This is a genomic window from Bradyrhizobium shewense, from assembly GCF_900094605.1.
Taxonomy (GTDB): Bacteria; Pseudomonadota; Alphaproteobacteria; order Rhizobiales; family Xanthobacteraceae; genus Bradyrhizobium; species Bradyrhizobium shewense.
Window position 1 is genome coordinate 109566 of sequence record NZ_FMAI01000007.1, and the last position, 108367, is coordinate 217932.

The following is a 108367-nucleotide window of genomic DNA, read 5'->3' on the forward strand; positions in this document are numbered from 1 at the left end:
TCGGACCACGCCCCGAACACCAGATCGCGCGGCGCGTCGATCACGCGCGACATCACGATCTCACGGTCGAGCGACCATTGCGACAGAGCGGGATTGGCAGAATTCGTCATCACTCAGAACCTTTCCGTTTGGTTGTTCGGGACGGCCGCTTGGCGGCCGCCCGCTCCTTCTCTTTCTTGAGCTTCATCACGTAGGCTTCGAACCGGTCGAGCCGCGCCTCCCAGATTGCGCGCTGCTGCTGGAACCAGTCCTCCGCACCGAGCAGCGCATCCGGGCTAAGGCGGCAGGTGCGCACGCGGCCGGATTTCTCCGACAGCACGAGCCCGCTCGTCTCCAGCACATGAATGTGTTTCATGAAGCTCGGCAGCGCCATGGCGAAGGGATCGGCGAGCTCGCCGACGGAGGCCTCGCCGGCGCACAGCCGCATCACGATCGCCCGTCTGGTGGGATCGGCGAGCGCTGCGAAAACCTGGTCGAGGCAGGGCGATTGGTTAGCCATGAAGCTAACTATACACGGCCAACGGCGGACGTCAACAATTGTTAGCTCACAAGCTAAGTAATTTGATCGCAGGTGGCATGCGGAACCCACAACGCGCAATTGTGAATTGGGCCGCCTGGCGCTTCCCGCTAATGAGACCGGGGGCACCATTGCATCGTTCGTCAGGGCACGTGCCGTCTTTTGTCACATCATCATCGTTCACCCGGCGGGCGCTCGCCCGGGCCGCGCTTGTTCCCCTCGCGATCGCGCTTCGCCCGCGCCGCGCCTCCGCGGATTCCGACATGATCGCGCAGATGCGCGACATCGTCGCGAGCGAGCTGGCGCCGACCGTAACGCCCGACCATGCGGGCGGCCTTGCCGCCGCCCTCTATGCCGGACGCCATGTCGAGTTCTTCAACTACGGTCTTGCCGATGATGCCGCCAAACGGAAGGTGACGCCGGACACGCTGTTCAACCTCGCGTCTGTAAGAAAACCGTTCGAAGCGACGCTGGTCGCTCTCGGTACGCTCCGCGGCGAGCTGCGGCTCGACGACCGCGTCCCTAAATATCTTCCCGAGCTCGACGGCGAATACATCCGCCGCGTCAGCGTCGGCGAGCTCGTCACGCACACCTCGGGGCTGTTGCTGCCGACCGACCATCCGCCGTGGCCGAACGATCAGTTCACGCGCGAGCAGTTCGTCGCGATGCTGAACGCCTTCGCGCCGGCGCCCGGTGTCGCACCCGGCCGGCAGCGCATCTACACCCATGCCGGCTACGTGCTGCTTCAGCTTGTGCTCGAGCGCTGCTACGGCATGCCGATCGGTGCGCTGATCCAGCACCGCATTCTGCGCCCGCTCGCCATGGACGCCAGCTTCATCCCCGAGCGCGGCGCGGACAATCGCGCCGTCATGGACGGGGCCTGGACGCGGCGCGTGGTCCAGGGCTATTCCGACCAGGGCACGGCGATCGGCCCAATCGGCGATCAGCAGAGCTATTTTGACTTTCCCGGCACCGGCCAGATGTTCTCCTCCGCCCGGGATCTTGCCACCTTCGCAGCGGCCTGCGTTGACGGCCGGACGATCGATCCGCATTTGCGCGAAGCGCTGCGGATGACGCAGCGTGAAGTCTTCCGCATCGACGACAAGTTCGGACAGGGCATGGCCTGGGAGAGCGTGCGTCTGCCGGGCGTCACTGTCATCGACAAGCCCGGTGGCCTCAACAATGCGTCCGGCTATATCGGCCTCGTTCCGTCGCGGCGGATCGCCATCGTCCTGCTCGCCAACCGCGGCGAGTACCCGCACGAGATCGCGCGCTACAAGATCCTGCCCGCGCTGGCGCATCTGCTGCCATCGCACGCAGGCTGAGCTTCACAACAGAAAGCCTTTTCACAACAGAAAGCCCCGGCCAGGCCGGGGCTTTCCACGTCAGGATCGGAACGGGATCAGTATCTGGCGACGACCGGTCCGCCGAACTTGTAGTTCACGCCGACGCGCACGATGTTCGACTTGAGATCGACCGAATGGGTGAAGGTCTGGGCCGGCAACGGCACACCGACGTTGAAATTGTTGCTGGTCATGCTGCTGCGGCCAAGATCGACGTAAAGATATTCGGCCTTCAGCGACCAGCCGTTGCCCACGGCGTACTCACCGCCGACGCCTGCTGTCCAGCCGACGCGGGTGTCGCGGATCGCTCCGGACTCGGTCGCGCCAGCAAAGGTGTCGGTGAAGCTGAAGTTGCCCCTCACCTCGGCGATGGCGGCGCCGCCGGTGGCGTAAATCAGCCAGCTCGGCGTCGCGAGGAAGCCGATGCGGCCGCGAATGGTGGCGAGCCAATCGGCCGAGACCGACGAATTGTCGGTGAAGGTGGTCGGCGCGCAGCAGGGATACACGGCCGTGCTGCTCGCGCTGCCCTTGAAGCCGAAATAGTTGATGTCACCCTCGAGGCCGAGCACGGCGTTGTTGACCTGCCAGTTGTAGCCGGCGGTGAAGCCGCCGGTCACGCCGGAGCTGTTGATGTGTTGGGCGCCGACCGTCCCGATGGCGGTCACGCTCGAATCCGCGAAATAGGCTGCCACCGGAAACAGCGTTGTGGTGGCGGGGTTCGCGCTGCCCCACTGCCCGCCGACATTGCCGCCGACGTAGAAGCCGGTCCAGTTATAGACTGGCGCCATCACCGGCGCCTTGGTGTAATGCGCCGCGAGATCGGCCGCCTGAACGGACGCGGTGCCCAGGACAACCGAGGCAGCCGCCAGCAAAAACTTCTTCATTTCAGTCTCCTTGCCCCACGCGATTGACCTCGCGTTTCGAATGCGCGCAGGTAAAAGGCAACCGGCGCAGTTAGGGCATAGGGCGGGTGCCGCTGCTCGTCTTGGGCTGCGGCGCAGTTCGCAAGGACTGTGACGTAGTGTGCGCCTCAGATCGTGCGAACGCATGAAGGGTGTGACCGGGGAGCAACGGCTCATCCATCAATAGCGGCGCGTGACGCATGCCCGTGTCGCATCACGACAAGGCCGCCAGAAGCGCGATTCGAGACTGTGCTTCAGATCGAGCGCGTCAGCCCGCCATCGACGCGGATGTTCTGGCCGGTGATGTAGGCCGCGCCGTCGGAGGCCAGGAACGAGACCGTCGCCGCGATCTCCTCGACCTTGCCGTAGCGCTTCATCGGCACGCTGTCGCGGCGCGCCTCCAGCTGCGGCAGGCTGTCGATCCAGCCCGGCAGGACGTTGTTCATGCGGATGTTGTCGGCCGCATGGGTGTCGGTGAAGATCTTGGTGAAGGCGGCAAGGCCCGCGCGGAACACCGCCGAGGTCGGGAACATCGCGCTGGGCTCGAACGCCCAGGCCGTCGAGATGTTGATGATGGCACCACCCTTTTGGGCCTGCATGATCGGCGTCACCAGCCGGGTCGGACGGATCACGTTGAGCAGATAGGTGTCGAGGCCGGTGTGCCACTGCTCGTCGGTAATCTCCGTGATCGGCGCCCGCGGCCCGTGCCCGGCGCTGTTGACGAGCACGTCGATGCGTCCCCACTTCGCCAGGGCGCCGTCGACGAGGCGCTTCAAATCGTCATTCTCCTTGTTGGAGCCGGTGACGCCGAGCCCGCCGAGCTCGGCCGCCAGCGCCTCGCCCTTGCCGGAGGACGACAGGATCGCGACGCGAAACCCGTCCGCCGCCAGCCGCCGCGCAGCCCCTGCCCCCATGCCGCTGCCGCCGGCGGTAACGAGCGCAACCTTCTCTGCTGCCATGACCGATCATCCCTTCAGTTGAGGCGAGCCGCAGGCTCGGCCTATCATGAGGCCTTCTACAGCCAGACCTGTCGGCAGGTCCATGGTCGAAGGCATCCATCATGAGCAACCCGAGATGAGTGATTTGCTGATCCGCAATCTGCGCCCCGAGGAGATCTCCCTCGCCATCGACTGGGCCGCGGCCGAAGGCTGGAATCCGGGCCACGGCGATGCCGCCTGCTTCGCGGTTCCCGACGCGCAAGGTTTCTTCGTCGGCGAGATCGATGGCGAGCCGGTGGCGACCGTCTCCTGCGTCAATTACGATGATCGCTTCGCCTTCCTCGGCTTCTACATCGTGCGCGATAGTTTTCGCGGCGCGGGCCATGGCCTGCGCATCTGGAACGCGGCGATCGCAGATGCGGGCGCGCGCGTGATCGGGCTCGACGGCGTCGTGGCGCAGCAGGACAATTACAGGAAGTCCGGCTTCCAGCTGGCCTATGCCAACATCCGCTATGGCGGCATCGTCGCAGCGCGCTCGAGGCCGCCCACTGACGTGGTTGCGCTGAACACGATTCCGTTTGCGCTTGTGGAGGCCGACGACGCCGCCGTCTTCCCGGCCCGGCGCAGCGCCTTCCTGCGCGCCTGGATCGATACATCAGGCCATGTCGGCCGCGCCCTCATGCGCGACGGCAAGCTCGCCGCATGGGGCGTGATCCGGCCCTGCCGGACCGGCTGCAAGATCGGCCCGCTCGTCGCCGACGACCGCGCGGCGGCGGAGGCGATCGTGCAGGCTTTGCTTGCGAGCGCCGATGTCGGCGAAATCTTCCTCGACGTCCCCGCCGTCAATCGCGAGGCGATCGCGCTCGCGGAAGCACTTGGTCTCAAGCCGGTGTTCGAGACGGCGCGGATGTACACGGGAGCGATCCCGCCGCTGCGCATCGACCGCGTCTTCGGCGTGACCAGCTTCGAGCTAGGCTAAAACTCAGTAGCAGCGCGTGATGTTGACGGTGTGCTCGCTGCCGCCACGGCCGGGCACCGTCACCTGCTCCGTCGGGCAGCTCGGCACATAGGGCCGGTCGGACGGCACCACGTTCGGCGGGAAGCGATGCGACCAGTCCCAGGGGACATCATAGGTGTAGGTGTAGCGCACGTCGGTAGAGACCGGCTGCCCGGCATCGCCAAAGGGCTGAGTGTAGCCGGCGCCGTCGTAGAAGAACCCGCCGCCGCCCGGCCAGTACACGAAGGGGTTATTCCGCCGGTGGAACCGGGCTCCCGGCCCCATCGGCGCACGCGCCATCGCGCCGGAAGGCGCAGCGGTCACCCCATGCGGCGCGGCGCCGCCGGGTCTGGCAAAACTGTCAGTGGGGCTAAGGAGCAGCGCGGCTGCGCTGAGCGAGGCGAATAGCGCCGCATGGGATCTGGACATCATGATACGCACCAACTCGTTTGGCTTAAGCGATAGCGGCTCCCCGCCGCTACGCTAGGCCGGGCCGTCGCCCACCCGCAAACGTATAATTAATTATTGGTTAAGGCACGGGCTTAACCGGGGAACAGGTGCGGCAAGACGCCCGGAATTCCCGGCTCATTTCAGGCACTTCGTTCCGCGGCCCGCGCTTCATAACCAGTTGATCGGAGTTGATTGCTCCCGCCGAGCGCATCCCGGAACGCTCCCGCAGTGCAACCGTTGGCCCCCGACACAAGCAAGGAGCATCTCCAATGCAGAACAAGTCAAAACTCCTGTGCCTGATCACGGCATCACTCGTCGCCGGCACTGCGGCTGCCTCGGCGCAGGGCTATGATTGGAACGGACCGCGCGTGGGGTGGGACCGCACCGCGCCCACCTACGAGCCGGTTCAGCCGCGCGCGTATTATCCCGATGTCGCTGGGCCCTATGGTGCGCTCAACGGCACCAACCATCCGACCCCGAGCTCGACACAGGGCGACGTCGGCCCTGACGGCAACAACAACGGCACGCTGACCGGCGGCTATCGCTGGTAAGGCCCGCTCGCGGCGAGGCCCACCGTCCTTCGCGGACGGTGGGCCTTCGTGCGTCAACGGCCCTGCTGCTTGCGCAGCCAGTCAAGCAAGTCCTGCGCGTTGCCGGTGCCCTGCGTCACGATGGCGGTGTTGCCACCACTGCGCCGATAGACCGTCGTGCGCCCGGGCTCCTTCTCGATTTTGACCTCGGCCTGCGGGGGATCGCCGCTCTGCGTGATCACCGAGGTGCCGTTCTCGTCCTGGACCACCGTGGTGTGACCGTCGGCAGCGCCGGCCGGCGCCGTCGCGACCACACTCATGAGTCCTATTCCGGATGCGAGCCGGAGCAATCTCATGTCACACCTCCATCATCGGCCGAACTGAAAGATCGCCAGCCAGTTAAAACGCCCGAACTGCCTTACGGCTCCTGTATTCATGTCTCCGATCTGGAGCAGGAGCGCGTTGGTGGAATTGCCGATCTGGGTGATCTCGGCGGTGTTGCTCGCACCGGATTGACCGATGATCGCATTGGTGGTGCCGCCCACCTGGATCACATTGGCATAGTTGCGCGTGCCGTTCTGGATGATGGTCGCATCCACCGTCCCGGTGCCGCCGATCTGGATCACCCGCGCGATATTGATGCGGCTGTTCTCTTCGATCGTCACAGGCTGAACATCGTTGCCGAACTGCACGACGGTTTCAATGGTCACATTCCGGTTCGTCACGCTGCGCTGGACGGAGCCGGCGCTCGCCTGCGTCGCCGTGCCGATGGCGGCGAGCATCGCCGCCACGGCCAACACGTGCCTCAAGATCTGTCCGCATCGCATCGCGCTTCCCCGTTCGTTCCTGACACCGGCGCGTTCGCTCGCGTCTTACGGGCCGGTCTGGACGATCGTCGAGGTGTTGATCGCGCCGAATTGCGCCACCGTGCCTGCATTCATCGTGCCGAGCTGCGATATCAGGCTCGTCGCCGACTGGCCGGTCTGACCAACGAACGCGAGATTGTTCGTTCCGGCCTGCCCGATCGATGCGGAATTCGTTCCGCCGAATTGCAGGACGCCCGTGGCATTGTTGGTGCCGTTCTGCGTCACTGTCGCGCTGGTGCTGCCGCCGATCATGAACACGCCCGCCATGTTGAGCTGACTGTTCTGGTTCAGCACCACGGGCGGCCCGCCGACAGAGACAATGGTCTTGATGTCGGCGGTCTGGGCACCGGCTGATCCGGTGCCCGCCGAGCACAGAGCGAGCACGACGGCGCCCGCGCGTCCCAAATGATGTTTCATGACATGCCTCGTCAGTTCGGTCGGCTCACGGAGCCTGCTGGATGATCGTCGAGCCGTTCAGGATTCCGAGCTGACCAACTCCGGCGGCATTGTTCGCACCGATCTGGCCGATCAGGCTCGAATTGAAGCCGCCGACCTGGCCGGCCAGCGCGGTGTTGGACGCCGTCGCGGTCGTGCCGCCCTGCCCGATCACCGAATTGTTGACGGTCAGGAGCGAGCCCGTCTGCAAGGTGGTCGCCGTATTGGTGGCGCCGAACTGCATCGTGGTCGCGTTGTTGCTGGTGCCGCCGCTCTGCGAAATGAACGAAGTGTTGGTCGTTCCGAATTGCAGCACGCTGGCGGTGTTGCCGGCATTTGCATCGGCGGCCGTCAGCGCACCGAGCGCCACGAAAGTTGCAATGAAATAGGTGATCCGCATGTCATTTCCTCCGCGACAATGGGCGGGCCATCGCAATTGATCGGCCGGCCGGATTGCGGTGCATTCGAGAATGGCGCGGACGCAACCGCAACTGGATGCGTCCGGCCAAACGGGGCTGTGTGTCAGTGCGCCGTCTGCGAGACGGTGCTGCCGTTGACGCCGAACACGCTGAGCTGGCCGACGCCGGCGGCGTTGTTCTGCAGCGCGGGGGGCCCGAACGAGTTCTGGGTGATCGCGCTGGTGTTGTTGCCGAACGCCACCTGGCCGGTGGTCGCCGAGTTCTGCACGCCGACCTGGTTCACCGTGCTGCCGTTGTTGAGCGAGGCAGCGCCGGTCCCCTGCATCGTGGACGCAGTGTTCACGATGCCGAGCTGGCTGGTCGACGAGCTGTCGTTGGTGAGGCCGTTCTGCGTGACGGACGAGCCGTTCACGACGCCGACTTGCACCGTGGTCGAGGTGTTGGCGGCCTGCGCCGCGGAGGACAGGGCGAACAATGCAACGGAAGCAAAAAACAATTTACGCATGGAGTATCCCTTTCTGACCAAGTTGTCTGACTGAGTATGGATGCCGTCTTGGAAGAGGCCGACATCGTAGGGATACTGTGAACCGATCGTGGCCTGCGCGACAGACTGCAGTTCATGCTAATCGGTACGGACTAGACGTTGCGCGAGATGTCGGCACATCGAAGCGCAGAAACAGCTGCTATCCCGCGCCCGCGCGAATCGTCTCGGCTTCGCGCCCCATGCTGTCGATCAGCCGCACCACTTCGATCGGCGTACGCAGCTCCAGCTTTCGCATCATCCTGGCGCGATGGACCTTCGCCGTCACTTCGCTCACGCCGAGCCTCGCCGCGATCTGCTTGGCCACCAGCCCTTCGGCCATCAGCAGCATGATCTCGCGCTCTCTCGCCGTCAGCGTCTCGACGCGCTGACGGGCTTCACGCACGATATCCTCGCGTTCCAGCCGCCTGCGGTCGCGCTCGATGCCGTGCCTGATCGCATCGAGAATCTCCTGCTCGCGAAACGGTTTTGGCAGAAACTCGACCGCGCCGCGCTTCATGGCCTCGACCGAGACGCGGACGTCGGAATGGCCGCTGATGAAGACGATCGGAATGGGCACGCCCGTCTCGGCGAGTCGGCGCTGAAGCTCGAGGCCGGTCGGCGACGTGCCGGGAAAGCGGACGTCGAGCACGAGGCACGACGGCCCGGGCGAAATACTCTCCGCGAGGAACTCTTCCGTCGAGGCGAACAACTTCACCTGGTGTCCGGTCTCCTCGCAGAGATTTCCGATCGCAGTTCGAATCTGAATCTCGTCGTCAACGACATAAACTATGGCTTGACCTGAAACCATTGCAACGGACTCCCCGGCTTGGGGCTCGATGAGCAGGCATCGAGCCATCCATTCTTCTTGCAAGCGCAGACAAGGTGCTTGGGTGAATTCGCGGGGTCCGGGCGAAGCGCATCGGTCCACCGGTTCGACGTCTTAGAGCCAACACCCGCTCGTGACGAGTGAAGGCGTTCACATATCGGGCTTCGTGATCGGAGGGAATTGAGCGCGCCTCCGTCCGCATCGCGGCGGAGTGCGATATCGAGAATGCGGCAAGCCGGTGTCGTGGAGTCCAGTAGCGTGGAGTCCGGTCGCGTGATCGCGGTATTGCCAACTGCATCATGGCATCGCCACTCATGTGCCGAGTCGAACGCCGAGCGCCGGCCGCTTTCGGCCGGAGCAGACGGGACGTTTAGTCAGCTAATCGAGTTCGATACCGCGCGCGTCATATCGATACGCTTCGTATGCATCTTCAGCAAATCACGAAAAGTCGCACCCCGCGCCTTTACTACTGGATCATCAGGCGCACCCGACCGTCGCCCCGACGAGAACGACATACTGACAATCGATACTACCTTAGATAATTTACAACCATAGCGAGCTTGCCATTTTTTCCTGCCGCAACGAAGCCATTTCAACCAGGCGGGTTTTGATATGCGATTTGTGCTAATTATTGCCTTGCTTGGAACTGCATGCAGCCTCGCCGCGGTCACCACCGTGGGGCCGGCCGTCATCACCGGCGCGGCCGGGAGGGCTACGGACAAGGCGGCGCACGCCTTGGAATCGACCAGGCGCCTGCTCGTCCCCACCGGACGCGAAGCTCCGACATTCGGATCCGATTCGCCCGTGTTCCGCTACGCCTCGATCCAGCGCGGCAGCATCGAGCAGACCGTCACGGTCACCGGTGCCCTGCAGCCGGTCAAGACAATCGAGGTCGGTTCCCAGCTGTCCGGGCAACTCGCCCGGGTCTATGTCGATTTCAACGACACCGTCAGCAAGGATCAGCCGCTCGCCTTGATCGATCCGCGCAGCTTTGCGGCCAAGGTCGACGAAGCCAGGGCCGCCCTTGCCGTCTCCAATTCGCTCGTCGACATCGCCAGGGCCAAGCTCGATCGCGCCAGGATCGACCTGCAAAACGCCAGAGGCAGCCGCGACGTGCTCGCCGCCAAGCTCGAGAGCGCCCAGGCGGTCAAGACCTCGGCGCAGAAGACCTTGCAACGGAAGCTGGCGCTGCAGTCGCAGAACGTGGTGGCGACGACGACAGTCGACGACGCGCAGACCGAGTTCACCGCACGCCTCGCCCAGGAGCGCGAGGCCGAGATCCTGATGTCCCTCAACTCCTATTCGGTGGAGGGGGCACAGGCCGACGTCCGCCGCATCGAGGCGGAGCTGCAACAGGCACGAATGGCTGTGCCGGAGAAAGCAGCCGTTCTCGCCGCGGCCCAGGCCGATCTCGACCGCACCGTGATCCGCTCGCCGATCAACGGCGTCGTCGTCGGCAGGTTCGTCAACGAGGGCCAGACGCTCGCGGTCGGACTGGAATCGCGCACCACCTTCGTGGTGGCCCACCGCCTGGAGGACATGGAGATTCACGCGCAGGTCGACGAAGCCGATATCGGCCGCATCGCCCCCGGCCAGCGCGCCCATTTCACGGTGGATGCCTACCCCGACCGCCGCTTCGAGGCGGTGGTGCGGCAGGTGCGCAAGGCGCCGCAGACCCAGCAGCACGTCGTCACCTACACCGTGGTCCTGGCGACCTCCAATCTCGACGGCGCGCTGCTCCCGGGAATGACCGCCCTGGTGAAGATCGTGATCGAGCGGCAGGACGATGTTCTGAAGGTGCCGCTCGCCGCACTGCGCTTCCAGCCCTCCGGCACGCGGCAGGATCCTGCCGCACGCAGCGGGGTGTGGGTGCGCACCGCAAGCGGCTCGCTCCAGCGCATCGCGGTGACGGTCGGCGCGGCCGGCACCGAACAAGTCGCCCTCAAGAGCGGAGATCTCGACGAGGGCAGCCAGGTTGCCGTCGGCCAGGCCATCCGTCCCGCGGGCATGGAATTTCTCGGAATCAGGTTCGGATCATGACCGCGTCCCCGCCGCTCATCAGCCTCCAGTCGGTCGGCAGGACCTATCGCACCGACGGAGTCGCGGTCACCGCCGTCCGCAATGTCAGCTTCGACATCGCGCAAGGCGAGATCGTCGCCGTGATGGGTCCGTCCGGCTCCGGCAAGTCGACGCTGATGAACATGATCGGGCTGCTCGACCTGCCGAGCGAGGGCGCGGTCTATCTCGAAGGGGCCGATGTCGCCGATCTCTCGGAAGATCGCCGGTCGTCCTTGCGCGCCCGGAGCATCGGCTTCGTGTTCCAGTCCTACAATCTGCTCGCGCGTCACGATGCGATCGAGAATGTCGCGCTGCCGCTGGTCTATTGCGGCATCGGTCGCCGGGAACGCCTGGCGCGCGCGGAAGCGAGCCTTCAGGCCGTCGGCATGTTGCACCGGGCCCATCATTTTCCGCGGCAGCTCTCCGGCGGCGAGCAGCAGCGCGTCGCGATCGCGCGCGCCCTGATCGCCTCTCCGCTGATCGTGCTCGCGGACGAGCCGACCGGTGCGCTCGACAGCCGTACCGGCGCCGAGATCCTGGCGCTGTTCGCCGCCCTCAACCGGACCGGCCAGACCATCGTGATGATCACGCATGATCCCGGCATCGCGGCGCAGTGCCGCCGCACGATCCACCTGCATGACGGCGAGCTCGTCGCGGACGAGACGCCGGCGCCGGCCCTGCCGAAACGGAGCGCTGCGCCATGACGATGCTCCAGGGATTCCAGATCGCCCTGCACGCCCTCAGGCTCAATCCGCTGCGCAGCTTCCTCACCATGCTCGGCATCGTGATCGGCGTCGCCTCCATCGTCACGGTGTTTGCGATCGGTTCCGGCGCGCAGTTGCGCCTGCAGGAACAGATCCGCTCGATCGGCGCCAACGTGCTGATGATCACCCCCGGCGCGGTCTACCAGGGCGGCGTACGTCTCAAGGACGGCAGCAAGCTGACGATGACGGAGAGTGACGTGCAGGCCATCCTCGAGCAGATTCCGGAAGTTCAGGCCGCCGCCGGCTCGATCGCCGGAACGGCGCAGGTCATCCACGAGGGCAAGAACTGGAATACGACGATCAACGGCACGACGACGGGACATTTCATGGTGCGCGACTGGCAGCTCGCGACCGGTCGCTATTTTTCTGGCACCGAGGAAGCCGGAGCCGGCAAGGTCGTGATCCTCGGCAGCACGGTCGCACGCGAGCTGTTCGCGCCCGGCGACGACCCCATCGGTGCGCAGATCCGGATCATGAAGGTCCCGCTAGAGGTGGTCGGCGTTCTTGATCGCAAGGGACCCGCGCAGGACGACGTCGCCTTCGTGCCGCTCGCCACCGCCAAGCTGCGCTTCCTCGGCAGTGCCAGCAACATCAACCGGGATTCGGTCGCCTACATCATCGCCAAGGTCGCCGGCGACGGACAGATGGCGGGGTCACGATCGGAGATCGAGAACCTGCTGCGGCAACGCCACCGAGTCCCCGCCGGCCAGGAGGACGATTTCAAGGTCCAGGACCCGGCCGCCGCCATGGAAGCGCAGCAGGGAGCGATCCGCACCGTCGCGCTTCTGCTCGTCGCCATCGCCTCGGTTTCGCTGCTCGTCGGCGGCATCAGCATCATGAATGTCATGATCGTGTCGGTCACCGAGCGTACGCGGGAGATCGGCATCCGCCGCGCGCTGGGCGGTCGGATGCGGGACATCCGTCTGCAATTCCTCTGCGAGGCGCTGGTGCTCTGCCTGCTCGGCGGAGCCATCGGCGTCGCCGGCGGCGTCACGCTCTCGATGACGGTGGCCCGTATGGCAGGATGGGTCACCTCGATCGACGGTCAGGCGATCGGCCTTGCCCTCGCCTTCTCGATCGCGACCGGCCTCATCTTCGGTTTTTATCCCGCGCACAAGGCGTCCAAGCTCAGCCCGATCGAGGCGCTCAAGACGGAGTGACAACATGCTGGGAGTGGCCACGTCAACCCGCAGTCCAGGGAGCAGCCAGCCATGAGCCGAGATCCGCAGGACTCGATTACACCGACGCCGCGCGAGCGCGAGCTGATGATGTTGATCGCACGGGGAATGCAGAACAAGAATATCGCCTACGAGCTCAAGATCTCAGAGAATACGGTGCGGGCGCATATCGGCAACATCATGCGCAAATACCGGCTTTCGAACCGAACGCAGATCGCGATCGTGTTTGCCCTGCACGCAGCGCCATCCTCGCTCCGCCGCGATCTTGCCAGGGTCGACCGCCATCCGAGGGCAACAAAGCCCGCGCAAACCCCTGCACCACGGGTGCAGACCGCGACGGATTGAACGTCCCGGCCACAATCCCTTGCGTTGCCCGACGGGCAAAACACCCAAGTAATCGGTCAACGCACCGCGACGAAAATATTCCACTTTACCGAAATTCGGAAATGACATATTTGTCGCGGCAACCAGGCCCAAGGAAGAGGGGCGTATCGCGATCGTCACGAACGCGGGCCGGGCGGCGGTGGACGCAGGTGACATCGGCGCAAAGGATTTCGCAGGGCGGGCAACCGTGAGCGAAACACCTGGCGCACACGACCGGTGTGATCCGCGTACGGCAAAATCGTGTCGTCCTGGCGCCCGGGGTCTGTGCGCCAAGTCTTGCGGTGATGTGGCGGCCCAACCGGGCACGCGCATCAGCCATCCGCAAGGCGACGGGGGCAATAGTGCAACGCTCCCCGGGGAGAGCACGACATAAGCCGTAAGCCCACTGCGCAGGGAAGGCCGGGATGCTCCGGTTGCCCTGTTACCCGCTATGCATGAAGCACACGCAATCTGCTCTGGCATGGCGGTCGATGGGAGCCAACCGGCTCCCGGCCTTCCCTGCGCCCTCTTTCAATTGAGGGTGAGGCGACAAGCAAAGCTCGGGCGAAATGCGCCGCGAGGATGCGAAGGCGTGTCTGCGAAAGCGTAGGATGGGTAGAGCCCTTGCGAAACCCATCATGCATCCGCGTCAACAAAAGCGTGATGGGTTTCGCTTCGCTCTACCCATCCTACGAGTTGGATTCCGGCTCCGCACCGCGTCCGGGACATTGGAGTAGCAAGCCCCCTCCCCCAACCCTCTTGCATCGGCGACGGGCCTTGTAACAAAGCCGTCATGCAGCGAAACTAAACGAAGCTGGGGGGCCGCGGATTGCGGCCATGCCGCCTCACCGCAGGGAGAGATTTGATGCGCCGTTCACTGGTGTTGCTGTCCGCCGGACTGACAGTGCTATCCACCGGATTTGCCTCCGCCCAGAACAACACGCCCCGCAATCTGATCCTGTTCATCCCGGACGGTCTGCGCGCGCTGAAGGTCAACCCCGACACGGCACCTGCCATGGCCGAAATCCGCGACAAGGGCGTCAACTTCAAGAATTCGCACTCGCTCTTCCCGACCTTCACCATGGCCAACGGCTCGGCGATGTCGACCGGTCACTATCTCGGCGACACCGGCGTGTTCTCCAACACGATCTGGACTAACTACACCTCGGTGCCCGCCGGCAACACTGTGGTGCCCTTCATCGAGAACGATGCGGTGCTCGGCGACATCGACGAGCATTTTAGGGGCAACTACCTCAACGAGGACACCATCCTGAAGCTTGCCCGCGACCAGGGGTACAGCACCGCTGCGCTGGGCAAGCACGGTCCGACCTATCAGTTCGATCACACCGACAAGCCCGAAAAAGCCGGCCTGCATTCGATCGTGTTCGACGACGCCACCGGCGGCAAGAACGGCGTGGCGCTGTCGGACGAGGTGAAGGACGCGCTCACCAAGGCCGGCCTGCCCACCACCACGCCGCCGCGCGGCGACAATTCCAAGGCGGGCGATGCCAAGACGCCGGGCACGACCGCCGCCAACGTCGCGCAGCAGGCCTATTTCGCCGACGTCGCCGCCAAGGTGGTGCTGCCGATGTTCAAGGCACGCAACAAGCCGTTCGTGCTGGTGTTCTGGTCGCGCGACCCCGATGGCAGCCAGCACAACACCGGCGACAGCCTCAACCAGATCATGCCCGGCATCAACGGTCCGACCTCGATGGCCGGCATCAAGAACGCCGACACCAACCTCGCCCAGCTTCGCAAGGCGCTGGACGAACTCGGGCTTGCGGCCTCGACCAACATCATCGTCTCGGCCGACCACGGCTTCTCGACCATCTCCAAGGAAAGCAAGACCAGCCCCTCGGCCAAGGTCAGCTATGACGACACGCCGAAGGACTTTCTGCCGATGGGCTTCCTGGCGCTCGACCTCGCCAAGGCGCTCGACCTGCCGCTGTTCGACCCCAACGACAAGAACGCGAAGATCGAGGGCAACAAGCATCCCAAGGCCGGCAACGGCGTGCTCGGCAAGGATCCGGAAAAGCCCGACCTCGTCGTCGCCACCAATGGCGGCTCGGACCTCGTCTATCTCCCGAACAGGGACAAGAAGCTGGCGGCCAAAACCATCAAGGCGCTGCTCGCGCAGGACTATGTCTCCGGCCTGTTCGTCGAGGACTCGCTCGGCCGCTTCCCCGGCACCCTGCCGCTGTCGAGCATCAATCTGCGCGGCAAGGCGGCGACGCCGACGCCGTCGATCGTCGTCAACTTCCGCTCCTATGCCAGCAATTGCGGCGAGGCGCCGACCAATTGCTCGGTACAGGTCGCCGACACTGTGCTGCGCCAGGGCCAGGGCATGCATGGCAGCTTCAGTCGCGGCGACACCATGAACTTCATGGCGGCGATCGGCCCGGACTTCAAAGCCGGCTTCGTCGACGAGCTGCCGGTCAGCAATGCCGACGTCGGCATGACGGCCGCCCGGCTGATGGGCCTAAGCGCGACACAGAAAGGAGACCTGGCCGGCCGCGTGATGTCGGAAGCCATGCCGAACGGCACCGTGCCGAAGGCTTATGCCGGCACAATGAAGTCCAAGCCCGCGGAGGGCGGCCTGACCACCGTGCTGAACTTCCAGCGCGTCGGCAGCCAGCGCTATTTCGACGCCGCCGGCTTCCCGGGCCGCACGCTCGGCCTCGAGCCGGACGGCGGCAAACAAAAAACGGCGGGGAAATAACCCCGCCGCTTTCGCTCGCGCGCCGAACGGGCGCGAAAAGGTCTCGGTTGTTACATGCCCAGATTTTTACATCCCAATGTCGAACACGTTCGGCAATTGGCCCGCCAGGGGCAGCGCGGTGGCGCCAAGGAACGTCGCCACCATCGCCATCAGGCGGCGGTTGTTGTGACGCTTGCCGCGCATCTGGCCGGCGATCCACTCCAGCATCTCGCTGTTGACCTTGGAGGCATAGGACGGGGCCCAGCTCTCGATCTCTGTATCGGCCGACAGCGCGACGCTGCGCGGCGGCACCTTCAGGCCCGAGGCGCTTGCGGCATAGTGGGCAACCGCCTTGGCGAGCAAATCATCGAAGCGGCCGCCATCGGTGCGTTCGGTCGCTGCCTCGTTGATCTCGAACAGGACCTCGGCCTCGGTGCGGCTGACCGGCTGGTCGTTGACGGCGGTGGCGGTGAGGATGCGCGTGCACCAGGCGGTGTCATCGACATCGAGCGAGCGGGAGAAATGGACCCGGCCCTTGGTGGTTGGGCCTTCGCCCGTGATCACGCCGTCGCGCACGATGGAGAGTGCATGGGCCGCGGTATCGCGGCAGGACGGTTCGAGGGACGGCGAGTCAGCAGATTTAGGCGCAGCGGCAGACATAGTTCACTTCCAGATTTCTTCTGATCGGCCAGCATTTTCATGCCGGCGTAAAGGGGTGGTTAACGATTCGATACGGGGATCGCGACTTTTCCAGATGGTTGCCAATTGGTCGCTGTCAGGACCATTTTGGTTCTAGGACGCGCCGGGCGAGCGTGATGGAAGTCATAAAAGGCATTATCGGGGCGAGCGAGACCGTGTGACCCCGTTGGAGCTGTTTCGCCGCAGGTGCGGCCGTAACAATAAGTTGCTAGAAAATCAGCCCTTCAAGGAAGGAATTCACATTTTACTTGAACCGGTTCAGTTGGCGTTCACTTGGCGTTGTAAGACCCCTATAATGAGGGGGACGGCCAGAGACAAATTCTCCAGTATATTCAATTCGATGAGGTAGAACCATGACACTTCCGATCGGCACCACCGCACCCGACTTCGAAGCCGAGACCACCGAAGGGAAGATCAAGTTCCACGACTGGATCGGCAACAGCTGGGCGCTCTTGTTCTCGCACCCCAAGGACTTCACACCGGTTTGCACGACCGAGCTCGGCGCGCTCGCCAAGCTGAAGCCGGAATTCGACAAGCGTGGCGTCAAGCTGATGGGCCTCTCGGTCGATCCCGTCGACCGCCATGCCAAATGGTCGGAAGACATCAAGGAGACGCAAGGCGCGGCCCCGAACTATCCGATGATCGGCGACACCGATTACAACGTCTCGAAGCTCTACGGCATGCTGCCGGCCGCGATCTCGGGCGATCCCCTCACCCGCACCGCCGCCGACAACCAGACCGTCCGCAACGTCTTCATCATCGGACCGGACAAGAAGATCAAGCTGGTGCTGGTCTATCCGATGACGACGGGCCGGAACTTCCAGGAGATCCTGCGCGTGATCGACTCGCTGCAGCTCACCGCCAAGCATCGCGTCGCGACGCCGGCCGACTGGAGCCAGGGCGAGGACGTGATCATCGCAGGCTCAGTCTCCAACGACGAGGCCAAGACGATCTACCCGCAGGGCTGGAAAGAGCCGAAGCCCTACATCCGCATCGTGCCGCAGCCGAAATAACTCACTGTCATTCGGGGGCGGTCCGCAGGACCGAACTATGGTGCGCACTTGCGCACCTGAGAATCTCGAGATCCCGGGTCTGGTCCTTCGGACCATCCCGGGATGACTGCATCGAATTAAGCCGCCCGCACGCGATCCAGAAAACCGTCGACCTCGGCCTTCAGATGCAGGCTCTCGCCGGACAGCGCCTGGGCTGAGGCAAACATCCGGCTCGAGGTCTCGCCGGTCTCGCTGGCGCCCTTGGCGGCGTGGCGGACGTTGACGGCGACATCGGCTGTGCCTGAGACCGCGGCGCGAACGCTGGCCACGATGTTGTGGGTCGCGCTCTTCTGCTGCTCGACCGCAGCCGAGATCGAGCCGGCGATGCCGCTGATGCGCTCGATGGTCTGGCCGATCGCCTTGATGGCGACGACCGATTCCTCGGTCGCAAGCTGCATGCTGGCGATCTGGTTCGAGATCTCGTCGGTTGCCTTGGCGGTCTGGCCGGCCAGCGTCTTGACCTCCTGGGCCACCACCGCGAAGCCGCGACCGGCATCGCCTGCGCGCGCGGCCTCAATGGTGGCATTCAGCGCCAACAGGTTGGTCTGCTCGGCGATCGAGGTGATCAACTTGACGACGTCGCCGATGCGCGCACCCGCCTCGGAGAGCTGCGCGATGCGCTGATCGGTCGCCTCGGCCTGCTGCACCGCCTCGGCGGAAATCTGGTTGGATTCCTGCACGCGCCGCGTGATCTCGGAGATCGATTGGGACAGTTCGTCCGAGGCCGACGCCGCCGAACGCACGTGCTCGGAGGCGTTTTCGGACGCTCCCGCCGACTGAGCCGACAGGTCGGCCGTGGAGCGCGCGACGTCGGTGAGCTGCCGCGCGGCGCGCTCGAACTCGCCTGACGAGGCCAGCACCTTGTCGAGGATGCCGCCGACGCTGCCGCGGAACTCCTCGACGAAGCCGCGCAGGTCGGATTTGCGCTGCTCGGCCGCCGCGGCCGTGGCTGCCGCCTGCTCGCTGCGCATGCGCGCCCGCTCCAGCGAGTTGCTCTTGAACACCGCGACCGTGCGGGCGATCTCGCCGATCTCGTCGGCGCGATCCTCGCATTCGATCGCAACGTCGCTCTGGCCGTTGGCAAGCGCGGTGAGCGAGCGCGTGACCGAGGTGAGCGGCCGGGTGATGCGGCGGACCACCAGCAGGGTCAGGACCAGCACCAGAAGTGCGGCGAGGCCGGCGGCCGCCGCCATGCTCTCGATCGCCTGGGCCAGCATGCTCTCGTACTGGGCCATGGGGATTCCGACATAGAGAATGCCGACGACCTTGCCGGCCCCGTCCACGATCGGGAAATAGGCGGTCATGAACGATTTGCCGAACAGCGTGGCCGGTCCCTTATAGGCCTCGCCACGGCGCAGCGGTGCCTGCCCCGGATGGTCCGCGGCAAGCTGGGTGCCGACGGCGCGATCGCCATTTTCTTTCTTCACATTGGTCGAGCGTCGCACGAACTGCCCGCTCGCATCGTCGAACACGAACAGAGTCGCATTGCCGCCGACATAGGACACCGCGCGATCGACGATGGCGTGATCCCTGAAGTCAGGCATCTTGGGGATCTCGGCGCGCGCGACCGTGCCATCCCTCATCGTGATCTTGGCGGCCGGAACGGTCTCGGTAAAGGCCAGTGCCAGCGTGCGCAGATTGACCTCGATGTCGCGCAATGCGCGGTCATTGAAGGCGGATGTCAGCGACCAATAGCCGACGCCGACCACGAGCGCGGTGTTCATGGCGATCAGCAGCACGGCGCACAGGACCGCCTTGGTGCCGAGCTTGAATTGCGGCAGGCGTTTTGCCGTCGAAAGTTTGGACATGGATGGAACTACCCCCGTAATTCCTGCATATTCGTGCAGCCCGCTTACGGTCCCATTAACGGCGGTTCACACCGCCGCACGCGGCATGCTTTCCAAAGTGTAAACGAGGACGCCCCTGACCACGCCGAGCGCGCCTGTCATCGTCTGGTTTCGCGATGACCTTCGCCTGTCCGACCATCCCGCCCTCCATGCTGCCGTGAAAACCGGCGCGCCAGTGGTCTGCCTCTATGTTCTCGACGAGGCCGCCGGGCGCCCGCCGGGCAGCGCGGCGCGCTGGTGGCTGGCGCAGTCGTTGCGGGCGCTTGGCGCCGAGATTGCCACGTGCGGTGGATCGCTCGTCCTGCGCAGGGGACCGGCGGCCAAGGTCATCTCCGAATTGGCCCGCGAAAGCGGTGCCCGCGCCGTTTACTGGAATGGAATTGCGCAGGCGCCGCATCAGGCGGTTGAGAGGCAGCTCGAAGCCGCACTGGCAAAGCTCGGCATCGACTCGCAAACCTTCCCCGGCGATCTCCTCGTCCCACCCTCGGCCATCCGAAACAAGGAAGGCCGGGGCTTGCGCGTATTCACGCCGTTCTGGCGGCGCGTGCTGTCGCTCGGCGATCCGCCAAAGCCCTTGCCCGCACCGAAGCAGCTGCGCCCTGCGCCGAGGCTTGCGAGCGATGAGCTGGAAAGCTGGCAGCTCGAACCGACCAGGCCGGATTGGGCGGGTGGCCTGCGCGAGACATGGACCCCGGGCGAAGCCTCTGCGCGGGCGCGTCTGCGCGATTTCCTCAAGCACACCGCGCGCCGCTATGTCGGCGAGCGCGACCGGCCGGATCGGGACGGCACCTCAAGCCTGTCACCGCATCTGCGCTTCGGCGAGCTCAGCCCGCGCCAGGTCTGGCACGCGGCGCGCTTTGCCGCAGATGAAGATCCGGCGCTCGGGCCCGGTATCGAAAAGTTCCTGAGCGAGCTCGGCTGGCGCGAATTCTGCCGTCACCTGCTCCACGACCATCCCGACCTCGCCACCGAAAACCTGCAAACGAACTTCGACGGCTTCCCCTGGAAGGGCGACAAGAAAGCGCTTGCGGCCTGGCAGCGCGGGCACACCGGCTTCCCCATCGTCGACGCCGGACTGCGCGAGCTCTGGCACACCGGCGTGATGCACAACCGGGTGCGGATGGTGGTGGCGTCGTTCCTGGTCAAGCACCTCTTGATCGACTGGCGCGAGGGCGAAGCCTGGTTCTGGGACACGCTGGTCGATGCGGATGCCGGCAGCAATCCCGCTAACTGGCAATGGGTCGCCGGCTGCGGCGCCGACGCGGCGCCCTATTTCCGCGTGTTCAACCCGCAGCTCCAGGGCGAGAAGTTCGATCCGGATGGAACCTACGTTCGGCGCTGGGTGTCGGAGTTGAAGGACATGCCAACCAAGCTGATCCACCGGCCCTGGCAGGCCACGCCGATCGAGCTTGCAAGCGCGGGCATCACGCTCGGCAAGACCTATCCGCAGCCGATCGTCGATCATGCCAAAGGGCGCGAGCGTGCGCTCGCCGCCTACGCAAAGATCCGCAGAAGTTGAGCGCTGCTTTGACACAATTTCGAAACCCGCTATCGTCATCGCGCCAATCAAACCGCGGGGGACGACATGGACGACGATAAGCCGATCACCGAACAGGCGATGGAGACGATCACCACAGCCGTGGAAGCGACCAAGGATGCGGCGGTTACCGCCGTCAAAGCCGCCAAGAAGGTCGCGAAAAAAGTAGCGCCGAAGAAGGCTTCCAAGAAGAAGGCCAAGAAGGCCTCGAAGAAGAGTTCGAAGAAGGCTGCAAAGAAGTCGTCGAAAAAAGCGACCAAGAAAGCGACCAAAAAAACTGCAAAGAAGGCCGCGAAGAAGACCGCCAAAGCGGCCAAGAAAGCCACCAAGTCGAAAAAGAAGGCTCGGAAGGCCAAGCGCTGATCGGGGCGCTCGAGCTTGTCTCCGGGTGCGTGCGCGCCCGGAGACAAGCTCCCGGGATACCCTACCCCCGCGGCTTGGATGCGCGCCGGCCCGGGTGATGCTTTCCCTTCGGATCACGGAATTCGCTGCGATGACCGCGGCGGTCCTCGGCCTTGAAGCGCCGCCGCTTTTCCGGTGAGCCGAACTGCTTGATCAGCCGCCTGCCGTTGACCTTCTTGATGACGTAGCCACCCTCGGTCATCGAGAACGGTGCTTTGAGCGATCCCATATGGTCGAATTTGGTGCCGCGGGGATGCTCGAAGGGCTCGAACCAGGACGGATAGACGAAGTTCGACATCGGAAAGCCGTTGACGAGAAAAGAGTCCTCCTCCACGGCGTCGCAGACCTCGTAGGCATATTGGGTGTGGCGGGTCTTGTCGGCCCACAGATTGGCCATGGGGTCCAGCACCATCTCGAACAGCTCATGCGATGCCGCCAGGCTGACGGGATCGTCCTCACCCAGCGCCTTCAGGAATATCTTCGAGATCGGCTGTCCCCGATGCGTCAGCTCGTGCCGTCCGAGGAAGTTCTTGTGGGTGGCGTCGTCGAAATAGACGAGCTGCCAGTCCGTCGGCTTCGGCTTGCGGGTGACGTCGAGATCGACCGGGTAGCCCCAGACGGGGAGGAAATGCTCGTCGTAGCATTTCTGGAGCGCGGCTGTGAGCTTGGCCATCATCCGGTCGCTCATCATCTCCTCCGCGTAGTTGATGCAGGCAATCCGGACCGGCTTCAACGATCTGCCGAGCAGCGCGCGCCTCGCCTTCTTCATGGAAATCACCGTGTGAATGTGAAACTGAAATGCGTTCAGCCTAACACGAACCTGCCGCACACGTCAGGGATGTATCCCGTCGCCCGCTCCTTCCGCCTAGAAGCGCCTGTTGACGACGAACACGGCGGCCGCGCACATCCCCATGCCGGCAATCGCCAGCGCGTCGAGCTTCTCGCCGAACAGCAAATAAGCCATCAGCGCGGTCACGGCGGGCACCAGATAGAACAGGCTCGCGACCGAGGTCGCCGCGGCGTGGCGGATCAGCCAGTACAATAGCCCGATCGATCCGATCGAGAGCGCCACCGCGAGCCAGCCGAGCGCGAGCACGAACTCCCGCGTCCAGTGCACCACGCGGTCTTCGAACAGGAAGGCCCCGATCGCGAAGAAGATGGTGACGGACACATATTGCACGAGATTGCCTGAGCGCCAGTCGATCTGGTTGCAGTAGCGGCGCTGATAGAGCGTGCCGAGGGTGATGCTGATCAGGGAGACAACCGAGGCAAGCCAGCCGAGACCGGCTTCACCGGTCATGGGACGGTTGTGCAGGATCATCACCACGCCGCCGAGGCCGAGCACGAGCCCGGCCCATTGCACCGGCGTCACCTTCTCGCCGAGCCAGCGGTTGGCGATGGTCGAGGTCAGGATCGGCTGCAGGCCCGGGATCAGGGCGGAGAGCCCGGCCGGGATCGAATGCGCGATCGCGATCGCGGTGCCGCCGAGATAGAAGCCGTGGACGAGAATGCCGGCGACCGCGCTGTGCGCGATGCCGGTGCTGTCGGGCCATTTCGGCCGCGCGATCGCCGCGATGATCGCCATCAGGCCGACCACGATCGCCATGCGGATGGCGAGATAGGTCAAGGGATCGGCATTGTTGACGACGTATTTGGTGCCGATGAATCCGGTGCTCCAGAGCAGGACGAACAGGATCGGCGCGGCGCGGGCGGTCAGGGCTTCTTGATTATGGTTCATTGCCGCCCTCATTGCCCCACCGGCAGCTATGCGGCAATGCGAATTTCGTGCGGACGATGCTGCGCTGCGACGGACGATGACGGCTCAGCTCAGCCGCTCACCATTCTTCCGGACAGGGGTCGATGATCTTCCAGAGCTCGACGCCGTTCTTGATCTTTTTCATGTCGGTGGTGAGCCCGCCATTGCGGCGGATCCAGTCCTTCACCTTGTCGGGGTAGTAGGACATCAGGTCGGACGTGCCCTCGGAGCTGGTGACCTTGATGCCGAAGGTGAAGGCCTTGTCGTAATAGGCTTGGTGGAAACCGAGGCTTGCCCGCGGGGTCACGCAGATCTTGTTCATCGGCACCATGCCGAGCACCAGCGTGCAGGCCGAGTTGCAGATGCCGTCGATGATAACGCGCTCGCCCTTCTCGCGGACGCGCTTGTACTTGGTCTTGTATTCCTCGACATAGCCGCCGTGGTCGCGGGTGATATGCAGCTCGGCCCGCGCCGGCGTGGCGGCGGCGAGGCAGAGCAACAGCAGGCTCAGAAGCGTGATGCGCATGGCGGCGTGACGGCGAAAGCCTTCAGGAATGGACCGGCCTCGAAGGACCCGCGAAATGAGCCCCTAGGCCGGCAACAGGATTCTTAACCGAATAGTCTTTGGTCATACTTGTGTGGGGAATTCGTTAAGCATCCCGAAAAGGCCAAAAATGGGCAGCCTTCGACCGCATGTCGGGCAATTCTGTCACACCCACCCGGGAATCTGAGGGATCAGCCCCGATTTCCGGGCGCCGGACGGGTGCCCTGGAGGTGCGAAGTGGCTATAGATGGCTGACCACTTCGCGCGGGTTCCGGAGAATCGAGATGAGCAAGTTGACGCTTGTAGCCGCGGTTGCTGCCCTGTCGGCCGCAATCCTAGCCCCTGGCCTCGCGGAGGCGCGGGGTCATCACCGGCACTACCGCCATTACGCCAATCCGCTGCCCTACCCGATCAGCTATCTGCACAATTACGGCCCCGGCATCACCCCCGGTACCTTCGCCTTTTACGACGGCCCCTCGACCAACCATTGCTACCGGAGCGCGGCCGCCTATGTCGGCCAGGACCGCCGCCGGCACCCCTGCTACTGAGGGGCGCTGGCGCGGCCTCTGCGGACGCCTCTATTTGGCGGCACCCGACAGCAGCAATTGCTTCTCGATCTCGTAGACCGGCAGCTTGACGAGGTCCTTGCCGACCTCGCCCCGCAGCGCCTTGCGCATGACGTCCGAATAATCGGCGCGGATCATTCCGAGCGCGCGCGGTGAGGCCACCATGGTCAGGGCCGTGGTCTCGCCAGAGCTGACGGCCGCATCGAGCCGGCCGGCAAGGCTGCGCAGGAAGGCGCGCTCGGCCTCATCGTGCCAATCGGTCTGCTCGGCCGAGCTGCGCACGCCGCCGGCAGCGGCATGCAGGCGGCCCGGCGCGGCGCTCCCTTGCGCGCTGGTTAGGGGATTGGGCTGCTCGTGCACCTCCCTGGTGTGAAGGTTCGGAAACATCTCGTCGCCGAGGTTTTCCAGAATGAGCGCCTTGCGCCCATCGCACACGACCAGCCAGCCGCCCTTGTCTAATCTCATCTTGTCCATTGCACAGCTCCAAGCAACCTGTGAGCCTGCCCTTCGAATTCGTGGAAGGACTGGCCACGCGACAAGACTACGAACGAAGCCCCGACGGCGAATTGCGCAGGATCAAGAACCGGATCGATGTCCTGCGGGGCCATCGCAGCGCAGGCGCAGCATTGGCCACTCGCGCGAACCTGGATAGTTTGGCGGGGTTGAGGTCAGGCCTGCGGCGGACCGGCTGAAGATTTGTTCATCAGCATTACATTTCGGTTCCGCCACAATTTGATCAGAACAAGTTCGATATCCTGGATCGCGTCAGCGGAGGAAGACATCATGAATCTCAAGATCGGCCTCGTCGCCGCAGCTTTGTTCGGTGCCATGTTCGGCGCTTTGGCGACATCGCCGGCGGCGTCTGCCATGCCCATCGCGCCCGCGCCTGCGACGCCGCAGGCCTCCGGCGTCGAGCAGGTCCGCATGGTCTGCGACGCCTGGGGGCGCTGCGTTTGGCGTCCGAACTACTATGGGTATTACGGGCCCCGGCCGTATTACGGCCCCCGGTATTATGGGCCGCGCTCTTACGGTTACGGTCCACGCTATTATGGCCCACGCTACCGTCGCTGGTAACATCTGAAGGGGCCCTCGGGGCCCCTTCGCTTTTGCGAGATCATTCCTTGCGCAGTCGTCGCCGGCCTGGAGCAATTCCAAAACTGATCCAGATCAAAGATGAATTCGGCCCGCACCGTCATTCTACGGTGATGGCGGAGTTGATCGTTTTTCGATGCCCTCAGACGGGCATGAACGTACAGACGCATCTTGAGAAACAGCTGAGACAGGAGAAACGGAGCTTTGCATCCTTCGCCTGTCCCGCCTGCACGCGGCTGCATTTCATCGACCTAGCCTCCGGCCAGCCGATGAGCCGCGAACGTTGACGGTCGCATTGATCTGACGGACGTCATGGCATGATGTCCGCAATACTACGGCCTGAAATTCGGTTTACTGAAACGCGATGTTTCGCCATTGATGGCGGTGTATCGACGTTTCATTTGATTGTCATATTTCAGCAGCCGGCCAGACCATGTTGTTCGACGCCCTCGCTCCGTCCTCCGCCCTTCAACTGATCGGCTTTGCCGACGTCGATGCGTTTCGGCCGATCGAGACGATGGAGGACGCCAGAAGCATTCCGCTCGACATTCCGAACTTCGCCGCGGCCCGCGCCGTCGTCTCCCTGCCGGCGTGCCGCATCATCATGATGAGATCGTTCGCGCGCATCCTCGACACCGCCTATCGGATGCCGGGCGGAATGGTGATCCTGTCCATGACCGACGACCTCCAGGTCAACTTCAAGGGCCTGGATCTCGACGCGCGCTTCTTCGTGACGCTCCGCGGCAACGATGAATGCCATTTCGTCGAGCCTCAGACCAATCATCATGCAATGATCATCTTCTCCCCCGAGCTGAAAGACCGGGGCTGGTTCGATCGCGCCGACGATTTGCGGGCTCATGTCGCGAGCCGGCCCGCCCTGCTCCACACGCGGCAGCTCCTGCTCGACATCCTGCGAACCGCGTCAATGCAGCCGCTCCTGTTCGAGACCACCGAGGCGGCGGCCCATCTGCAGGAGGGCCTGCTGCTCGCACTCGACGATCTGTTTCGGATCGATTTGATGTCGGATCGGAGCGCCTCGGTCCAGGGCGAGCGTTCGATCAAGCTGGTGCAGCGGATCGACGATTACGTCGCAGCCCATCCGACCGTGCCGATCTATACCGCCGATCTCGCCGGCGAGTTCGGCGTCTCGATCCGGACGCTCGGCGGCGCGGTCAGCAAGGTGCGTGGCATGAGCCTGCACCAGTACATTCGCCTCAAGCGGCTGTGGGCGACCCGCGCCCGCCTGCTCAAGGGCGGCGGCGCCACCGTCGCCACGTGTGCGCGCGCGCAGGGCTTCCATCACATGGGCGAGTTTGCCGCGGCTTACCGCGCGACGTTCCACGAGGCACCCTCGGATACGCTGGCCCGCGGCCGGCACAGCCGTATCCCGTCAGCCTGACCGACGCGGCAAGCCCTTGCGAGCCTGCGCGGCATCAGCGCCGTTCTGGAACATATCTGGAACGCCAAAGGATTGGCGCGCTCGGAAGGATTCGAACCTCCGACCCTCGGAATCGAAATCCGATGTCACACGTTGTAAATACTACATAATTTCCACTCGTATTGCGCCTTTGCTGCGCCTGCTGTAAACTCCGACCTATTCGTTCTCAGGGCACGGGGCGCAGCATGTCGGTTCGAACTCATACGTGGACCACCAAAGCCGGCGAGTCTCGGCAAGCCTACGTGGTCCAATACAGCACGCCCGAACTGGACAGCCGCGGCAAACGCCGCCGGCACCTGAAATTCTTCCAGCGCAAAAAAGACGCGGACGCCTTCCACGCACAGGTGCGAGTCGACGTGGCCAAAGGCGTCCATGTGCCCCACTCGAAAAGTATCACCATCGCCGAGGCCGGACGGGCTTGGCTCGACGCCTGCGGGGATCTGGAACGCACCACCCGCGACAATTACGAACAGCACTTTCGAGATCACATTTGCCCGTATCTCGGCGGCATAAAGCTGTCCGCCCTCACCATCGCGATCGTCCGCGATTGGCAGGACAAGCTCCGCAAAGGCACTCCAGCCCCCGGCCAGGGCGAAGCCGAGCCACGATCAGCCGACATGGTGAAGCGCGTAACTGGCGACTTGGGTGCGCTGCTCGCTGATGCTCAAGAGCGTGGACAAGTCGGCCAAAACGTCGTCCGCAGTCTCCGCGCCGGCCGAAAGCGCGGCAAGCAGCGCCAGGCGGAGCGCCGCGCAAAGGGCAAGCTCAAAGTCGGCGTCGACATTCCGACCCCTGAGGAAATTGATTCGATTCTCAAAGCCGTTGACGGACGTTGGCGCCCTCTAATGCTCGTGGCAATTCGCTGTGGTTTACGCGCGTCCGAATTGCGCGGGCTTCGTTGGGAAGACATTGATTTTAAGAAGGCCAAGCTCCACGTTCGCCAACGTGCCGATGCCTTCAATGAGATCGGTCGACCCAAGTCTGAAGCCGGTGAGCGGACGGTACCGGTTCCGCCGAAAACACTGGCTGTCCTTCGAGAATGGAAATTGGCCTGCCCTCGCCGCAATACTGGCCGGCGCGATGAGCGTGGCGAACCGATTCGGGAATTGCTCTACGTTTTTCCCAACGGCTCGGGCAACATCGAGAACCACTCCAACATCGTCAAACGCGGAGTGATCCCGACCATGCTCGCCGCGGCCGTGGCGGTGCCCGATGTCGATGATCAAGGCGCCCCCAAGCATGACGACGACGGAAAGCCAATCCTTCAGGCGAAATACTCCGGCACACACGCTTTGCGCCACTACTTCGCTAGCTGGTGCATCAATCGGCCGCCGGTCGGCTTGGGATTGAATCTCAAGGAGGTTCAGGACCGGATGGGGCATTCCAGCATCACGATGACGGCCGACCGATATGGCCACCTTTTTCCGCGCGCGGACGACTCCGCTGAGTTGGCCGCCGCGGAGGGTAAGTTCGGCTAGGCTGGGTTTGGTAGGATTTGATTAAGCTTTAGCCAATATTGTTGCGTTTGATCGTACTCTCTACGGGACCAGCAGCGGGATGCTGTAGCGGTCCTTGACGACAGCGAGATGCTGCCGGGAGCAAGAAGCCATCATGGCTCGCTTCCGGCTTTTTTATGCCCTGGCGAGACCATTTGCGGAGTCTCGCCGTGAAATCCGACCCCTCAAAGCTTGCGGCCATGCCCGACGAATTCGTTTGGGGCGCCGCTGATATCGGCAAATACCTTGGTCGCTCCAAAGAGACGACTTGGTACATGCTCGACCAAGGCCGCGTGCCAGGCGCGACAAAGATCGCCGGCCGATGGGGCATGCACGTCCCCACCTTCCTCGCCAGTTTCACTGCAACGCCGGGCGCGAACATCGCGGCCTGACGCAATCAACATTCACCCAAACTGACAACATAGGCACCACCAAAATGAACGAACCTTACTTCAAGCTTCTCAAGGATCAGGCCGCTGGCATCCCCAATGCGACGGTTCGCATCACCTTCGATCGCCTGATCGAACTGCACCGGGAATTGATGGCCACCGCCGCCAAAATCCGTGGTGATAACGATTTGACCGCGCAGGGCAGGATCAACAAGGGCCGCGACGAGGGGAAGAAGATCGCGTGGAAAGTGATCCGCGCCAAAGCGTTCGCGGCTCGGCTCAATGAGCGGATCAACGAGAAGAGCGCCAAGATCGAATTGCCGCCCTTCGACAAAGCGGACGTGGCCGGTGCGCATCTGCGCAGCCAGGTTCGTGAGCGCCTGCCGAAGTCGGCGAAGGAAATCAAGGCGCTGGTTCCGACCATGTCGCTGCTCTACTTGCAGACGCTTCTCGAAGCACCCGAACTCGTCGGCGCAGACCGCGAGACCGCCGAAGCGGCGCGCATCCGGGCAATCGACATTGTCCATCCGGGCAAGCTCGACGAGTTGGAACGCGAGCGCGCCGCCGTGCAGCTCCTGGCCAACGCAACGTCGGCGGCCGCCAACGCGATGCGCGAACTGGCCGAACTGCCGAATGCGCACGCGCTCAACGACTTCCTGAACCAAGCCGTGCCCGATCAGCGGCACATTCAAGCCGACGTCGAGAGGGAAACCAATCTCGCCGCCGCGTAACCGAGGAGTACGACTCGTGACCAAGAAAGACGCCGCGGATTTCCGCATCGTTGAACCGAAAGATCCCCGCCAGGCTCCGCCGGCTCAAAAGCCCATGCCGGCGCCGCTCAAGAAGTCGCTTGGGATCGATCAACCGTGGAGAAAGCCATGAGCTATCAGTATGCCGATTTCCGCGGAAATGTCGTGCCGTTCACCGGCAGCTTTACGCTGACCATCAATGACAATGGCAAGATTTTCCGTTGTGACGACACGAGCAACGTCACCGTGAGCGTCCCCAACGATTTGTACACCGGCTTCAACTGCGGTTTCATCATGTACGGCACCGGCACGGTGACGCTTGCTGCCGCTCCCCACGCGACCAACAAGTCAGGAAAGCCGGCACTGTCCATACAATACCAGTCCGGTGGGCTCATGGTTACTAAGCGAACGGGCGGGCCGGGACTCCTCGGCGATATCGAATTCGTGACGGGCGGCGACTTCGCGTGATCGCCGCCCTCAAACAGATCGTCACTGATTTCGACGTGGCTTTGCTGAGCGGCGTCCGCAGCGGCGCTGACGAAGTCGAACTAGCGAAGATCCGAGACCAGGCATTCGACCGTCTGCGCGCCGTCAAGGAAAGTCCTGCGGCGCCGGCCCTCGAAACGATCTTCGACGTTGCTGGCGAGATTGGTTTGAAATTGGACATGGCGTTGAAGGTGATCAAGGGATGACCGCCAACAATCTGGTCGCATCCAAAAAGCACAGCCGCATCTGGATCGCGACGGATGGCGCGAGCTACGACGATCACGGCGTTGTTGGAGACATCAAATCCAAGATTCGCGCTGTTCCTGAGTGGCCGGCCGTGATCACAGGGCGTGGCAACACGCTCGGCATCGACACGGCGGCAGGCGAGCTAAGGCGCCGTGCTGCAAATTTCGATGATCTGGTCGGCATCGTCTCGCGCGAACTTCCTCAGATCGTCGAGCAGTTCAAGTTAGATCGGCCGTTCGAACTCAACTTGGCGGGCTTTTTCCGCGGTCGACCAATGATCTTTTTTATCCGGACTCCAGGCGGCCACGATAGCAGCGGCTTTGGCCTGCAACCATACCTTTGCCTCCCTGTTGGCTCGACAATGTTTGGTCCTTGGGAGCCGGGTTTCGTCGAGCCCGATCCGGATGACGCTCCCGAGAACATCGCAAGTAGCCTGCGTGATCTGATCAAGTTGCAGCGCCGCGTACTCGTAGATGATGGCTATTCGCGAGTCGGTGGCTTCGCTGAACTGACGACCGTAACGCCTGAAGGCATCGAGCAACACGTCATCCATCGTTGGCCAGAGGATTGCATCGGCGCGCGCATGTCGATCGGGGAGCATTGAACATGGCGCAGATCGGCATCTTTAGAGTGAAGGACGCCACAAAGGCTGCTGGTGACCAACTGCAATCGTGGATCGATCGGGGCCTCCTTGATTCGAAGAACCTCAACGAGTTCACGGCCGCGAGCAACTATGCCGCGAAAGCCATGGAAGACCTGAACGACCAAGCCAAGGTCGCCGGGTCAATGCTGCCGCAATTCCAGCAAGCCTTGAACGACGCCGGCAACGCACGCAAACAACTCGACTCCCTGATGGTCGAGGGAATGAGCGTGAACCGCGGGTTCTTTGTCGAGTTCGGGCAGCAACTCCGAGCCGGCGCGAGCGCTTGGGACGCGTTCAAGTCGGCAGGTTTGAGTGCGCTCGGCAAAATCGCCGACAAGCTCATGCAGATGGCGGCCGACAAGCTGTTCGCTTCGGCGTTCGGCGGTTCGTCGGGCGGGCTCGGGCTTGGTTCACTGTTCGGGGTCGGCGGTGGCGGTGGCGGCTATAGCGCCGCTGTGTCGGCAGGGAGCTACGCGATCCCGAAGGCAGGAATTAATTTTGCGGATGGTGGATACACCGGCCCCGGTGGCAAATATGAGCCGGCCGGCATCGTACACAAGGGCGAATATGTGATGGACGCCGTCACCGTGCGTCGCGTCGGCGTGGCCAATCTGGACAGCCTGCGCGGCTATGCCGACGGCGGCTTGGTCGGACAAATGGGCCGCGCGGCCGCGGAGGCCGGCAACGTCAGCGCTCCCGTTTCAATCAACATCGACGCCCGCGGCGCCGACAAGGACGGGCTCGCACGCGTTGAAGGGCAATTGCGCCAGCTCAAGTCCGAGCTGCCGGGCCGCGTCGTCTCCGCAGTCACCGACGCGAAGAAAAAGCGGATGCTATGACGCCGAGCACGTCATCCGGATGGCGACGGAAGATTGTCATTCCACCCTGGCAACAGCCCAGCGACCCGATCAGCAAACGGATATGGGTTTTTCTTCTCTTGAGCGCCTATCGCTTGGTGCACGTTGAATAGAAACCATCCTCTAAATTTTGGCGAAGCGCTTGAATTCAGGGCTTCGAGAAAGGATTTTTCCGAAGCTACTTCCAAGGTATTTTCGAAATCATCAATAGAGCAGAACAATATCGGCTTGCGATCATCATCGATTATGTCGGGGTCGATTTGATCAGCTATCTTTATCGCCTCTTCAAAGACGCGTTCATGTTGATTTGACATCTGCAACCAAGGATCGAGGGTCAAAAGAACGCCCATCGAGCTCGGAGCCAGATCTTTGATTGTTGGATTCCGGCGGCAATGGGAATGAAATCGCCAAATCTGAACGACACCTTTAATGATTTCCGAAAACGCCGCTGACGCGCTCGTCATCGGATCGTCGGAAAATTTGGCGGCTAAAGACATCTTTTTAGCTTTGCACTCCACTACGACGCATGCCCTGCCAGACTGATCATGGAGAAACAGGTCAGGAGAATCGTACTGTTTGCCAAATTTGTAGTGGAAGCTACCGGTTGGCTTTAGTTCGGGGAGAATGGCAGTCGACAGTTCTAAGCAATAACTTTCAAACCTGGCTCCGATCTCGCGCCAGATGTGGGATCCGCCGCCGACGAGGTCGTAATACAAGCCAGCAGTCAGCCTCTGCAGAATGAGAGACGGCAGGGGCGCCCGGGCAACGTTTGGATGGAAGATTAAGAGAGGAGCTTTCCGGAGCACGCTCGCTTGATAAGCGGTCGATCCATCTGCTTTCCGAATTGTAATGGCTTCTGCTCGAATGACCTCAATTGGAGAGGAGAGCAACTTCAGCGCTCGGTCACACACTTCAGGCGATAGGCCCACTTCGGTCAGATTCACGTTGGTTCTGAAGCCGGGATGAGTCTGGCAAAGCGCGAAAAAGGCGAAACCGCACTCGAAGAACTTTGCAATGGAAATTTGATACGTCGATTCAAAGTAATGCTTGGCCAGATCGCCACCAAACACTGCGAGAGTCCTATAGATTTGAGAATAGCTAAAAAATCCGCGCTGCCACTCGAATTGTCGGTGGCCGATCTTGTGCATGACGCTCAGGACGTTGAATTGGGACAGGACCATCCCATCTTCTGCATCCTCCAGTTCGCGAAGAGTATTAATGCATTGAGCGACCGTCTCGAATTTGCTGCAGTCAAGTCGACGGCCGGGCCGCCCGATCGGTGGTGCGCCTCTCTTTTTGATGCTGAGCAGCTCGTTGACTAACGTTTCTAGTGCCCATTTAAAGACGAAATAGCGCTCTCCGAACTTCGCTTCTCGGACTTCCTTCGGAAACGACAACAATCGACTCGCCGTTTCCGCCCGCCCGGATTGAGCGGCGTCCACGGCCCACACCATGATAACGAAGGACTCGTCATCGGCTAAGCTCAGCATCTCGGAGAGCCGCTTTCTTGCTCGATCGCGTCTCAATCTGCTGTTTGCACGACTATGCATGTGTGTGGGGGGCATTAATTAGCGATGGATCTGCTATGCAGGAAGGCAGGTTCTGTAGCTTGGCACGGCCCGGGACACTTCGGAGGCATGCGGCGCCGGCCTAGAACAAGCGAAATTAAAAAGAATTCAGGCCGACACCTACGATGATAAGGTCCGGAATTTCTTTCTCCGTATCCTTCGCCCAAACGCGAGGGAATTTTGCCGTCGATTCCAAGGCGGCCTTCACTGCGACCGCGCGCGAACTCCATCCGACGACGATGCCGTCGCCAAGTCCTCCACCAGGGCCTAACTGCGCCTCTTCCCAACCTGCCTGTTTGAACGCTTCGAATATGTTCTGTGCTAGTTCTTTGCCGAGTGCATTTTCATACATGACGCTGACGCGACTCTTTTGGATATCCTTTAATCTGGACGTAAGGAAAGATATCTGCGAGCCGCTGAGCGGATCCCATTTGGCTCCAACGGTGACTTTCAGCGTTTGCTCTAGTGCATCAATTTTTGCTTTAGCTTGATCCGGCGATGCGCCGTGCAGTTTTTCTTTGTAGTCAGAAATCTGGCGTTCCAGCAGCTCAATCTGACTTTTCTTGCTTTCAAGGACGCTGCCGTACGACCAGCTGAATATGATCCACAGTGCGGAAACGACCGCTATTAGGATCAAGATGAAAACGACGGGGTTCGCCTTTATCATCGGCCAACCCGAGATCAGGCTTTGCAGCCACTGCGGTATAGACGTCTCCCCCATACTTAGTGCCGATCAGTCCATGTCGACGAAACGCGTCGAGTAAAACTCGATGTTATCCGCAAAATCAAGGTTCCGCTCTTCTTCAAGAGCAGCCGTATTCCAGACCCCTTTTGCAAACGCTGCCGCAAAAAATTCCTGCGGCCGTCCATTGCGCATGACCGTCCAAGCCTTGAGAAGCTCTTGGGCTCTGTCTTGCGGCAGCAAGTCCTCTATTGATTGGAAAAACCAGCTCGGCTTCCAGAGCCGTGCAAACCATCTAAACGCTGTCATGTGAGCCGTAGCAGATCCAAACAGGGTCAGGTAATTTTCGATGACAATACTCAACTGTGCGGCGTTTCCCTCTGCGATGTTATGAACAGGCAACCGCTCCGATCCTTTGTCGGCGTGCTTAAAAAAATTGTACGTCTCGCGGTACAGCTGGAAAAATTCACGCTGATGCTCTTTTTTGATTACATGTTCCCAATCGAACGCGAGACTCACGTTCCTCTTTCTCGCAATATCTAAGATCAGTTTGTCGGCCGACTGAATCAGCAAATGGATCGCAAACGGATCCTCACCGATGGCAAACATCCGGATTGCAGAGTGAATTAGACGTCGAACGGCCTCCGGCTGATCGACGTATCGATCCGGCTCACCACGCTCAGACTGCTCATTCACGAAAACAACTCCTTGGCAATCGCGTCCATCGCCTTAGCGTGATCGTCGCTCGGGAACATATGACCGTACGTGTCCATGGTCATCTGCAACGTGGCATGATCTACGTAGGTTTGCACAGTTTTCGGCTGCAACTTTTGCTCTTTACAGTACGACACTGCAAAGTGGCGGAGCGCATGCAATTGAAACGCTCGACGCCCGGCGGCCACGAGTGTGCGTGCGTATGTTGACAACAAACATCGCATGTTAAAAATCTACAAAAATGAATAAAATCAATATGTTAATTGACGTTCGATGGCAAAAATGGTTCCATGTGCGTGGGAATCAACGGGGGCTGCATCACCATGCTTGATACGATCCGCGCCAACGCTATTGCGCTGCGCACGCTCGCCGATCTTGACGCATACGAAACCGCCGTCGAACGGTTCGCGCGCGGCGGAAGCCGAAGCGAATTGATGACGACGCTTTTCGGGCTCGGCATTCCGGCACCGCAGATCCGCGTCGTCGCGAGCCACCCCGGCCGATGGCTGCCGGCGATCTGCTGCGAGTGAGGTTGCTTGCCGATGGGGCCGCCCCTATGGTCCCATGCATGGGCCAGGCGAACTCGCTGATCAATTGCTACGACTGCGGACACTCTGTCTCGGGGAACGCGACCGCGTGTCCGAGCTGCGGATCAAGACACCCGTTCGGCCCCCCTGTTCTTCATCGCAAGCGGCCACCGATCCATAATGTCGAAGGGCGCAACGATCGGAACATGTTCGTGATTGCCGGTACGCTCGGCGCATTCGGAGCGTTCTACGGCATTGCAACAAGTTCGGGCGCATGGACAGCGACACTGTTCGCGATGGCATACGGCCTGGCTGGCGTGTTGGTTGGCGTGCCTCTCGCCGGCTTCTTAAACATCACCCGACGGCTTTGGCATTAGGGCGTCATTAAGCCGCTAAGGCCCTCCTTAACGCGCCGTTAGTTTACTCGGCGTGCCTTTCGTGTATAATTGCGACATCCACCCGCCTGCGGCTTGATTGCCCGCCGGCGGGATTTTTTGCGTTCACCCCGGAGGCAGCATGTTGACCGTGTCTGAATTCTGCGAGCGCTACCGCATTTGCCGGCGGACGTTCTATCGACTTCTCGCCAACGGCGACGGACCACGCGTGGTGAAGGTCGGCAAACGAAGCACCCGCATCAGCGAGGCCGCTGCCGCCGAGTGGTTGACCGCGCGCGAGTCGACCCCGGCAGCCTGCCTTTAACCAACACAACCGAGGAAATCGAAAATGAAGATTGGACAAGTGAAAAAGTGGAACGCTGACCGTGGCTTCGGCTTCATCGGCACGGATGGTCACGACGTTTTTTGTCACGTCTCGGCGCTACCGCGCGGTGTCGAGGCGCTCGATGTCGGGCAGCACGTCGGGTTCGAGATCGAAATCAGCTCGCGCACCGGAAAGCCACAGGCCGTGAACGTTCGCACCGTCTAAAAGCAAACGCCCCAGCAACGGGCATTGCTGAGGCGTCGAAAGGTAGTCGTAAACCGTCGCAAGTTGACCGCTACCACACTTCGATGTCGGTCGCAATGTAAATGTTGCGTGGGGCTCCAAACTGATGGAGTCCACGATGTTAACGAACTACTTCCCGCACACGGCCGAAATCGATGGGCGATGGCTGATCTTCTACGATCACAGCTTTGCTCTCGCCCGTGTCGAGTTGCACGAGGATCAAGAGCCAGGGCAACAATCGGGCACCGAGAAGGCGATCGAGTTGTACCCCGACGATTGGGAGGGCGGCGACCGCATGTTGGTTCGGCTGAAGCCCGAGACGCTGCGAATTTTCGAACGTGGCGTCATACCTGACACAGGCGATGAACACCTTTGGTTCGACCGCGAGGTCAACCGGCAATTCATCATCGAAGACTTCCCGGCGCTTAAGGTTGAAGCTTACCGGCGAACCCACGTCGATGCGGTGGCAAGATGGGAGAAGGAAGTTGCAAGGATCTCCGCGGCCAATCCCGATGTCACCAACGACGATCTGCCACCGCAACCGGTCTTCGAGCCGGCCCGTGCGGAATGGGAGGCTTGGCAAGCCGTACTAGCCGACAAAGACGCCCTGTATGCGAGACTCGATCGCGAGCTAACCCCAGAAGCTCGCAAACAAGGTCGACCGGCACTGAATTCCGAACAGTGCGCCGCCGTTGACACCATCAGCAAGAAAGTTCAGATCACCGCCGAGGCATATTGGAGCCAAGTTCCCGTGGAAAACAAAGAGCCGAAATCGCAAGACGAAGTGCGCCGCCAGAAGCTTTACGGGCCACCGGCCGGCTCCCTAATCGGACAAACGCCGCTCGCCATTGCCAACCTCGCTGCCCGTCCCATCGACGAGTTCAATGAGGGATGGGCAGGCCATGAGCGCTGGCCGGATGCGCCGCAACTGCCGCCGCAAGTCGAGGCGACCTATCCCGCCATATTCCATCAGCTCAATTCAGCCATTCGCCGTATCGTCACGATGGCTCAGAAGCCGCGGACATTTCGCGCCGATCGCTGCGCCCACATCATCGCCATTGTCGGTGTCGTCCATGAGGAGACGGTGAAAGCCCTCATTGACCTTATCCGCGAGAACAAGTGTGCGCTGCCAGAGGATACGTTGGCCCGGTCCTATAAGAGCTTCGAGGAAAAAGTCGTCTGGGAAGTGCAGGGAAAAAATCGCGGCTCTTACATCACGACCAGTACCGGAAAGCCGGACCCTGCCAGCTTCGATAACGTTCGCATCTTTCTGAATCTGCGTGGGGTCGATCTGCGCTTCGACGAATTCACCAACTCAATCGAGGGGAACCAGGGCCGCTACGATGATTGGCGGCGACTCGATGAAAATCAGCGCAAGGCTCTGTGGCTCGATACACACGCGAGCGCCCACGGTTTCTATTGCTCGTGGGACTTCTTTCGGGCCAGCGTCGAACGCATCGCCCGGGAATACAGCTACGACGCCCTGCGGAACGCTATCGATTCCCTTAAATGGGATGGGGTGCAGCGTCTCGATAACTGGTTGTCGAAGGCCGTCGGCTGTCCAGATGACGCCTACCATCGTGCGGTCGGGGCAAATCTCATCGGCGGCCTGGTCAAGCGAGCGCGGAAGCCGGGAGCGAAGCACGACGAAACCGTGATTTTCATCTCCGAGGAAGGCAAAGCCAAATCAACGATGTGTAAGGCGCTCGCGCTGCGGCCAGAATGGTTCATCGACTCGGTGGAGCTGGGCGGCCGCCCGCAAGATGTCATCCCGCAGCTAAAGGGAAAGCAGATCATCGAGTTGGCTGAATTGGCCGGCATGTCGAAGACCGAGACGACCAAGCTCAAGGCGTTCATGTCGCGCGAGAACGACAATGCCACACTGAAGTGGAAGGAAGAGGCGAGCGATCACCTCCGGCGGCACATCTTCATCGCTACGACCAATGAGGACACGCCCTTGCTGTCGCAGACTGGCAACCGGCGATGGCTGCCCGTCCACATCGCCGACAAGATCGACATTGAATGGGTCCGCGAGAATATCGAACAGCTCTATGCCGAGGCCGCCGAATGGCACGCGACCGGCGAGGACTTTAGGATCCCCGAGGCGCTGTGGGCGGTCGCTGGGAAGCACCAAGACGCCGCGCGCGAACGAACCGGGGCGGAAGACGTCCTGGCCTTCACCTTTGGTAATGCCGATTGCTACGTGACCGCGGCGGACGTTCAAACCTTCGCGTCGGAACGTGGGTTGCCTCTGAGGGACGTCCGCGCGGCGCTCAAGGGGCTCGGGTTCGTGTCCGTCGCGCATCGAGAAGGTGACGACGTCCGCAAGGTGTGGCGGCGCGGCCCGCCTGAGGCAGCGGTTCGCTTCAAGGCGGAGTCGTTCGTGAATCGACCGTGCGAACTGGTCGTCGACAGATTGGCGCAAATGACGAAGGCTGTAACCGATGTGGGAATGGTGGCGGTTACAACAATTCCGCTGTGTCCGGTTGGCCTGCCACCCATACCGCCGCGAGGCTGAGTGTAACCGTTACTGTAACCGCTGGGTCGCTCTGACGGTTACAGAAATTCTACAATGAGTTCAGGCCGATGCTCAGTTGTAACCGTTGTAACTGTAGATTCTTCTAAGAGAGCAGAGAAAATTGAATCCTGTAGCTATATGCTCCCGTAGCCCCCGTGGGAATCTTGCGGTTACAGCGTTACGGCGGTTACAAGCCGGCTTGCGCCAATGGTCAATTGTCGCCGCCGGTCCCTTTGAGGCAGTATGCTACGCAATTTGCTACTTATGGCGGCTTGGACCGCACTCATCGCCATCATTTTTATGAGCTTGTCCCCTATCGGTCTCCGACCAGAGACCGGCCATGCGGGGCCAGAACGGTTTGTCGCCTACGGGGTGTTGAGCACGCTTTTTATGAGCGCTTACCCTCGGCACTTTACCCGCGTCATGATCTTCGTCTTAACGATCGCCGTTTCGCTTGAACTTGCGCAACACCTAACCCCCGATAGGCATGGTCACATTGCCGACGCCTTGGAAAAGTGCGGCGGCGGAGTAGCAGGCTGTAGCCTCACTCGGCTTATTCAGATCCTTCGCCGCTCCTGAAGGGAAATGGTCCGCCATCCCTGGGGGAGTGGACGCTTGCCTGGCTTACCTTCAATCCGCGCCGGCTTTTCGGTATTGCTGCGGTCGTGTCGTCCAGCTTTTGCGCCGATTAACGGATTTTATATCTTTGGGTCACATTCTAAACTACTGAAATAGCGCCTTTTTCTAAAACACGATGCGCCTATGTTGCGCCCTCGGCCGGTGATGCGGGTCGAAGGCGCTTTTCGCGCTGTCTGAAAGCGAACCCATCATGGTCAAGACCGGCCCCGGATCCTGTCAAGTCTGCAACAGTGAGCACCGCCACAGCGTAGACGTCGCACTGGCACATGGACTTGGCCATGATGCGATCGGCAAGCGTTTCAACCTATCGCCACACAGCGTTCAGCGCCACGGCAAGAACCACCTGTCGCCCCAGATGATGGCGGCGGTGCAGCACGCCTTGCACCCAAGCGCCGTTGACCTCGACGCACTCAAGGTGAGCGAGGGTGAGAATCTGCTGCACCACCTCGTCCACCAGCGCGCTCGCCTGGCGAACCACATCGAGTTGGCCGCGGCCGTCGGCGACCCGGGCGCAGCCATCCGCGGCGAAGCGGCGATCACCAACAACCTGCAACTTGTCTCGAAGCTGCTCGGCGTGCTGGTCAATGTCCACGAGACGCGGCACCAGCACATCTTGACGCATCCGGACTACCTGCGCCTGCGCGAGGTCCTGTTGCGCGCCCTGGCGCCCTTCCCTGACGCACGGCTCGCGGTGGGCCGGGCGCTCGCCGGCATCGAGACGCAGGCGGCCGACGACATCACCAAAGCGGCCGGCAAGGCGCCCCTCGTCATCGACGCGAAGCCAGTCGGACCAACGCCCTGCCCCGTGCCGCTCCCGGAGGCACTGCCAGCATGAGCACGATGGCGCGAGACCTGGCCTACGCCTGCGACCCCGTCGCCTTCGCGAATGACTGCGGTGTGCAGCCCGACGCGTGGCAGCAGTCCTTCCTGCGCGAGCCGCCTCGCCGCGGGCTGATCCTGGCGTGCCGACAGGCCGGTAAGACGGAAACGTGCGTGCTGCTGGCCGACCATGTGGCACACACAGAGCCGGGCGAAACCATTGTCGTGATCAGCCCTGCTCAGCGCATCAGTTCGGAGTTCATCCGTCGGGCCAAGAATCGATATCTGCACCTACCCGGCGCCGAACTGGCCAACGACGCCGTGCAACGTATCGAGCTGCCCAACGGTTCGCGCATCATTGGCTTGCCCGGCGAGGCGGACAACGTGCGCGGTATCGCCCGTGTGCGCTTGGTGCTGATCGACGAGGGCGCGCGGGTGTCGGACGAAATCTATGCGGCGGTCCGCCCGATGTTGGCGGTGCATCCCCGCGGCCAACTGATCGGACTGACCACAGGCGCCGCAAAGCGCGGTTGGTTCTACGAGGGATGGACCGATCCCGAGTCCGACTTCGAGAAGATACGTGTCACGCCGGACATGTGCCCGCGGATCACGCCTGAGTTCCTAGCCAGCGAGCGGAAGGCCCTGGGCGAAACAACGTTCCGCACCGAATACGGCCTTGAGTTCTTGGACGATCAGGAAGCCGCCTTTCCGAACGAAATCATCGACGGCATTTTTGACAAGGAGTTGCGTCCACTATGGGTATGATCGCTGTTGGGGATTGGAAATACGTTCCCGCTCGCGCGGTCGACGAGTGGGTGGTGGGGGTCGACCTCGGAAAGTCTGCCGACAACACAGCCATTGGCGTCATCCATCACACAGTTAAGGGCACCGGCGAGGACATCGTTGACAATCGATTGAAGATCAGGCGCGAAAAGACCATCCGGCGCTTTGACCTTCTGCACCTACAACGGTTGCCGCTCGGAATGAACTACGTTGCGCAGGCGCATGCGATCGGCGAGCTGATGCAGCGCGAACCGCTCAAGAGCACCAGGGCCAAGCTGGTCATTGACCAAAGCGGCGTCGGGGCCGGCGTTGTCGACTTAATGGAAGCGAACGGCTTGCGGCCGATCCGACTGCAGATCACCGCCGGCAGCGAGCAAACGCACGAAGGCAACGTCTATCGGGTCGCAAAGACGATCCTGATTTCGAAGCTCGAAGCGGCGATGCACTCGAAAGAGCTTCACGTTGCCGCGGACTTGTCGGAGGCGGAATCCCTGCGGGACGAACTGCGGGACTTCCAGCGGCACGTCACTGCCTCGGGCGCCAACACGTGGTCCGCGCGAACGGGCAAGCACGACGATATCGTGCTGGCCGTCAGTTACGGGATCTGGTGGTCTACGTCGGGGGCGGGACGGTTTTGGCGCGAGGAGCTGCGGGTTTGAGAGAGCCCGATAGTTTCTATCTGAGCGGATCGAATGTAGGCATCACGAGGTGCCTATTGTGAATTGCTGAAGCGACCTCGTTCACGATGGCTTCATAATCGCTCTTTGACTGGATCTGCGCAATTCGAGACTTAATCTCTATCCGCTGCTCTGCTGTAATGTAGGGTGCGATAATTGCTTGCAATTGCTCCAAGTGATTGGCAGCACGGACAACGTACGAAGTGCGAACCGATTGCAGAAATAAGATGCCTGATATTACGAGCAGAAGCGCGATCGCCAAACTTTTCTTCATATTTGGCTTGTGAGGAACCTCAAGATCATTCGCGCGCTTTTTGTCCCGTCGACGTCGCATCGTGACGGCGACAAGAATTATTCCGACGAAAAACCCAAGAAGTAGTTGGAAGACGATCAAACTGACGCGCTCGTAGTTTCCTTTCGCTATCTCCCGATACATCGCGTCGCTGAGAGCGGTCGAGCCTAGATTCGTTAAGAAAGCAAGTTGTTCGCCAAGCCACAGCACCAATGGTTTGAAAGCGAAGTCCCACAGAGCAGAGCCAAGGATGGCCAAGCTAAGACTTCCGACGATCCAAATTGCACTCTTAGTAAAATTAAATGGACGTTCTGGGTTGTCCGAAGTCATAGGTCAGTTCACCGTTTTTTCCGAAAGATGTTTATCGAAAAGCACGAGCCATCGGACGAATCCGGATCCAGCGCTGACCATCTCGATTGCGAGATCCAATGGTGGTTGCGATGGCTCTTCGGTGCCCTGCTCATGGCGATAGTTATGGCAAGCATCAACCCAGTCGGCGAATGAGCTGACCATCTTACTGGCCGCTCGCTGCGCGACCGCATCAGCTGCATAGAGGGATTGGATTGCGCTCCCAAGGTTCTTCGCGGCATCGGCGGATGTAAGCTTGGGGGCCTTCGCGAACATCAGTCTGTACAGACCCTCTGCAGCGCCGAATACGCCGCGAACTGCCTCTTTCCCGTCCGGGATCGCATTCGAAAGAGCCGACATGCCCTTTTCGAATTCAGTGCGCACGTTCGCGTAGCGGGGGGCTTCAATTGCAGTGATGGTAGCATTTCTATTTGCGGCAAATTCCGCGTCGACTACGAAATGCACTCCACCGCGATCATCGATGCGATAAGAGAGTCGTTCTTCGGAAAAAATGCGCCGCGACGTCACAAGAAAATACTCATTCAGGCGCGGATTCCGCATACCGACCGGGCTCTGACGCTTCAGCGTGAAGTGCCGGTAGATCAAAGTAATTGAGTCCAAAAAATCCGCGGTGCTAAATCGACCCAGCGTTGTGCTCCAGTCGACTCCGTAGTTCAAGACGACGTCGATGCCTAGCTCTGCAACTAAAAACGTACCCAAATCTTCGGCATCTTTGGGGATTGCGGCTATCCAAGCTGCGACCCGTCGCCGTGCGCGAGGGCTGTCCTGCAATAGCTCTTCCCTGCGCAAGTAGACGTGCGAGAACCGTTGTCCTGACTGCTCAGTATCCGACATGAAACTGCTCGTAGCGAGTGGCGCGAATCAACGGCCGATAGTGGCACGCGCGCTCCGCACGCAGCGCGGTCCCGAGAAGCTGTCCGACCTATTCACAGGCTTTGTTGCGCCTCGTGTTGCGTCGAGCCGCTTTGACTGGATTTGATCCCTTGAATTCACGTTTGATTTTGGCGCGACAGGCGCAGCATGACGCGAAAGCGAAAATCAATCTAAGTCATTGATTTTACTGGCGCGCTCGGAAGGATTCGAACCTCCGACCCTCGGAATCGAAATCCGATGCTCTATCCAGCTGAGCTACGAGCGCCCTTGGCCCAAGGATTGGGCCGTAACCGCGAAACACCGGACCGTTGCTGGCGAGCCAGCGCACCGGGCGGCGTTCGGATGGGTTCGAATTAGCAGAGAGGCTGGCCAATAAAAAGCCCTTCCCGCCTCGATCGAGGCGGGTCACAGCCGGCTTGTCACCAGGTTGTGTTGAAGAGGCCGAAATGCGGCTGCTGTGCCACCATCATCGGCCGGCCATACTGTGGCCCACCATACTGCGGCCCACCATACTGCGGCCCACCATACTGCGGCCCACCATATTGCGGGGCCGGATGCGCTCTGGCGACCTTACGCTTCGGCTGAGCCTGGACCTCCGGCTTCTTGGCGGCGTCGGCCTTCGAACCAGGCGTGAACTGGGCGAAGGTCTCGCGCACCCGCGCCTTGGCTGACAGATCGGCCAAGGCCGCCGACTGGGCCTCCTGCACGGGCGGCTGGGGAGCCACAACCGCGGCGGTCTTCACCGCCGGCGCGACAATCGTCGGCTGGCTGGTGTCGAGCACGACGCGCTCAGGCAGGTGCCGATCGGATCGGATTCGGATCAGGGGCTGATCGTTGCTTACGGTCGCAACGGCTTGCGCCACGGGCGCCGCCGGGAAAGCGAAATTCACCGCGAACAACAGTGCAAGCAAAGCTCCACCGACAAAGGTGAAATATCGAAAGATGGGCATTGGCCGCGCTCCGCCCCCCGCATCCCCGCGTGGGCTCTCCGCCTCAACAGGCGATCTGTTAATTTGTTCCTGGCCCAGCCGTTCGGTTCAAATGGCGACGCGAGGTTTTTTCGCCAAGGACCAACAAGGACCAAGGAGGGTAACTTTTCCGCTACCGGAACATTCCGCCGTTAAGCACGGCGTGCTGCAACCAGCGAGCATTTCGCCTGATCGGCATTCACGTTGATGAAGCCGACGGGGATATGCGCATAGGTCTTGCGGCTCTTCATGCTGACCGGATCCGCCAGCACACGGCTGCGGTTGGTGAGATGACTGCCGTCGCGCCGCGCAAACGCGCAGACGATCTCGACATCCTTTACGGCATAGTCATTGTCGTTTCGCAGCGTGAACGTCACCAGGGCTCTCGAGCCAAGGCCGCCGCGGCGCCAGGTCTGCGATGAAATCCTGAGACGACCGAGTTCTGCCAACGCCGGTGCCTGGGCTTCCAAGGCCGGCGACACCGTTGCGGCCGCATCGCCCGAAGGAGCCGCCTCGACGGCCGCCAGCTCCGCCTTCACCGGCTCAGCGCTATTTCCCTTGGACAGAGGCAGCAGCATCCAGACGCCGCAGCCGACAATGATGGCCGCCAGCAGCCACAGCAGGCTGCGGCCAAATGAGACGCTCGCGATTGTCACGGCCCGCGCCACTCGTTCGCCGGTCCCGGCGAAGCGCCCCAATCCGATCCGGTCGAGCCTGGCGTTCATGGTTGCATCACCGATCGCGGCCAAAGCCCATCCAACGACGGACCCGGCCACTGCTTACCTTAATCCGGAAGAGGAACTAAGGTTCCCGCGCAGTTGCGAATCGGCAAGGACGGTGGCGATCACCGCCCGCGGCCGCTAACATGCGCGGCAACATCGCAAAGGCCCGTTGGGAGAATTGAAATGCCAGACGTCACTTGGGATCACGTCCATCTGCGCAGCCCCGATCCGGAGGCCACGGCGGCCTGGCTGCGGGACATCCTCGGTGGCGAGATCGTGCACGCGCCGGGACGGATCGACGTGAATCTGGGCGGCGCCAGGATCTTCATCGCGCCACTCGAGGGCGACAACGCCGTCAACCCGCCGCCTCCGCACCCACATCAGGGTCTCGATCATTTTGGCCTGACGGTGAAGGACATCGATGCCGTTGCGGCCGAGATCAAGGCCAAGGGCGTCACGTTCACGCGCGAGCCGACCACGATCCGGCCCGGCGTGCGCATCTGCTTCATCCGCGGCCCCGAAGGCATCTCGATCGAGCTGCTCGAACGCGACAAGAAATATACCTGACGCGGCGAGCGCCCTCACCAGACGCGACACGCCGCCGCCGGCGCGGCTACGTCATGCTGCCGGGCATGAAGCAGCGGATGCTGACGCCCATGTAGCCGTAGATCGGCCATACCATGGTGCGCCCCACCCGGTTGGGCTCGGAGATCACGGCCTCCTCGGGAACGTCGACCCAGACGAGTTCCTGCGGCTGCCCTTCGAGCCTGGAGCCATAGCGCGGGAGACGGACACGATAGTGCCCGTCCTTGCTGTCCCAGTCGGTGTCCGAGAGCGCCGAACCGTCGGCATCGGAGCAGCACGGCCCCTTGCCGCTGCGCAGGCCGTCGAACCAGGCCTTCAGATCGGCATTGGTGTTGACGAACTGGCCGCGGTCGCGCGCATGGCCGATGGGGGCTGCGAGTGCAACCAGGACCAGGGCACCTGCCAGTCTTGCCCAGTATGTTACGCTGCCGGAACACCGTTGTTCGCTTTTGCAATTCGTAGGACGCGCACTGTACAGACGCGGCTCATCGCCGCCGGAATTGATCCAGTTGCTCATCGTCTTGCTCCAGCACCCCGCGGCCAGTGCAACAATTGTTATGCATTTCGCGGGCCAACCCTGATTCGCAGGCGGCCGGCCTCGCCCCGTCATCAGACCGTCATGACGGCGTCACGCACAAGCCGGGACAACTACGGCTCGCGGCGGCAACTTCCCGTGGCCGGCCGGCAAACTGCCGCGTTGCGCGAGAGAATGCGCTTTGGCATAAAAGCGGGACCGGTTACGCCATTGGGCGATGGCGGCCGGCCTGCGGGACGTTATGAAAAACGGTCTCTATTCGATTCACGTGACCCTGCTCGATGGTCGAGCCGGCAAGGGCAGCGGCGTGATCCTTTTTCGCGACGGCAAGATCCTTGGCGGCGATGCCTACCTCTATTACACCGGCAGCTACGTGGTGAAGGACGACACCACCTTCAAAGGCGAGGTGCTGGTGCAACGACACACTTCGCCGCGAGGCGACGACAATCCGCTGTTCGGCGGTCCTGCTCCCGTCGGTATCGGCGTCAGCGGCACCTACACGGACACGCGCGCGGAAATGACGGGCACGGCGCTGGTCGGCAAGGCCAGCCTGATCTTCGGCGCAACGCTGCACAAGCTCGCCGAGGCTGATTAGAGCATGATCCGGAAAAGTGTGCTGCGGTTTTCCGAAAAGATCATGCTCAAACAATAGAAGCTACTCCGCAGCCTGCTCCAGCGGCGCCGTGCGCGGCAGGATGATCTGGATGCGGGTGCCGCTGCCCGGTTCGGAATCGAGATCGAGCCGCCCGCCGAGCCGGTTGGTGACGATGCTGTAGACGATATGCAGTCCAAGTCCCGTGCCGCCCTGGTCGCGCCGCGTCGTGAAGAACGGATCGAAGGCACGGCGACGGACGTCGAGCGACATGCCGCAGCCATTGTCCGAGAAGATGATCTCGACATTGTCCTTGCCGGACTCCCGAACCTGGATGTCGATGGTCCCCGGCCGCCCGTCCGGAAAAGCGTGCGCCACCGAATTGAGAAACAGATTGGTCAGCACCTGGCCGTACGGGCCCGGATAGCTGTTCATGGTCAGATCGGGCTGGCACTCGACATTGAGCGTCAGATTGTGCTTTCGCAGGCCCGGCCTCAGGCTCATCACGACCTGCTCGGTGAGGTCGCCAAGATCGAAGCTGCGCTGATCCGAATAGTTGCGGTCGGCGGCGACTTGCTTGAACGACTGGATCAACTCGGCGGCGCGGTTGAGATTGGAGACGAGCTGCGAGGATGCGTCGCGGCTGGTGTTGAGGAAGTCGTTGAGCGTGGAGCGGCGCAGCTCGCCGCGCTCGACCTCGGCGGTGAACATCGCGGTCTTGCGCTCCAGCGCGGAGGCGACCGTGAGGCTGATGCCGACGGGATTGTTGACCTCGTGCGCGACGCCGGCGACGAGGCGCCCGAGCGCGGCGAGCTTCTCGGCCTCGATCAGCGAGGCCTGGGTCTCGCGCAGATTGCGCAGCGCGGTCTCGGCGGACTCCTTGGCCTTGCGCATCTCCTGCTCACCGCGCTTGCGCTCGCCGATGTCGAGCGCCACGGTGACGATCCGCTCGATCTCGCCCTCGGCATCGAGCAGCGGCAGCTTGTTGACCAGCCATTGCCGCATGTTGCCGGAGGAGTCCTTGTACTCCTCTTCATAGAAGCCGAGCCCCTTGCGGATGCTGAGCACGCGCTTGTCGTTCTCGTCGGTCTTGGCCGCGCCATAGCGCGACATCAGGTCGGCCGTGGTGCGGCCGAGCGCGTCGCCGGGTTCGATGCCGAAGATGCCGGCCATGTAGCGGTTCATCAGCACATAGCGCAGGTCGCGGTCCTTGACGTTGATCACCGCGGGCACGGTATCGATGACCTGCTGGAGCAAGCGCCGGCCTTCGGCGATGGCGTCTTCCGCCCGCTTCTGGTCGGTGATGTCGCGCAGCGTGCCCTCATAGCGGACGATGTTGCCCGCTTCGTCGCGCACGCCGGTGGCGCTGTCGGAGAGCCACAGGATGTTGCCGCTGCGCTGGCGCACCTGGTACTCGAACTCGCGCACCATGCCGTCGCGCGCCATCAGCCGCTGGTATTCGACGCGTGCCTCGGGATGGACGTAGATGGTGTGGGCGATGTCGTTGATGCTGTCGATGAGGTGCTGCGGGCTGTCATAGCCCATCATCCGCGCCAGCGCCGGATTGGCGTTGAGCAGATCGCCGGCCGGCGTCGTGACGTAGATGCCGTCGACCGAGCCCTCGAACAGCTTTCGGTAGCTCTCTTCGGCGAGGCGCTGCTCGGTGAGCGCGCGCACCGCGGCCTCGCGCGCCGTGTCGGCTTCCTCCAGCGCGCGGCGGAACACTTCGGCTGCGCGGGCGATGTCGCCGATCTCGTTGTCGAGGTCGGCCGAGGGGATCGAGGTGTCTTTCCGGCCCGCCGCAAGCGCGCGGATAGAGCGGGCGATCTGGGCGAGCGGGCGCACCGTCCTGCGCACCACGAACAACGCCGCGGCGATACCGATCAGAACTCCGATGGTGCCGAGCACGATGCTCTGCCATCGCGCTTCCGTCAGCGTCCGGGCAAAGTCGCGCGACAGCACGTGGCCGCGCCGGTCGCTGACTTCGCGCAGCAATTCGGTGACGCGACCGATCAGCCGCCCCTCGGTTCCCAGCACCTCGCGGTCGATGTCGGCGATCTGCCGCTCGCGAACGGCCACGGCCATGATGGCCTCGGCATAATCGTTCACCGCCGATTTCAGCCTGGCATCGCCAATGTTCAGGGCCCGCATGTTCTGCGCGGCCTGCTGCGCCGCGGACGGGTTGCGCGCCAGCAGCCCGAGCGCGATCCGGCTCTGCGCCTCCGACAGGCGCGAGGCCAGCTCACGGTCGGCGGCACCGGAGACAGCCACATCGAACTGTTCGCGCAGCGGCGGCAGGCCGGCGAGCAGCTGGGCGCGGCGATCGATCAGGGTCGATATCCGCTCGAGGCCGTTGCGATAAGTCGCAAGCCGCTCGGTGACCCCGTCGATCATGTCCTGTTGCTCGGGCGCGAGCTCGATGCGGGTCTTCTTCAGGATGTCGCTGAGCGTCGAGGCCGCCTCGCCCACCTGCTTGAACTGGATGCCGGCGCCGGGATCGGTGACGAAGTCGCGCGCGGCAAGCCGCAACTCGTTCATGCGGCGATCGATGTCCTCGGCGAGGTCGCCGACGCTCTGGAGCCGCTGCAGCTCGGCGAAGGTGGTGTCGATGTGCCGGATCGCGATCACGCTCGCGGTCGACGTGACGATGATCACCGCCAGCACCAACAGGAAGCTGCCGAAAGTGAGCTGGCCGATGGAGAGCGAGAATGTTCGCTTTTTCTCAGGGGTCGGCGTCAATTCGGCGGACATTGGGCTTTGAGGGACCGGGATATTGGAGGCCCAATATACGACGTATTGCGGCCCCGGGGAAACATGCCTCGGGCCGCCGATTATCCTTAATATTGTGGGCTCGGAGCCCCCTTCCCCCGATCTATGACGGTTTGACGCTTGCCTGCCTCCGGGCCGGGATCGTCATGGCGGCGACGCCGAGGACGACGCAGGCAAGCCCGATCCAGGCGGTCCGGCTCAGGCTCTCGCCGAGGAAGGCGACGCTGATGGCAACCCCGATCGGCACCCGCAGATAGGCCTGTGCGGTGGTGCCGACCGAGCCCAGGGTCTGGATCAGGCGGAAATAGATCGCAAACGCCGCGGCCGTCGAGAACACGGCGAGCGCGAGCAGCGCCAGCAGCGAACTCGGCGACGGTGACAGCGTCCAGGGCTGCTCGACCACGAGCGAGGCCGGGATCAGGACCGCCGCCCCCGCCAGCAGCGAGCCGGCTGCAGGCGCCATCGGATCGAGGCCTTTGAAGCTGCGGCCGAAGATCGCGGCGCAGGCGTAGCAGATGGTGGCGGCGACGATGGCCGCCTCCGCAATGATCCCGCTGCCCATGTCATGGAAGGCATCGACGCCGACGATCAGCAGGATGCCGGCCATGCCGGCGACCACGCCGAACAGCTTTCGCGGTGTCGTCGCCTCGTGGTGAGTGACGACCGCCGTGAGCAGGAAGGTGAAGATCGGGCCCGCCGAGTTGAGGATGGTGGCGAGCGCGGCATCGACATGGCGCTCGCCCCAGGCGATCAGCGTCCAGGGGATGACGCTGTTGAGCACGGCCTGGAAGGCGAAGCGCTGCCAGGTCGCGGCGTCCGTGGGCATCCTGATGCCGCGCGCCCACATCACGACGAGCAGCAGGAGGCCCGCGATCGTGGTCCGCGCCGCGATCAAGGTAATCGGGGAGATCGTGGCGACGCCAAGCTTGATGAAAGTGTAGGAGCCGCCCCAGAGCGTTGCGAGCGCGACCAGGAGCGCCAGCTCGACGGCGATATTGGTGTCCTGCCGGCTGTCCATTTCGCGCGCCCCGTCCCGTTGTCAGGGACGGAACCTAGCGCGTCCGCGGTCGCAGATAGTTCGTTACGTGTCGAAGTGTATTAGCCCACCGCCCCGACCTCGAACACCTCACCGTCATAGCCGGCTTCGCGGGGGATGCGCAGCTGGCGGCCGGTTTCGGTCTTGGTCATGACGGGCATCACCGTGACGATCGACATGCCGCGGGCATGGTCCAGGGCGGTGCCCACGCTGCCCTGCTTCGCAAGGCGAATCAGGTTGCGCGTGGTCGGGAATGGCAGCTTGAAACGGCCACTCTCGCCGCCCTCCACCGCCTCGCGCGGTGAGACCCAGATCGAATCGGTCGACTCCCTTCCGTCATGGGCGCCGAGCTGGTCGGGTGGCGCGGCGGCAAGGAAGAACCAGGTATCGAAACGCTTGGGCATGCCCTCCGGCGTGATCCAGTGCGCGTAAGGCACCAGCGTCTCGAGCGCGAGCTGAAGGTTGTTGTCGACCAGGATGCTCAGGAAGCTGACCTTGTGCTCGTTGAGCGCGACGCGGTGCTTGTCGGCGATCTCGCCGGCACGCCTGGCATCGACAGGCGCGCCCGTCCCCTTTGACCGCGCCAGCAGGATGCCGCTCTCCTCAAAGGTCTCGCGGATCGCAGCGATGCGAAAACCGCGATCCGCCTCGCTGAGGCCTTCACCGCCCGAATACAGGTCGGAGCGCGCGACGATCTCGTTGTCGCCGGCATCGACGCTGCCGCCGGGAAACACCAGCGCGCCCGAGTTGAACTCGATCTGATGATGGCGGACCATCATGAAGACTTCGATTTCGCCGCGGCCCTTGCCGTCGGCCTTGGCGCCATCGCGCAGCAGGAGGATCGTCGACGCCGGACGTGATGCTGATGTTTCGGCCATCCAACTAACCTGCGGCGCTGGATTGCGGGCCGAGATTGGCGCGCTTGTCGACACGGGCAACGCGCGACAGCAGGTACTCGACCTCCGCCTTCGCCGTCGCCGTGATGGTCGCGCCGGGCTTACGCTGGGCGCTGGAGGCGATGATGCCGCGCTTCTGCAGCACGTATTTGCGGATGGTCAGGCCGACGCCGGGCTGCTGCTCGTAGCGGATCAGCGGCAGATGCGCGTCGAACAAATCATGCGCGGCATCGCGCTTGCCGGCCTTGGAGAGGTTCACGACGTCGATCAGAAGCTCCGGGAAGGCGTAGCCGGTCATGGCGCCGTCGGCGCCGCGCTCCATCTCGAAGTCCAGGAACGTGCCGCCATTGCCGCAGAGAATCGAGAGCGGACGGAGCGAACCGTCCTTCTGGAAGCCGCGCAGCGTCGTGATCTTCTCCAGGCCCGGCCAGTCCTCGTGCTTGAGCATCACGCAATTCGGATTGTCCATGACGATCTTGCGGATCACGGCGGGGGTGAACACCACCGAGAGCGTCAGCGGATAGTCCTGCAGCACCCAGGGCACATCCGGCCCGATCGCTTCGGCCGCCTGCTTGAAATAGCCGACGATCTGGTCATCGGTGCGAAGCGACGGCGGCGGCGCGATCATGACGCCGGCCGCGCCGGCATCCATCGAGGCCTTGGCCAGCGAGCGCATGGTGGCAAAGCCGGGCGCGGAGACGCCGACGATTACCTGCATCTTCTTGGCGCGCTTGACGAAGCGCACTGCCACCTGCTCGGCCTCGGCCGCGTCCAGCTTTGGCGCCTCGCCGAGGATGCCCAGCACCGTGACGCCGTCGCAGCCGACCTCCTCGTAGAAATCGGTCAGGCGGTCGATCGAGCGCTCGTCGATCCGGCCGTCGTCGTGGAACGGCGTCGGCGCGATTGCGAAGGTGCCCTTGGCGTCGGCGGTCAGTTTCATAAGTCCAATATCCCTTTGTTCGTCATTCCGGGGCGATGCGTGATCATCGAACCCGGAATCTCGAGGTCCCGGGTTCGCGCTTCGCACGCCCCGGGACGACCATGGCTAAAACCGCCGCGCCCCCATCTTGATCTGCTCCTCGGAGAAGAAGATCTCCTTGGCGTGATCGGCGATGTCCTGGGCCTTCCAGCCCGTGTGCGGCGGTTTCCAGCCTTCCATTTCCATCATCCGCATCTCGCGCACGCCGCGGGGCCCGGACACGCCCAGCACCTTGCCGGTCTGGTCGCCCGACAAGTCGCTGACCATGTATAGCACGGCCGGCGCGATGCCGTCCGGCCCCAGCGCCGCCCCCGGGTTCTCCTTATAGCGGGGCAGGTCTGCGGTCATGCGGGTCAGGGCGCCGGGGGCGAGCGTCCAGATCCGGATGTTGTACTTGCGGCCCTCGATCGCCAGCACGTTGGACAGGCCCCAGATGCCGCCCTTGGCCGCGCCGTAATTGGTCTGGCCGAAATTGCCGATCAGCCCTGAGGTCGAGGCGGTGTTGACGATGACGCCGCCGCCATTTTCCCGCATCCAGCGAAACACCGGCATAGTGCAACAAAAGGTGCCCTTCAGATGCACCTTGATGACCTTGTCCCAGTCGGACTCGGAAGCCTTATGAAAGGTCTGGTCGCGCAAGATGCCGGCATTGTTGACCAGGATGTCGGCGCGGCCGAAGTGCTTGATGGCGTCGTCGAATACCGACTGGCCGCCCTCCATGGTGGAGATGTCGGCGCCGTTGGCGACCGCCTTGCCGCCCTCGGCCTTGATCGAGTCCACCACAAGCTGCGCCATCGACTTGTCGGCGCCGGATCCGTCGCGGGGGCCACCGAGATCGTTGACGACGACCGAGGCCCCTTCGCGCGCAAACAACTTCGCGTAGGCCTCACCGAGCCCCCCGCCTGCACCCGTGATCAGCGCGACCTTGCCGTCGAGTAGTCCCATGGTGGCTTCTCCCTGTTTTGTTTTTATCGTGTCCCGGACGCGATGCAGCGTGAAACGATGCGTCGCAGAGCCGGACCCAGTTCTTTGTTGCGGCTCTGGGCCCCGGCTCTGCAGCGCACCGCGAAGGCGCGCTGCGCTGCGTCCGGGGCACGAGACTGCGCTAACCCAGCACCGTCTTGCCGTTCTTGATCACGGTGACGCCGCGCGCGTCCACCTTGGCTTCGAACGAGATCGTGTTGCCGTCCTTCCAGAGGTCCATGGTCACGGTCTCGCCGGGATAGACCGGCGAGGAGAACCGCGCCACGTGCTGGCGGAAGGCGCTCGCGTCGTAGTCGGCATAGGTCTGCAGCACGCCGCGGCAGGTGATGCCGTAGGTGCACATGCCGTGCAGGATCGGACGCGGGAAGCCGGCCTTCTTGGCAAACTCCGGATCGCTGTGCAGCGGGTTGCGGTCGCCGCAGAGGCGATAGACCAGCGCCTGGTCGGGACGCGTGGTGATGTCGATGGTCGTGTCGGGGCTGCGCGAGGGGATCTCGTGCGGATCGGGCTGGGTCAGGCTCGGCCCGCCGAAGCCGCCGTCGCCGCGAGCGAAGCGCGAGGCGACGAGGGTCGCAAGCTTCTCGCCCTTCTCGTTCTTGAGCACGGTCTGGTGGGCGATGACGACGCCCTTGTCCTTGCCCTTGTCGTAGACTTCGACGACGGAGGAGTCGGCGGTGATACTGGCGGCCACCGGCAGCGGCTGGTGGAAGGTGATGTCGCGCTCGCCGTCGACCACCATGACGCGGTTGAGATTCATCTCGCCGGGACCTGCGCCCCACGCGGCGACGGACGCAAACGTCGGCACCACCTTGAGCGGCCGCGGCGTCAGCGTGCCCTCGTTGACGAAAGCGAGCTCCTTCTCGTCCATCGGATCGGCGCCGAGCCCGATGCCATAGGCGTAGAGCATCACCTCGCGATCGCTGTAGGCGTATTTCTGGCCGAGGTTTTTGAGGCCTTTCAGTTCGTCGTATCTGGCGGACATTTTTTTGGTTTCCTCTCCGGATTCTTATGCGCCGCTGCCAGTCGAAGTGCCCTCTCCCCTTGTGGGAGAGGGCTGCGAGAGCCGTGCGGCAAACTCGTTTGGGTGAGGGGTTGGCTCCTCGGCAAAAAGTCTCTCTGGGGAGAGAACCCCTCATCCGGCGCTTTGCGCCACCTTCTCCCACAAGGGGAGAAGGAAGAAAGCAATCAGGCCACCGTGAAGAACGGCAGCGGTGCGCCGTCGGTCGGCTTGAACACCACCTTCACCTTCTGGCCGATCTTCAGCTTCTCGAGATCGCAGTCGACGAAGTTGGTCTGCACCGACGGCCCCTCCTTCAGCGTGACGTAGCCGATCGCGTAAGGGCCGGTCGGCGATTTCCGCATCAGGCTCCAGGTGTAGATCGTGCCCTCGCCCGAAGCTTCCTCCCACACCGTCTTGTCCGAATAGCAGAACGGGCAGATCGAGCGCGGGAAGTAATGCGCTTCGCCGCACGCCGTGCAGCGCTTGATCATGAACTTGCCCTGCTTCGCCGCATCCCAGAACGCCGCGGTCTCGGGGTTCGTCACCGGAGCCGGATATTTCTTTGCATCTACCATCACACGCGCTCCAGAATGGCCGTCGAGGCGGCGTGGCGAACGCCCAGGAGGCCGCCGGTGCCGTGGGCGATGGCGAGATCGCAGTTCTTGACCTGCACCTTCGGATGCGCTTCGCCGCGCAGCTGCCTGACAGCCTCGATGATCTTGGTCATGCCGCCGCGGTTGACGGGATGGTTGCTGCAGAGGCCGCCGCCGTCGGTGTTGAACGGCAGCTTGCCGACGCCCGAGATCAGATTGCCGTCGGCGACGAACTTGCCGCCCTCGCCCTTCTTGCAGAACCCGAGGTCCTCGAGCTGCATCAGCACCGTGATGGTGAAGCTGTCGTAGATCGAGGCGTATTTGATGTCCTTCGGCGTGATGCCGGCTTCCTCGAACGCGCGCGGGCCGGACCAGATGCCGGCGGAGTACGTGAGATCGAGATCCTTGCCGCCGCGCGGGCCCTTCATCGCCTCGCCATGACCGATCAGCTTGACCAGTGGCTTCTTCAGGCTCTTGGCGATCTCGGGCGTGGTCACGATCAGCGCGCCGCCGCCGTCGGAGACGACGCAGCAATCCATGCGATGCAGGGGATCGGAGATCATCGGCGAGTTAAGGACGTCCTCGACGGTGACGACGTCCTTGAGCATCGCATGCGGATTGTATTGCGCGTGATGCGAGGCTGCGACCTTGATCCAGGCGAGCTGCTCCGAGGTGGTGCCATAGTCGTGCATATGGCGCATGGCACACATGCCGTAGGCATTGTGCGTGGTCGCGCCGTAAGCGGACTCGAAATCGAGCTCGGCGCCGGCCGCGCGCGGCGGCATCGCGCCGGTGCGCGGCTTGCCGGCCAGCGTGATCAGCGCGATCGAGCACTTGCCCGCCGCGATCGCCTCAGCGGCATGGCCGAGATGGATGATGTAGGAACAGCCGCCGGTCTCGGTGGAATCGATGTGGCGGAGTTTCTTGGTGTTCAGGCCGAGATAATCGACCATCGGCCAGGCGCCGCCGGGCGCATCGCCCGCGCAGAAATAGCCGTCGACGTCGTCCTTACTGATCCCGGCATCCTCGATCGCGCCCTTGGCGACCTCGGCGTGGAGCTGGGCGGTGGATTTGTCCGGCGCATGCCGGGTCGGGTGTTCGTAGATCCCGGCAATGTAGGCCTTGCCCTTGATGGTCAAACTTCAGGTCTCCGCTGGCGTTTCTTCTTGGCTCTTTTTTCTGAACCGCGGTGGCCCTGTTGGCAAGCGCGGAAATATTCCGCCCCGCGAGAGGGCTGCGGTTCGGCGCAAGTGGGGTATGTTCTGGTGTCCCGGACGCGCTGCAACGCTTCAGCGTTGCTGCGCAGAGCCGGGACCCATGCGGCCGCGTTTTCGTTGCGAGATGGGCCCCGGCTCAGCAGCGCATCACTTCGTGCTGCGCAGCGTCCGGGGCACGAGACCTTGTCCTGCAGACACGCCCCCGCATTCTCGCAGCATGTTTCGCCCGAGCTTTGCTTCCGTCTCGCTCCCTCCATGAACAGAGGGCGCAGGGAAGACCGGGTGCCGGCTGGGCACCCACGGTCCGCTGTGCGCGAATTGCGCGAAGAACAGATGCACAGCGGCATACAGGTGAAGCCCAACATCCGGCCTTCCCTGCGCAGTGGCTTTACGGCTTATGTCGCGCTCTCCCCGGGGAGCGATGCACTATTGCCCCCGTCGCCTTGCGAGCGATCGCAAGACTTGACGCACAGACCCCGGGCGTCAGGACCACACGATTTTGCCGTACGCGAGACCGCGCCCGTCGTGCACGAGACAATCGCCCGCGCGACGCAGCCCGCGTCCACCGCCACTCACCCCGCGTTTCGTGACGATCGCGATACGCCCCTCTGACTGGGATGAGGTGGCCGATCGATACGACAATTCCGAATTTCGGTAAAGTGGAATGTTTTTGCGCGTGCGGATTGACCCACAGCGTGGGTGTTTTGCCCGATGGGCAATACAAGGGGTGGTGTCGCAGTCGTAGGGTGGGCAAAGCGACAGCGTGCCCACGTCTACCGGACCGTGGGCACGGCGCTGTGCGCCTTTGCCCACCCTACGACCCTACGAGACCTTGCGCCGTCCCAACCAGTTGCCTTCCGTCAGGTCGGGCTGTGCGGCACGGGCTTCAGCGGATGCCTCCGCAGCCCAGGGAAAATGCCCGTCGCGATCGGGGTACACGACTTGCAGGCATTCGAACTCGTCATTGCCGTAGAACCATCTGCTCCATCCGAGATGCGAGCGGTAGTGCTGCAACGCCACCGGAAGGAGCATGGCGGCGCCATTCTGAAACAGCGCATCGGTGGGCTCGCCGACCGGCGGTCGCCGTCCTGCGTCGAGTTCGTGGTAGATCGTCCAGAACGTATCCTGGGCGGTCTGTTGCCCCATTGAAAACACGATCATCTCCGGAAACCTGAACTTGAGCCAGAAGCCGGTCGTGTAGGCGAAGCCCGGTCCTTCGCCATCGGGGAAGACATGCGTGCCGAACCAGCCGTGATTGCGAACTTTCTCGACGAAATTCTGCTCGTGCTTATCGAGCCGATCGGGAGGCGCATCAAGGGCTGTGAACATTGCTCGCTCGTCCGATACGACGGGTGACAGACTCTTCGCTACGAGGCGGTGCTCGGGCGCGCGCGATAACGGAACGCGGTCAGCCCGGCCATTATCAGGCCCAAGACAAAAAAAACAGCGCCTCCCTTCACGCCAAAACTGTCTTGGTGTTGGCGCTCGGCCGCGTCGTCGACGATCAGGGGCCGCGCATCCGATCTGCCCGTGAGATAGCGGATCCTGGTCTGCCTGACGGTCTGGACGCCGTTGCGCGTGATCTGCCGCCAGAAGGCCGGGCTGATATGGGTCGGTCCGTAGGTCTGCTGTCGTCCGCTCTTGTCGGTCCACGCCAGCGCAACGAGATAGCTCGCGGCCTCGCCGGCCTTGTTCACCTCGCCGTAGGCGCGGGTAACATCGGCAGTGGCTTCATCGCCATGGGCGAGGATCTCATTCAACGTGCTTTGCTCAATGTAGGAGTTCACCAGCATGTAGCCGCCGAATGGAAGCATCACAGCAGTCAGAGTCCCGAGGATGTAAGGAAAGGGACGCCTTGCTCCGGCGGCGATCGTCGCGCTCCCCGGCCCGCCGCGACGCGCCGACCATGCCTGCCATCCGATCACGAGCATCACGAGCACGGCGCAAACGCCCGCTCCCGCCGCCAAGAACCTGGACGTGGACCGGATATGGCTCAGATGGTCGTCGAGATCTTCGACAATGACCGGAAGCGATGAATCGTCGTCAACAGCCTGAATGGGAATCGTCAGGAGCTTGAGCTGATTGCCAACCATGATCCGCGCCGCATAGGCAGCACTGACCGCTATGCCCGTGCGCTCGCGCTGAACGCCATCCCTGCCGGTCCACTGCAATCCGATCGACAGATTTTCGTCGACATAGCGCGGCCAGCCGCCGTCAAACACGAACGGAAACCGCGGCGAGACGGCTTTGGCCGAAATGATCTTGCCGGTGGTGCCATAGCCATCGCGCATGACGCGTTCAATGGCATGCTGATTCCAGAACATCCCCAACGCCGCCAACACACCGACGGCCAAAAACAGAATCAACACAGTGCGCAATGACATCGATCATCGCCCCGCATAGCGCACGGCGCGCATCGCCCGGCGCGCTTCACTATCGCAAGTTGCTGATATCGCGCGGCCACAACTCTTGTCAAACGGATGAATTGTCGTCCGTTGCCGTAGGGCGGATTAGCCGAAGGCGTAATCCGCCGTATTGGGCAACGGAAGTGGCGGATTACGCTTCGCTAATCCGCCCTACAGCACCTACGGAACCGCCCTACTCCGCCGCGATCTGCCTCGGCGCGGGCGGCGGGTTGGCGAGATCTGCGGCGAGCTGGGCGTAACGCATCTTTGCGTCCGCGACAGCTTTCTCCTTCACCGGGCCGTAGCCGCGGATGCGGTCGGGCAGCGACAGCAGTTCCACGGCGGTGTCGATCGTCACCGGCGACAACAGGCCGAGCACGGTGGCGACGTCCTTCTCGTAGCCTGCGATCAAATCACGCTCGAGCTTGCGGTCGGCGCTGCGGCCGAAGATGTCGAGCGGCGTTCCGCGCAGGAATTTGAGTTTCGCCAGCACGCCGAAGACGTTCAGCATCCAGGGGCCGAAGGCGCGCTTCTTCGGACGTCCCAGCGCGTCGAGGCCGCCGCCGAGGATCGGCGGCGCAAGGTTGAAGTTGAACTTGAAGTCACCCTCGAACTGGTCGCGGAGCTGCTGGGCGAAGGCGCCGTCGGTGTAGAGGCGCGCGACTTCGTATTCGTCCTTGTAGGCCAGCAGCTTGGCGTAGTTCACTGCGACCGCGCGCGGCAACGCATCGCCATAACCGCCCTTCACCGCGGCGTCGCGCACCTGGTCGATCAGCCTGCGATAACGCTTGGCGAGACGGCTGTTCTGATAGGCCGCGAGGTGCTTGGCGCGGTGCTCGATGACTTCATCGAGCGTCATGGCCTCCAGCGTCTTGGGCGCGGCGACCTGGTCCGTGCCCTTCAGCATGTCGGCAAGACGCGCGGGATCGGCGACCGCGAGGCGTCCGAGGCGGAAGGCCTCCTTGTTCATCTTGATCGAGACGCCGTTGACCTCGATCGCCTGCTCGATCGATTCCGCCGACAGCGGGAACAGGCCCTTCTGATAGGCGTAGCCCATCATCATCATGTTGGTGGCGATGCTGTCGCCGAGCAGCTGCTCGGCCGGCTTGGTGAAATCGAAGAAGGCCGAGTCCTTGTGCAGCGCGGTTTCCAAGAGCCCATTCAGCTTGCGGGTCTGGAAATTGAAGTCGCGGTTGAGGACGAAATCGGCGGTCGGAATGACGTGGCTGTTGATGATGCCGCGGGTCCGGGTGGAATCGCAGAGCGAGATCGTGTCCTTGGCGACCGCGACCACCTCGTCGGCGGCGAGCACGAGATCGGCCGTGCCGGTGACGATGCGCGAGCAGGTCACTTCCGCGGGGTGATCCGACAGGCGGACATGGCTGAGCACCGCCCCGCCCTTCTGTGCAAGGCCCGACATGTCGAGGATCATCGAGGCCTTGCCCTCGATATGGGCGGCCATGCCGAGCAGCGCGCCGATGGTGAGAACGCCGGTGCCGCCGACGCCGCCGACCGCGATGTTATAGGGCTTGTCGAGTGTCGGCCGCGACGCCGGCTCGGGCGGCGCACCGATATCGACAAGCTCAGCCGGCGCGCGGTGGCGTGGCTTGCCGCCATCGACGGTGACGAAGGACGGGCAAAAGCCCTTCAGGCACGAATAGTCCTTGTTGCAGGAGGACTGGTTGATGGCGCGCTTGCGGCCGAACTCCGTCTCCAGCGGCTCGACCGAGATGCAGTTCGACTGCACCGAGCAATCGCCACAGCCTTCGCAGACCGCAGGATTGATCATGACGCGGCGTGCCGGATCTTCCATCAGGCCGCGCTTGCGGCGGCGGCGCTTTTCGGCCGCGCAGGTCTGCACGAACACGATCGCCGATGTGCCCTTGTGTTCCCGGCACATCTTCATGACGTTTTGCAGCTCGTCGCGATGATAGAGCTTCACGCCCGGCGCGATGGTGCTGGCCGGATAGGCATCGGGCGCCTCCGAGACAAGATAGATTTCGCGGATGCCTTCGGCGTGGAGCTGATGGGTGATCTGCTGCGGCGAGAGATCGCCGTCATGGCGCTGGCCGCCGGTCATGGCTACCGCGTCGTTGTAGAGGATCTTGTAGGTGATGTTGGTCTTGGACGCCACCGCCTGGCGGATGGCGAGAAGGCCCGAGTGGAAATAGGTGCCGTCGCCGAGATTGGCGAAAATGTGGTTCTCGTTGGTGAAGGGTGCGATGCCGACCCACGGCACGCCCTCGCCGCCCATATGCGTAAAGGTCTCGGTCGAGCGGTCCATCCACAGCGCCATGAAGTGGCAGCCGATGCCGGCGAGCGCACGGCTGCCTTCGGGGACCTTCGTCGAGGTGTTGTGGGGACAGCCGGAGCAGAAATACGGAGTGCGGGAGACAGGTGCGACCGCCTGCATCTGGCTCGCCTGACGGCCGTTGAACCAGTCGGCCTTGGCGCGGAGCATCGAAGCGATCTCGGGGTTGAGATCGAGCTTGAGAAGTCGCTCGGTAAGCGAGGTCGCAAGCGAGGCAACGCTGAGCTCGGCGGCGAAGGTCAAAAAGCGCTTGTCGTGCTCGTCCATCTTGCCGACGATGCGCGGGCGCACGTCGTCGCGCCAGTTGAACAACACCTGCTTGACCTGGTTCTCGACGATCTCGCGGCGCTCTTCAACGATGAATATCTCTTCGAGGCCGACGGCGAATTCATGCACGCCTTCCGGCTCCAACGGCCAGGGCATGCCGATCTTGTAGAGGCGAAGGCCGATCTTGGCAGCGACCTCTTCGGTGACGCCGAGCTCGCGCAGCGCCTGACGGACGTCCTCATAGCTTTTGCCTGACGCCATAATGCCGAAACGGGCGTTCGGCGAATCCATGGTGATGCGGTTGACCTTGTTGGCGCGCGCAAAGGCGATCGCGGCAAAGCCCTTGTAGTCCTGCAGGCGGCGGTCCTGCTCGAAGCGGTCGTCGGGCCAGCGCAGATTGAGTCCGCCTTGCGGCATCTCGAAATCGGTCGGAATGATGAACGGCTTCATCTCGTCGGTAAGGTCGATCTCGGCGGTGGTCTCCACCGTCTCCGTGATCACCTTCATGCCGACCCAGCAGCCCGAATAGCGCGACATCGCGATGCCGAGCAGGCCCATCTCGATCATCTCGTGGATGCTCGAGGGATAGAGATACGGCATCAGCGCCGACATGAAGGCGTGGTCGGACTGATGCGGGACGGTCGAGGATTTTGCGCCATGGTCGTCACCGGCGAGACACAGCACGCCGCCGTTCTTGGCCGAGCCTGCGGCATTGCCGTGGCGGAACACGTCGCCGCAGCGATCGACGCCGGGGCCCTTGCCGTACCAGATGCCGACCACCCCGTCATATTTCGCGCCGGGCGAGAGGTTAAGCTGTTGCGAGCCCCAGACGGCGGTGGCCGCCAGATCCTCGTTCACGCCGGGCTGGAACTTAATGTTGTACTGTTCGAGATGCTTGCGGGCGGCAAAGAGCTGCTGGTCGTAGCCGCCGAGCGGCGAGCCGCGATAACCGGAGATGAAGCCCGCGGTGTTGAGCCCCGCTGCACGGTCGCGCCGGATCTGGGCCATGGGCAGGCGGACCAGGGCCTGGATGCCCGTGGTGAAGACGTGTCCGGTTTCCTGCGTGTATTTTTGATCGAGACTGATCGGACCCTGGTTGATTCCCATGCTGTCCTCTTTATCGCCCTATACAGGTCTTGCCGACTTAAGCCGTTGCCTTCCCGTTGTTTTTAGCTAGGGCGGGCCGACCGGTTTCGCCACTCTATGTCGGATATTTCAGGATCCGCATCACAAATCTGGACCAAAGGGAGCGCCGGGTAAAAATCGCAATTTCGTGGCCTGAAACACGTTGGGCATTTTCAATTTGTGTCACCATACCCCCACTGTGGCGAAATGAACTGATGCCCCGGTCGTGCCGGGTGCGGGCGATTGGTCGCAGGAGAGACTTTCGATGCGGACGATTCTGGCTGGCTCGGCTCTTGTCGGCTTGGCGTTGTGCAGTGCGGTTGCAAGCGCAGCCCGCGCCGCCGAGCCGTCGCCGGAGCTGATCGCCTACGGCAAGACGCTGGTCGAGGCTGGCGACTGCGCGGGCTGCCACACCGCCGATCCGGCAAAGCCGTTCGCGGGCGGCAAGCGCATCGACACGCCATTCGGCGCGATCTATGCGCCGAACCTGACCCCGGACCGCGACACCGGGATCGGCGCCTGGCTGGATGCCGATTTCACCCGCGCCGTGCGCACTGGCGTCGCGCCCGACGGCTCGAACTACTATCCGGCCTTCCCCTATCCCTACTTCACGAAGATGACGAAGGACGACACGCTGGCGATCCGCGCCTATGTCGGCACGCTTGCCCCCGTCGTCAGCCGCAACAAGCCGCCGGAGCTGCGCTGGCCGTTCGGCTATCGCGGCCTGATGCGGGTCTGGAACGCAATGTATTTCAAACCCGGCCTGTACGAGCCGGACCAGAGCCAGAGCGCGGCGTGGAATCGCGGCGGCTATCTCGTCACCGGGCTCGGTCATTGCGGTGCCTGCCACACACCGAAGAACTACTTTGGCGCGGACAAGCAGGCGCAGGCGCTCTCGGGCAACGAGGTCGGCGGCTGGTACGCGCCAAGGCTCGACGGCGCTTCCCGAACGGGCCTGAAGTCGTGGAGCGAGGCGGACATCGCCGAATATCTGCAGAGTGCACGCAACGCCAGGAGCCATGCTGGCGGGCCCATGGCGGAGGTCGTCGTTAACTCGACCTCGAAGATGAGCGATGCCGATGTGCGCGCGATCGCGGTGTACCTGAAGGGCCTGCCGCCGTCGCGGCGCGAGACGATCGTGACGCCGCCTGATGATGCCGAGATGAAGGCGGGCCAGGCGGTCTACGCAAAGCTCTGCATCGCCTGCCATGAAGCCGACGGCTCGGGTGCGCCGCGCATCTATCCACCGCTGCCGGGCAATGCGCTGCTGCAATCGATCAATCCGTCCTCGACGTTGCGCATCATTCTCGACGGCGCCCACACCGTGACCACCCCGCGCGCGCCCAACACCGGCGAGATGCCGCCCTATGCCAGGCTGTCCAATGAGGAGATCGCGGCGGTGATGAACTACATCCGCAACTCCTGGGGCAATGCGGCCCCGCTGGTGACGCCGGCGCAGGTGGCGAAGGCCAGGCAGTAGGGGCGAATGGGGAGTAGCGAATAGCCAGATCTATTCGCTATTCGCCATTCGCGCGCGCAGCGCTCACCTCTCCTCATCTCCGGTAAACACGAATTTCGGCATCTCCCATTTGTAGCGCACCGCGAGCAGGCGGAAGCTGAGACCGAGCACGAAGGTGAGGATCGTCCAGAGCTCGGCATTGAGGTTGAAGCCGAAAGCGGTGGCGTAGAACAGTCCCGTCACGACCGAGACGCTGGCGTAGAGTTCGGATCGGAACAGCAGCGGCACGTCGTTGCAGAGCACGTCGCGCAACACGCCGCCGGCGCAGCCCGTCACCATGCCCGACACGATCACGATCGGGAGCGAGGCGTCCATCTGCCAGCCGACGTTGCAGCCGATCATGGTGAAGACGACGAGGCCGATGGCATCGAGCACGATGAACGCGAGGTGCAGTCGATGCACAAGCCGCGCGATCAGGATCGTGAGCAGCGCCGCGCCACCCGGCAGCGCGAGGTAGATCGGGCTCGCCACCCACACCAGCGGGTAGTGACCGAGAAACAGGTCGCGCAGCGTGCCGCCGCCGAGCGCGGTCACGCAGGCGAGAAGACAAACGCCGACATAGTCCATGCTGCGCCGGCCGGCGGCCAGTGCCGCCGTCATGCCTTCTGCCGTGATGGCGATGAGTCCGAGCAGGTGCAGCACGCTATCCGTCGGCGGCAGGCTCCACATCGGCATGTTCCCTTCGTCGCGGCCATGGAACCCGCGTCCAGTTCCCTGTCAGACAGGTTCCCGATTCCCGCGCAGAGGGCAACATTCGACGAAAGCATGAGGAGCCGCGGAACAGAATCTCGCATCCACGGGTTGTCCGGGCGTCATAACCGAGGAGATCCAATCGATGGCTGACGACCGTTTTCCCAACGATCCGTACCGCCCGAACCTCGCCGACGATGAGTATCTTCGCGCGGCGCGCCGGGATGCCGACCTTCAGGCCGATCCCGAGCTTGGCGAAGGCCCCGCTTCCAGCGGCAAGGTTGCGTTGTTCGCCGTTGCGATTGCACTGGTGCTCGGTGCCGTGTTCTACGGCCTGAACAATACGACCACCAGCAACCAGGCCAGCAACGCACCGGCCTCGCAGACGGCACAGACGCAGCCCACCAATCCGGCCGCGCCTCCCGGCATGCGCGACGTGACACCACCGCGCAACAACGCCGAGCCGGGCATGACCACGGGTGCTGCGCCAACCAAGCCGGCCCCGGACACGCAGAAGCCGTCTGACGGCGCGAAGTAACACTTAGCAATAGCGCGTGAAGCGGCGGGGCTCAAAAAGTCCCGCCGCTTTTCGTTGTGTCCCTAGCCGAACATCTTGTTGAGTTCGCCGCCGGGATAACCGGTGCCGAGCTCGGTGAATGTGCCCTTCTCCGCCATCTCCTTCGCCGCACGCATGAAGCCGCCCCAGGCGGCGCGGGCGAGCGAGCCGCCGACGCTGATCCGGCGCACGCCGAGATCTTCGGCCTGCTGCAACGACAGGCCGGATGCGCCGATCAAGAGGTTGAACGGCTTTGGTGCGACAGCCTTCACCACAGCAGAGATGTCCTCGCGGGTCTTCAGGCCCGGCGCATAGAGGCAGTCGGCGCCGGCATCGGCGTAAGCGGTGAGCCGGTCGATGACCAGCTTCAAGTCGGTGACGCCCCACAGATAGGCTTCGCAGCGGCCGACCAGCAGCGTGCCGCTGTCACCGATCGCCTTGCGCGAGGCCTCGATGCGCTCGACCGCGAGTGCGCGATCGTAGAGCGGCCTGTCCTTGTCGCCGGTGGAATCCTCGATCGACAGGCCGGCAACGCCGGTGCGCACACAGCGCTCGACATTGTCCGCGACCCTGTCCGGCTCGACTGCAAAGCCGCCCTCGAAATCGGCGTTGACGGGGATGTCGACGGCCGAGCTCAATGCTGCCAGATGCTGACAGACGTCCTCGACGCTGACGTGATTATCAGCCTTGCCGATGGTCCAGGCAAAGCCCGCGCTCGACGACGCAATCGCCTTGAAACCGAGATGCTGCAACGCCTTGGCACTGCCGATATCGACCGGATTGGGTAGGATGAAGCAGCCGCTTTCGTGCATCTTCTTGAAGGTCGCGCGCTTGTCCGCGGTCGTGACGTGCATGTTTCTTCTCCCTTGTTGGCCGCGCAGACATAGGCGCGCTAACACGGCAGCGCCAGTGCGCGCCTGGCAGCGCCAGAGCGCGCCCGGCAGCGTTAGTGCGCGTCATGCACCGCCCGGCTGTCCTTCGGCGCCTGCTCGCGATCATTCATGCTGTAGTCCCGGACGACGCTGGCAATGCGCAGATGGTAATCGGCGAAGATTTTTGCCCTGCCCTTGGCCTGGGTGCGCCTGTGCTCCATCGTGTTGCGCCAGGCTTGCACCGCCGCCTCGTCGCGCCAGAACGACACCGACAGGATCTTGCCCTTCTCGGTCAGGCTCTCGAAACGTTCGACCGAGATGAAGCCGTCGATGGTTTGCAGGATCGGCTTCAGGTCGGCTGCGAGGTCGAAATAATCCTGGCGGTGTTCCGGCTTCGGCCAGACCTCGAAGATCACGGCGATCATGGGCATCTCCTGCTGCTATTGGACCTATAATACCACCTTGCGCAGGAAGGTGCGCTCTTCCGCGAGGATGAATTTGTGTTCCTCGGCGAAATGGAAATTCGCCATTCCTTCCGCGTCCTGCCGCAGCCGCGCGCGATAGGCCTCGTACGCGGCCAGACTCTCGAAGCTGATCAGACCGAAGGCGATGTTGTTGGTGCCTTCATGCGGCATGAAATAACCGATCAGGTCACCGCCGCATTTCGGGATGATGGTGAGCCAGCGCTTCGAATATTCCTCGAATTGCGCGCGCTTGAACGGGTCGATCTGGTAGCGGATGAAGACGGTGACGGACATGATGGGCTCCTGATTGTCTTTCGTCATTGCGAGCGCAGTCTCGTAGGATGGGCAAAGCGACTTGTCCGCCGTAGCTCGCAGAGCGAAGGCGGAAGCGTGCCCACGTCCTTTGTCCGCGACGACGATTGGTGGGCACGTCGCTACGCTCCTTTGCCCACCCTACGGCTTCGGCTCCTCGCAATGACGTGTTTGCAGCAACACGCTACGCCCTTGCCCCACCACAATGCTTCGGCTACCATCGAAGCATGAAATCAGGACCCGACATCGCCCTGGTCGCTTCGCTGGTCGGCGATCCCGCGCGCGCCAACATGCTCACCGCGCTGATGAACGGCCGCGCGCTCACGGCGAGCGAGCTGGCGCAGGAGGCCGGCATCACGCCGCAGACTGCGAGCTCGCATCTGGCCAAGCTCGAGGCCGGCGGGCTGGTCGAGCCGGAGAAGCAGGGCCGGCACCGCTACTATCGCCTCACCGACGACGACGTCGCCAGCGTGCTCGAGGGCCTCGCCGGCCTTGCCGCGCGGACCGGCCACATGCGCGTGCGCACCGGGCCGAAGGATCCGGCCTTGCGGCGCGCGCGGATCTGCTACGACCACCTCGCCGGCGATCTCGGCGTGCAGATGCTCGATTCCCTGCGCGAGCGGCATCTGGTCAGGCAGAAGAAGCAGGACATCGAGCTGACGGCTGAGGGCGAGCGCTTCCTTGCCAAGCATTTGCAGATCTCGCCCGGCATGCTCACCCATCCGCGTCGCCCGGTGTGCAAGGCCTGCCTCGACTGGAGCGAACGGCGCCATCATCTCGCCGGTACGCTGGGGGCCGCGATGATGCAGCGCTTTGCCGAACTGAAATGGGCGGCGCGCGATGCCACGCCCGGCAGCCGCGTCGTCAACTTCACCCGCACCGGCGAGAAGCAGTTTGCCGCGCTGTTCGGCGACGGGAAGCACTGATCACGCTATTCGCGTGACGTCGCACATTTGCGTGTGAACTCCCACTCTCGTCGTGGCCGGGCTTGACCCGGCCATCCACGCGCTTATGCGAACGGTCATTCAGTGACCGTTAGAGACCCCCATGTTCCGCATCCTCCCGGCCGCCCTCGCCGCCGCTCTCCTTGCTTCCCTGCTCACCACCGCCCACGCCGCAGACACGCCCCCACGAGAGCCCTACGGCATCGCGCTCGAGGGTTTTGCCTATCCCTACCCCGTGCACCAGTTGCCGCTCGTCAACGACGGCGAGCAGCTCAGCATGGCCTATATGGACGTCGCGCCTGCACAGCCGAACGGCCGCACCGTGGTTCTGCTGCATGGGCGCAATTTTCCGTCGAGCTATTGGGCCCCTGTTATCAAGATGCTCAACGAGGCCGGCTACCGCGTCGTGGTGCCGGACCAGATCGGCTTCGGCAAATCCTCCAAGCCTGCGGGCGAACTGCATTTCGACACGCTGGCGCGCAACACCATCGCGCTGCTCGATCACTTAGAGATCAACAAGACCGACATCGTCGCCCATTCACTTGGCGGAATGCTGGGCGTGCGCATCGTCCGCGCCTACCCTGACCGCGTCGCCCACCTCGTGCTGACCGCGCCGATCGGGCTGGAGGACTACCGCCTCTACGTGCCGCCGACGCCGACCGAGGCAATCATTGAGACCGAGGACAAGCTCACCGCCGACGGCTATCGCAAGCAGCTGCAAACCAACTACGCAATCAAGCTGCCCCCCGATGCGATCACGCCGTACATCGACGCCCGCTTCAACATCAAGGGCAGCCCCGACTACCCGCGCTGGCTGCGCGCCTATGTCAGCTCCGGGCAGATGATCTATCGCGAGCCGGTCGCGCATGAGATTCCTCTCATCACCGAACCTACACTGTTCATCATGGGCGCCAACGACCACAACGCGCCTGGCCGGCCGAACGCGCCGGAAGCACTACGGCCCAAGATGGGTCAGAACGCCGAGCTGGCGAAGGCATTTGCGGCGAAGATGCCAAATGGGCGAGCTGAAGTCATTCCGGACACCGGCCACCTCGTCTTCCTGGAGGCTCCGGACAAGTACAAGGAGTTGGTGCTGGGCTTTCTCGGCCGCTAGAGCGTTGTCGAGCGAAGTGGATACCGATTCGCGTCAAGAAAACGCGTCAAACAAGAACCTGGAGCCCGTTCCGATTCATCGGACGGGCTCCAGCGCCATCCGCGTCGCATGAAGCCGTACGCGGAGAACGTTCATGCCGCATTCAGGTCATGATTGGCAGGTTTGGATCGCGCCGTGCCGGCATGTTGCAAAATTTAACATGTCGAATCGTGTCTTTTGATTCATTGTGCGCCGCAAGCGCCAAGCCGCCGAAGACTTTCCCCCAAAGACTTGCCCCAAGGACGAGAAGGAAGATCACATGAAATACCTGTTCGCCGCCGCCATGCTCGCCAGCGCGGTTGTCGGTTTCAGCGAGGCCGCCAGCGCCGCGCAGGGTTGCGGCCCGGGTTGGTATCGTGGCGCCTACGGTGGCTGCCGCCCGATGCGCGGCGCGGTCGTCGTGCGCCCCGCCCCTGTGGTGGTCGCTCCGCCCGTCGTCGTCGTGCCGCGCGCGCGCGCGTGCCCCTATGGCTTCCGCTGGTACGCCGGCCGCTGCCGCCCGTTCTGATCTCTTTGCATCGCAAGATGGCCGCGCAGGATCAGCCTGCGCGGCCATCTTCGTTTTCAGTCTTGTTCGTTTTCAGGCTTGCTGCCGACGATTCGCCCGCCGCGGAGTTTGAGCGGCCAGAAACGAAACGGGGACCGCGGCTGCGATCCCCGTCCAAATTCGCGGCTTGCCGCGGCTTACCAGTGGCGGCGGTGCCAGCGCCGGCGACGCCAGCCCCAATGACGGTGACCCCAGCCCCGGTGGCGGCCATGCCAGTGAACGTGTTCCGGCGTCAGCTTGGCGGCTTCCTCGCTGGTGGTGACGGCAGGATGAGCGTCGGGGTTGCCCTGCGGCATGCGCGCGGGATCGCCGACCGGCTGCGGCGACAACGGCGCGGCCTGTGCGGTCGCGGCGAAGGCGGCGGCGCCCGCCGTCACTCCCAATGCAAGTTTCAAAAAGTTCCGGCGCTCCATGACATGTCCTCTAGGCTATCGAGCAAGTGATGCCGGAGGAGTGTCGCGGTCACGACATGAACCAAGGCTGAATCCTGCGTTCAGATTCAGAAATGAAGTGAGTGGAGAGTTTGTAGCCTGGATGGACCTCGCTACTTCGCAAACTCCTGCGCCAGCACCAGCGTCTCGCGCGAACGCTTGACGTCGGGCCAATCGCGGTTGAAATCGGCGACGAGCTGCCTGAGCGCATCGCCCTTCAGCATCGCCGCAAGCTTGGCCTCGTCATCGAACTGATACATCGCCTGATGCAGCGAGGGATCGTCCAGGCTCCAGAATCGCCAGGCTTTGCTCACGCCGAATGCCTTCACCGCGTCGGGCACATGTTCCCTCTCGTACCATGTGTCGAAGGCGGCGCGCTGGGCGGGATCGGAGACGGTGGCGCGGACGACGAAGAAAGCTGATGGCATCGGGTTTCCTCCTGCTGTTTGGCGCGAGCCTAGCCGGATACGCCGCCGCCGACAAAAAGAGTTGGCGCGGGTGTCGGAACGGGCGCCCTTCGCTCGTCCTTTGTTTCGAACCAGGACACGGAGACAGCAAATGGCCGACCTCACCCTGACCACCTTCAATTGGGTTCCCGAAGCGCCGCGAGGATTCGTGCGCGACCTTCGCGTGCGCTGGGCGCTCGAAGAGGCCGCGCTGCCCTATCGCGTCGCAAGCGCCCCGTTCGACGATCGCGGCGCCGCACATTTCGCGCACCAGCCTTTCGGCCAGGTGCCGTGGCTGACCGACGGCGACCTCTCGATCTTCGAGACCGGCGCGATCCTGCTGCATGTCGGCGGGCTCAGCGCGAAGCTGATGCCAACCGATCCGCGCGGTCGCACTGAGGCGACGGAATGGGTGTTCGCGGCGCTCAATTCGGTGGAGATGGCGAGCCTGCCCTGGGGAATGTCGAAGTTCATGGGCCATCCGACCGACACGGCGGCGTGGAAATTCGTCGACGACTTCCTCAAGCTGCGGCTGAAGCATCTCGAGCCGGTGCTGGCCGGCCGTGAATGGCTGGCGGGCTCCTTCTCCGTCGCCGACATCCTGATGTCGGACGTGCTGCGCGTCGTCGATGGTTTCGACGGGCTGGCGGACAGTCCTGCCTGCCGCGCCTACGTCGCGCGCGCGACGGCCCGCCCGACCTTCGCAAAAGCCCACGCCGACCAGATGGCGCATTTCGCTGCGGCGGATAAGGCACGCTCGTAATTCGTAGGGCGGATTAGGCGAAACCGTAATCCGCCAACGCCTGCATCCGGCGATAAAGACATTGGCGGATTACGCTGTCGCTAATCCGCCCTACACCTCACACCAGCTTCAGCGGCGCGTCGGCGACGACGCGCAAGTCGATGCTGCCAATCAACGCCGCACGTCGCGCCTCCGCAGCGCTGATAGCGTCGTCCGTCTGCCGCAACGTGGAGACGTTCGAGCCGAGCGACACAATCCCGCCCAGCACCAGCGCGATCGATCCGAGCGCTGCGGTCTGGCCAAATCCAAACAATCCGACGATCGTGATCAGCAACAGCGCGGCCCCACCGCCGATCGCGATCTTGGACGCCAGGATGTACTTCCGGCACCGCTCGGCGATCTCAGCCAGCCGCTCGATGCGATCTTCAATCTCGGAGATTTCGTCGGTCGGATCGTCTTCGGTCATCGGGATTCAACCAGCGATGCTAGCGAAGATAAGGCAATGGCTTGGCCATACCAGCATCGGCTAGCTGCAAATACTCTCTTTTCAGGATTGGACCCAATAAGTCCCATGCCCACTGCGCGTTTTGTAGGCTCAGGTGTTCAATAAACGAAACCCCGATCGCGTTTTGCAATTGATCGTTTCCATCCCTGTAGAATTTCTCGGCGAACTCGAAGCACGACGCGACGTCTTTTGCATGCCCCACGGCGATGGCTCGTTGCACGAAGTCGGCAAACACGTGCATTTCCTGATGCAGCAAGCCATATTGCGCATTAATTTCAGATATCAGATCTGGAAAGGTGTCCTTCAGCTCCTTCAGGAAGATGCTTCGATGAAGGTCGCCCACTTGGTGTCCTCAAGGTTTTCGTGGGATGGGTAACCCGGATGTCGCTGCGCTCATCCGGGCTACGTTCCCTCACAACGGCAAATTGTCGTGCTTCTTCGCCGGGGCTTCCACCTTCTTGTCCTTCAGCATCGCCAGCGCGCGGGCGATGCGCTTCCGCGTCGAGTGCGGCATGATGACGTCGTCGATGTAGCCGCGCTCGGCGGCGATGAACGGCGACAGGAAGCGGTCTTCGTATTCCTTGGTGCGCGCGGTGATCTTGTCGGGGTCGCCGATGTCGGAGCGGAAGATGATCTCGACCGCGCCCTTGGCGCCCATCACCGCGATCTGGGCGGTCGGCCAGGCGTAATTCATGTCGGCGCCGATTTCCTTCGAGGCCATGACGTCGAAGGCGCCGCCATAGGCCTTGCGGGTGATGATGGTGACGAGCGGCACGGTGCACTGCGAATAGGCGAACAGGAGCTTTGCGCCGTGCTTGATCAGGCCGCCATATTCCTGCGCGGTGCCCGGCAGGAAGCCCGGCACGTCGACGAAGGTGACGATCGGGATGTTGAAGGCATCACAAAAACGAACAAAGCGCGCCGCCTTGCGCGATGCGTCGCTGTCGAGCACGCCGGCCAGCACCATCGGCTGGTTCGCGACGAAGCCGACGGTGCGGCCCGCGATGCGGCCGAAGCCGGTGACGATGTTCTTGGCGAACATGTCCGCGATCTCGAAGAAGTCGCCCTCGTCCACGACCTTCAGGATCAATTCCTTCATGTCGTAGGGCTTGTTCGGATTGTCGGGGATCAGCGTGTCCAAGGACATGTCGACGCGGCCGATGTCGTCGAAGCTCGGCCATTCCGGCACGCCGTCACTGTTGTTGGACGGCAGGAAGTCGATCAGGCGACGCATCTGCAGCAGCGTCTCGACGTCGTTCTCGAAGGCGCCGTCCGCGATCGAGGAGCGCGTCGCGTGCACCGAGGCGCCGCCGAGCTCCTCGGCGGTGACGACCTCGTTGGTGACGGTCTTCACCACGTCGGGGCCGGTGACGAACATGTAGCTGGTGTTCTTCACCATGAAGATGAAGTCGGTCATCGCAGGCGAATAGACGTCGCCGCCGGCGCAGGGGCCCATGATGACGGAGATCTGCGGGATCACGCCGGAGGCCAGCACGTTGCGGCGGAACACGTAGGAATAACCGGCGAGCGCAGCGACGCCTTCCTGGATGCGGGCGCCGCCCGCGTCATAGAGGCCGATGATGGGCGCCCGCGCCTTCATCGCCATGTCCTGGAGCTTCGTGATCTTCAGCGCGTGCGTTTCCGACAGCGACCCGCCGAACACCGTGAAGTCCTTGGCGAACACGAACGTCTTGCGCCCGTTGACGGTGCCCCATCCCGTGACGACGCCGTCGCCGGGCACCTTGTTCTTCTCCATGCCGAACTCGGTGGAGCGGTGCTCGACGAACATGTCGAATTCCTCGAACGATCCCTTGTCGAGCAGCAGCTCGATACGCTCACGCGCGGTCAGCTTGCCGCGGGCGTGCTGCGCCTCGATGCGCTTCTCCCCGCCGCCGAGCTTTGCGCCGGCGCGACGATCTTCAAGGGCGTCCAGGATGTGTTTCATTTGCTCCCGCCAGTTCTTAAGTGATGCGGGGTTCTAACACGGCATTTTGCGGACCGGAAAGCGCCTTTCCGCGCCGCAGAGCTGCCCTGTCCGGGCTAAAAGCGTGAGAGATTACAAAGTTTTGCCCGGGAGGCGAGCATGGACGAGAGAATGGCCGAGACTGGTGCGGCGACGGGCGGCGTCAACATTCTGCTGCGGTTGGAGGGCCTCACCCTGTTTATCGGGATGGTGATGCTTTACTGGGCCTGGGACGGCTCCTGGCTGGTCTTTGCCCTGCTCTTCTTCGTGCCCGATCTCAGCTTCCTGGCATACCTGTCCGACGCCAAATTCGGCGCGCTGGTCTACAACGCCGCCCACAGCTACATGGCGCCGGTGTCGCTGCTGACGCTGGGCTTCGGCCTCGGCTCGCCGCTCACCTTGTCCATCGCCTTGATCTGGCTCGCCCATATCGGCATCGACCGCGCGCTCGGCTATGGCCTGAAATATTCCGCCGGGTTCGGCTTCACCCATCTGGGCCGGATCGGGCGGCAAAAAGACGCCTGACGACGGCGAATTTGGTGGCCCGGCCCGGTTGACCGGGCCTGCCGATTCAGGCTTGCTTCGCGCTCGCGATCAGGCGCCGAATGTTGCGTGAGCTCAGTTGGTACGGCGGCGGTCATTACGCCTTGGCTCGAGCATCACGCAAGCATCACTGAGATGTCCGCGACGGTCGTCCCCCTGCCGCCGAACTCGTCATCCCAAACCATCGACTTCCTGCGGCGGATGGCCAGCATGGTGTCGGGGCGGAACGGCGAGATGCTGCTGCGTGCCGCAAGCCTGATCGAGTCGCTGGCACAGCGGGCAATGTCGGCCGAGCGGCTCTATCATGAGCAGCTGGATGCGAGCACGCGTAACGCCGAGCTGCGCGAGGCCGCCGATCTCGCCTCCGATGCCATGGTCGGCCAGATCGAGGTGCTGCGCGCACAACTTGCCGAGGTCACCGCGGCAGCCGCCGCCGAGCGCGCCGCCTTCGATGCGGAGCGCGGCAAGCTGATCGGCGTGATGCAGAATGCCGAGAGCCATATCGGCAAGCTCACGACCGAGCTGGACGGCTTGCGCGCCTCCGTCGACAGCTTCAACGCGACCGCGGTCTCGGTACCGATCGAGGTGCTGCGGCTGGCGCGCACGCAGTTCGATTTCCTCTCCGCGGGCTTTGCCCGCAAGGGGGACGTGATCTCGCAGGCGATGAGCGAGATCGGCGGCTTTGCGATCGACCAGGCGCTGACGGCGAAGAAGGCGGACACCGCCTGAGGCGGTCGCCCCTTGCGTCAAATTGACAGCGCGCGGGCCCCTTGTTCTACTGAATCAAAATCATCAGGGAGGATCCGATGCCGACGGCATTCCGCATCGCAGCCGCGCTCATCGCGCTTTGCGTTTCAACTGAGCTGGCGAGCGCGCAATCCCTGCCGAAGGAAGTCGCCACCCGGGCCGAGATCTATCCGATCCCCTCGCTCACCCTCTCCGACCAGCAATTCCTCAGCGGCGATGCGACGGTCGGCAAGCCGGTGACAGTCGCCGGCGAATTCCGCGTCGCGCAAGGCAGCGGAAAACTCCCCGTCGTGGTGCTGATGCACGGTTCCAGCGGCGTCGGCGCCACCACCGAGGCCTGGGTGCACGCGTTCAACGCCATGGGCATCTCGACCTTCGTGATCGACGGTTTCACCGGCCGCGGGCTGACGGTGGTGGGACCAAATCAGGCCCTGCTCGGCCGGCTCAATTTGATCATCGACATCTACCGCTCGCTGGAAATTCTGGCAAAGCACCCGCGTGTCGATCCGGACCGCATCGTGCTGATGGGCTTTTCGCGCGGCGGACAGGCGACGCTCTATGCGAGCCTCGCGCGCTTCAACAAGCTCTGGAACAAGTCCGGCATCCAGTTTGCCGCCTATATCCCGTTCTATCCGGACTGCTCGACGACGTATCGGAGCGACGACGAGGTCGCGGCGCGCCCGATCCGCATCTTCCACGGCACGCCTGATGACTACAACCCCGTCAAGAGCTGCAAGGCCTTCATCGAGCGGCTCAAGGCTGCGGGCCGCGACGTGGTGCTGACAGAATATCCTGATAGCGCGCACGGGTTCGACAGCGGCCTGCTTGGTGCCAACACCGTGGCCGTATCAGCCAATGCGCAGACCGTGCGCAATTGCCAGATCAAGGAAGGCGACGGCGGCGTGCTGATGAACGGTGATACCAATGCGCCCTTCAGCTACAAGGATGCCTGCGTCGAGCTCAACCCGCATGTCGGCGGCAATCCGAAGACGGCCGCCGAGTCGCGCAAGGCGGTGGAGGAGTTCTTGCAGGTGTTGTTTAAGTTGGGGTGAGAGGCATCTCGGCCTGCACCGGTGCCGTAGGGTGGGCAAAGCGACTTGTCCGCCGTAGCTCGAAGAGCGAAGGCGGAAGCGTGCCCACGAATCGTCGCTTACGGCATAAAGATCGTGGGCACGGCGCTACGCGCCTTTGCCCACCCTACGGCGGCTGCGCTCGACGAGAACGATTGCACGACTGACAGCACTAGATCGCGCCGATCTCGGAAAGGCAGGCTTGCGTCAGCGTCATGCGCTCGCCGACGAGTCGCGGCTCCTTGCAATCCATGTTGAGCGCGAACACCGTGTGCGCCTCGCCCTTCTCGGCCCAGCCCACCATCCAGCCGAGCGACGGCTCGCCGCGTTCGGCCCCCAGTAGTCCGGACTTGGCGCGAATGACGCTGTCGCCGACCTTGGTCACCGGCAGAATGTCGGCGACGAGATCCTGGCTGCGCTTGCTGATCGGCAGCGCGCGGCGCCGCAGCCGATCGACGAAATCGATCTGCTCGACCGGATCGATGCGTAAATTCCCGGTCAGCCAGAACTGGTCGATGCCGCCGCCGATGTCGCGATTGCCGTAGTCGAACTCGTCGACATATTTCTGCATGCGCTCCTGCCCGATCCGGCGCGCAATCTCCTGATAGACCGGCACTGCGCTGACAGCGATCGCGCTACGCAGCGTGTGATCCTTGTTCCAGGCCTCGATCGAACGCTTCACGCCATCCCAGGCAAACACGTCCTTGTCGGGGTCAGTGACGACGCCCGTCTCCAGCGCAATCAGCGAGTTCGGAATCTTGAAGGTCGAGGCCGGCAGCTTGCCCTCGCCCGAGCGCTCCTTGTCGCTGGCGACGACCAGATAGTCCTCCACCTTGTAGCCGACGAAGGTGCCCGCCGTGCCGAGATCGGTGAAGCGCTTTGCGAGACTGTCGCGGATCTCATTGCGCGGCGGCGCGACATGGGCGAGCGCGCGCTGGGGCAGGATGGCGGATGCGGCGAGAAGGCCGAGGGTAGAACGGCGGGTGAGCAAGAGCGATGTCCATTGAGTCATGAAAGCGGCGCGACCATGCAGCCGCTCCGTGGTGAAACGATGACAGTTGAGTTCTATCGCCCCCGGCCCGACAGCCGCAGCACGAACACCAGCACCTCGGCGACGGCCTTGTAGAGGTCCGGCGGGATCTCCTCGCCGAGCTCGACCTTGGACAGCGCCCCGGCCAAAACCTCGTTCTCCTCGATCGGAATGTCGTGAGCCTTAGCGATCTCGACGATCTTCTCGCCGATCGTGCCCTTGCCCTTGGCGACGACGACGGGCGCGCCAGAGCCTTTCTCGTAATGCAGCGCGATGGCGAGCTTGGATGGGTCGCTCATGTCGCCCGATCCAGGAAGTGGCCGGCGCGGGCCGGTGCCGGCTGCGGCGGCGTGCCCTCACGGACCAGAATGTCGCCGGGCTTCAGCTCGGCTCGCGTCAGCGCCTGATTGAGCTCGCCGATGCCGGCGCGGAGCTGCTGCACCGTCGCCGGCCGCTCCGCCCACATCCGCACGAAAGTCTTGTCGCCGTTCAGCGTGATCAGCGCGTGCACAGGGCCGGCCGGCTCGACGTTGAGCGAGAAGCGCGCGCGCCAGGCGCGCTTGGCGGCATCGGCGGATTCGCCAGCGCCATCGCGCGAGATCTCGAACTGCGCCATCGCGGTGCCCTGCGGCGTTGCGAACGGAATCTCGAAATTCCACTGCGGCACGGCCGGGTCGATGCGGTGGCCAGAGGCGTCGGTGCGATCGGGGAGCGAAGCGATTTGCAACAAGGTCTGCCGCGCGATCGCGGCGTCGGTGTCGTCGAGCAGGCGATGCACGGTTGCGGAAAGCGGCGTGTCCGGCGCGAGCGAGGGCGAGGCAATCGCCTGCGGCGAGGGCAATGCGCCGCGGAACGGCGGTGGCGTCGCGCGTGCGGCTGCTTCGAAGATGTGGCCGTCCGGCACCGCCTTATTGGAGCCGGGAACGTTGCCGGTCAGACGCGGCAGGTTTTGCGTGGCCTCCTGCAGCAGGCTCGCGGCAAGGCCGGCGGACATGGTGCGCGGCATCGCGGCTTGCTGAGCGTTGCCGACAACGTCCGCCAGCACCGCGGCCGCGAGATTGGCGTTGCGCGACGTCTGCGCGATCTCGGGGCCGGAAGGGGACGCGGACTGCGCGGCTTCACCTGCGGCCTGAGCAGGCGCAGTGGCGACCTGCGGTGTCCCCGTCGTCGCAGCCGGAATTGCAGCGCCCTGTGGCGCGGCAGTCTCGAGCGTGGTCAGCGTCTGGCGCAGCACCAGCAGCGCCGCCTTCAGGTCGGGCGTCGTGCCGGCGGGCGGCCTCGCGCCCGCGGCCAGCGAAGCCTCGAAGAACAAGCCGCATTTCTGGAATGCGGTTTCGACATCGGCGCCATCGAGCCCGGGACTGAGCGGCGTCTGCTGCGCCAGCACGTCCAGCACCGCCTGCTTCAAGCCCGCAGGCAAATCGCTGCCGGTGACGACGGACGCCAGATTGGCGAACAGCGGCGCCTGGCTGCCCTGTTTTGTGGCAGCCTCGGCCGAGGCCGCGGTGACGGCGACCTGCTCCAATGGCGTCAGCGTGTTGCGTGTCGCGGCCGCGGACGGCGCCAGCGGCGGGCTTTCCACCAGCGAAGCCGCACGCGGCGTCAGCGTGATCTGATCGGCGGCTGACTCCCCTGCCCCGTTCATCACCGCGAGCCTGATCGTGCCGTCGTTCTGCGACACCGCCAGCTGGAGATTCTGCCCAGGCGTCAGCGCCACCTCCGACATCACATCCATCGAAAGGTTGGCGATCGCGATCCGCACCAGATTGTCGGCCATCACGCTGACGACCCTGGCATCGACGACGCTGCCGGCCTGCAGCACGAGGTCGGGCGTCGTCGCATCAGCCACGGGGCTGGCGGCACTGACGGGAAGGATGGAAGTGACCGGCGTCGGCATCTCAGGGGGCCCATGGAGCGCTGACCACACCCTAAGGCCGCCGTCGTAAACCTCTCGTTAAGGACCTTCGGCCGCGGACGCCTTTGCCGTCGCCAGAACCGCCACGGCGGCCTCGAAATCCCTGAGACGGGTGGCCCGACGGCTGGCGGCCTCCTCGTCCACGCCCCATTGGTCGATGTTCCAGTCCTCATCGACATGGGCGGCGGCCCAGACCTGGCCAGCATCGCGCACGCCATGAGCCAGCGCCAGCGCCAGCAGCGCCGAGCCGGTCAGGGTCGTCACCACGTGGAGCGCGGCGACCGACCAGGCGTCGCCCGGCAGCGCCGCGCGCGCGGCCTCGACCGCCTCGTCGGGCTGCTTCACATGCATGACGCCCTCGGACAGGATGAAATGCGCGCCCAGCGTGTCCGCGGCCCAGAACAGCACGGGATCCCAATGCGCGGCCTCGCGGGCGACCAGCCCTTCGGGATGGCCGGCACGATAGAACAGCAAATCGGACTCGAAATATTTCGCGAGGTCGTCGCTGACCAGCTCGACCTTATCGACCACGCCCTCGACCACGCTGTTGGCGATCCGCGTCAGCGGCATGGTCACGGGGTCGATGCTCTCGCCCTGAGCCGCCCATTCCGCGGCCACCGCATCGGCGAGCGCGCGCGACGGAATCACCACCTGGCGGCCGGAGGGCGTGCGGATCGGCTTGCCGTCGAGCGTGATGGCGAAACCGCCTTCGGCTTCGGTCGCGCTCGCCTCCTTGTAGAAGCGCTTGCGCTGCGGCGGGCGCGCGGACGCGCGCGCCGATTCCCGCGGATCCGGCGGGGGCTGCCCTGCTGCTTCTTCGAACAATTCGCGCATGTGAGTTTTCGGTCCCGGTCGCTGGATGCTAGGCTTTTAAGATAAGAGCGGCGGCCGATAAAGCGAGCGCGGGCATGAGGGAACTTGCGGGCATTGCGGCCCTGCTGACCGGGCTATGGCTGGCCGCGGCGGAAGCAGGCTTTCGCACCCCGGAATCGCTGGTCCGCAACGTCTACGCCCATTACGGCGACGGCGCGCCGGAGCTGTCCAAGGGCCTGCCGCGGGACGCGGCCACCGCCCGGCATTTCTTCGATGCGCCCCTGCGCAAGGCCTGGAGCGCGCCCCAGGTCGAGCCCTACGACTTCCTGGTGCAGAGCCCGAGCTGGCAGCTCGGCCCTGTTACGATCGCGGTCGTGCGCAGACAATACGACAAGACCTATGTCGCGGCGAATTTCGACAATCGCGGCCGGAAGGTCGCGCTGAACTTCGTCCTGGTCGACGGCCCCGAGGGCTGGCTGATCACGGACATCGAGAGCGCGCATGACAGTCTGCGGATGTTTCTGGAGCAGTTTCGGAAGTGACATAGTTATCGGTCGCAACCATAAACACCGCTGTCATGCTCCGCGAAGGCGGGGCATCCAGTACGCCGCGGCGGATGTAGTGAGAGCGAGCTCTCTAACGCCGGCCTCTGGAATACTGGATCGCCCGCTTTCGCGGGCGATGACAGCTGAGAATAAGGCGACATTACCTACCTCATCCAGCCCCTACTCCTCCGGCGCGTTCTCGATCGGATCAAACCGGCTTGCATCCAGCCCGAGCAGATTCCACGACTGCTGCATGTGCGGCGGCAACGGCGCGGTGGCGTCGATCATGCCGCCGCGCGGATGCGGAATGACGATGCGGCGTGCCAGCAGATGCAGCCGGTTTTGCAGGCCGCCCGGCAGCTGCCAGTTCTCGATGTTGAAATATTTGGGATCGCCGACGATGGGATGGCCGATATGCTCCATGTGGGCGCGCAGCTGGTGTGTGCGGCCTGTCACCGGCTTCAGCGACACCCAGGTCAGCTTGTTGCCGGCGGTCTCGACCACCGCATAATAGGTCACCGCGTGGCTCGCGCCCTCGTCGCCATGCTGGGCGATGCGCATGATGGTGTCGTCCTCGCTCTCTTCCTTGGCCAGGAAGGTCGAGATGCGGCCCTGCTTCGGCTTCGGCAGGCCCGGCACCAGCGCCCAATAGGTTTTTCGCGCCGAGCGCGAGCGGAACGCGCCGGTCAGATGCGAAGCGGCGAAGCGCGTCTTGGCGACCAGCAGACAGCCTGACGTCTCCCGGTCGATACGATGCACCAGGCGCGGCTTCTGCCCCTTTGAATCGCGCATCACCTCCAGCATCTGGTCGATGTGCCGCGTCATGCCCGAGCCGCCCTGCACGGCAAGGCCGGCCGGCTTGTTCAGGACGAGGACGTCGTCGTCCTCAAAGATCGTCATCTCCTTCAGCGTCTTGAGCGTCTTCTGGGCGGCTTCCGAGAGCTCGCCGACGGCTTTCGGCGTGTCGAGCTTGAGCGGCGGAATGCGGACGCTCTGGCCCTCCTCCAGGCGGTCCTTGCTGTCGACACGCTTGCCGTCGACGCGCAACTCGCCTTTGCGGACGACGCGCTGGATGTGGGAGAACGACAGGCCGGGAAAGCGCGCCTCGAGGAAACGATCGACGCGCATGTTGTTCTCGTCGGCAGTCACCTTGACGGTCTGCACCTTGGTCGGCAGCAGCGCCTCGACGGGCTTCTCGGGCGCGGCCCTTTCCAGCTCGGCCTTCTCCAGCCTAGCCTTGGGCGCGCGCCGCTCGGCACGCTCGCCGGCAAAACGCGGCGGCTTGCTGCCGCCGGGCTTGCCACCCGGCCGCGGTCCCGCGGTCTTCGCGCTACGCGCCTTGAACGGGCGGGATTCCTTGCGCTCGTCGCGCGAGCGGGGCTTTGGATCGGTTCTTTTGATGCGGCGGCTCATGGTTGCCTGCGTACCCTAAAAGCCGGGTCCCGTCACGGCGAAATGGCCGTTTTTAGCGCGTCCCGCCCCGCTCCTTCCGCAGCTTGGCCCAGTAATCCAACCGCTTCCGGATCTCGCGCTCGAAGCCGCGCTCGGGTGGGTCGTAGAAGGTCTGTCGGCCCAGGGCTTCCGGGAAGTAGTCCTGCCCGGAGAACGCGTCGGGGGCGTCGTGGTCGTATTCGTAAGACGCGCCGTAGCCTTCCGACTTCATCAGCTTGGTCGGGGAATTGAGGATGTGCTTTGGCGGCAGCAGCGAGCCGGCCTGCTTGGCGACCTGCATCGCCGTGCCGAAGGCGGTGTAGACCGCGTTCGATTTCGGCGCGGTGGCGAGATAGACGACGGCCTGCGCGATGGCGAGCTCGCCTTCGGGATGGCCGAGGAAGTCGAACGCGTCCTTGGCCGCATTGGCGATGACGAGCGCCTGCGGATCGGCAAGGCCGATGTCCTCCACCGCCATGCGCACGACGCGGCGGGCCAGGAACAGCGGATCCTCGCCGGCATCTAACATGCGCGCGAGATAATACAGCGCGGCATCGGGATCGGAGCCGCGCACCGATTTATGCAGCGCCGAGATCAGATTGTAATGGCCATCGGCCGATTTGTCGTAGATCGGCGCGCGGCGTTGCAAAATCTCCTGCAACTGCGCAGCATTAAAAATCTCGTCCGCCCGCGCCGAGCGCCAAACCTCTTCGGCAAGCGTCAGCGACGCCCTTCCGTCGCCATCGGCCATGCGCACCAGCACCGCGCGCGCCTCGGCATCGAGCGGCAGCTTCTTGCCTTCGACCTCCTCGGCATGCGCGAACAGTTTTTCGATCGCGGCGGCATCGAGCGAGCGAAACACCAAGACGCGCGCGCGAGAGAGCAACGCCGCGTTGAGCTCGAAGGACGGATTCTCGGTGGTGGCGCCGACCATGACTACGGTGCCGTCTTCCATGACGGGCAGAAACGAATCCTGCTGGGCACGGTTGAACCTGTGCACCTCGTCGACGAACAGAAGCGTGCCCTTGCCCATCTCGCGGCGGGCGCGCGCGGCGTCGAAGGCTTTCTTCAGATCGGCGACGCCGGAGAACACCGCGGAGATCTGCTCGAAATGCAGGTCCGTCGCATCCGCCAGCAGCCGCGCCACCGTGGTCTTGCCGGTGCCGGGCGGGCCCCAGAACACCAGCGATCCCAATGTGCGCGTCTCCAGCATGCGCGTCAGCGCGCCGTCGGGACCGAGGATGTGGTCCTGGCCGACGACCTCCGACAGCGCGCGCGGGCGCAGCCGGTCCGGCAGCGGATGCGGAGCTTCGTGGTCGAGCCCCGCCGCGGCAAAGAGCGTTGGCGTTTGTGGTCGCTTCGGACTCATCCGCCCAGCGTGACGTTGATCTGCTGGCCGCCGCGCACCAGCGTGATACGCCAGATGCGCGGGCGCTCACCTGCCGCCTTCTCGAGGTCGCCGGTCCTGCTGATCTTCTGGTTGTTGACCGCCAGAATGATATCGCCCTTCTGGAAGCCGACATTTGCGGCCGCACTGTCGCCGCCGAGGTCGGTGATCACGACACCCTCGGTGTCTGCATCCAAATGCAGCTCGTCGGCCACCGCCGGCGTGATGGTCGAAACCTTCGCGCCCTGGAACGGCGATCGCGCGGTGACGACGAGCTCGTTACGTCCCGTATCGGGCGCGGTCTCCAGCGCCACCGTCAGCTTGAGCGGCTTGCCGCTGCGCTGCACGTCGATCTGCGCGCTGCCGCCGAGCGGACGGGTGGCGAAGCGATAGTCGAAGGCGTTGGGATCATCCACGGTCTGACCATCGATCCCGGTGATGAGATCGGAGGATTTCAGGCCGGCCTTCGCGGCGGGGCCGTTCGACACCACGCTCGCGACCAGCGCGCCGGTCGGCGAACGCAGGCCGAGGCTCTCGGCGATCTCGGGCGTCACCGCCTGCAATTTTGCTCCGAGCCAGGGACGCTTCACCGCCTTGCCGCCGCTCTTGGCGGAGGCGACGACGACACGCACCATGTTGGCAGGGATCGCAAAGCCGATGCCTTGCGAGCCGCCGGAGCGCGAATAGATCGCGGTGTTGATGCCCGCGAGCTTGCCGGCCATGTCGACCAGCGCGCCGCCGGAATTGCCGGGATTGATCGCCGCATCGGTCTGGATGAAGAACTGATAATCGGTGATGCCGACCTGCGTGCGCGCCAGCGCCGAGATGATGCCGTGAGTCACGGTCTGGCCGACGCCGAAGGGATTGCCGATCGCGAGCACGACGTCGCCGACCAGCAATTCGTCGGAATTGGTGAAATCGAGGGTCGGGAATTTCTCCTTGGTGTCCTTCAGGCGCAGCACGGCAAGATCGGTGCGCGTATCCTTCAGCAGGATCTCCGCCTCGAACTCGCGCTTGTCCGACAGCGACACCTTCACCTGGTCGGCGCCCTCGATGACGTGGACGTTGGTGACGACGAGGCCGGACGCATCGACGATGACGCCGGAGCCGAGCGAGCGCTGCATTTGCTCGGGCTGCTGGCCCGGCACGCCAAAGAAGCGGCGGAAGATCGGATCGTCCAGCAGCGGATTGCGGTTCTGCACCACCTTGGCGGCATAGACGTTGACCACGGCCGGCTGCACCCGCTGCACGATCGGCGCATAGGACAGCCGCAACTCGGCCGGCGACGACGGGACCCGACGGTCCTGCGCCGCGGCCGGGTTGAAGTGGGCGGAAAAGCCTATGCACAGTGCCGTGACGACGGCGGTCCGGATCGATCGAAACATTCCTACCTCTTGGAAAAGACGCCGGAATATAGGCGTGTTCGCCCCCCAATAGAAGGGCGCCGGGCGGCAATTCGCCCCCCCTTTCCGGTGTGTCCGGAATGCAAGCTCGGCGTGCGAATCGGCAATTTACCTGAGGGCTCGATTGGCATGATGTGCATCATCCCGCATTGTGGAGCCGAGGGGATTCGGTTGCGGCGAATTTGCATCAGCAGAAACCCGCTTAACGGGGCGCAGCGTCGCGGGGCAGTCATCTATCATACCTAGGCTCTTCCGCCGGCGGCTTAGAAGTTTCGTCAAACGATGGAGTCATGACGTGAGCAGGATAAGGATTGCAGCCACGGCGATTGGCCTCGCCGGAGCGTTGGCGGCCTCGCAGGCCCAGGCCCAATCAGCAAGCAGCAGCGAGCAGGAGATCGCGCTGCTCAAGCAGCAGTTGAAGATGCTGGAGCAGAAGCTCGACAAGCTCCAGAGCCAGACCGCCGCGAACACGGCGGCCACGGCCAAAGCCAAAGCCGAAGCAAAGGCCGAAGCCAAAGCCGAAGCGCGCTCGGAGGCGAAGGCGGTGGTGGCCAATGCGAACGCGGCGATCCCCGTCAAGGGACCGGCGCCTGCGTCCGGCGTCGTCGTGACCATGCCGAACAACCGGCCGACCATCTGCACCGCCGACCAGGCCAATTGCGTCGCCATCACCAGCCGCCTGCACTGGGATGTCGGCGGCTATGACTATCGTCCGAACACGGCGGCGACCGTGCCGCAGAAGCTCGACAGCGGCCAGAACGTCCGCCGCGCGCGCATTGGCGTCACCGGCAAATTCTTCAACGACTGGAATTTCGCGCTGGTCTACGATTTTGGCGGCTCGTCCGACGGTTTTGGCGGCACGGCTCCTGGATCACTGCCGGGCGGCGGCGTCTCCGGCGTCGAAAACGCCTATCTCAGCTACACCGGCTTGAAGCCGTTCGGCGGCAAGATGGCGATCGAAGCCGGCATCATGGACCTGCCCTACACGCTCGATGAGGCCACGAGCTCCAACGACATCATGTTCATGGAGCGCGCCTCGGCCGGCATCATCGCCACCAATATCGCCGCCGGCGACTTCCGCTCCGCGGCCGGTACGCGCTGGTACAACGACCAGCTTTGGATCGGCGGCTATGTCACGGGACCGTCGACCGGCGCGATCCACTCGGCTTCAAGCGCGGCGCCGGCGGGCACGAGCGAGCAATACGGCGCTGTGGCGCGCATCGCCGGCAACCCGATCAGCGGCAAGGACTATTCGGTGCATATCGGCGCCGACGCCCAGTGGCTGATCCAGCCGCCGCGCAATCTCATCGCCAACACGCAAACCGTCACGCTCAGCGATCGTCCGGAATTGCGTCTCGATCCGACCACGCTGATCTCGACCGGCGCGATCGCCAATGCCTCGGGCGCGCAGGTCTACAGCGTCGAAGCCGCGGCAACCTACGGCCCGCTCATCGTTCAGGGCGAGTACTTCTGGTACAATGTCGACCGGACCGCCAACACCGGCGTGCCGCTGGTCGGCGCACCCAGCCTGAAATTCCAGGGTGGCTACGCGCAGGCCGGCTACGTGTTGACGGGCGAAGGCCGCAGCTACAACGCGGCGAACGCGGCCTATAGCGGGGTCAAGCCGGCGCATCCGTTCTCGCTCGAAGGCGGCGGCTGGGGTGCGTGGGAAATCGCGGGGCGCTTCTCGACGGTGGACCTCAACAATCAGTTGGGAACAGCGACCGGCATCGCCGGCGGCCGGCAGACCGTCTACACGCTGGCGCTCAACTGGTACGTCAACGGCAACGTCCGCTTCATGCTCGACTATCTGCACGGCACGGTGTCGAGGCAAGCCTCGCCGATCGCGACCGCAGATGTCGGCTCGAAGTTCGATGCGGTCGCGATGCGCACGCAGTTCGCGTTCTGAGGGGTATCTCTCCCGGGAGCGGCACGCCGCTCCCGGATCTCTAAGCCGCGCGCTTCGGCTTTTTCACGACCGTCGGCGGCGGCGCGCAGGACAGGCGCTGCTGGTGGCTCTCGCCCCAGGCCTTCAGGATATCGATCACCGGCTTGAGGCTCTCGCCGAGCTCGGAGAGGCAATATTCGACGCGCGGCGGTACCTCGGCATAGACCTTGCGGATGACGAGCTTGTCCTCCTCCAGCGCACGCAGCTGCTTTGTCAGCATGCGCTGGGTGATGCCGGGCATTCGGCGGCGCAATTCGCCGAAACGCTGGGTGCCGCTCTGCAGATGGTAGAGGATCACGCCCTTCCACTTACCGTCGATCAGGTCCAGCGTCGCCTCGACCGAGCAGCCCGGGCGCCGGGTAAAATCGCGCCGCTTCATGCGTGTTTTCCCAATAGTATCCAAACAGGGACTATATCCCCGAATTTACAGTACTTGCCAAATTGGAGCTAGCGCGACAGTTAGCAGGCTAGGCGCGCCCATGCCAAGCTGCGCCCCATCTGATGGAGACAAGCCATGAAGGCCGTCGGCTACAAGAAATCGCTTCCGATCGAGGATCAGGATGCGCTGATCGATTTCGAGACCGCAAAGCCCGAGCCCGCAGGGCGCGACATCCGCGTCGCCGTGAAGGCGATCTCGGCCAATCCGGTCGATTACAAGGTGCGCAAGCGCGCAGCGCCGCCCGAGGGCGAGACCAAGATCTTGGGCTACGACGCGGCCGGCGTGGTCGATGCCGTCGGGCCTAAGGTCACGCTGTTCAAGCCGGGTGACGAGGTGTTTTACGCCGGCTCGATCCTGCGCCAGGGCACCAACGCCGAATTCCACCTGGTCGACGAGCGCATCGTCGGCAACAAGCCGAAGAGCCTGTCGTTCGCGCAAGCCGCCGCCCTTCCCCTTACCTCCATCACCGCCTGGGAATTGCTGTTCGATCGGCTCGGCGCGGTGCCCGGCAAGAGCGTCGATCCGCGTACGCTCTTGATCACGGGCGGCGCCGGCGGCGTCGGCTCGATCCTGATCCAGCTCGCCCGCCGCCTCACCGGCCTCACGGTGCTTGCGACCGCGACGCGGCCGGACTCGCAAAAATGGTGCCTCGATCTCGGCGCACACGCCGTGATCGATCACGGCAAGCCGATGAAGGAGCAGATCGAGAAGCTCAAGCTGCCGCCGGTCGCGCTGGTGGCGAGCCTCACCTTCACCGACCAGCATTACAAGGCGATCGCCGAGTTCATGGCGCCGCAGGGCCGGTTCGGCCTGATCGACGATCCCCCGGAATTCACCATGAGCACGTTCAAGGGCAAGGCGATTTCGGTGCACTGGGAATCGATGTTCACGCGCTCCTCGTTCCAGACATCAGACATGATCGCGCAGCATCATTTGCTCAACGACGTCGCCGACCTCATCGACAAGGGCGTGCTGCGCACCACGCTCGACCAGACTTTTGGCACGATCAACGCCGCCAACCTCAAGCGCGCGCATGCGCTCTTGGAGAGCGGCAAGTCGCGCGGCAAGATCGTGCTGGAGGGGTGGTAGGCGAAAGCCTCGTAGGGTGGGCAAAGGCGCATTAGCGCCGTGCCCACCACTCACCTTTGACGCGCTCGATCAAAGTTGGTGGGCACGCTGCGCTTTGCCCACCCCACGGCAGCTATATTTCCGCCGCGCCCTCGACGAACAGCAGCCGCCGCTCCAGCGCGGTCTGCCGCAGCTTGAGCGCCTCGGCATATTCCGGCGAGGCGTACCATTCCTTCAACCGCGCCATCGACGCGAATTCGACGATGACGATGGCCTTCGCTGGAAGGTTGCCTTCGGCAAGCTCGGCCTTGCCGCCGCGGACGAGATAACGCCCGCCATGCTGCGCGATCGTCTCTGCGGCGAGCACACGATAGGCTTCGAACCCCTCGGGATCGCGCATCTCGACTTCGGAAATCACATAGGCTGTCATGCGCGGCTCAGGCGATGGTGTTGACGATGCCGCCCTCGGCCCGCAGCGCCGCACCGTTGGTCGCGGACGCCTCCTTCGACGCAACATAGACCACCATGTTGGCGATCTCGTCGACGCTGGCGAAGCGTTGCAGCAGCGAGCTCGGGCGATGCTGCTTGACGAAATTAGCCGCAGCCTCGTCGACCGACTGGCCGTTCTGCTTCGCGAGATCCTTCACAAAGGTCTCGACGCCCTCCGACATTGTCGGGCCCGGCAGCACGGAATTGACGGTGACGCCGGTGCCGCGGGTGAGCTGCGCCAGACCGAGAGCTGGGCCGTCTTGGTCATGCCGTAGTGGATCATCTCGACGGGAATGTTGAGCCCCGATTCCGATGAGATGAAGACGACGCGGCCCCAATTGCGCTTGAGCATGCCCTTCAGATAAGTGCGCGACAGCCGCACGCCGCTCATGACGTTGACTTCGAAGAAGCGGCTCCAGTCCTCGTCCGGAATCTCGAAGAAATCCTTGGGCTCGAAGATGCCGGCATTGTTGATGAGGATGTCGACCTCTGGCAGCGCCGCAACGAGCGCCTTGCAGCCCGCTGCGGTCGAGACGTCGGCAGCGATACCGCGCACCTTTGCGCCCGTCCCTTCCAGCTTGCGCACGGCCGCATCGACCTTGTCCTGGCCGCGCCCGTTGATCACGACACTCGCACCTGAGGCCGCGAGGCCTTTGGCGATGGCGTGGCCGATGCCGGCGGTCGAGCCGGTCACGAGGGCGGTCTTTCCGGAAAGGTCGATCTTCATGTCTCATCTCCATCGATGTCGGTGGAGATATCGGGCGCTCGACATGAGACCGCAATTGGCGCTCACTCAGGCGTGAGAAAGACATGGGCTCGTCGTCACGGCGAAAGCCGGGACGATACCGCAAGCACCGATAAGGTACCGGCGCCGGCCCAAAAAAAAAGCGGCGCCCGAAGGCGCCGCTCTCTGAATTCAATACCGATCGGCTTACGCCGCCTCGGCTTCCTTCTCCTGCACCGGACCGGAATCCTGGCCCTTGGCATCGACGTCGCGATCGACAAACTCGATCACGGCCATCGCGGCATTGTCGCCGTAGCGGAAGCCGGCCTTGATGATGCGGGTGTAGCCGCCCTGGCGATCCTTGTAGCGAGGCGCCAGCACGTCGAACAGCTTCTTGACCTGGTCCTTGTCGCGCATCTCGGAGATGGCCTGGCGGCGCATGGCCAGCCCGCCCTTCTTGCCGAGGGTGACGAGCTTCTCGACGATCGGACGCAATTCCTTCGCCTTCGGCAGCGTGGTGACGATCTGCTCGTGCTTGATCAGCGCGGCGCACATATTGGCGAACATCGCGCGGCGATGCTCGGCAGTGCGATTGAGCTTCCGATGAACCTTGCCGTGACGCATGTGACTATTCCTTACGTAAAAACTGCCGCGACGGTTCGTCGGACATGTTGCTCAGGTGGGCTGCCTGCGTTCGCCCGTTAGAAGCGAGTGGTGAGTAGCGAAATGGCGAATAGTCGTCTCACAACGCTATTCGCCACTCCCTATTCGCCATTCGCTCAGTAGTGATCCTCGAAGCGCTTGGCGAGCTCGTCGATGTTCTCCGGCGGCCAGCCCGGCACTTCCATGCCGAGATGCAGACCCATCTGGGCCAGCACTTCCTTGATCTCGTTCAGCGACTTGCGGCCGAAGTTCGGAGTGCGGAGCATTTCCGCTTCGCTCTTCTGCACGAGGTCGCCGATGTAGACGATGTTGTCGTTCTTCAAGCAGTTGGCCGAACGCACAGACAGCTCGAGCTCGTCCACCTTCTTGAGGAAGGCCGGGTTGAAGGCGAGGTCCGGGATGATCTCCTGGGCGACTTCCTTGCGCGGCTCTTCGAAGTTGACGAACACGTTGAGCTGATCCTGCAGGATGCGCGCGGCGTAAGCCACGGAGTCATCCGGCGAGATCGCGCCGTTGGTCTCGATCGTCATGGTCAGCTTGTCGTAGTCGAGGATCTGGCCCTCGCGGGTGTTCTCGACCTTGTAGGAAACCTTGCGGACCGGCGAGTACAGGCTGTCGACCGGGATCAGGCCGATAGGCGCGTCCTCGGGGCGGTTGCGCTCGGCGGGTACGTAGCCCTTGCCGGTGGCGACCGTGAACTCCATGCGGATCTCCGCGCCCTCGTCGAGGGTGCAGATCTGCAGATCGGGGTTCAGCACCACGACGTCGCCGACGGTCTGGATGTCGCCGGCGGTGACGACGCCCGGACCCTGCTTCTTCACGACCATGCGCTTGGGGCCTTCGCCCTGCATCTTGATCGAGATGTCCTTGATGTTGAGCACGATGTCGGTGACGTCCTCACGAACGCCAGCGATCGAGGAGAACTCGTGCAGCACGCCGTCGATGTGCACCGACTGCACCGCCGCGCCCTGGAGCGAGGAGAGCAGGATACGGCGCAGCGCGTTGCCGAGCGTCTGGCCGAAGCCGCGCTCGAGCGGCTCGGCGACGATGGTCGCGAAACGGTTCGAATCGCTGCCGGGCGTGACCTGGAGCTTGTTCGGTCGAATCAGTTCTTGCCAATTTTTCTGGATCGTCACTGTTTCACCCATACAGGCCAGTCAATTTGAGAGTTCAAATACTGGCGTTGGAGAAAGGCCGCAGATCATTCCCGCGGCTTCTTAGAAAAGTCATTGCGGGCGCCAATGCGCCCGCAACTCGGGATCAAACGCGCCGACGCTTGCGGGGACGGCAACCGTTGTGCGGGATCGTGGTCACGTCACGGATCGAGGTGACGGTGAAGCCCGCGGCCTGAAGCGCGCGGAGCGCCGACTCGCGGCCCGAACCGGGACCTGCGACTTCGACTTCCAGCGTGCGCATGCCGTGCTCCTGCGCCTTCTTGGACACGTCCTCGGCGGCAACCTGCGCGGCGTACGGGGTCGACTTGCGCGAGCCCTTGAAGCCCATCGTGCCGGCGGAAGACCAGGCAATCGTGTTGCCCTGCGCGTCGGTGATGGTGATGGTCGTGTTGTTGAACGACGAGTTCACGTGCGCGACGCCGGAGGCGATGTTCTTGCGCTCACGACGACGAACGCGGGTGGCTTCCTTGCCCATAGAGTACCTTTCCTGAAGATCTCAAACGCCGCCGTAATGCCAGCGGCTACACCTGTGGAACGAAAGGCGCGTGGCGAACGGGTCATCCCTGTTCGCCACACGCCGCGATTGGATTCGAAAACTTACTTCTTCTTGCCGGCGATGGCCTTGGCCGGACCCTTGCGCGTGCGCGCATTGGTGTGGGTGCGCTGGCCGCGCACCGGCAGGCCGCGACGATGACGCAGGCCGCGATAGCAGCCGAGGTCCATCAGACGCTTGATGTTGATGCCGACCTCACGACGCAGGTCGCCCTCGACGAGATAGTCGCGGTCGATCACTTCGCGGATCTGGAGCACTTCGGCGTCGCTCAGCTGATTGACGCGACGATCCACGGGGATCTTCACCTTCTCCAGGATCTCACCGGCGATCTTCTGACCGATGCCATGGATGTACTGGAGCGCGATCAGCACGCGCTTGTTGGTCGGGATGTTCACGCCGGCAATACGGGCCACGGCCTTCTCTCCTGTTGCCGATCCCTCGTCAGGAACCGGTCTTTAAGTGCTTGGTTTCTCGGGCAGGTGTTCACAAACGCGAACACGACGCCCACCCCTAGTCTTCCTGGGGCCCGGCATCGTTTGAAACTATCCGACTTGGATGCGGGGCTTATTAGGGGATTCCAGGGGCTTTCGTCAACCGCTGCTAGCGCTTAGCTCGCTTTTTCGTGACCTTTTTTGCGGCCTTCTTGGCACCCTTTTTGACAGCCTTCTTGGCGGTCTTTGGGGCTGCCTTTTTCGCCGCTTTCTTGACGGTCTTCCTGGCCGCCTTCTTGCCGGCTTTGTTGGCCGTCTTCTTGGGGCCCCTCACCGCCGTCTTGGCGGCCTTTTTGGCCGATTTGGCGGGTTTTTTGGTCGTTTTGGCCGGCTTTTTGGCTGTTTTCCTGGCTTTCTTGCTCGCCTTGGCCTTCTTGGCCGGGCCCGCCTTGGCTGCGCTTTTGGCGTGGGTCTTGGGCTCGACCGCCCCCAGCGCCAGGAGCTGGCGATGGATGGCGCGGGTGACCTCGTCGATGGCCATCATACCGTCGATGGTCGAAAGCTTGCGCCGCTCGGAATAGTAGTGAATCAGCGGTTCCGTCTGGTTGCGGTAGCTGGCTAACCGCTTGGTCAGGACCTCCGGCGTGTCGTCGAGTCGGACCTCCTCCCCGCGCTCACGCATCTGGGCGACGCGGGTCTCGACACGATTCAGCAGCGCGCTCTCGTTGACGCGAAGCTCGATCACGGCGTCGAGCTTGAGGTGCTTGTGCTTGAGCAGCTCGTCCAGCGCCTCGGCCTGCGGCACGGTGCGCGGGAAACCGTCGAGGATGAAACCGTTCTTGGCGTCCGGCTGGTCGATCCGATCGGAGATGATTCCGACCACGACCTCGTCGGGTACGAGACCACCGCTGGCCATGATCTCCTTGGCCTTCAGCCCGACCGGCGTACCGGCCGCAACCGCGGCACGCAGCATCTCGCCGGTCGAGAGTTGGACGATGCCATAGCGTTGCACCAGCAACTGCGCCTGGGTCCCCTTGCCCGACCCCGGCGGTCCCAGAAGTATAATTCTCATCGGCGTACGCCCCCCGGATTGGTGAGCGATACGTCGCGCACCTGTGCTTTGATATCAAGAGCGGTGCAAACCACAACCAGCGCCCCACCGCCATTGATCATCATACTATAAGGCAGCCCGATCCCGTAAAGCTCGAAGACCTCCGGAATCAACTGCAACACAGTCAGGTAGACGGCTCCGACGACTGTCGTCAATGACACGACGCGGTCGAGATAGTCGGCGGTCGCCTCGCCCGGCGCGACACCGGGAATCGCGCCGTCGCGCGCGGCCAGGGATTTGGCCGCGTGCTCGGGATCGACGACGTAGGCAGTGTAAATGAAGGCCAGCACGAACACGGCGATCGACACGAGGATGAGATGTGCCGGCTGCCCGAGCTGAAGATGCCGGTACGCCGCGGCGACCAGGGGATGATCGCCGCCAAGGATGAGGCCCGCAAGGGCGAGCGGCAGAAAGAAGATCCACGGCGCCGCGGTGACCGGAATCAGAAAGCCCGCGCTGTTGAGCTTGATCGGCAGCACAGCGTCGCGCGCCGGCAGTTGCCGCGCTCCAACGCTGAGCGCGCCGAATTCGACGCGCACATTTCGCCGCGCACCTTCGACGAGCACGATCACAGCGACGGTCACGATCCAGAACACGGCGTGGGCGAAGACGAGATTGCCCGAGATCGCTCCTCTCCGCACGAGTTCCACGATGGCGGCAGCGTCCCGCGGAATGGAGACGAGAATGCCGAGGCTCAAGATCAGCGCCAAGCCGTTGCCGATGCCGTAGCGGGTGATCTGTTCGCTCAGCCAAACCAGCACGAAGACGCCGCCGACCATGGAGGCCGTAGCCGTCACCACGAACCAGCCGCCGGGATTCTTGACCAGCCCTGGGATGGACGTCAGCGCGGTGGCGATGCCGTAGGCCTGAAAGGCAGCAAGAGCCAGCGTGAGTCCGAGCGTGGCACGGGCGATCCTGCGCCGGCCGCGCTCGCCTGACCGTTCGAGCGTATTCAGGCCGCGCCAGACCACGGACAGCAGCCGGATGAGGATCGCAGCGGTCAGATAGGGAATGAGGCCGAGCGCAAAGAGCGAGAGACGGGCGATCAGGTCCGACGTCGGCGAGAAGCTAGACGTGCTCACCCCCGGGACCGGGATCTGGGTGCCGAGCCTGAAGAGGAGCAGCGCGCCAATCGTGAAAGCGATCCGGCGCGCGAGCTCCCTGCTCATCTACGGCGGCCGCGGAGCTTCGACTTGCGGATCAGGCCTTCGTACTGATGCGCCAACAGATAACCCTGCACCTGTGCCACCGTGTCCATGGTGACGCTGACCACGATCAGCAGCGAGGTGCCGCCGAAGTAGAACGGCACCGAGGCGTAGGAGATCAGGATCTCCGGGATCAAGCAGACGATCGCCAGATAGACCGCGCCGAGCACGGTGATGCGCGAGAGCACGTAGTCGATGTATTCCGCGGTGCGCTCGCCGGGACGGATGCCCGGAATGAAGCCGCCGTGCTTCTTCAGATTGTCCGCGGTCTCGGTCGGGTTGAACACGATCGCGGTGTAGAAGAAGGCGAAGAACACGATCAGCGCCAGATACATGATCAGGAACAGCGGACGGCCATGGCCGAGCTGGGTCGTGATCCACTGGAACCATTCCGGCCCGCTGCCCGCGTTGAAGTTCGCCACCGTGGTCGGCAGCAGCAGCAGCGAGGACGCGAAGATCGGCGGGATCACGCCGGAGGTGTTGAGCTTGAGCGGCAGATGCGAGGACTGGCCCTCGAACATCTTGTTGCCGACCTGGCGCTTCGGATACTGGATCAGGAGGCGGCGCTGCGCGCGCTCCATGAACACGATGAAGGCGATCACGGCGACCGCCATGATGATCACGACCAGGATCAGGCCGGTCGACATCGCGCCCTGACGGCCGAGTTCGAGCATGTTGGCGAGCGCGGCGGGCAGCTCGGCGACGATGCCGGCGAGAATGATCAGCGAGATACCATTGCCGATGCCGCGCGAGGTGATCTGCTCGCCCAGCCACATCAGGAACATGGTGCCGCCGGTCAGCGTGATCGCCGTGGACAGGCGGAAGAACAGGCCAGGGTCGCTGACGACATTGCCGGCGCCCTCGAGGCCCACCGCGATGCCGTAGGACTGGAACGCGGCCAGGATCACCGTGAGGTAGCGGGTGTACTGATTCAGCAGCTTGCGGCCGGACTCGCCTTCCTTCTTCAGCGCCTCGAGTTGCGGCGAGACGGTGGTGAGGAGCTGGATTATGATCGAGGCCGAGATATACGGCATGATGTTCAAGGCGAAGATCGCCATGCGGTGGATGCCGCCGCCGGCGAACATGTTGAACATGCCGAGGATGCCGCCCGCCTGGGAGCGGAACACCTGCTCCCAGATATTGGGATCGATGCCGGGGAGCGGGATGTAGGTCCCGAGCCGATAAACGAGCAGCGCACCCAGGGTGAACCAGATGCGCTTCTTCAGTTCGTCAGCCTTGGCAAACGCACCGAAATTGAGATTGGCTGCCAGTTGTTCCGCTGCAGAGGCCATCTTGGACTTTCTCCCGCCGCCTGTTGCGCCGTCATGCCCGCGGCCGGGCTACATTATACCGGACACCGGACATTATCTGGGGCTCGGCTTCGATAAGTCCACGTCCCGCACGCGTAAAGGCCCGCGAGCCGCGGGCCAATGACGCAGTTGTTACGCCGCCTCGCCTTCTTCCTTGGCAGGGGCGAGGATCTTCACCGAGCCGCCGGCCTTCTCGACCGCGGCGATCGCGGTCTTGGTGGCGCCGTGGACTTCGATGTTGAGCTTGGACTTGAGCTCGCCGCGGCCGAGCAGCCGCAGGCCACCCTTAGGCCGGCGCAGCACGCCGCCCTTCACCAGGGCCTCGACGTTCACGACGCTGCCGGCGTCGATCTTCTTGGCATCGACCGCTTCCTGCAGCCGGTCGAGATTGATCTCGGCGAACTCGACGCGGAAGATGTTGTTGAAGCCGCGCTTGGGCAGACGGCGATGCATCGGCATCTGGCCGCCTTCGAAACCCTTGATGCGCACGCCCGAACGCGCGGTCTGGCCCTTGCCACCGCGGCCGGACTGCTTGCCCTTGCCCGAACCAATGCCACGGCCGACGCGCATACGCTTCTTGCGCGAGCCGGCGTTGTCGGCGATATCGCTGAGCTTCATCGCCCTTCTCCTTATTTACTTCTCGTCGACGATGCGAACGAGATGGTGAACCTTCTCGATCATGCCGCGGACCGCCGGAGTGTCCGGCAGTTCGCTGGTGCGGCCGATCTTGTTGAGCTTGAGCCCGATCAGCGTCGAGCGCTGCGAGTGATGGCGGCGGATCGCGCTGCCCGTCTGCTCGAGCTTGATCGTCTTTGCGGCCTTGGCCATGGGAGTCTACTCCGAAAGCTTCCGTTAGTCGGCAGCCGCCTCGGCATCGCCACCGATACGGCGCGACTGCAGAGTGGACACCTTGATGTTGCGGCGGGCTGCGACCGAACGCGGCGAATCCTGATGCTTCAGCGCGTCGAAGGTCGCGCGAACCATGTTGTAGGGGTTCGACGAGCCGATCGACTTGGCGACCACGTCCTGGACGCCGAGCGTCTCGAACACGGCGCGCATCGGGCCGCCGGCGATGATGCCGGTACCGGCGGGAGCTGCACGCAGGTAGACACGGCCCGCGCCATGACGGCCGGCGATGTCGTGATGGAGCGTGCGGCCCTCGCGCAGCGAGACGCGCGTCAGGTTGCGCTTGGCGGACTCGGTAGCCTTGCGGATCGCCTCCGGCACTTCGCGCGCCTTGCCGTGACCGAAGCCGGCGCGGCCCTTCTGGTCGCCGATCACGACCAGCGCTGCGAAACCGAAGCGCTTGCCGCCCTTGACGACCTTGGCCACGCGGTTGATGTGGACGAGCTTGTCGACGAACTCGCTGTCGCGCTCCTCGCGCTCCCTGCGTTCACGTCCGCCGCCGCCGCGTTGATCGCGTCCACCACGTTGTTCGCGTTCTGCCATTTTTCCAATCCTTCAGAGGCTTGCGCCTCAATCCTCAAATTCTGTTAGAAGCTCAGCCCGCTCTCACGCGCTGCGTCGGCGAGAGCCTTGACGCGCCCGTGGTAGAGGTAGCTGCCGCGATCGAACACGACTTCCTTGACGCCCTTCTCGGCAGCGCGCTCGGCCAGCAGCTTGCCGACCGCCTTCGCCGCATCGATGTCGGCGCCGGTCTTGCCGCCGTCGCGCATCGACTTCTCGAGCGACGAGGCTGAGGCCAGCGTCTCGCCCTTCAGGTCGTCGATGACCTGGGCGTAGATGTGCTTGGACGAGCGGAACACCGACAGACGCGGACGACCACCACCGGAGCGGCGCAGCTTCAGCCGTACACTGCGCTTGCGCCGGGCATTCGTAACCTTGGCTTTCGACATGACCGGCTCCGTTACTTCTTCTTGCCTTCCTTGCGGAAGATGAATTCGCCAACATACTTCACGCCCTTGCCCTTGTAGGGCTCCGGCGGACGATAGGAGCGAATCTCGGCGGCGACCTGGCCGACGCGCTGGATGTCGCTGCCGGTTACCGTGATCTCGGTCGGCTTCGGCACCGTGATCGTGATCCCTTCCGGGATCGCATAGACCACGTCGTGGCTGTAACCGAGCGCGAGTTGCAGGTTCTTGCCCTGCATCGCGGCGCGGTAACCGACGCCGGTGATCTCGAGCTTCTTCTCGAAGCCCTTGGTGACGCCTTCGACCAGATTCGCGACCTGGGCGCGAGCGGTGCCGTACAGCGCCCGGGCGCGATTGGTCTCGACCCGCGGGTTCACCTTCACCTGGCCGTTCTCGAGCTTCACCTCGACGTCGTCATGAACGACGAACTGAAGCTGGCCCTTCGGGCCCTTCATCTTGACGGTCTGCCCATCGACGGTCGCGGTCACACCCGACGGAACCGGCACAGGCCTTTTGCCAACACGTGACATGGATCAAAAATCCTTCTCAGAACACCGTGAAGAGGACTTCACCGCCCACATTCGCGTCGCGCGCGCTGTGGTCGGCCATGATCCCCTTCGGCGTCGACAACACCGAAATGCCGAGCCCGTTGTTGACCCGCGGCAGGTTCTTCACCGAGGCGTAGACGCGACGCCCGGGCTTGGAAACACGTTCGATCTCGCGGATGACGGGCTCGCCGTCGAAATACTTCAGCTCGATCTCGATCTCGCTGCGGCCCGAGGAGTGCTCGAGCGTGGCGTAACCGCGGATGTAGCCCTCGGTCTTCAAGACCTCGAGCACGTTCTCGCGCATCTTCGAACCAGGCGTGGAGACCTTGCTCTTGGCGCGCATCTGCGCGTTGCGGATACGGGTGATCAGATCGCTGATTGGATCGTGCGTAGACATCTAAACGACCCTCCTTACCAGCTGGACTTCACGAGGCCCGGGACCATGCCCTTGGAGCCAAGTTCGCGCAGCGCGATACGGGACAGCTTGTTCTTGCGGTAGTTCGAGCGCGGACGACCCGACAGCTCGCAACGCAGGCGGATGCGGGTTGCCGACGAATTGCGCGGCATTTCCGCCAACTTCAGGGTCGCGGCGAACCGCTCCTCCATCGGCAGCTTCTTGTCGGCGATGATCGCCTTCAACCGCTCGCGCTTCGGAGCGGCGTTCTTCACCATCCGCTTGCGCCGGTTGTTCTTCTCGACTGAACTCTTCTTTGCCATGCTTGGCTCCTGGGTATCCGCGTTTGAGAGGCTTTAGGTCAGCGTCTCACTGCCGGAACGGGAAATTGAAAGCGGTCAACAAGGCCCTCGCCTCTTCGTCGGTCTTGGCCGTGGTGCAGACGGTGATGTCCATGCCGCGGGCTTCCGTGACCTTGTCGAAGTCGATCTCGGGGAAAATGATGTGCTCCTTGATGCCGAGCGAGTAGTTGCCGCGGCCGTCGAAGCTCTTCGGGTTCAGGCCGCGGAAGTCGCGGACGCGCGGCAGCGCGACCGTCACCAGGCGATCGATGAACTCGTACATGTGGGCCTTGCGCAGCGTGACCTTGCAGCCGATCGGCTGGTTTTCACGCAGCTTGAAGGTCGCGATCGCGATACGCGAATAGGTCACGATCGCCTTCTGGCCGGCGATCTGGGTCAGCTCGGCAGCGGCGGTCTCGGCCTTCTTGCGATCGTTGACGGAATCGCCAACGCCCATGTTCAGCACGACCTTGTCCAGGCGAGGAACCTGCATGACGTTCTCATAACCGAACTTCTCGGTCATGGCCGTGCGGATCTTCGCATCGTATTCCGCGCGCAGGCGCGGGGTGTAAGCGGCCTCAGCCATCGATCTCAGCTCCCGAGCTCTTGGCGATGCGGACCTTCTTGCCGTCCGCCAGAATCTTGAATCCGACGCGGGTCGGCTTTCCGTCCTTGCCGACATACGCGATGTTGGACAGTTGGATCGGCGACTCCTTCGAGATGATGCCGCCCTCCTGGGCCTGCGTCTGCTTCTGGTGACGCTTGACCATGTTGATGCCGCGCACGAGCGCCGTGCCGGCGTCGGGACGCACTTCGAACACTTCGCCGGTGCGGCCCTTGTCGCGGCCGGTCAGCACGACGACTTTGTCGCCCTTGCGGATCTTGGCAGCCATCACAGCACCTCCGGCGCGAGCGAGATGATCTTCATGTGGTTCTTCGCGCGCAGCTCGCGCGGCACGGGCCCGAAGATACGGGTGCCGACCGGCTCGGACTGGTTATTGATCAGGACGGCGGCGTTACGGTCGAAGCGGATGACCGAACCGTCGGCGCGGCGGATGTCCTTGCGGACGCGCACCACGACGGCCTTCATCACGTCGCCCTTCTTCACCTTGCCACGCGGAATTGCTTCCTTGATCGAAACGACGATAATGTCGCCGATCGTGGCGTAGCGGCGCTTGGAGCCCCCGAGCACCTTGATACACATGACACGGCGTGCGCCAGAATTGTCGGCCACGTCGAGGTTGGTCTGCATCTGAATCATTGATGCACCTCGTCCTCTTCTATTTGCGCCAGCCCAGCCGGCGCTCAACATTTCCCTGAAGTCAGTCGGCTAAAGCCAACAGATCAGGCGCTTTTCTTGTGTTCGCCCCGGATCACGACCCAGCGCTTCAACTTCGAAATCGGCTTCGATTCCTCGATCCACACCATGTCGCCCGGCTTGAACTCGTTGCTCTCGTCGTGCGCGTGATAGTTCTTCGAACGGCGGATCGTCTTCTTGTAGATCGGGTGCGTGAAGCGGCGATCAACGCGCACCACGATGGTCTTGGCTTGCTTGTCGCTGACGACCACGCCCTGCAAAGTACGTTTCGGCATCTTCGTAAGCCTCTTACTTCTTCTTCGCGCGCGTCTGCGCGGCGACGGTCTTGATCCGGGCGATGTCACGGCGGGCCTCGCGCAGGCGCGAGGTGTTCTCGAGCTGCCCGGTGGCGCGCTGGAAGCGCAGGTTGAAGCGCTCCTTCTTCAGGTTCAGGACGGCGTCGTCCTGCTGGTCGGGGCTCATCGCGCGGATGTCTTCGATCTTCATCTGGGCCATGGCCATCACTCCGCAATGCGCTCGACGAAGCGCGTCTTGATCGGCAGCTTGGCGGCCGCCAGGGTCAGCGCCTCACGCGCCGTCTGGGTGTTGACGCCGTCGATCTCGAACAGCACCCGGCCCGGCTTGACGCGCGCGACCCACAATTCCGGCGAACCCTTGCCGGAGCCCATGCGGACTTCGGCCGGCTTCTTCGACACCGGAACGTCGGGGAACACGCGGATCCAGACGCGGCCGGCGCGCTTCATGTGGCGGGTCAGCGCGCGGCGAGCGGCTTCGATCTGGCGCGCGGTGACGCGCTCAGGCTCCGTCGCCTTCAGGCCGAACTGGCCGAACGCCAACGTCGCGCCCGAAGACGCAACGCCGTGGATGCGGCCCTTATGCGCCTTCCGGAACTTCGTTTTCTTAGGTTGCATCATGGCTTTAAGCCCTCAAATTCCTGTGCGGCTTTAGGCTGCAGCCGTATCGCGGCGCTGACGGCCACCACGATCACCACTGCCACCCGTCTCGCCTTCGGCCATTCTTTTGTCCTGGGCCATCGGATCGTGCTCGAGGATCTCGCCCTTGAAGATCCAGACCTTGACGCCGCAGGTGCCGAAGGTCGTGAACGCGGTCGCAACGCCGTAGTCGATGTCGGCGCGCAGCGTGTGCAGCGGCACGCGACCTTCGCGGTACCACTCCATGCGCGCGATTTCCGCACCGCCCAGACGTCCCGAGCAGTTGATGCGGATGCCTTCCGCGCCGAGACGCATCGCCGACTGAACGGCGCGCTTCATGGCACGGCGGAACGCCACGCGGCGCTCGAGCTGCTGCGCGATCGACTCGGCCACCAGCGTCGCATCGAGCTCCGGCTTGCGGATTTCAACGATGTTGATGACGACGTCGGACGAGGTGATGTCCGCGACCTTCTTGCGCAGCTTGTCGATGTCGGCGCCCTTCTTGCCGATCACCACGCCCGGACGAGCCGAGTGGATGGTGACGCGGCACTTCTTGTGCGGACGCTCGATCACGATGCGGGCGACGGCCGCCTGCTTGAGCTCCTTGTGCAGGATCTCACGGATCTTGACGTCTTCGTGCAGCAGCTTGCCGTATTCCTGCTTGCCGGCGAACCAGCGGGAATCCCAGGTGCGGTTGATGCCGAGACGCAGACCGATCGGATTGATCTTTTGACCCATCGTGTTCTCCTGCGCCCTTAAGCGGCTGCTTCGGCTTCGACCTGACGAACGATGATCGTCAGCTGCGAAAATGGTTTGTAGACACGGCCCGAGCGGCCACGGCCGCGGGCGGCGAAGCGCTTCATCACGAGGCCGTTGCCGACGAAGGCCTGAGCCACGACGAGATCGTCGACGTCGAGATCGTGGTTGTTCTCGGCATTGGCGATAGCCGATTCCAGGCACTTCTTCACGTCGACCGCAATCCGCTTGCGCGAAAACTGCAGATCGGCGAGCGCAGCAGCTGCCTTCCGGCCGCGAATGAGCTGGGCGACCAGGTTGAGCTTCTGCGGGCTCACCCGCAGCATCCGGGCGACCGCCTTGGCCTCGTTCTCGGCGAGGCTCCGTTCGCGCTTAGGTTTGCTCATCGTTTAATCCTCAAGCCTTCTTGGCTTTCTTGTCGCCGGAGTGGCCATGGAAGGTCCGGGTCGGCGAAAACTCGCCGAACTTGTGACCGACCATTTCCTCGTTGACGGCCACCGGCACGTGCTTCTGACCGTTGTAGACGCCGAAGGTCAGGCCGACGAACTGCGGCAGGATCGTCGAGCGACGGCTCCAGATCTTGATGACGTCGTGACGGCCGGACGCGCGGGCGGCATCTGCCTTCTTGAGCAGAGAACCCTCGACGAACGGGCCTTTCCAGACTGAACGAACCATGTCCGGCGTTCCTTACTTCTTCCGCTTGTGGCGGCTTAGGAGAATGAATTTGTTGGTCGACTTGTTGGTGCGGGTCTTCTTGCCCTTGGTCGGCTTGCCCCACGGGGTGACCGGGTGGCGACCGCCCGAGGTACGACCTTCACCACCGCCGTGCGGATGGTCGATCGGGTTCATCGAAACACCGCGGTTATGCGGCTTGCGGCCCAGCCAACGGTTGCGGCCGGCCTTGCCGATCGAGGTGTTCATGTGATCCGGGTTCGACACCGCGCCGATCGTGCCGCGGCAGCGGCCGTGCACCAGGCGCTGCTCGCCCGAGTTCAGGCGGATGATCACGTAGTCCTGGTCGCGACCGACGAGCTGGGCATAGGTGCCCGCGGAACGGGCGAGCTGGCCGCCCTTCCCGATCTTGAGCTCGATGTTGTGAATGATCGTCCCGACCGGCATGTTGCCGAGCGGCATGACGTTGCCCGGCTTCACGTCGACGTAGTTGCCGGCGATGATGGTGTCACCCACGGCCAGACGCTGCGGCGCCAGGATGTAGGCCTGCTCGCCGTCCTGATACTTGATCAGCGCGATGAAGCCGCTGCGGTTCGGATCGTATTCCAGCCGCTCGACGGTCGCGGGAACGTCGATCTTCTCACGCTTGAAATCGACGGTGCGCAGCGTCCGCTTGTGACCACCGCCGCGGAAGCGCACGGTGATGCGACCGGTGCTGTTGCGGCCGCCCGAGGAGTGCTTGCCCTCGGTGAGCGCCTTGACCGGCTTGCCCTTGTAGAGGGCCGAACGATCGACCATGACCAGCTGGCGCTGGCCCGGCGTCGTGGGATTGAATGTCTTCAGTGCCATCGTCGTGCGACCTTACAGACCGGTGGTCACGTCGATCCGGTGACCCTCTTCGAGGGTCACGATCGCGCGCTTGGAGTTCGACTGCGAGCCGAGATTGCCGCGGAAGATCTTGGTCTTGCCCTTGCGGACCAGCGTGTTGACGCTCTTGACCTTGACGTCGAACAGCTTCTCGATCGCTTCCTTGATCTGCGGCTTGGTCGCCTTCGCAGCCACCTTGAACAGCACCTTGTTGTGCTCCGAGGCGATCGTCGCCTTTTCGGTCACGACCGGCGACAGGATCACGTCGTAGTGGCGAGCCTCGATGTTCTTCGTCATTTGAAGCGCGCCTCCAGCGCATCGATGGCGGCCTTGGTCAGAACGAGCTTCTGACGGCGCAGGATGTCGTAGACGTTGATGCCCTGGATCGGCAGCACGTCCATGTTCGGGATGTTGCGGGCCGCAGCGGCAAAGCCGTTGTTGAGCTCGGCGCCGTCGATGATCAGCGCGTTGGTCAGACCCAGGCCCGAGAAGTGACCGAGCAGCGCCTTGGTCTTGGCGGCTTCCAGCGCGGCCTTCTCGATCACGACGAGATCGCCGTCCTTGGCCTTGGCCGAGAGCGCATGCTTCAGCGCCAGCGCACGGACCTTCTTCGGCAGGTCGGTGGCGTGCGAACGCACCACCGGACCGAAGGCACGGCCGCCGCCGCGGAACTGCGGCACGCGGGCCGAGCCGTGACGAGCACCGCCGGTGCCCTTCTGCTTGTACATCTTCTTGCCGGTGCGCCAGATCTCGGCGCGGCCCTTGGCCTTGTGCGTGCCGGCCTGACGCTTGTTGAGCTGCCACTGCACGCAACGCGCAATGATGTCCTGGCGCGGCTCGAGGCCGAAAATGGTGTCGGACAGCTGGACCGAGCCGGCTTCCTTACCTTCGAGGGTGGTGACCTTCAATTCCATCTCACGCACCCTCCTGCTGGGCCGCAGCCTCGGCTTCGCCACCGGCAACCTTGAACTTGCCGGGCTTCGGAGCTTCCTTCGGCAGCGGCTTCTTGACGGCGTCGCGCACGCGGATCCAGCCGCCCTTGGAGCCGGGAACGGCGCCTTCGACGAGGATCAGGCCGCGCTCGACATCGAGCTGAACGACGCGAAGGTTGAGCGTGGTGATGCGGTCGACACCCATGTGGCCGGGCATCTTCTTGTTCTTCCAGGTCTTGCCGGGGTCCTGACGGCCGCCGGTCGAACCGATCGAGCGGTGCGAGACCGAGACGCCGTGGGTGGCGCGCAGACCGCCGAAGTTCCAGCGCTTCATGCCGCCGGCGAAGCCCTTACCGACCGAGGTGCCGGTGACGTCGACGAACTGGCCGACGACGAAGTGGTCGGCAAGGATCTCGGCGCCGACCGGGATCATGGCATCCGCTGTGACGCGGAATTCCTCGACCCGGCGCTTCGGCTCGACCTTGGCGACCGCGAACTGGCCGCGCTCAGCCTTGGGCATGTAAACGGTCTTGCGGGCACCAGAACCAAGCTGGAGCGCCACGTAACCGTTCTTCTCTTCGGTACGGTGGCCCACGACCTGGCAATTGCCGAGCTTCAGCACGGTCACGGGGATATGTTCGCCGGCCTCAGTAAAGACCCGCGTCATCCCGACCTTTTGTGCGATCACTCCGGAGCGCATCGGCTTGCTTCCTGTTCTTTCTGTCCGCTTGCGCGAACGGGATCCAAAAATCTTAGAGCTTGATCTCGACGTCGACACCGGCGGCCAGGTCGAGCTTCATCAAAGCATCGACGGTCTGCGGGGTCGGATCGACGATGTCGAGCAGGCGCTTGTGAGTGCGCATCTCGAACTGCTCGCGGCTCTTCTTGTCGACGTGAGGCGAACGGTTGACGGTGAACTTCTCGATGCGGGTGGGCAGCGGAATGGGTCCGCGGACCTGCGCGCCGGTGCGCTTCGCCGTGTTCACGATCTCGCGGGTCGACGTATCGAGGATACGATGGTCGAACGCCTTGAGACGGATACGAATGTTTTGGCCGTTCATTGCCGTGCTTTCTTTAGTGAGTGGCGAGTAGCGAGTAGCGAATAGAAATCCCTATTCGCCACTCACCATTCCCTATTCGCTTGTTACTCGATGATCGAGGCGACGACGCCGGCGCCGACGGTGCGGCCGCCTTCGCGGATCGCGAAGCGGAGCTTCTCTTCCATCGCGATCGGCACGATCAGGTGCACTTCCATCGCGATGTTGTCGCCCGGCATCACCATCTCGGTGCCTTCCGGCAGGTGCACGACACCGGTCACGTCGGTGGTGCGGAAGTAGAACTGCGGACGGTAGTTGGTGAAGAACGGGGTGTGGCGACCGCCCTCTTCCTTGGTGAGGATGTAAGCCTCAGCCTTGAACTTGGTGTGCGGCTTGACCGAACCCGGCTTGCACAGCACCTGGCCGCGCTCGACGTCTTCGCGCTTGGTGCCGCGGAGCAGCGCGCCGATGTTGTCGCCGGCCTGGCCCTGATCGAGCAGCTTGCGGAACATTTCGACGCCGGTGACGGTCGTCTTCTGGGTCGCACGGAGACCGACGATCTCGATTTCCTCGCCGACCTTGACGATGCCGCGCTCGACACGGCCGGTCACGACGGTGCCGCGGCCCGAGATCGAGAACACGTCTTCAACCGGCATCAGGAACGGCTGGTCGATCGGACGCTCCGGCTGCGGAATGTACTCGTCGACGTTCTTCATCAGCTCGAGGATGGCGTCGTGGCCGAGCTTCTTGTCGGAATCTTCGAGAGCGGCGAGCGCCGAGCCCTTGATGATCGGGATCTTGTCGCCGGGGAAGTCGTACTTCGAGAGCAGCTCGCGGACTTCGAGCTCGACGAGCTCGAGCAGCTCCGGATCGTCGACCATGTCGCACTTGTTGAGGAACACGACGAGCGCGGGCACGCCGACCTGGCGGGCGAGCAGGATGTGCTCGCGGGTCTGCGGCATCGGGCCGTCAGCGGCCGACACGACCAGGATCGCACCGTCCATCTGGGCGGCGCCGGTGATCATGTTCTTGACGTAGTCGGCGTGGCCGGGGCAGTCGACGTGGGCGTAGTGGCGGTTCGGCGTCTCGTACTCGACGTGCGCGGTCGAGATGGTGATGCCGCGCGCCTTCTCTTCCGGCGCCTTGTCGATCTGGTCGTACGCGGTGAACGTGGCACCGCCGGCTTCGGCGAGAACCTTGGTGATCGCCGCGGTCAGCGACGTCTTGCCATGGTCGACGTGACCGATGGTGCCGATGTTGCAGTGCGGCTTGTTACGTTCAAACTTTGCTTTGGCCATTTGACTCTCCGTTCAATCGTCAGTTCGTGACCGACGACAATCAGGCAAACTTCTTCTGGACTTCTGCCGACACGTTGGCCGGCGCTTCTGCGTAGTGGTCGAACTGCATGGTGAAGGTTGCGCGACCCTGGCTCATCGAGCGCAGGTTATTCACGTAACCGAACATGTTCATGAGCGGCACCATCGCATTGATGACGTTGGCGTTGCCGCGCATGTCCTGACCCTGGATCTGACCGCGCCGCGAATTCAGGTCGCCGATGACCGAGCCGGTGTAGTCTTCCGGGGTCACCACTTCGACCTTCATGATCGGCTCGAGCAGGACGGACTTGCCCTTCTGCAAGGCTTCGCGGAATGCCGCGCGCGATGCGATTTCGAAGGCGAGCGCCGACGAGTCGACGTCGTGATACTTGCCGTCGACGAGCTGAACCTTGACGTCGACCACGGGGAAGCCCGCGACGACACCAGAGCTCATCACGCTGTTGAGGCCCTTTTCAACGCCGGGGATGTATTCCTTCGGAACCGCACCACCGACGATCTTGGACTCGAACTCGTAGCCCTTGCCGGGTTCGTTCGGCTCGACCACGATCGACACTTCCGCGAACTGACCGGTACCGCCGGTCTGCTTCTTATGGGTGTACTTGACCTCGGCCTTCTTGGTGACGCGCTCACGGAACGCAACCTGGGGCGCGCCGATGTTGGCGTCGACCTTGTAGGTGCGGCGGAGAATGTCGACCTTGATGTCGAGGTGGAGTTCGCCCATGCCCTTGAGGATGGTCTGGCCGGACTCCTGATCGGTCGACACGCGGAAGGACGGATCCTCCGCAGCGAGCTTGGCCAGAGCCACGCCCAGCTTTTCCTGGTCGGCCTTGGACTTCGGCTCGATCGCGATCTCGATGACCGGCTCGGGGAATTCCATCTTCTCGAGGATCACCTGCTTGTCGGGATCGCACAGCGTGTCACCGGTGCGCGCTTCCTTCAGGCCGGCCAGTGCGACGATGTCGCCGGCATAGGCTTCCTTGATGTCTTCGCGGTTGTTCGCATGCATCAAGAGCATGCGCCCGATGCGCTCCTTCTTCTCGCGGGTCGAGTTCACGACGCCGGTGCCGCTCTGCAGAACGCCGGAGTAAATGCGGCAGAAGGTGATGGTGCCGACGAACGGGTCGTCCATGATCTTGAACGCGAGCAGCGCGAGCGGCTCCTTGTCGTCCGCCTTGCGCACGACTTCGTTGCCGCGATCGTCGGTGCCCTTGATCGCGGGCACGTCGATCGGCGACGGCAGATAGTCGACGACTGCGTCGAGCAGCGGCTGGACGCCCTTGTTCTTGAAGGCCGAGCCGCACAGCACGGGATAGAACGCACCGGTCAGGACCGCCTTGCGGATCAGCCGCTTCAGCGTCTCTTCGTCCGGCTCCTTGCCGTCGAGATAGGCGGCCATGGCGTCGTCGTCGAGCTCGACGGCGGCTTCCACCATCTTCTCGCGGTATTCCTTGGCCTGCTCGACCAGATCTTCCGGGATGTCGACATAGTCGAACTTCGCGCCGAGCGATTCATCGTTCCAGATGATGCCCTGCATCTTCACGAGGTCGACGAGACCCTTGAAGTTGTTCTCGGCGCCGATCGGAAGCTGGATCGCGATCGGCTTGGCGCCGAGGCGGTCGACGATGTCGGCCAGGCACTTGAAGAAGTCAGCGCCGGTCTTGTCCATCTTGTTGGCGAAGACGATGCGCGGAACCTTGTACTTGTCGCCCTGGCGCCAGACGGTCTCGGTCTGGGGCTCAACGCCCTGGTTCGAGTCGAGCACGCAGACGGCGCCGTCGAGCACGCGCAGCGAACGCTCGACCTCGATGGTGAAGTCGACGTGGCCGGGGGTGTCGATGATGTTCAGGCGCTTGCCGGCCCAGAATGCAGTGGTCGCAGCCGAGGTGATCGTGATGCCACGCTCCTGCTCCTGCTCCATCCAATCCATCGTCGCGGCACCTTCGTGCACTTCGCCGATCTTGTGGCTCTTGCCGGTGTAATAAAGGATGCGCTCGGTGGTCGTGGTCTTACCGGCATCGATATGCGCCATGATACCGAAGTTGCGGTAATTCTCTATGGCATGAACGCGGGGCATAGGGTGTTCCTTAGATTCCGTGTGTCGCCGTTACCAGCGATAGTGCGAGAAGGCGCGGTTGGCTTCCGCCATCCGGTGCACGTCTTCGCGCTTCTTGACGGCATTCCCGCGGTTGTTCGACGCGTCCAGGAGCTCGGCCGAGAGCCGCTCG

General features: G+C 63.3%; 130 protein-coding genes, 1 tRNA gene and 1 pseudogene (2 of these 132 only partly in view). 45 read left to right on the forward strand and 87 right to left on the reverse strand.

The features are described from left to right. Both GA0061098_RS15395 and GA0061098_RS15400 read right to left on the reverse strand, forming a co-directional pair. Window positions 1-110, reverse strand: the start of a protein-coding gene (locus tag GA0061098_RS15395; protein ID WP_165637379.1) for an SRPBCC family protein. Its footprint begins 382 nt before the window's first position; the window shows 110 of its 492 coding nt (coding positions 1-110); it begins with the start codon at window positions 108-110; its stop codon lies off the left edge, out of view. Next, complete coding sequence (locus GA0061098_RS15400) at window positions 110-499, reverse strand: ArsR/SmtB family transcription factor (RefSeq protein WP_091957204.1); 390 nt, start codon at window positions 497-499, stop codon at window positions 110-112. Before GA0061098_RS15400 ends, GA0061098_RS15395 begins: the two co-directional genes overlap by 1 nt. Before the next feature lie 281 nt (window positions 500-780). Between GA0061098_RS15400 and GA0061098_RS15405 the strand changes: the two genes are divergently transcribed. After that, window positions 781-1842, forward strand: coding sequence for a serine hydrolase (locus GA0061098_RS15405; RefSeq protein ID WP_165637380.1), 1062 nt, complete (start codon window positions 781-783; stop codon window positions 1840-1842). 77 nt (window positions 1843-1919) lie between these two features. On the opposite strand, the gene GA0061098_RS15410 is transcribed toward GA0061098_RS15405, so the two are convergent. Beyond that, window positions 1920-2744, reverse strand: coding sequence for an outer membrane protein (locus tag GA0061098_RS15410; RefSeq protein WP_091957210.1), 825 nt, complete (start codon window positions 2742-2744; stop codon window positions 1920-1922). A 272-nt stretch (window positions 2745-3016) separates the two neighbouring features. After that, window positions 3017-3721: an SDR family oxidoreductase gene (locus tag GA0061098_RS15415; protein WP_091957212.1), complete on the reverse strand. Its 705-nt coding sequence runs from the start codon at window positions 3719-3721 to the stop codon at window positions 3017-3019. 115 nt (window positions 3722-3836) lie between these two features. Here GA0061098_RS15415 and GA0061098_RS15420 point away from each other — a divergent pair, with 115 nt between their 5' ends. Beyond that, window positions 3837-4679, forward strand: a complete 843-nt coding sequence (locus GA0061098_RS15420; protein ID WP_091957787.1) for a GNAT family N-acetyltransferase — start codon at window positions 3837-3839, stop codon at window positions 4677-4679. A 3-nt stretch (window positions 4680-4682) separates the two neighbouring features. Here GA0061098_RS15420 and GA0061098_RS15425 read toward each other — a convergent pair whose 3' ends face one another. Beyond that, entirely contained in the window at window positions 4683-5129 is a 447-nt protein-coding gene (locus GA0061098_RS15425) for a hypothetical protein (RefSeq protein ID WP_165637381.1), read from the reverse strand. Window positions 5130-5416: 287 nt separating this feature from the next. Here GA0061098_RS15425 and GA0061098_RS15430 point away from each other — a divergent pair, with 287 nt between their 5' ends. Next, entirely contained in the window at window positions 5417-5698 is a 282-nt protein-coding gene (locus GA0061098_RS15430) for a hypothetical protein (RefSeq protein WP_091957215.1), read from the forward strand. Between the two features lie 53 nt (window positions 5699-5751). Here GA0061098_RS15430 and GA0061098_RS15435 read toward each other — a convergent pair whose 3' ends face one another. From GA0061098_RS15435 to GA0061098_RS15460, 6 genes are all read right to left on the reverse strand, one after another. Next, a complete protein-coding gene (locus GA0061098_RS15435; protein WP_091957218.1) occupies window positions 5752-6033 on the reverse strand; it encodes a hypothetical protein in 282 nt (93 codons plus the stop codon). A 12-nt stretch (window positions 6034-6045) separates the two neighbouring features. Beyond that, window positions 6046-6477: a curlin gene (locus GA0061098_RS15440; protein WP_283807995.1), complete on the reverse strand. Its 432-nt coding sequence runs from the start codon at window positions 6475-6477 to the stop codon at window positions 6046-6048. Window positions 6478-6549: 72 nt separating this feature from the next. Next, window positions 6550-6960 carry a curlin gene (locus GA0061098_RS15445; RefSeq protein ID WP_091957223.1) on the reverse strand — a complete coding sequence of 137 codons (411 nt, stop codon included), beginning with the start codon at window positions 6958-6960 and terminating at the stop codon, window positions 6550-6552. Between the two features lie 25 nt (window positions 6961-6985). After that, entirely contained in the window at window positions 6986-7378 is a 393-nt protein-coding gene (locus GA0061098_RS15450) for a curlin (RefSeq protein ID WP_091957226.1), read from the reverse strand. Window positions 7379-7500: 122 nt separating this feature from the next. After that, window positions 7501-7902, reverse strand: coding sequence for a curlin subunit CsgB (locus GA0061098_RS15455; RefSeq protein ID WP_091957229.1), 402 nt, complete (start codon window positions 7900-7902; stop codon window positions 7501-7503). Window positions 7903-8080: 178 nt separating this feature from the next. After that, on the reverse strand, window positions 8081-8728 hold the full coding sequence (locus tag GA0061098_RS15460) for a response regulator transcription factor (RefSeq protein ID WP_091957232.1): 648 nt from the start codon (window positions 8726-8728) through the stop codon (window positions 8081-8083). Window positions 8729-9358: 630 nt separating this feature from the next. Between GA0061098_RS15460 and GA0061098_RS15465 the strand changes: the two genes are divergently transcribed. The 5 genes from GA0061098_RS15465 (at window position 9359) to GA0061098_RS15485 (ending at window position 15828) form a co-directional block, all read left to right on the forward strand. After that, on the forward strand, window positions 9359-10786 hold the full coding sequence (locus tag GA0061098_RS15465) for an efflux RND transporter periplasmic adaptor subunit (protein WP_091957235.1): 1428 nt from the start codon (window positions 9359-9361) through the stop codon (window positions 10784-10786). After that, window positions 10783-11508, forward strand: a complete 726-nt coding sequence (locus GA0061098_RS15470; RefSeq protein WP_091957238.1) for an ABC transporter ATP-binding protein — start codon at window positions 10783-10785, stop codon at window positions 11506-11508. The genes GA0061098_RS15465 and GA0061098_RS15470 overlap by 4 nt, the downstream gene beginning before the upstream one ends. Continuing rightward, window positions 11505-12728, forward strand: a complete 1224-nt coding sequence (locus GA0061098_RS15475; protein WP_091957240.1) for an ABC transporter permease — start codon at window positions 11505-11507, stop codon at window positions 12726-12728. Before GA0061098_RS15470 ends, GA0061098_RS15475 begins: the two co-directional genes overlap by 4 nt. 51 nt (window positions 12729-12779) lie before the next feature. Continuing rightward, window positions 12780-13091, forward strand: coding sequence for a response regulator transcription factor (locus tag GA0061098_RS15480; RefSeq protein WP_091957243.1), 312 nt, complete (start codon window positions 12780-12782; stop codon window positions 13089-13091). Window positions 13092-13974: 883 nt separating this feature from the next. Further along, on the forward strand, window positions 13975-15828 hold the full coding sequence (locus tag GA0061098_RS15485) for an alkaline phosphatase family protein (RefSeq protein ID WP_091957245.1): 1854 nt from the start codon (window positions 13975-13977) through the stop codon (window positions 15826-15828). A 66-nt stretch (window positions 15829-15894) separates the two neighbouring features. Here the strand turns inward: GA0061098_RS15485 and GA0061098_RS15490 are convergent, their stop codons facing one another. Further along, window positions 15895-16467: a hypothetical protein gene (locus GA0061098_RS15490; protein ID WP_165637382.1), complete on the reverse strand. Its 573-nt coding sequence runs from the start codon at window positions 16465-16467 to the stop codon at window positions 15895-15897. A 392-nt stretch (window positions 16468-16859) separates the two neighbouring features. On the opposite strand from GA0061098_RS15490, the gene GA0061098_RS15495 reads away from it, so the two are divergent. After that, window positions 16860-17519, forward strand: a complete 660-nt coding sequence (locus GA0061098_RS15495) for a peroxiredoxin (protein ID WP_091957247.1) — start codon at window positions 16860-16862, stop codon at window positions 17517-17519. Between the two features lie 116 nt (window positions 17520-17635). On the opposite strand, the gene GA0061098_RS15500 is transcribed toward GA0061098_RS15495, so the two are convergent. After that, a complete protein-coding gene (locus GA0061098_RS15500) occupies window positions 17636-19366 on the reverse strand; it encodes a methyl-accepting chemotaxis protein (RefSeq protein ID WP_091957250.1) in 1731 nt (576 codons plus the stop codon). A gap of 166 nt (window positions 19367-19532) precedes the next feature. On the opposite strand from GA0061098_RS15500, the gene GA0061098_RS15505 reads away from it, so the two are divergent. Both GA0061098_RS15505 and GA0061098_RS15510 read left to right on the forward strand, forming a co-directional pair. Beyond that, window positions 19533-20924: a cryptochrome/photolyase family protein gene (locus GA0061098_RS15505; protein WP_245323379.1), complete on the forward strand. Its 1392-nt coding sequence runs from the start codon at window positions 19533-19535 to the stop codon at window positions 20922-20924. Window positions 20925-20990: 66 nt separating this feature from the next. Continuing rightward, the gene (locus tag GA0061098_RS15510; RefSeq protein WP_091957255.1) at window positions 20991-21305 is read left to right on the forward strand and encodes a histone; all 315 of its coding nucleotides are present in this window, start codon (window positions 20991-20993) and stop codon (window positions 21303-21305) included. Window positions 21306-21366: 61 nt separating this feature from the next. On the opposite strand, the gene GA0061098_RS15515 is transcribed toward GA0061098_RS15510, so the two are convergent. The 3 genes from GA0061098_RS15515 to GA0061098_RS15525 all read right to left on the reverse strand — a co-directional run bounded on the left by GA0061098_RS15515 (window position 21367) and on the right by GA0061098_RS15525 (window position 23626). Then, complete coding sequence (locus GA0061098_RS15515) at window positions 21367-22113, reverse strand: hypothetical protein (RefSeq protein WP_165637383.1); 747 nt, start codon at window positions 22111-22113, stop codon at window positions 21367-21369. 96 nt (window positions 22114-22209) lie between these two features. After that, window positions 22210-23082: a DMT family transporter gene (locus tag GA0061098_RS15520; protein ID WP_091957261.1), complete on the reverse strand. Its 873-nt coding sequence runs from the start codon at window positions 23080-23082 to the stop codon at window positions 22210-22212. A gap of 97 nt (window positions 23083-23179) precedes the next feature. Then, a complete protein-coding gene (locus GA0061098_RS15525) occupies window positions 23180-23626 on the reverse strand; it encodes a hypothetical protein (RefSeq protein WP_091957264.1) in 447 nt (148 codons plus the stop codon). A gap of 302 nt (window positions 23627-23928) precedes the next feature. Here GA0061098_RS15525 and GA0061098_RS15530 point away from each other — a divergent pair, with 302 nt between their 5' ends. Next, window positions 23929-24192, forward strand: coding sequence for a hypothetical protein (locus GA0061098_RS15530; RefSeq protein ID WP_091957266.1), 264 nt, complete (start codon window positions 23929-23931; stop codon window positions 24190-24192). 30 nt (window positions 24193-24222) lie between these two features. On the opposite strand, the gene GA0061098_RS15535 is transcribed toward GA0061098_RS15530, so the two are convergent. After that, window positions 24223-24684 carry a host attachment protein gene (locus GA0061098_RS15535; RefSeq protein WP_091957269.1) on the reverse strand — a complete coding sequence of 154 codons (462 nt, stop codon included), beginning with the start codon at window positions 24682-24684 and terminating at the stop codon, window positions 24223-24225. A gap of 309 nt (window positions 24685-24993) precedes the next feature. On the opposite strand from GA0061098_RS15535, the gene GA0061098_RS15540 reads away from it, so the two are divergent. The 11 genes from GA0061098_RS15540 to GA0061098_RS15585 all read left to right on the forward strand — a co-directional run bounded on the left by GA0061098_RS15540 (window position 24994) and on the right by GA0061098_RS15585 (window position 31588). Then, window positions 24994-25284, forward strand: coding sequence for a hypothetical protein (locus GA0061098_RS15540; protein ID WP_091957272.1), 291 nt, complete (start codon window positions 24994-24996; stop codon window positions 25282-25284). A 47-nt stretch (window positions 25285-25331) separates the two neighbouring features. Then, window positions 25332-25589, forward strand: coding sequence for a hypothetical protein (locus tag GA0061098_RS15545; RefSeq protein WP_165637371.1), 258 nt, complete (start codon window positions 25332-25334; stop codon window positions 25587-25589). Window positions 25590-25735: 146 nt separating this feature from the next. Further along, a complete protein-coding gene (locus tag GA0061098_RS15550) occupies window positions 25736-26701 on the forward strand; it encodes an AraC family transcriptional regulator (protein ID WP_165637384.1) in 966 nt (321 codons plus the stop codon). 224 nt (window positions 26702-26925) lie between these two features. Further along, complete coding sequence (locus GA0061098_RS15555; protein WP_091957277.1) at window positions 26926-28218, forward strand: tyrosine-type recombinase/integrase; 1293 nt, start codon at window positions 26926-26928, stop codon at window positions 28216-28218. Between the two features lie 188 nt (window positions 28219-28406). After that, the gene (locus GA0061098_RS15560; RefSeq protein WP_091957280.1) at window positions 28407-28628 is read left to right on the forward strand and encodes a hypothetical protein; all 222 of its coding nucleotides are present in this window, start codon (window positions 28407-28409) and stop codon (window positions 28626-28628) included. A gap of 44 nt (window positions 28629-28672) precedes the next feature. Continuing rightward, window positions 28673-29356, forward strand: coding sequence for a hypothetical protein (locus GA0061098_RS15565; protein WP_091957284.1), 684 nt, complete (start codon window positions 28673-28675; stop codon window positions 29354-29356). A gap of 16 nt (window positions 29357-29372) precedes the next feature. Continuing rightward, window positions 29373-29507, forward strand: coding sequence for a hypothetical protein (locus GA0061098_RS46980; RefSeq protein ID WP_283807993.1), 135 nt, complete (start codon window positions 29373-29375; stop codon window positions 29505-29507). Next, window positions 29504-29842, forward strand: coding sequence for a hypothetical protein (locus GA0061098_RS15570; protein WP_091957287.1), 339 nt, complete (start codon window positions 29504-29506; stop codon window positions 29840-29842). The genes GA0061098_RS46980 and GA0061098_RS15570 overlap by 4 nt, the downstream gene beginning before the upstream one ends. Next, on the forward strand, window positions 29839-30066 hold the full coding sequence (locus GA0061098_RS15575) for a hypothetical protein (RefSeq protein ID WP_091957289.1): 228 nt from the start codon (window positions 29839-29841) through the stop codon (window positions 30064-30066). The genes GA0061098_RS15570 and GA0061098_RS15575 overlap by 4 nt, the downstream gene beginning before the upstream one ends. After that, window positions 30063-30710 carry a hypothetical protein gene (locus tag GA0061098_RS15580; RefSeq protein WP_091957292.1) on the forward strand — a complete coding sequence of 216 codons (648 nt, stop codon included), beginning with the start codon at window positions 30063-30065 and terminating at the stop codon, window positions 30708-30710. Before GA0061098_RS15575 ends, GA0061098_RS15580 begins: the two co-directional genes overlap by 4 nt. Window positions 30711-30712: 2 nt before the next feature. Continuing rightward, window positions 30713-31588 carry a phage tail tape measure protein gene (locus GA0061098_RS15585; protein WP_091957294.1) on the forward strand — a complete coding sequence of 292 codons (876 nt, stop codon included), beginning with the start codon at window positions 30713-30715 and terminating at the stop codon, window positions 31586-31588. An 11-nt stretch (window positions 31589-31599) separates the two neighbouring features. On the opposite strand, the gene GA0061098_RS15590 is transcribed toward GA0061098_RS15585, so the two are convergent. The 3 genes from GA0061098_RS15590 to GA0061098_RS15600 all read right to left on the reverse strand — a co-directional run bounded on the left by GA0061098_RS15590 (window position 31600) and on the right by GA0061098_RS15600 (window position 34552). Next, window positions 31600-33096 (reverse strand): hypothetical protein, encoded by a 1497-nt coding sequence (locus GA0061098_RS15590; RefSeq protein ID WP_091957297.1) that lies wholly within the window; start codon window positions 33094-33096, stop codon window positions 31600-31602. Between the two features lie 175 nt (window positions 33097-33271). Further along, window positions 33272-33841 carry a hypothetical protein gene (locus GA0061098_RS15595; protein ID WP_129590867.1) on the reverse strand — a complete coding sequence of 190 codons (570 nt, stop codon included), beginning with the start codon at window positions 33839-33841 and terminating at the stop codon, window positions 33272-33274. 66 nt (window positions 33842-33907) lie between these two features. Next, a complete protein-coding gene (locus GA0061098_RS15600) occupies window positions 33908-34552 on the reverse strand; it encodes a hypothetical protein (protein WP_091957302.1) in 645 nt (214 codons plus the stop codon). A gap of 281 nt (window positions 34553-34833) precedes the next feature. Between GA0061098_RS15600 and GA0061098_RS15610 the strand changes: the two genes are divergently transcribed. The 8 genes from GA0061098_RS15610 (at window position 34834) to GA0061098_RS15645 (ending at window position 41457) form a co-directional block, all read left to right on the forward strand. Next, window positions 34834-35100, forward strand: coding sequence for a hypothetical protein (locus tag GA0061098_RS15610; protein WP_129590868.1), 267 nt, complete (start codon window positions 34834-34836; stop codon window positions 35098-35100). Window positions 35101-35303: 203 nt separating this feature from the next. Continuing rightward, window positions 35304-35474 (forward strand): hypothetical protein, encoded by a 171-nt coding sequence (locus GA0061098_RS44995; protein ID WP_165637386.1) that lies wholly within the window; start codon window positions 35304-35306, stop codon window positions 35472-35474. Window positions 35475-35613: 139 nt separating this feature from the next. Then, on the forward strand, window positions 35614-35796 hold the full coding sequence (locus tag GA0061098_RS15615) for a helix-turn-helix transcriptional regulator (protein ID WP_091957310.1): 183 nt from the start codon (window positions 35614-35616) through the stop codon (window positions 35794-35796). Between the two features lie 24 nt (window positions 35797-35820). After that, the gene (locus tag GA0061098_RS15620) at window positions 35821-36021 is read left to right on the forward strand and encodes a cold-shock protein (protein ID WP_091957313.1); all 201 of its coding nucleotides are present in this window, start codon (window positions 35821-35823) and stop codon (window positions 36019-36021) included. 136 nt (window positions 36022-36157) lie between these two features. Next, window positions 36158-38557 (forward strand): VapE domain-containing protein, encoded by a 2400-nt coding sequence (locus tag GA0061098_RS15625; RefSeq protein WP_165637387.1) that lies wholly within the window; start codon window positions 36158-36160, stop codon window positions 38555-38557. Between the two features lie 829 nt (window positions 38558-39386). Further along, window positions 39387-40031, forward strand: a complete 645-nt coding sequence (locus GA0061098_RS15635) for a hypothetical protein (RefSeq protein ID WP_091957321.1) — start codon at window positions 39387-39389, stop codon at window positions 40029-40031. Beyond that, window positions 40028-40780, forward strand: coding sequence for a terminase large subunit domain-containing protein (locus GA0061098_RS15640; protein WP_091957323.1), 753 nt, complete (start codon window positions 40028-40030; stop codon window positions 40778-40780). The genes GA0061098_RS15635 and GA0061098_RS15640 overlap by 4 nt, the downstream gene beginning before the upstream one ends. Next, a complete protein-coding gene (locus tag GA0061098_RS15645) occupies window positions 40771-41457 on the forward strand; it encodes a hypothetical protein (RefSeq protein ID WP_129590869.1) in 687 nt (228 codons plus the stop codon). Before GA0061098_RS15640 ends, GA0061098_RS15645 begins: the two co-directional genes overlap by 10 nt. Before the next feature lie 16 nt (window positions 41458-41473). On the opposite strand, the gene GA0061098_RS15650 is transcribed toward GA0061098_RS15645, so the two are convergent. From GA0061098_RS15650 to GA0061098_RS15670, 5 genes are all read right to left on the reverse strand, one after another. Further along, window positions 41474-42025 (reverse strand): hypothetical protein, encoded by a 552-nt coding sequence (locus tag GA0061098_RS15650; RefSeq protein ID WP_091957327.1) that lies wholly within the window; start codon window positions 42023-42025, stop codon window positions 41474-41476. Window positions 42026-42100: 75 nt separating this feature from the next. After that, on the reverse strand, window positions 42101-42970 hold the full coding sequence (locus tag GA0061098_RS15655) for a hypothetical protein (RefSeq protein ID WP_091957330.1): 870 nt from the start codon (window positions 42968-42970) through the stop codon (window positions 42101-42103). A 227-nt stretch (window positions 42971-43197) separates the two neighbouring features. Then, window positions 43198-43274 (reverse strand) — tRNA-Arg (locus GA0061098_RS15660). Window positions 43275-43428: 154 nt separating this feature from the next. Next, on the reverse strand, window positions 43429-43959 hold the full coding sequence (locus tag GA0061098_RS15665; RefSeq protein ID WP_091957332.1) for a hypothetical protein: 531 nt from the start codon (window positions 43957-43959) through the stop codon (window positions 43429-43431). A gap of 170 nt (window positions 43960-44129) precedes the next feature. Further along, window positions 44130-44702, reverse strand: a complete 573-nt coding sequence (locus tag GA0061098_RS15670) for a hypothetical protein (RefSeq protein WP_165637388.1) — start codon at window positions 44700-44702, stop codon at window positions 44130-44132. Between the two features lie 180 nt (window positions 44703-44882). On the opposite strand from GA0061098_RS15670, the gene GA0061098_RS15675 reads away from it, so the two are divergent. Further along, window positions 44883-45266 (forward strand): VOC family protein, encoded by a 384-nt coding sequence (locus GA0061098_RS15675; RefSeq protein ID WP_091957337.1) that lies wholly within the window; start codon window positions 44883-44885, stop codon window positions 45264-45266. A gap of 46 nt (window positions 45267-45312) precedes the next feature. Here the strand turns inward: GA0061098_RS15675 and GA0061098_RS15680 are convergent, their stop codons facing one another. Further along, window positions 45313-45801: a hypothetical protein gene (locus tag GA0061098_RS15680; RefSeq protein WP_091957340.1), complete on the reverse strand. Its 489-nt coding sequence runs from the start codon at window positions 45799-45801 to the stop codon at window positions 45313-45315. Between the two features lie 259 nt (window positions 45802-46060). Between GA0061098_RS15680 and GA0061098_RS15685 the strand changes: the two genes are divergently transcribed. Continuing rightward, window positions 46061-46414 carry a GrlR family regulatory protein gene (locus GA0061098_RS15685; RefSeq protein ID WP_026202721.1) on the forward strand — a complete coding sequence of 118 codons (354 nt, stop codon included), beginning with the start codon at window positions 46061-46063 and terminating at the stop codon, window positions 46412-46414. 60 nt (window positions 46415-46474) lie between these two features. Here the strand turns inward: GA0061098_RS15685 and GA0061098_RS15690 are convergent, their stop codons facing one another. The 11 genes from GA0061098_RS15690 to GA0061098_RS15745 form a co-directional block, all read right to left on the reverse strand. Further along, window positions 46475-49162, reverse strand: a complete 2688-nt coding sequence (locus GA0061098_RS15690; protein ID WP_091957343.1) for a PAS domain S-box protein — start codon at window positions 49160-49162, stop codon at window positions 46475-46477. 121 nt (window positions 49163-49283) lie between these two features. Next, a complete protein-coding gene (locus GA0061098_RS15695) occupies window positions 49284-50198 on the reverse strand; it encodes a DMT family transporter (protein ID WP_091957346.1) in 915 nt (304 codons plus the stop codon). An 80-nt stretch (window positions 50199-50278) separates the two neighbouring features. Beyond that, window positions 50279-51094, reverse strand: a complete 816-nt coding sequence (locus GA0061098_RS15700) for an NUDIX hydrolase (protein WP_091957348.1) — start codon at window positions 51092-51094, stop codon at window positions 50279-50281. Window positions 51095-51098: 4 nt separating this feature from the next. Beyond that, window positions 51099-52052 carry a dihydrodipicolinate synthase family protein gene (locus tag GA0061098_RS15705; protein WP_018322313.1) on the reverse strand — a complete coding sequence of 318 codons (954 nt, stop codon included), beginning with the start codon at window positions 52050-52052 and terminating at the stop codon, window positions 51099-51101. Between the two features lie 105 nt (window positions 52053-52157). After that, the gene (locus GA0061098_RS15710) at window positions 52158-53036 is read right to left on the reverse strand and encodes an SDR family oxidoreductase (RefSeq protein WP_091957352.1); all 879 of its coding nucleotides are present in this window, start codon (window positions 53034-53036) and stop codon (window positions 52158-52160) included. 160 nt (window positions 53037-53196) lie between these two features. Then, a complete protein-coding gene (locus GA0061098_RS15715) occupies window positions 53197-54057 on the reverse strand; it encodes a MaoC family dehydratase (protein WP_091957354.1) in 861 nt (286 codons plus the stop codon). Between the two features lie 203 nt (window positions 54058-54260). Next, complete coding sequence (locus GA0061098_RS15720; RefSeq protein ID WP_091957356.1) at window positions 54261-54650, reverse strand: Zn-ribbon domain-containing OB-fold protein; 390 nt, start codon at window positions 54648-54650, stop codon at window positions 54261-54263. Beyond that, on the reverse strand, window positions 54650-55807 hold the full coding sequence (locus tag GA0061098_RS15725) for a thiolase domain-containing protein (protein WP_091957358.1): 1158 nt from the start codon (window positions 55805-55807) through the stop codon (window positions 54650-54652). The genes GA0061098_RS15720 and GA0061098_RS15725 overlap by 1 nt, the downstream gene beginning before the upstream one ends. Before the next feature lie 900 nt (window positions 55808-56707). Further along, entirely contained in the window at window positions 56708-57214 is a 507-nt protein-coding gene (locus tag GA0061098_RS15735; protein ID WP_091957362.1) for a DUF4262 domain-containing protein, read from the reverse strand. A gap of 38 nt (window positions 57215-57252) precedes the next feature. After that, the gene (locus GA0061098_RS15740) at window positions 57253-58269 is read right to left on the reverse strand and encodes a hypothetical protein (protein ID WP_091957364.1); all 1017 of its coding nucleotides are present in this window, start codon (window positions 58267-58269) and stop codon (window positions 57253-57255) included. A gap of 214 nt (window positions 58270-58483) precedes the next feature. Next, window positions 58484-61975, reverse strand: coding sequence for an indolepyruvate ferredoxin oxidoreductase family protein (locus tag GA0061098_RS15745; protein ID WP_091957366.1), 3492 nt, complete (start codon window positions 61973-61975; stop codon window positions 58484-58486). A gap of 283 nt (window positions 61976-62258) precedes the next feature. On the opposite strand from GA0061098_RS15745, the gene GA0061098_RS15750 reads away from it, so the two are divergent. Beyond that, on the forward strand, window positions 62259-63473 hold the full coding sequence (locus tag GA0061098_RS15750) for a cytochrome c (RefSeq protein WP_091957369.1): 1215 nt from the start codon (window positions 62259-62261) through the stop codon (window positions 63471-63473). Between the two features lie 63 nt (window positions 63474-63536). Here GA0061098_RS15750 and GA0061098_RS15755 read toward each other — a convergent pair whose 3' ends face one another. Continuing rightward, window positions 63537-64181, reverse strand: a complete 645-nt coding sequence (locus GA0061098_RS15755) for a trimeric intracellular cation channel family protein (protein WP_091957804.1) — start codon at window positions 64179-64181, stop codon at window positions 63537-63539. A 166-nt stretch (window positions 64182-64347) separates the two neighbouring features. On the opposite strand from GA0061098_RS15755, the gene GA0061098_RS15760 reads away from it, so the two are divergent. Next, window positions 64348-64740: a hypothetical protein gene (locus tag GA0061098_RS15760; protein WP_091957371.1), complete on the forward strand. Its 393-nt coding sequence runs from the start codon at window positions 64348-64350 to the stop codon at window positions 64738-64740. A 62-nt stretch (window positions 64741-64802) separates the two neighbouring features. On the opposite strand, the gene GA0061098_RS15765 is transcribed toward GA0061098_RS15760, so the two are convergent. The 3 genes from GA0061098_RS15765 to GA0061098_RS15775 all read right to left on the reverse strand — a co-directional run bounded on the left by GA0061098_RS15765 (window position 64803) and on the right by GA0061098_RS15775 (window position 66388). Continuing rightward, the gene (locus GA0061098_RS15765; RefSeq protein WP_091957374.1) at window positions 64803-65612 is read right to left on the reverse strand and encodes an isocitrate lyase/PEP mutase family protein; all 810 of its coding nucleotides are present in this window, start codon (window positions 65610-65612) and stop codon (window positions 64803-64805) included. A gap of 92 nt (window positions 65613-65704) precedes the next feature. Next, a complete protein-coding gene (locus GA0061098_RS15770; protein ID WP_091957807.1) occupies window positions 65705-66055 on the reverse strand; it encodes an antibiotic biosynthesis monooxygenase family protein in 351 nt (116 codons plus the stop codon). A gap of 24 nt (window positions 66056-66079) precedes the next feature. Continuing rightward, complete coding sequence (locus GA0061098_RS15775; protein WP_018322300.1) at window positions 66080-66388, reverse strand: NIPSNAP family protein; 309 nt, start codon at window positions 66386-66388, stop codon at window positions 66080-66082. Window positions 66389-66633: 245 nt separating this feature from the next. Here GA0061098_RS15775 and GA0061098_RS15780 point away from each other — a divergent pair, with 245 nt between their 5' ends. From GA0061098_RS15780 to GA0061098_RS15790, 3 genes are all read left to right on the forward strand, one after another. Then, on the forward strand, window positions 66634-67332 hold the full coding sequence (locus tag GA0061098_RS15780; protein ID WP_165637389.1) for an ArsR/SmtB family transcription factor: 699 nt from the start codon (window positions 66634-66636) through the stop codon (window positions 67330-67332). 121 nt (window positions 67333-67453) lie between these two features. Then, on the forward strand, window positions 67454-68464 hold the full coding sequence (locus GA0061098_RS15785; RefSeq protein WP_091957379.1) for an alpha/beta fold hydrolase: 1011 nt from the start codon (window positions 67454-67456) through the stop codon (window positions 68462-68464). 298 nt (window positions 68465-68762) lie between these two features. After that, on the forward strand, window positions 68763-69011 hold the full coding sequence (locus tag GA0061098_RS15790) for a GCG_CRPN prefix-to-repeats domain-containing protein (protein WP_165637390.1): 249 nt from the start codon (window positions 68763-68765) through the stop codon (window positions 69009-69011). A 176-nt stretch (window positions 69012-69187) separates the two neighbouring features. On the opposite strand, the gene GA0061098_RS15795 is transcribed toward GA0061098_RS15790, so the two are convergent. Continuing rightward, the gene (locus GA0061098_RS15795) at window positions 69188-69463 is read right to left on the reverse strand and encodes a twin-arginine translocation signal domain-containing protein (protein WP_091957385.1); all 276 of its coding nucleotides are present in this window, start codon (window positions 69461-69463) and stop codon (window positions 69188-69190) included. A 131-nt stretch (window positions 69464-69594) separates the two neighbouring features. Further along, window positions 69595-69909 (reverse strand): hypothetical protein, encoded by a 315-nt coding sequence (locus GA0061098_RS15800; RefSeq protein WP_104461114.1) that lies wholly within the window; start codon window positions 69907-69909, stop codon window positions 69595-69597. Window positions 69910-70039: 130 nt separating this feature from the next. Here GA0061098_RS15800 and GA0061098_RS15805 point away from each other — a divergent pair, with 130 nt between their 5' ends. Further along, window positions 70040-70690, forward strand: coding sequence for a glutathione S-transferase family protein (locus tag GA0061098_RS15805; protein ID WP_091957387.1), 651 nt, complete (start codon window positions 70040-70042; stop codon window positions 70688-70690). A 97-nt stretch (window positions 70691-70787) separates the two neighbouring features. On the opposite strand, the gene GA0061098_RS15810 is transcribed toward GA0061098_RS15805, so the two are convergent. The 3 genes from GA0061098_RS15810 to GA0061098_RS15820 form a co-directional block, all read right to left on the reverse strand. Then, window positions 70788-71135, reverse strand: coding sequence for a hypothetical protein (locus GA0061098_RS15810; protein ID WP_091957390.1), 348 nt, complete (start codon window positions 71133-71135; stop codon window positions 70788-70790). A gap of 19 nt (window positions 71136-71154) precedes the next feature. Continuing rightward, window positions 71155-71517 carry a DUF7674 family protein gene (locus GA0061098_RS15815; protein ID WP_091957392.1) on the reverse strand — a complete coding sequence of 121 codons (363 nt, stop codon included), beginning with the start codon at window positions 71515-71517 and terminating at the stop codon, window positions 71155-71157. 69 nt (window positions 71518-71586) lie between these two features. Beyond that, a complete protein-coding gene (locus GA0061098_RS15820; RefSeq protein WP_091957395.1) occupies window positions 71587-73119 on the reverse strand; it encodes an acyl-CoA carboxylase subunit beta in 1533 nt (510 codons plus the stop codon). A gap of 138 nt (window positions 73120-73257) precedes the next feature. Here GA0061098_RS15820 and GA0061098_RS15825 point away from each other — a divergent pair, with 138 nt between their 5' ends. The 3 genes from GA0061098_RS15825 to GA0061098_RS15835 all read left to right on the forward strand — a co-directional run bounded on the left by GA0061098_RS15825 (window position 73258) and on the right by GA0061098_RS15835 (window position 75479). Continuing rightward, window positions 73258-73662 carry a DUF4260 domain-containing protein gene (locus GA0061098_RS15825; RefSeq protein ID WP_028140985.1) on the forward strand — a complete coding sequence of 135 codons (405 nt, stop codon included), beginning with the start codon at window positions 73258-73260 and terminating at the stop codon, window positions 73660-73662. Window positions 73663-73815: 153 nt separating this feature from the next. Beyond that, window positions 73816-74409 carry a hypothetical protein gene (locus GA0061098_RS15830; protein WP_165637391.1) on the forward strand — a complete coding sequence of 198 codons (594 nt, stop codon included), beginning with the start codon at window positions 73816-73818 and terminating at the stop codon, window positions 74407-74409. A gap of 77 nt (window positions 74410-74486) precedes the next feature. Then, the gene (locus tag GA0061098_RS15835; RefSeq protein WP_091957400.1) at window positions 74487-75479 is read left to right on the forward strand and encodes a dienelactone hydrolase family protein; all 993 of its coding nucleotides are present in this window, start codon (window positions 74487-74489) and stop codon (window positions 75477-75479) included. A 190-nt stretch (window positions 75480-75669) separates the two neighbouring features. Here the strand turns inward: GA0061098_RS15835 and blaOXA are convergent, their stop codons facing one another. The 4 genes from blaOXA to GA0061098_RS15855 form a co-directional block, all read right to left on the reverse strand. Next, complete coding sequence (blaOXA, locus tag GA0061098_RS15840; RefSeq protein WP_091957403.1) at window positions 75670-76488, reverse strand: class D beta-lactamase; 819 nt, start codon at window positions 76486-76488, stop codon at window positions 75670-75672. Window positions 76489-76562: 74 nt separating this feature from the next. Continuing rightward, entirely contained in the window at window positions 76563-76826 is a 264-nt protein-coding gene (locus GA0061098_RS15845) for an EscU/YscU/HrcU family type III secretion system export apparatus switch protein (RefSeq protein ID WP_063195078.1), read from the reverse strand. Further along, window positions 76823-78424, reverse strand: a complete 1602-nt coding sequence (fliK, locus tag GA0061098_RS15850) for a flagellar hook-length control protein FliK (protein ID WP_165637392.1) — start codon at window positions 78422-78424, stop codon at window positions 76823-76825. The genes GA0061098_RS15845 and fliK overlap by 4 nt, the downstream gene beginning before the upstream one ends. Window positions 78425-78481: 57 nt before the next feature. Next, entirely contained in the window at window positions 78482-79276 is a 795-nt protein-coding gene (locus tag GA0061098_RS15855; protein WP_091957406.1) for an ATP12 family chaperone protein, read from the reverse strand. Window positions 79277-79350: 74 nt separating this feature from the next. Between GA0061098_RS15855 and GA0061098_RS15860 the strand changes: the two genes are divergently transcribed. After that, window positions 79351-79797: a hypothetical protein gene (locus GA0061098_RS15860; protein ID WP_091957408.1), complete on the forward strand. Its 447-nt coding sequence runs from the start codon at window positions 79351-79353 to the stop codon at window positions 79795-79797. 183 nt (window positions 79798-79980) lie between these two features. Here the strand turns inward: GA0061098_RS15860 and GA0061098_RS15865 are convergent, their stop codons facing one another. From GA0061098_RS15865 to GA0061098_RS15875, 3 genes are read right to left on the reverse strand one after another with little or no spacing between them, the layout of a single operon-like run. After that, window positions 79981-81213, reverse strand: a complete 1233-nt coding sequence (locus GA0061098_RS15865; protein ID WP_091957411.1) for an RluA family pseudouridine synthase — start codon at window positions 81211-81213, stop codon at window positions 79981-79983. A gap of 52 nt (window positions 81214-81265) precedes the next feature. After that, window positions 81266-82600, reverse strand: coding sequence for a replication-associated recombination protein A (locus GA0061098_RS15870; protein ID WP_091957413.1), 1335 nt, complete (start codon window positions 82598-82600; stop codon window positions 81266-81268). Next, on the reverse strand, window positions 82597-84003 hold the full coding sequence (locus tag GA0061098_RS15875; RefSeq protein ID WP_018322283.1) for a DegQ family serine endoprotease: 1407 nt from the start codon (window positions 84001-84003) through the stop codon (window positions 82597-82599). The genes GA0061098_RS15870 and GA0061098_RS15875 overlap by 4 nt, the downstream gene beginning before the upstream one ends. A 313-nt stretch (window positions 84004-84316) precedes the next feature. On the opposite strand from GA0061098_RS15875, the gene GA0061098_RS15880 reads away from it, so the two are divergent. Beyond that, window positions 84317-85930, forward strand: coding sequence for an OprO/OprP family phosphate-selective porin (locus tag GA0061098_RS15880; RefSeq protein WP_091957416.1), 1614 nt, complete (start codon window positions 84317-84319; stop codon window positions 85928-85930). A gap of 40 nt (window positions 85931-85970) precedes the next feature. Here the strand turns inward: GA0061098_RS15880 and GA0061098_RS15885 are convergent, their stop codons facing one another. After that, window positions 85971-86348, reverse strand: a complete 378-nt coding sequence (locus GA0061098_RS15885) for a winged helix-turn-helix transcriptional regulator (protein ID WP_091957418.1) — start codon at window positions 86346-86348, stop codon at window positions 85971-85973. A gap of 135 nt (window positions 86349-86483) precedes the next feature. Here GA0061098_RS15885 and GA0061098_RS15890 point away from each other — a divergent pair, with 135 nt between their 5' ends. Next, window positions 86484-87497 carry a zinc-binding alcohol dehydrogenase family protein gene (locus GA0061098_RS15890; protein WP_091957421.1) on the forward strand — a complete coding sequence of 338 codons (1014 nt, stop codon included), beginning with the start codon at window positions 86484-86486 and terminating at the stop codon, window positions 87495-87497. Window positions 87498-87609: 112 nt separating this feature from the next. On the opposite strand, the gene GA0061098_RS15895 is transcribed toward GA0061098_RS15890, so the two are convergent. The 33 genes and pseudogenes from GA0061098_RS15895 to rpsG form a co-directional block, all read right to left on the reverse strand. Then, on the reverse strand, window positions 87610-87906 hold the full coding sequence (locus tag GA0061098_RS15895) for a DUF1330 domain-containing protein (protein WP_091957424.1): 297 nt from the start codon (window positions 87904-87906) through the stop codon (window positions 87610-87612). Between the two features lie 7 nt (window positions 87907-87913). Further along, window positions 87914-88692 (reverse strand): annotated as a pseudogene (locus GA0061098_RS15900) (SDR family NAD(P)-dependent oxidoreductase). A gap of 204 nt (window positions 88693-88896) precedes the next feature. Continuing rightward, entirely contained in the window at window positions 88897-89313 is a 417-nt protein-coding gene (gene rplQ, locus GA0061098_RS15905) for a 50S ribosomal protein L17 (RefSeq protein ID WP_018322277.1), read from the reverse strand. A gap of 155 nt (window positions 89314-89468) precedes the next feature. Beyond that, window positions 89469-90500 carry a DNA-directed RNA polymerase subunit alpha gene (locus tag GA0061098_RS15910; protein ID WP_008136316.1) on the reverse strand — a complete coding sequence of 344 codons (1032 nt, stop codon included), beginning with the start codon at window positions 90498-90500 and terminating at the stop codon, window positions 89469-89471. A 112-nt stretch (window positions 90501-90612) separates the two neighbouring features. After that, complete coding sequence (gene rpsK, locus GA0061098_RS15915) at window positions 90613-91002, reverse strand: 30S ribosomal protein S11 (protein ID WP_007603045.1); 390 nt, start codon at window positions 91000-91002, stop codon at window positions 90613-90615. A 122-nt stretch (window positions 91003-91124) separates the two neighbouring features. Then, window positions 91125-91493, reverse strand: coding sequence for a 30S ribosomal protein S13 (rpsM, locus tag GA0061098_RS15920; protein ID WP_008549231.1), 369 nt, complete (start codon window positions 91491-91493; stop codon window positions 91125-91127). Window positions 91494-91680: 187 nt separating this feature from the next. Continuing rightward, on the reverse strand, window positions 91681-92583 hold the full coding sequence (locus GA0061098_RS15925; RefSeq protein WP_091957426.1) for an adenylate kinase: 903 nt from the start codon (window positions 92581-92583) through the stop codon (window positions 91681-91683). Beyond that, a complete protein-coding gene (locus GA0061098_RS15930; protein WP_091957428.1) occupies window positions 92580-93791 on the reverse strand; it encodes a preprotein translocase subunit SecY in 1212 nt (403 codons plus the stop codon). The genes GA0061098_RS15925 and GA0061098_RS15930 overlap by 4 nt, the downstream gene beginning before the upstream one ends. Further along, complete coding sequence (gene secY, locus GA0061098_RS15935; protein WP_028141002.1) at window positions 93788-95119, reverse strand: preprotein translocase subunit SecY; 1332 nt, start codon at window positions 95117-95119, stop codon at window positions 93788-93790. The genes GA0061098_RS15930 and secY overlap by 4 nt, the downstream gene beginning before the upstream one ends. Window positions 95120-95269: 150 nt before the next feature. Then, complete coding sequence (gene rplO / locus GA0061098_RS15940; protein ID WP_028141003.1) at window positions 95270-95755, reverse strand: 50S ribosomal protein L15; 486 nt, start codon at window positions 95753-95755, stop codon at window positions 95270-95272. A gap of 15 nt (window positions 95756-95770) precedes the next feature. Next, on the reverse strand, window positions 95771-95965 hold the full coding sequence (rpmD, locus tag GA0061098_RS15945) for a 50S ribosomal protein L30 (RefSeq protein WP_011088137.1): 195 nt from the start codon (window positions 95963-95965) through the stop codon (window positions 95771-95773). Between the two features lie 24 nt (window positions 95966-95989). After that, window positions 95990-96586: a 30S ribosomal protein S5 gene (gene rpsE, locus GA0061098_RS15950; protein ID WP_018322271.1), complete on the reverse strand. Its 597-nt coding sequence runs from the start codon at window positions 96584-96586 to the stop codon at window positions 95990-95992. A 44-nt stretch (window positions 96587-96630) separates the two neighbouring features. Further along, window positions 96631-96993, reverse strand: coding sequence for a 50S ribosomal protein L18 (gene rplR / locus GA0061098_RS15955; protein WP_007603036.1), 363 nt, complete (start codon window positions 96991-96993; stop codon window positions 96631-96633). 11 nt (window positions 96994-97004) lie between these two features. Beyond that, window positions 97005-97538, reverse strand: coding sequence for a 50S ribosomal protein L6 (gene rplF / locus GA0061098_RS15960; RefSeq protein WP_008136336.1), 534 nt, complete (start codon window positions 97536-97538; stop codon window positions 97005-97007). Window positions 97539-97554: 16 nt separating this feature from the next. Next, window positions 97555-97953 (reverse strand): 30S ribosomal protein S8, encoded by a 399-nt coding sequence (gene rpsH, locus GA0061098_RS15965; protein WP_091957431.1) that lies wholly within the window; start codon window positions 97951-97953, stop codon window positions 97555-97557. A gap of 14 nt (window positions 97954-97967) precedes the next feature. Further along, a complete protein-coding gene (gene rpsN / locus GA0061098_RS15970; protein ID WP_074116736.1) occupies window positions 97968-98273 on the reverse strand; it encodes a 30S ribosomal protein S14 in 306 nt (101 codons plus the stop codon). A 46-nt stretch (window positions 98274-98319) separates the two neighbouring features. Further along, window positions 98320-98877, reverse strand: coding sequence for a 50S ribosomal protein L5 (rplE, locus tag GA0061098_RS15975; protein WP_018322267.1), 558 nt, complete (start codon window positions 98875-98877; stop codon window positions 98320-98322). Next, a complete protein-coding gene (rplX, locus tag GA0061098_RS15980; protein ID WP_007603031.1) occupies window positions 98870-99184 on the reverse strand; it encodes a 50S ribosomal protein L24 in 315 nt (104 codons plus the stop codon). Before rplX ends, rplE begins: the two co-directional genes overlap by 8 nt. Beyond that, window positions 99184-99552 (reverse strand): 50S ribosomal protein L14, encoded by a 369-nt coding sequence (rplN, locus tag GA0061098_RS15985; RefSeq protein ID WP_007603030.1) that lies wholly within the window; start codon window positions 99550-99552, stop codon window positions 99184-99186. The genes rplX and rplN overlap by 1 nt, the downstream gene beginning before the upstream one ends. Window positions 99553-99635: 83 nt before the next feature. Beyond that, window positions 99636-99884, reverse strand: coding sequence for a 30S ribosomal protein S17 (gene rpsQ, locus GA0061098_RS15990; protein ID WP_007603028.1), 249 nt, complete (start codon window positions 99882-99884; stop codon window positions 99636-99638). Between the two features lie 13 nt (window positions 99885-99897). Continuing rightward, window positions 99898-100104, reverse strand: coding sequence for a 50S ribosomal protein L29 (gene rpmC, locus GA0061098_RS15995; RefSeq protein ID WP_026202715.1), 207 nt, complete (start codon window positions 100102-100104; stop codon window positions 99898-99900). A 5-nt stretch (window positions 100105-100109) separates the two neighbouring features. Beyond that, window positions 100110-100523 (reverse strand): 50S ribosomal protein L16, encoded by a 414-nt coding sequence (gene rplP, locus GA0061098_RS16000; RefSeq protein ID WP_008136349.1) that lies wholly within the window; start codon window positions 100521-100523, stop codon window positions 100110-100112. A gap of 30 nt (window positions 100524-100553) precedes the next feature. Then, complete coding sequence (gene rpsC, locus GA0061098_RS16005; protein ID WP_014494500.1) at window positions 100554-101279, reverse strand: 30S ribosomal protein S3; 726 nt, start codon at window positions 101277-101279, stop codon at window positions 100554-100556. 17 nt (window positions 101280-101296) lie between these two features. Further along, a complete protein-coding gene (gene rplV / locus GA0061098_RS16010; RefSeq protein ID WP_008136353.1) occupies window positions 101297-101683 on the reverse strand; it encodes a 50S ribosomal protein L22 in 387 nt (128 codons plus the stop codon). A gap of 10 nt (window positions 101684-101693) precedes the next feature. Further along, a complete protein-coding gene (gene rpsS / locus GA0061098_RS16015) occupies window positions 101694-101972 on the reverse strand; it encodes a 30S ribosomal protein S19 (protein WP_008136357.1) in 279 nt (92 codons plus the stop codon). 12 nt (window positions 101973-101984) lie between these two features. Beyond that, a complete protein-coding gene (rplB, locus tag GA0061098_RS16020) occupies window positions 101985-102818 on the reverse strand; it encodes a 50S ribosomal protein L2 (protein WP_091957434.1) in 834 nt (277 codons plus the stop codon). Window positions 102819-102830: 12 nt separating this feature from the next. Then, on the reverse strand, window positions 102831-103133 hold the full coding sequence (locus GA0061098_RS16025) for a 50S ribosomal protein L23 (protein WP_063195096.1): 303 nt from the start codon (window positions 103131-103133) through the stop codon (window positions 102831-102833). Next, entirely contained in the window at window positions 103130-103750 is a 621-nt protein-coding gene (gene rplD / locus GA0061098_RS16030) for a 50S ribosomal protein L4 (protein ID WP_020508797.1), read from the reverse strand. The genes GA0061098_RS16025 and rplD overlap by 4 nt, the downstream gene beginning before the upstream one ends. A 1-nt stretch (window position 103751) precedes the next feature. Further along, the gene (gene rplC / locus GA0061098_RS16035; RefSeq protein ID WP_018322262.1) at window positions 103752-104468 is read right to left on the reverse strand and encodes a 50S ribosomal protein L3; all 717 of its coding nucleotides are present in this window, start codon (window positions 104466-104468) and stop codon (window positions 103752-103754) included. A gap of 52 nt (window positions 104469-104520) precedes the next feature. After that, a complete protein-coding gene (gene rpsJ / locus GA0061098_RS16040) occupies window positions 104521-104829 on the reverse strand; it encodes a 30S ribosomal protein S10 (protein WP_002712302.1) in 309 nt (102 codons plus the stop codon). Between the two features lie 83 nt (window positions 104830-104912). Then, a complete protein-coding gene (gene tuf, locus GA0061098_RS16045; RefSeq protein ID WP_008136415.1) occupies window positions 104913-106103 on the reverse strand; it encodes an elongation factor Tu in 1191 nt (396 codons plus the stop codon). A 40-nt stretch (window positions 106104-106143) separates the two neighbouring features. Further along, on the reverse strand, window positions 106144-108216 hold the full coding sequence (gene fusA / locus GA0061098_RS16050) for an elongation factor G (protein WP_038950207.1): 2073 nt from the start codon (window positions 108214-108216) through the stop codon (window positions 106144-106146). A gap of 30 nt (window positions 108217-108246) precedes the next feature. Next, a protein-coding gene (gene rpsG / locus GA0061098_RS16055) for a 30S ribosomal protein S7 (RefSeq protein WP_018322260.1) crosses the window boundary here: on the reverse strand, window positions 108247-108367 show its end. 350 nt of this gene lie beyond the right edge of the window; the window shows 121 of its 471 coding nt (coding positions 351-471); its start codon lies off the right edge, out of view — the gene reads right to left on this strand; it ends in the stop codon at window positions 108247-108249.

Bases quoted from the DNA above. Each gene is read 5' to 3' on its own strand.
- GA0061098_RS15400 (WP_091957204.1), bottom strand. From the start codon at position 499: ATGGCTAACCAATCGCCCTGCCTCGACCAGGTTTTCGCAGCGCTCGCC.
- GA0061098_RS15405 (WP_165637380.1), top strand. From the start codon at position 781: ATGATCGCGCAGATGCGCGACATCGTCGCGAGCGAGCTGGCGCCGACC.
- GA0061098_RS15410 (WP_091957210.1), bottom strand. From the start codon at position 2,744: ATGAAGAAGTTTTTGCTGGCGGCTGCCTCGGTTGTCCTGGGCACCGCG.
- GA0061098_RS15415 (WP_091957212.1), bottom strand. From the start codon at position 3,721: ATGGCAGCAGAGAAGGTTGCGCTCGTTACCGCCGGCGGCAGCGGCATG.
- GA0061098_RS15420 (WP_091957787.1), top strand. From the start codon at position 3,837: ATGAGTGATTTGCTGATCCGCAATCTGCGCCCCGAGGAGATCTCCCTC.
- GA0061098_RS15425 (WP_165637381.1), bottom strand. From the start codon at position 5,129: ATGATGTCCAGATCCCATGCGGCGCTATTCGCCTCGCTCAGCGCAGCC.
- GA0061098_RS15430 (WP_091957215.1), top strand. From the start codon at position 5,417: ATGCAGAACAAGTCAAAACTCCTGTGCCTGATCACGGCATCACTCGTC.
- GA0061098_RS15435 (WP_091957218.1), bottom strand. From the start codon at position 6,033: ATGAGATTGCTCCGGCTCGCATCCGGAATAGGACTCATGAGTGTGGTC.
- GA0061098_RS15445 (WP_091957223.1), bottom strand. From the start codon at position 6,960: ATGAAACATCATTTGGGACGCGCGGGCGCCGTCGTGCTCGCTCTGTGC.
- GA0061098_RS15450 (WP_091957226.1), bottom strand. From the start codon at position 7,378: ATGCGGATCACCTATTTCATTGCAACTTTCGTGGCGCTCGGTGCGCTG.
- GA0061098_RS15455 (WP_091957229.1), bottom strand. From the start codon at position 7,902: ATGCGTAAATTGTTTTTTGCTTCCGTTGCATTGTTCGCCCTGTCCTCC.
- GA0061098_RS15460 (WP_091957232.1), bottom strand. From the start codon at position 8,728: ATGGTTTCAGGTCAAGCCATAGTTTATGTCGTTGACGACGAGATTCAG.
- GA0061098_RS15465 (WP_091957235.1), top strand. From the start codon at position 9,359: ATGCGATTTGTGCTAATTATTGCCTTGCTTGGAACTGCATGCAGCCTC.
- GA0061098_RS15470 (WP_091957238.1), top strand. From the start codon at position 10,783: ATGACCGCGTCCCCGCCGCTCATCAGCCTCCAGTCGGTCGGCAGGACC.
- GA0061098_RS15475 (WP_091957240.1), top strand. From the start codon at position 11,505: ATGACGATGCTCCAGGGATTCCAGATCGCCCTGCACGCCCTCAGGCTC.
- GA0061098_RS15480 (WP_091957243.1), top strand. From the start codon at position 12,780: ATGAGCCGAGATCCGCAGGACTCGATTACACCGACGCCGCGCGAGCGC.
- GA0061098_RS15485 (WP_091957245.1), top strand. From the start codon at position 13,975: ATGCGCCGTTCACTGGTGTTGCTGTCCGCCGGACTGACAGTGCTATCC.
- GA0061098_RS15490 (WP_165637382.1), bottom strand. From the start codon at position 16,467: ATGTCTGCCGCTGCGCCTAAATCTGCTGACTCGCCGTCCCTCGAACCG.
- GA0061098_RS15495 (WP_091957247.1), top strand. From the start codon at position 16,860: ATGACACTTCCGATCGGCACCACCGCACCCGACTTCGAAGCCGAGACC.
- GA0061098_RS15500 (WP_091957250.1), bottom strand. From the start codon at position 19,366: ATGTCCAAACTTTCGACGGCAAAACGCCTGCCGCAATTCAAGCTCGGC.
- GA0061098_RS15510 (WP_091957255.1), top strand. From the start codon at position 20,991: ATGGACGACGATAAGCCGATCACCGAACAGGCGATGGAGACGATCACC.
- GA0061098_RS15515 (WP_165637383.1), bottom strand. From the start codon at position 22,113: ATGAAGAAGGCGAGGCGCGCGCTGCTCGGCAGATCGTTGAAGCCGGTC.
- GA0061098_RS15520 (WP_091957261.1), bottom strand. From the start codon at position 23,082: ATGAACCATAATCAAGAAGCCCTGACCGCCCGCGCCGCGCCGATCCTG.
- GA0061098_RS15525 (WP_091957264.1), bottom strand. From the start codon at position 23,626: ATGCGCATCACGCTTCTGAGCCTGCTGTTGCTCTGCCTCGCCGCCGCC.
- GA0061098_RS15530 (WP_091957266.1), top strand. From the start codon at position 23,929: ATGAGCAAGTTGACGCTTGTAGCCGCGGTTGCTGCCCTGTCGGCCGCA.
- GA0061098_RS15535 (WP_091957269.1), bottom strand. From the start codon at position 24,684: ATGGACAAGATGAGATTAGACAAGGGCGGCTGGCTGGTCGTGTGCGAT.
- GA0061098_RS15540 (WP_091957272.1), top strand. From the start codon at position 24,994: ATGAATCTCAAGATCGGCCTCGTCGCCGCAGCTTTGTTCGGTGCCATG.
- GA0061098_RS15550 (WP_165637384.1), top strand. From the start codon at position 25,736: ATGTTGTTCGACGCCCTCGCTCCGTCCTCCGCCCTTCAACTGATCGGC.
- GA0061098_RS15555 (WP_091957277.1), top strand. From the start codon at position 26,926: ATGTCGGTTCGAACTCATACGTGGACCACCAAAGCCGGCGAGTCTCGG.
- GA0061098_RS15565 (WP_091957284.1), top strand. From the start codon at position 28,673: ATGAACGAACCTTACTTCAAGCTTCTCAAGGATCAGGCCGCTGGCATC.
- GA0061098_RS15570 (WP_091957287.1), top strand. From the start codon at position 29,504: ATGAGCTATCAGTATGCCGATTTCCGCGGAAATGTCGTGCCGTTCACC.
- GA0061098_RS15580 (WP_091957292.1), top strand. From the start codon at position 30,063: ATGACCGCCAACAATCTGGTCGCATCCAAAAAGCACAGCCGCATCTGG.
- GA0061098_RS15585 (WP_091957294.1), top strand. From the start codon at position 30,713: ATGGCGCAGATCGGCATCTTTAGAGTGAAGGACGCCACAAAGGCTGCT.
- GA0061098_RS15590 (WP_091957297.1), bottom strand. From the start codon at position 33,096: ATGCTGAGCTTAGCCGATGACGAGTCCTTCGTTATCATGGTGTGGGCC.
- GA0061098_RS15595 (WP_129590867.1), bottom strand. From the start codon at position 33,841: ATGATAAAGGCGAACCCCGTCGTTTTCATCTTGATCCTAATAGCGGTC.
- GA0061098_RS44995 (WP_165637386.1), top strand. From the start codon at position 35,304: ATGTTCGTGATTGCCGGTACGCTCGGCGCATTCGGAGCGTTCTACGGC.
- GA0061098_RS15615 (WP_091957310.1), top strand. From the start codon at position 35,614: ATGTTGACCGTGTCTGAATTCTGCGAGCGCTACCGCATTTGCCGGCGG.
- GA0061098_RS15620 (WP_091957313.1), top strand. From the start codon at position 35,821: ATGAAGATTGGACAAGTGAAAAAGTGGAACGCTGACCGTGGCTTCGGC.
- GA0061098_RS15625 (WP_165637387.1), top strand. From the start codon at position 36,158: ATGTTAACGAACTACTTCCCGCACACGGCCGAAATCGATGGGCGATGG.
- GA0061098_RS15635 (WP_091957321.1), top strand. From the start codon at position 39,387: ATGGTCAAGACCGGCCCCGGATCCTGTCAAGTCTGCAACAGTGAGCAC.
- GA0061098_RS15640 (WP_091957323.1), top strand. From the start codon at position 40,028: ATGAGCACGATGGCGCGAGACCTGGCCTACGCCTGCGACCCCGTCGCC.
- GA0061098_RS15645 (WP_129590869.1), top strand. From the start codon at position 40,771: ATGGGTATGATCGCTGTTGGGGATTGGAAATACGTTCCCGCTCGCGCG.
- GA0061098_RS15655 (WP_091957330.1), bottom strand. From the start codon at position 42,970: ATGTCGGATACTGAGCAGTCAGGACAACGGTTCTCGCACGTCTACTTG.
- GA0061098_RS15665 (WP_091957332.1), bottom strand. From the start codon at position 43,959: ATGCCCATCTTTCGATATTTCACCTTTGTCGGTGGAGCTTTGCTTGCA.
- GA0061098_RS15670 (WP_165637388.1), bottom strand. From the start codon at position 44,702: ATGAACGCCAGGCTCGACCGGATCGGATTGGGGCGCTTCGCCGGGACC.
- GA0061098_RS15675 (WP_091957337.1), top strand. From the start codon at position 44,883: ATGCCAGACGTCACTTGGGATCACGTCCATCTGCGCAGCCCCGATCCG.
- GA0061098_RS15680 (WP_091957340.1), bottom strand. From the start codon at position 45,801: ATGAGCAACTGGATCAATTCCGGCGGCGATGAGCCGCGTCTGTACAGT.
- GA0061098_RS15685 (WP_026202721.1), top strand. From the start codon at position 46,061: ATGAAAAACGGTCTCTATTCGATTCACGTGACCCTGCTCGATGGTCGA.
- GA0061098_RS15690 (WP_091957343.1), bottom strand. From the start codon at position 49,162: ATGTCCGCCGAATTGACGCCGACCCCTGAGAAAAAGCGAACATTCTCG.
- GA0061098_RS15695 (WP_091957346.1), bottom strand. From the start codon at position 50,198: ATGGACAGCCGGCAGGACACCAATATCGCCGTCGAGCTGGCGCTCCTG.
- GA0061098_RS15700 (WP_091957348.1), bottom strand. From the start codon at position 51,094: ATGGCCGAAACATCAGCATCACGTCCGGCGTCGACGATCCTCCTGCTG.
- GA0061098_RS15705 (WP_018322313.1), bottom strand. From the start codon at position 52,052: ATGAAACTGACCGCCGACGCCAAGGGCACCTTCGCAATCGCGCCGACG.
- GA0061098_RS15710 (WP_091957352.1), bottom strand. From the start codon at position 53,036: ATGGGACTACTCGACGGCAAGGTCGCGCTGATCACGGGTGCAGGCGGG.
- GA0061098_RS15715 (WP_091957354.1), bottom strand. From the start codon at position 54,057: ATGTCCGCCAGATACGACGAACTGAAAGGCCTCAAAAACCTCGGCCAG.
- GA0061098_RS15720 (WP_091957356.1), bottom strand. From the start codon at position 54,650: ATGGTAGATGCAAAGAAATATCCGGCTCCGGTGACGAACCCCGAGACC.
- GA0061098_RS15735 (WP_091957362.1), bottom strand. From the start codon at position 57,214: ATGTTCACAGCCCTTGATGCGCCTCCCGATCGGCTCGATAAGCACGAG.
- GA0061098_RS15740 (WP_091957364.1), bottom strand. From the start codon at position 58,269: ATGTCATTGCGCACTGTGTTGATTCTGTTTTTGGCCGTCGGTGTGTTG.
- GA0061098_RS15745 (WP_091957366.1), bottom strand. From the start codon at position 61,975: ATGGGAATCAACCAGGGTCCGATCAGTCTCGATCAAAAATACACGCAG.
- GA0061098_RS15750 (WP_091957369.1), top strand. From the start codon at position 62,259: ATGCGGACGATTCTGGCTGGCTCGGCTCTTGTCGGCTTGGCGTTGTGC.
- GA0061098_RS15755 (WP_091957804.1), bottom strand. From the start codon at position 64,181: ATGTGGAGCCTGCCGCCGACGGATAGCGTGCTGCACCTGCTCGGACTC.
- GA0061098_RS15760 (WP_091957371.1), top strand. From the start codon at position 64,348: ATGGCTGACGACCGTTTTCCCAACGATCCGTACCGCCCGAACCTCGCC.
- GA0061098_RS15765 (WP_091957374.1), bottom strand. From the start codon at position 65,612: ATGCACGTCACGACCGCGGACAAGCGCGCGACCTTCAAGAAGATGCAC.
- GA0061098_RS15770 (WP_091957807.1), bottom strand. From the start codon at position 66,055: ATGATCGCCGTGATCTTCGAGGTCTGGCCGAAGCCGGAACACCGCCAG.
- GA0061098_RS15775 (WP_018322300.1), bottom strand. From the start codon at position 66,388: ATGTCCGTCACCGTCTTCATCCGCTACCAGATCGACCCGTTCAAGCGC.
- GA0061098_RS15780 (WP_165637389.1), top strand. From the start codon at position 66,634: ATGAAATCAGGACCCGACATCGCCCTGGTCGCTTCGCTGGTCGGCGAT.
- GA0061098_RS15785 (WP_091957379.1), top strand. From the start codon at position 67,454: ATGTTCCGCATCCTCCCGGCCGCCCTCGCCGCCGCTCTCCTTGCTTCC.
- GA0061098_RS15790 (WP_165637390.1), top strand. From the start codon at position 68,763: ATGAAATACCTGTTCGCCGCCGCCATGCTCGCCAGCGCGGTTGTCGGT.
- GA0061098_RS15795 (WP_091957385.1), bottom strand. From the start codon at position 69,463: ATGGAGCGCCGGAACTTTTTGAAACTTGCATTGGGAGTGACGGCGGGC.
- GA0061098_RS15800 (WP_104461114.1), bottom strand. From the start codon at position 69,909: ATGCCATCAGCTTTCTTCGTCGTCCGCGCCACCGTCTCCGATCCCGCC.
- GA0061098_RS15805 (WP_091957387.1), top strand. From the start codon at position 70,040: ATGGCCGACCTCACCCTGACCACCTTCAATTGGGTTCCCGAAGCGCCG.
- GA0061098_RS15810 (WP_091957390.1), bottom strand. From the start codon at position 71,135: ATGACCGAAGACGATCCGACCGACGAAATCTCCGAGATTGAAGATCGC.
- GA0061098_RS15820 (WP_091957395.1), bottom strand. From the start codon at position 73,119: ATGAAACACATCCTGGACGCCCTTGAAGATCGTCGCGCCGGCGCAAAG.
- GA0061098_RS15825 (WP_028140985.1), top strand. From the start codon at position 73,258: ATGGACGAGAGAATGGCCGAGACTGGTGCGGCGACGGGCGGCGTCAAC.
- GA0061098_RS15830 (WP_165637391.1), top strand. From the start codon at position 73,816: ATGTCCGCGACGGTCGTCCCCCTGCCGCCGAACTCGTCATCCCAAACC.
- GA0061098_RS15835 (WP_091957400.1), top strand. From the start codon at position 74,487: ATGCCGACGGCATTCCGCATCGCAGCCGCGCTCATCGCGCTTTGCGTT.
- GA0061098_RS15845 (WP_063195078.1), bottom strand. From the start codon at position 76,826: ATGAGCGACCCATCCAAGCTCGCCATCGCGCTGCATTACGAGAAAGGC.
- fliK (WP_165637392.1), bottom strand. From the start codon at position 78,424: ATGCCGACGCCGGTCACTTCCATCCTTCCCGTCAGTGCCGCCAGCCCC.
- GA0061098_RS15855 (WP_091957406.1), bottom strand. From the start codon at position 79,276: ATGCGCGAATTGTTCGAAGAAGCAGCAGGGCAGCCCCCGCCGGATCCG.
- GA0061098_RS15860 (WP_091957408.1), top strand. From the start codon at position 79,351: ATGAGGGAACTTGCGGGCATTGCGGCCCTGCTGACCGGGCTATGGCTG.
- GA0061098_RS15865 (WP_091957411.1), bottom strand. From the start codon at position 81,213: ATGAGCCGCCGCATCAAAAGAACCGATCCAAAGCCCCGCTCGCGCGAC.
- GA0061098_RS15870 (WP_091957413.1), bottom strand. From the start codon at position 82,600: ATGAGTCCGAAGCGACCACAAACGCCAACGCTCTTTGCCGCGGCGGGG.
- GA0061098_RS15875 (WP_018322283.1), bottom strand. From the start codon at position 84,003: ATGTTTCGATCGATCCGGACCGCCGTCGTCACGGCACTGTGCATAGGC.
- GA0061098_RS15885 (WP_091957418.1), bottom strand. From the start codon at position 86,348: ATGAAGCGGCGCGATTTTACCCGGCGCCCGGGCTGCTCGGTCGAGGCG.
- GA0061098_RS15890 (WP_091957421.1), top strand. From the start codon at position 86,484: ATGAAGGCCGTCGGCTACAAGAAATCGCTTCCGATCGAGGATCAGGAT.
- GA0061098_RS15895 (WP_091957424.1), bottom strand. From the start codon at position 87,906: ATGACAGCCTATGTGATTTCCGAAGTCGAGATGCGCGATCCCGAGGGG.
- rplQ (WP_018322277.1), bottom strand. From the start codon at position 89,313: ATGCGTCACGGCAAGGTTCATCGGAAGCTCAATCGCACTGCCGAGCAT.
- GA0061098_RS15910 (WP_008136316.1), bottom strand. From the start codon at position 90,500: ATGGGTGAAACAGTGACGATCCAGAAAAATTGGCAAGAACTGATTCGA.
- rpsK (WP_007603045.1), bottom strand. From the start codon at position 91,002: ATGGGCAAGGAAGCCACCCGCGTTCGTCGTCGTGAGCGCAAGAACATC.
- GA0061098_RS15925 (WP_091957426.1), bottom strand. From the start codon at position 92,583: ATGAGAATTATACTTCTGGGACCGCCGGGGTCGGGCAAGGGGACCCAG.
- GA0061098_RS15930 (WP_091957428.1), bottom strand. From the start codon at position 93,791: ATGAGCAGGGAGCTCGCGCGCCGGATCGCTTTCACGATTGGCGCGCTG.
- secY (WP_028141002.1), bottom strand. From the start codon at position 95,119: ATGGCCTCTGCAGCGGAACAACTGGCAGCCAATCTCAATTTCGGTGCG.
- rplO (WP_028141003.1), bottom strand. From the start codon at position 95,755: ATGAAGCTCAGCGATATCGCCGACAACGCCGGCTCGCGCAAGAAGCGT.
- rpmD (WP_011088137.1), bottom strand. From the start codon at position 95,965: ATGGCCAAGGCCGCAAAGACGATCAAGCTCGAGCAGACGGGCAGCGCG.
- rpsE (WP_018322271.1), bottom strand. From the start codon at position 96,586: ATGGCAGAACGCGAACAACGTGGTGGACGCGATCAACGCGGCGGCGGC.
- rplR (WP_007603036.1), bottom strand. From the start codon at position 96,993: ATGTCGAAAGCCAAGGTTACGAATGCCCGGCGCAAGCGCAGTGTACGG.
- rplF (WP_008136336.1), bottom strand. From the start codon at position 97,538: ATGTCACGTGTTGGCAAAAGGCCTGTGCCGGTTCCGTCGGGTGTGACC.
- rpsH (WP_091957431.1), bottom strand. From the start codon at position 97,953: ATGTCTACGCACGATCCAATCAGCGATCTGATCACCCGTATCCGCAAC.
- rpsN (WP_074116736.1), bottom strand. From the start codon at position 98,273: ATGGCAAAGAAGAGTTCAGTCGAGAAGAACAACCGGCGCAAGCGGATG.
- rplE (WP_018322267.1), bottom strand. From the start codon at position 98,877: ATGGCTGAGGCCGCTTACACCCCGCGCCTGCGCGCGGAATACGATGCG.
- rplX (WP_007603031.1), bottom strand. From the start codon at position 99,184: ATGGCTGCCAAGATCCGCAAGGGCGACAAAGTCGTCGTGCTGACCGGC.
- rplN (WP_007603030.1), bottom strand. From the start codon at position 99,552: ATGATTCAGATGCAGACCAACCTCGACGTGGCCGACAATTCTGGCGCA.
- rpsQ (WP_007603028.1), bottom strand. From the start codon at position 99,884: ATGCCGAAACGTACTTTGCAGGGCGTGGTCGTCAGCGACAAGCAAGCC.
- rpmC (WP_026202715.1), bottom strand. From the start codon at position 100,104: ATGGCCCAGATGAAGATCGAAGACATCCGCGCGATGAGCCCCGACCAG.
- rplP (WP_008136349.1), bottom strand. From the start codon at position 100,523: ATGATGCAACCTAAGAAAACGAAGTTCCGGAAGGCGCATAAGGGCCGC.
- rpsC (WP_014494500.1), bottom strand. From the start codon at position 101,279: ATGGGTCAAAAGATCAATCCGATCGGTCTGCGTCTCGGCATCAACCGC.
- rplV (WP_008136353.1), bottom strand. From the start codon at position 101,683: ATGAGCAAACCTAAGCGCGAACGGAGCCTCGCCGAGAACGAGGCCAAG.
- rpsS (WP_008136357.1), bottom strand. From the start codon at position 101,972: ATGGTTCGTTCAGTCTGGAAAGGCCCGTTCGTCGAGGGTTCTCTGCTC.
- rplB (WP_091957434.1), bottom strand. From the start codon at position 102,818: ATGGCACTGAAGACATTCAATCCCACGACGCCGGGCCAGCGCCAGCTG.
- GA0061098_RS16025 (WP_063195096.1), bottom strand. From the start codon at position 103,133: ATGACGAAGAACATCGAGGCTCGCCACTACGACGTGATCCTGTCGCCG.
- rplD (WP_020508797.1), bottom strand. From the start codon at position 103,750: ATGGAATTGAAGGTCACCACCCTCGAAGGTAAGGAAGCCGGCTCGGTC.
- rplC (WP_018322262.1), bottom strand. From the start codon at position 104,468: ATGCGCTCCGGAGTGATCGCACAAAAGGTCGGGATGACGCGGGTCTTT.
- rpsJ (WP_002712302.1), bottom strand. From the start codon at position 104,829: ATGAACGGCCAAAACATTCGTATCCGTCTCAAGGCGTTCGACCATCGT.
- tuf (WP_008136415.1), bottom strand. From the start codon at position 106,103: ATGGCCAAAGCAAAGTTTGAACGTAACAAGCCGCACTGCAACATCGGC.
- fusA (WP_038950207.1), bottom strand. From the start codon at position 108,216: ATGCCCCGCGTTCATGCCATAGAGAATTACCGCAACTTCGGTATCATG.